This window comes from Streptomyces sp. NPDC005775 (assembly GCF_042871565.1).
Classification (GTDB): Bacteria; Actinomycetota; Actinomycetes; order Streptomycetales; family Streptomycetaceae; genus Streptomyces.
Map to the genome: position 1 here is coordinate 256,824 of NZ_JBIAIU010000002.1, position 111,597 is coordinate 368,420.

107 protein-coding genes and 2 pseudogenes (2 of these 109 running past the window's edge) are annotated in these 111,597 nt (G+C 70.9%); 56 read left to right on the plus strand and 53 right to left on the minus strand.

Features of this window, described 5'->3' with window-relative positions:
* Positions 1 to 590: the 5' portion of a helix-turn-helix domain-containing protein gene (locus tag ACFYPA_RS04735; protein WP_359083957.1), read on the minus strand. 334 nt of this gene lie to the left of the window's left edge; only the first 590 of its 924 coding nucleotides appear in the window; it begins with the start codon at positions 588 to 590; its stop codon lies beyond the left edge, outside the window.
* 54 nt (positions 591 to 644) lie between these two features.
* On the opposite strand from ACFYPA_RS04735, the gene ACFYPA_RS04740 reads away from it, so the two are divergent.
* The 5 genes from ACFYPA_RS04740 to ACFYPA_RS04760 are packed head-to-tail and all read left to right on the plus strand — an operon-like array spanning position 645 to position 5,743.
* Positions 645 to 2,219, plus strand: coding sequence for an ABC transporter substrate-binding protein (locus ACFYPA_RS04740; protein WP_389129490.1), 1,575 nt, complete (start codon positions 645 to 647; stop codon positions 2,217 to 2,219).
* The gene (locus tag ACFYPA_RS04745; protein ID WP_359083953.1) at positions 2,219 to 3,199 is read left to right on the plus strand and encodes an ABC transporter permease; all 981 of its coding nucleotides are present in this window, start codon (positions 2,219 to 2,221) and stop codon (positions 3,197 to 3,199) included. The genes ACFYPA_RS04740 and ACFYPA_RS04745 overlap by 1 nt, the downstream gene beginning before the upstream one ends.
* Complete coding sequence (locus ACFYPA_RS04750) at positions 3,196 to 4,104, plus strand: ABC transporter permease (RefSeq protein ID WP_389129493.1); 909 nt, start codon at positions 3,196 to 3,198, stop codon at positions 4,102 to 4,104. Before ACFYPA_RS04745 ends, ACFYPA_RS04750 begins: the two co-directional genes overlap by 4 nt.
* Positions 4,101 to 4,928 carry an ABC transporter ATP-binding protein gene (locus ACFYPA_RS04755; protein WP_359318979.1) on the plus strand — a complete coding sequence of 276 codons (828 nt, stop codon included), beginning with the start codon at positions 4,101 to 4,103 and terminating at the stop codon, positions 4,926 to 4,928. Before ACFYPA_RS04750 ends, ACFYPA_RS04755 begins: the two co-directional genes overlap by 4 nt.
* Positions 4,925 to 5,743 carry an ATP-binding cassette domain-containing protein gene (locus ACFYPA_RS04760; protein ID WP_359354244.1) on the plus strand — a complete coding sequence of 273 codons (819 nt, stop codon included), beginning with the start codon at positions 4,925 to 4,927 and terminating at the stop codon, positions 5,741 to 5,743. Before ACFYPA_RS04755 ends, ACFYPA_RS04760 begins: the two co-directional genes overlap by 4 nt.
* A 101-nt stretch (positions 5,744 to 5,844) precedes the next feature.
* Here the strand turns inward: ACFYPA_RS04760 and ACFYPA_RS04765 are convergent, their stop codons facing one another.
* A complete protein-coding gene (locus tag ACFYPA_RS04765; protein ID WP_359318983.1) occupies positions 5,845 to 6,807 on the minus strand; it encodes an ROK family protein in 963 nt (320 codons plus the stop codon).
* Positions 6,808 to 6,848: 41 nt separating this feature from the next.
* Here ACFYPA_RS04765 and ACFYPA_RS04770 point away from each other — a divergent pair, with 41 nt between their 5' ends.
* The 3 genes from ACFYPA_RS04770 to ACFYPA_RS04780 are packed head-to-tail and all read left to right on the plus strand — an operon-like array spanning position 6,849 to position 9,218.
* Positions 6,849 to 7,658, plus strand: a complete 810-nt coding sequence (locus ACFYPA_RS04770; protein ID WP_359318985.1) for a creatininase family protein — start codon at positions 6,849 to 6,851, stop codon at positions 7,656 to 7,658.
* Between the two features lie 31 nt (positions 7,659 to 7,689).
* Positions 7,690 to 8,817: an enolase C-terminal domain-like protein gene (locus ACFYPA_RS04775; protein WP_359083941.1), complete on the plus strand. Its 1,128-nt coding sequence runs from the start codon at positions 7,690 to 7,692 to the stop codon at positions 8,815 to 8,817.
* Positions 8,814 to 9,218, plus strand: coding sequence for a Rid family hydrolase (locus tag ACFYPA_RS04780; RefSeq protein WP_359083940.1), 405 nt, complete (start codon positions 8,814 to 8,816; stop codon positions 9,216 to 9,218). Before ACFYPA_RS04775 ends, ACFYPA_RS04780 begins: the two co-directional genes overlap by 4 nt.
* A gap of 57 nt (positions 9,219 to 9,275) precedes the next feature.
* Here ACFYPA_RS04780 and ACFYPA_RS04785 read toward each other — a convergent pair whose 3' ends face one another.
* Positions 9,276 to 9,824 (minus strand): LURP-one-related family protein, encoded by a 549-nt coding sequence (locus ACFYPA_RS04785; RefSeq protein ID WP_359083938.1) that lies wholly within the window; start codon positions 9,822 to 9,824, stop codon positions 9,276 to 9,278.
* Between the two features lie 116 nt (positions 9,825 to 9,940).
* Positions 9,941 to 10,285, minus strand: a pseudogene (locus tag ACFYPA_RS04790) (hypothetical protein); the annotation flags it as partial.
* Between the two features lie 220 nt (positions 10,286 to 10,505).
* On the opposite strand from ACFYPA_RS04790, the gene ACFYPA_RS04795 reads away from it, so the two are divergent.
* Positions 10,506 to 11,981 (plus strand): serine/threonine protein kinase, encoded by a 1,476-nt coding sequence (locus ACFYPA_RS04795; RefSeq protein ID WP_389129500.1) that lies wholly within the window; start codon positions 10,506 to 10,508, stop codon positions 11,979 to 11,981.
* Positions 11,982 to 12,067: 86 nt separating this feature from the next.
* On the opposite strand, the gene ACFYPA_RS04800 is transcribed toward ACFYPA_RS04795, so the two are convergent.
* Positions 12,068 to 12,460, minus strand: coding sequence for an ATP-binding protein (locus ACFYPA_RS04800; RefSeq protein WP_359083935.1), 393 nt, complete (start codon positions 12,458 to 12,460; stop codon positions 12,068 to 12,070).
* 779 nt (positions 12,461 to 13,239) lie between these two features.
* On the opposite strand from ACFYPA_RS04800, the gene ACFYPA_RS04805 reads away from it, so the two are divergent.
* Complete coding sequence (locus ACFYPA_RS04805) at positions 13,240 to 13,566, plus strand: MerR family transcriptional regulator (protein ID WP_359083933.1); 327 nt, start codon at positions 13,240 to 13,242, stop codon at positions 13,564 to 13,566.
* 660 nt (positions 13,567 to 14,226) lie between these two features.
* Here the strand turns inward: ACFYPA_RS04805 and ACFYPA_RS04810 are convergent.
* Together ACFYPA_RS04810 and ACFYPA_RS04815 are read right to left on the minus strand one after the other, a co-directional pair.
* Positions 14,227 to 15,114 (minus strand): cytochrome c oxidase assembly protein, encoded by an 888-nt coding sequence (locus ACFYPA_RS04810; RefSeq protein WP_389129502.1) that lies wholly within the window; start codon positions 15,112 to 15,114, stop codon positions 14,227 to 14,229.
* On the minus strand, positions 15,114 to 15,677 hold the full coding sequence (locus ACFYPA_RS04815) for a DUF2243 domain-containing protein (protein ID WP_389129505.1): 564 nt from the start codon (positions 15,675 to 15,677) through the stop codon (positions 15,114 to 15,116). The genes ACFYPA_RS04810 and ACFYPA_RS04815 overlap by 1 nt, the downstream gene beginning before the upstream one ends.
* 219 nt (positions 15,678 to 15,896) lie before the next feature.
* On the opposite strand from ACFYPA_RS04815, the gene ACFYPA_RS04820 reads away from it, so the two are divergent.
* Positions 15,897 to 16,637: a class I SAM-dependent methyltransferase gene (locus ACFYPA_RS04820; protein ID WP_359083894.1), complete on the plus strand. Its 741-nt coding sequence runs from the start codon at positions 15,897 to 15,899 to the stop codon at positions 16,635 to 16,637.
* A gap of 66 nt (positions 16,638 to 16,703) precedes the next feature.
* Here ACFYPA_RS04820 and ACFYPA_RS04825 read toward each other — a convergent pair whose 3' ends face one another.
* Entirely contained in the window at positions 16,704 to 17,966 is a 1,263-nt protein-coding gene (locus tag ACFYPA_RS04825; RefSeq protein ID WP_389129509.1) for a DUF6357 family protein, read from the minus strand.
* A gap of 127 nt (positions 17,967 to 18,093) precedes the next feature.
* On the opposite strand from ACFYPA_RS04825, the gene ACFYPA_RS04830 reads away from it, so the two are divergent.
* Both ACFYPA_RS04830 and ACFYPA_RS04835 read left to right on the plus strand, forming a co-directional pair.
* The gene (locus ACFYPA_RS04830; RefSeq protein WP_359354254.1) at positions 18,094 to 18,642 is read left to right on the plus strand and encodes a YciI family protein; all 549 of its coding nucleotides are present in this window, start codon (positions 18,094 to 18,096) and stop codon (positions 18,640 to 18,642) included.
* 70 nt (positions 18,643 to 18,712) lie between these two features.
* Positions 18,713 to 19,852, plus strand: coding sequence for a GDSL-type esterase/lipase family protein (locus tag ACFYPA_RS04835; RefSeq protein ID WP_389130382.1), 1,140 nt, complete (start codon positions 18,713 to 18,715; stop codon positions 19,850 to 19,852).
* A 149-nt stretch (positions 19,853 to 20,001) separates the two neighbouring features.
* On the opposite strand, the gene ACFYPA_RS04840 is transcribed toward ACFYPA_RS04835, so the two are convergent.
* Together ACFYPA_RS04840 and ACFYPA_RS04845 are read right to left on the minus strand one after the other, a co-directional pair.
* On the minus strand, positions 20,002 to 21,030 hold the full coding sequence (locus ACFYPA_RS04840; RefSeq protein WP_389129512.1) for a LacI family DNA-binding transcriptional regulator: 1,029 nt from the start codon (positions 21,028 to 21,030) through the stop codon (positions 20,002 to 20,004).
* On the minus strand, positions 21,027 to 23,426 hold the full coding sequence (locus ACFYPA_RS04845) for a glycoside hydrolase family 2 protein (protein WP_389129514.1): 2,400 nt from the start codon (positions 23,424 to 23,426) through the stop codon (positions 21,027 to 21,029). Before ACFYPA_RS04845 ends, ACFYPA_RS04840 begins: the two co-directional genes overlap by 4 nt.
* A gap of 265 nt (positions 23,427 to 23,691) precedes the next feature.
* Here ACFYPA_RS04845 and ACFYPA_RS04850 point away from each other — a divergent pair, with 265 nt between their 5' ends.
* The 3 genes from ACFYPA_RS04850 (at position 23,692) to ACFYPA_RS04860 (ending at position 26,976) form a co-directional block, all read left to right on the plus strand.
* Entirely contained in the window at positions 23,692 to 25,011 is a 1,320-nt protein-coding gene (locus ACFYPA_RS04850; RefSeq protein ID WP_359319044.1) for an ABC transporter substrate-binding protein, read from the plus strand.
* 91 nt (positions 25,012 to 25,102) lie between these two features.
* On the plus strand, positions 25,103 to 26,077 hold the full coding sequence (locus ACFYPA_RS04855; RefSeq protein ID WP_389129517.1) for a carbohydrate ABC transporter permease: 975 nt from the start codon (positions 25,103 to 25,105) through the stop codon (positions 26,075 to 26,077).
* Positions 26,074 to 26,976, plus strand: a complete 903-nt coding sequence (locus ACFYPA_RS04860; protein ID WP_359083880.1) for a carbohydrate ABC transporter permease — start codon at positions 26,074 to 26,076, stop codon at positions 26,974 to 26,976. The genes ACFYPA_RS04855 and ACFYPA_RS04860 overlap by 4 nt, the downstream gene beginning before the upstream one ends.
* Positions 26,977 to 27,160: 184 nt before the next feature.
* Here ACFYPA_RS04860 and ACFYPA_RS04865 read toward each other — a convergent pair whose 3' ends face one another.
* Positions 27,161 to 28,465, minus strand: coding sequence for a cellulase family glycosylhydrolase (locus ACFYPA_RS04865; RefSeq protein ID WP_389129520.1), 1,305 nt, complete (start codon positions 28,463 to 28,465; stop codon positions 27,161 to 27,163).
* A 694-nt stretch (positions 28,466 to 29,159) separates the two neighbouring features.
* On the opposite strand from ACFYPA_RS04865, the gene ACFYPA_RS04870 reads away from it, so the two are divergent.
* On the plus strand, positions 29,160 to 30,311 hold the full coding sequence (locus tag ACFYPA_RS04870) for a metallophosphoesterase (protein ID WP_389130385.1): 1,152 nt from the start codon (positions 29,160 to 29,162) through the stop codon (positions 30,309 to 30,311).
* 55 nt (positions 30,312 to 30,366) lie between these two features.
* On the opposite strand, the gene ACFYPA_RS04875 is transcribed toward ACFYPA_RS04870, so the two are convergent.
* Entirely contained in the window at positions 30,367 to 30,855 is a 489-nt protein-coding gene (locus ACFYPA_RS04875) for a GNAT family N-acetyltransferase (protein ID WP_359083876.1), read from the minus strand.
* 212 nt (positions 30,856 to 31,067) lie between these two features.
* Here ACFYPA_RS04875 and ACFYPA_RS04880 point away from each other — a divergent pair, with 212 nt between their 5' ends.
* Positions 31,068 to 31,556: a DUF5709 domain-containing protein gene (locus tag ACFYPA_RS04880; RefSeq protein ID WP_359083874.1), complete on the plus strand. Its 489-nt coding sequence runs from the start codon at positions 31,068 to 31,070 to the stop codon at positions 31,554 to 31,556.
* A gap of 280 nt (positions 31,557 to 31,836) precedes the next feature.
* On the plus strand, positions 31,837 to 32,337 hold the full coding sequence (locus tag ACFYPA_RS04885; RefSeq protein WP_359319051.1) for a DUF1360 domain-containing protein: 501 nt from the start codon (positions 31,837 to 31,839) through the stop codon (positions 32,335 to 32,337).
* 83 nt (positions 32,338 to 32,420) lie between these two features.
* Here the strand turns inward: ACFYPA_RS04885 and ACFYPA_RS04890 are convergent, their stop codons facing one another.
* The 4 genes from ACFYPA_RS04890 to ACFYPA_RS04905 form a co-directional block, all read right to left on the minus strand.
* Positions 32,421 to 32,576 carry a hypothetical protein gene (locus ACFYPA_RS04890; protein ID WP_359319053.1) on the minus strand — a complete coding sequence of 52 codons (156 nt, stop codon included), beginning with the start codon at positions 32,574 to 32,576 and terminating at the stop codon, positions 32,421 to 32,423.
* A 299-nt stretch (positions 32,577 to 32,875) separates the two neighbouring features.
* Entirely contained in the window at positions 32,876 to 33,817 is a 942-nt protein-coding gene (locus tag ACFYPA_RS04895) for a Ku protein (protein ID WP_359319055.1), read from the minus strand.
* Positions 33,818 to 33,925: 108 nt separating this feature from the next.
* Positions 33,926 to 35,146, minus strand: a complete 1,221-nt coding sequence (locus ACFYPA_RS04900) for a hypothetical protein (RefSeq protein ID WP_389129525.1) — start codon at positions 35,144 to 35,146, stop codon at positions 33,926 to 33,928.
* 142 nt (positions 35,147 to 35,288) lie between these two features.
* The gene (locus ACFYPA_RS04905; RefSeq protein ID WP_389129528.1) at positions 35,289 to 36,386 is read right to left on the minus strand and encodes a glutamate--cysteine ligase; all 1,098 of its coding nucleotides are present in this window, start codon (positions 36,384 to 36,386) and stop codon (positions 35,289 to 35,291) included.
* 367 nt (positions 36,387 to 36,753) lie between these two features.
* Between ACFYPA_RS04905 and ACFYPA_RS04910 the strand changes: the two genes are divergently transcribed.
* The 3 genes from ACFYPA_RS04910 to ACFYPA_RS04920 all read left to right on the plus strand — a co-directional run bounded on the left by ACFYPA_RS04910 (position 36,754) and on the right by ACFYPA_RS04920 (position 42,263).
* Positions 36,754 to 39,027, plus strand: a complete 2,274-nt coding sequence (locus tag ACFYPA_RS04910; protein WP_359354264.1) for a catalase — start codon at positions 36,754 to 36,756, stop codon at positions 39,025 to 39,027.
* A gap of 258 nt (positions 39,028 to 39,285) precedes the next feature.
* Positions 39,286 to 41,775 carry a molybdopterin oxidoreductase family protein gene (locus tag ACFYPA_RS04915; protein ID WP_389129531.1) on the plus strand — a complete coding sequence of 830 codons (2,490 nt, stop codon included), beginning with the start codon at positions 39,286 to 39,288 and terminating at the stop codon, positions 41,773 to 41,775.
* Positions 41,772 to 42,263 (plus strand): hypothetical protein, encoded by a 492-nt coding sequence (locus ACFYPA_RS04920; RefSeq protein WP_389129533.1) that lies wholly within the window; start codon positions 41,772 to 41,774, stop codon positions 42,261 to 42,263. Before ACFYPA_RS04915 ends, ACFYPA_RS04920 begins: the two co-directional genes overlap by 4 nt.
* Positions 42,264 to 42,341: 78 nt before the next feature.
* Here the strand turns inward: ACFYPA_RS04920 and ACFYPA_RS04925 are convergent, their stop codons facing one another.
* Together ACFYPA_RS04925 and ACFYPA_RS04930 are read right to left on the minus strand one after the other, a co-directional pair.
* Entirely contained in the window at positions 42,342 to 43,175 is an 834-nt protein-coding gene (locus ACFYPA_RS04925) for a PIG-L family deacetylase (protein WP_359319065.1), read from the minus strand.
* A 255-nt stretch (positions 43,176 to 43,430) separates the two neighbouring features.
* Positions 43,431 to 44,357 carry a helix-turn-helix transcriptional regulator gene (locus ACFYPA_RS04930; RefSeq protein ID WP_389129536.1) on the minus strand — a complete coding sequence of 309 codons (927 nt, stop codon included), beginning with the start codon at positions 44,355 to 44,357 and terminating at the stop codon, positions 43,431 to 43,433.
* A 56-nt stretch (positions 44,358 to 44,413) separates the two neighbouring features.
* Here ACFYPA_RS04930 and ACFYPA_RS04935 point away from each other — a divergent pair, with 56 nt between their 5' ends.
* The 4 genes from ACFYPA_RS04935 to ACFYPA_RS04950 all read left to right on the plus strand — a co-directional run bounded on the left by ACFYPA_RS04935 (position 44,414) and on the right by ACFYPA_RS04950 (position 48,924).
* Positions 44,414 to 44,998 carry an NIPSNAP family protein gene (locus ACFYPA_RS04935; RefSeq protein ID WP_389129539.1) on the plus strand — a complete coding sequence of 195 codons (585 nt, stop codon included), beginning with the start codon at positions 44,414 to 44,416 and terminating at the stop codon, positions 44,996 to 44,998.
* A gap of 86 nt (positions 44,999 to 45,084) precedes the next feature.
* Complete coding sequence (locus tag ACFYPA_RS04940; protein ID WP_359082027.1) at positions 45,085 to 45,960, plus strand: GNAT family N-acetyltransferase; 876 nt, start codon at positions 45,085 to 45,087, stop codon at positions 45,958 to 45,960.
* 199 nt (positions 45,961 to 46,159) lie between these two features.
* Entirely contained in the window at positions 46,160 to 47,620 is a 1,461-nt protein-coding gene (locus ACFYPA_RS04945; protein ID WP_359319071.1) for a basic amino acid/polyamine antiporter, read from the plus strand.
* A gap of 44 nt (positions 47,621 to 47,664) precedes the next feature.
* On the plus strand, positions 47,665 to 48,924 hold the full coding sequence (locus ACFYPA_RS04950; RefSeq protein ID WP_389129542.1) for an arginine deiminase: 1,260 nt from the start codon (positions 47,665 to 47,667) through the stop codon (positions 48,922 to 48,924).
* Between the two features lie 61 nt (positions 48,925 to 48,985).
* On the opposite strand, the gene ACFYPA_RS04955 is transcribed toward ACFYPA_RS04950, so the two are convergent.
* The 6 genes from ACFYPA_RS04955 to ACFYPA_RS04980 form a co-directional block, all read right to left on the minus strand.
* A complete protein-coding gene (locus ACFYPA_RS04955; RefSeq protein WP_359082024.1) occupies positions 48,986 to 49,576 on the minus strand; it encodes a hypothetical protein in 591 nt (196 codons plus the stop codon).
* A 14-nt stretch (positions 49,577 to 49,590) separates the two neighbouring features.
* On the minus strand, positions 49,591 to 50,754 hold the full coding sequence (locus ACFYPA_RS04960; RefSeq protein ID WP_123463723.1) for an ROK family glucokinase: 1,164 nt from the start codon (positions 50,752 to 50,754) through the stop codon (positions 49,591 to 49,593).
* 175 nt (positions 50,755 to 50,929) lie between these two features.
* A complete protein-coding gene (locus ACFYPA_RS04965) occupies positions 50,930 to 51,796 on the minus strand; it encodes an ATP-binding cassette domain-containing protein (RefSeq protein WP_359319074.1) in 867 nt (288 codons plus the stop codon).
* Complete coding sequence (locus ACFYPA_RS04970) at positions 51,793 to 52,842, minus strand: ABC transporter permease (RefSeq protein WP_359082022.1); 1,050 nt, start codon at positions 52,840 to 52,842, stop codon at positions 51,793 to 51,795. Before ACFYPA_RS04970 ends, ACFYPA_RS04965 begins: the two co-directional genes overlap by 4 nt.
* Positions 52,839 to 53,822, minus strand: a complete 984-nt coding sequence (locus ACFYPA_RS04975) for a substrate-binding domain-containing protein (RefSeq protein WP_359082021.1) — start codon at positions 53,820 to 53,822, stop codon at positions 52,839 to 52,841. Before ACFYPA_RS04975 ends, ACFYPA_RS04970 begins: the two co-directional genes overlap by 4 nt.
* Before the next feature lie 259 nt (positions 53,823 to 54,081).
* A complete protein-coding gene (locus tag ACFYPA_RS04980) occupies positions 54,082 to 54,840 on the minus strand; it encodes a GntR family transcriptional regulator (RefSeq protein ID WP_389129548.1) in 759 nt (252 codons plus the stop codon).
* Positions 54,841 to 55,060: 220 nt separating this feature from the next.
* Between ACFYPA_RS04980 and ACFYPA_RS04985 the strand changes: the two genes are divergently transcribed.
* Positions 55,061 to 56,065 carry a Gfo/Idh/MocA family oxidoreductase gene (locus ACFYPA_RS04985; protein WP_389129551.1) on the plus strand — a complete coding sequence of 335 codons (1,005 nt, stop codon included), beginning with the start codon at positions 55,061 to 55,063 and terminating at the stop codon, positions 56,063 to 56,065.
* Positions 56,066 to 56,089: 24 nt separating this feature from the next.
* Here the strand turns inward: ACFYPA_RS04985 and ACFYPA_RS04990 are convergent, their stop codons facing one another.
* The 5 genes from ACFYPA_RS04990 to ACFYPA_RS05010 form a co-directional block, all read right to left on the minus strand.
* Complete coding sequence (locus ACFYPA_RS04990) at positions 56,090 to 57,286, minus strand: cytochrome P450 (protein ID WP_359082018.1); 1,197 nt, start codon at positions 57,284 to 57,286, stop codon at positions 56,090 to 56,092.
* Between the two features lie 11 nt (positions 57,287 to 57,297).
* On the minus strand, positions 57,298 to 57,711 hold the full coding sequence (locus ACFYPA_RS04995; RefSeq protein ID WP_359082017.1) for a PaaI family thioesterase: 414 nt from the start codon (positions 57,709 to 57,711) through the stop codon (positions 57,298 to 57,300).
* A gap of 18 nt (positions 57,712 to 57,729) precedes the next feature.
* Positions 57,730 to 58,908 (minus strand): cytochrome P450, encoded by a 1,179-nt coding sequence (locus tag ACFYPA_RS05000; protein ID WP_359082016.1) that lies wholly within the window; start codon positions 58,906 to 58,908, stop codon positions 57,730 to 57,732.
* A gap of 67 nt (positions 58,909 to 58,975) precedes the next feature.
* Complete coding sequence (locus tag ACFYPA_RS05005; protein ID WP_359319079.1) at positions 58,976 to 59,698, minus strand: response regulator transcription factor; 723 nt, start codon at positions 59,696 to 59,698, stop codon at positions 58,976 to 58,978.
* Entirely contained in the window at positions 59,695 to 60,912 is a 1,218-nt protein-coding gene (locus tag ACFYPA_RS05010; protein WP_359319081.1) for a histidine kinase, read from the minus strand. The genes ACFYPA_RS05005 and ACFYPA_RS05010 overlap by 4 nt, the downstream gene beginning before the upstream one ends.
* A 146-nt stretch (positions 60,913 to 61,058) precedes the next feature.
* Here ACFYPA_RS05010 and ACFYPA_RS05015 point away from each other — a divergent pair, with 146 nt between their 5' ends.
* Positions 61,059 to 61,262 (plus strand): hypothetical protein, encoded by a 204-nt coding sequence (locus ACFYPA_RS05015; RefSeq protein WP_359319083.1) that lies wholly within the window; start codon positions 61,059 to 61,061, stop codon positions 61,260 to 61,262.
* Here ACFYPA_RS05015 and ACFYPA_RS05020 read toward each other — a convergent pair.
* On the minus strand, positions 61,252 to 62,175 hold the full coding sequence (locus tag ACFYPA_RS05020) for a DMT family transporter (RefSeq protein WP_359319084.1): 924 nt from the start codon (positions 62,173 to 62,175) through the stop codon (positions 61,252 to 61,254). The two genes, ACFYPA_RS05015 and ACFYPA_RS05020, sit on opposite strands and share 11 nt — an antisense overlap.
* A gap of 219 nt (positions 62,176 to 62,394) precedes the next feature.
* Here ACFYPA_RS05020 and ACFYPA_RS05025 point away from each other — a divergent pair, with 219 nt between their 5' ends.
* The 5 genes from ACFYPA_RS05025 to ACFYPA_RS05045 all read left to right on the plus strand — a co-directional run bounded on the left by ACFYPA_RS05025 (position 62,395) and on the right by ACFYPA_RS05045 (position 65,731).
* Positions 62,395 to 62,829 carry a hypothetical protein gene (locus ACFYPA_RS05025; protein ID WP_359082011.1) on the plus strand — a complete coding sequence of 145 codons (435 nt, stop codon included), beginning with the start codon at positions 62,395 to 62,397 and terminating at the stop codon, positions 62,827 to 62,829.
* Between the two features lie 56 nt (positions 62,830 to 62,885).
* On the plus strand, positions 62,886 to 63,518 hold the full coding sequence (locus ACFYPA_RS05030; RefSeq protein WP_389129558.1) for a TIGR03086 family metal-binding protein: 633 nt from the start codon (positions 62,886 to 62,888) through the stop codon (positions 63,516 to 63,518).
* A 103-nt stretch (positions 63,519 to 63,621) separates the two neighbouring features.
* The gene (locus ACFYPA_RS05035) at positions 63,622 to 64,368 is read left to right on the plus strand and encodes an SDR family oxidoreductase (protein WP_359082009.1); all 747 of its coding nucleotides are present in this window, start codon (positions 63,622 to 63,624) and stop codon (positions 64,366 to 64,368) included.
* Between the two features lie 63 nt (positions 64,369 to 64,431).
* Positions 64,432 to 64,668 carry a hypothetical protein gene (locus ACFYPA_RS05040; RefSeq protein ID WP_359319087.1) on the plus strand — a complete coding sequence of 79 codons (237 nt, stop codon included), beginning with the start codon at positions 64,432 to 64,434 and terminating at the stop codon, positions 64,666 to 64,668.
* Between the two features lie 232 nt (positions 64,669 to 64,900).
* Entirely contained in the window at positions 64,901 to 65,731 is an 831-nt protein-coding gene (locus ACFYPA_RS05045) for an aldo/keto reductase (RefSeq protein WP_389129560.1), read from the plus strand.
* Positions 65,732 to 65,759: 28 nt separating this feature from the next.
* On the opposite strand, the gene ACFYPA_RS05050 is transcribed toward ACFYPA_RS05045, so the two are convergent.
* From ACFYPA_RS05050 to allB, 3 genes are all read right to left on the minus strand, one after another.
* Complete coding sequence (locus tag ACFYPA_RS05050; protein ID WP_359082006.1) at positions 65,760 to 66,086, minus strand: putative quinol monooxygenase; 327 nt, start codon at positions 66,084 to 66,086, stop codon at positions 65,760 to 65,762.
* 108 nt (positions 66,087 to 66,194) lie between these two features.
* A complete protein-coding gene (gene alc / locus ACFYPA_RS05055; RefSeq protein WP_389129562.1) occupies positions 66,195 to 67,310 on the minus strand; it encodes an allantoicase in 1,116 nt (371 codons plus the stop codon).
* A gap of 2 nt (positions 67,311 to 67,312) precedes the next feature.
* A complete protein-coding gene (allB, locus tag ACFYPA_RS05060; protein ID WP_359319091.1) occupies positions 67,313 to 68,659 on the minus strand; it encodes an allantoinase AllB in 1,347 nt (448 codons plus the stop codon).
* A 324-nt stretch (positions 68,660 to 68,983) separates the two neighbouring features.
* Here allB and ACFYPA_RS05065 point away from each other — a divergent pair, with 324 nt between their 5' ends.
* Entirely contained in the window at positions 68,984 to 69,784 is an 801-nt protein-coding gene (locus ACFYPA_RS05065) for an IclR family transcriptional regulator (RefSeq protein ID WP_359082003.1), read from the plus strand.
* 78 nt (positions 69,785 to 69,862) lie between these two features.
* Here the strand turns inward: ACFYPA_RS05065 and ACFYPA_RS05070 are convergent, their stop codons facing one another.
* The 3 genes from ACFYPA_RS05070 to ACFYPA_RS05080 all read right to left on the minus strand — a co-directional run bounded on the left by ACFYPA_RS05070 (position 69,863) and on the right by ACFYPA_RS05080 (position 73,119).
* The gene (locus ACFYPA_RS05070; protein WP_359082002.1) at positions 69,863 to 71,119 is read right to left on the minus strand and encodes a DUF4157 domain-containing protein; all 1,257 of its coding nucleotides are present in this window, start codon (positions 71,117 to 71,119) and stop codon (positions 69,863 to 69,865) included.
* 234 nt (positions 71,120 to 71,353) lie between these two features.
* Positions 71,354 to 72,034 (minus strand): ABC transporter ATP-binding protein, encoded by a 681-nt coding sequence (locus tag ACFYPA_RS05075; RefSeq protein ID WP_359082001.1) that lies wholly within the window; start codon positions 72,032 to 72,034, stop codon positions 71,354 to 71,356.
* Positions 72,031 to 73,119 (minus strand): ABC transporter permease, encoded by a 1,089-nt coding sequence (locus ACFYPA_RS05080; protein ID WP_389129567.1) that lies wholly within the window; start codon positions 73,117 to 73,119, stop codon positions 72,031 to 72,033. The genes ACFYPA_RS05075 and ACFYPA_RS05080 overlap by 4 nt, the downstream gene beginning before the upstream one ends.
* 110 nt (positions 73,120 to 73,229) lie before the next feature.
* Between ACFYPA_RS05080 and ACFYPA_RS05085 the strand changes: the two genes are divergently transcribed.
* Positions 73,230 to 74,438 carry a sensor histidine kinase gene (locus ACFYPA_RS05085; protein WP_389129570.1) on the plus strand — a complete coding sequence of 403 codons (1,209 nt, stop codon included), beginning with the start codon at positions 73,230 to 73,232 and terminating at the stop codon, positions 74,436 to 74,438.
* Positions 74,435 to 75,073, plus strand: a complete 639-nt coding sequence (locus tag ACFYPA_RS05090; RefSeq protein ID WP_359081998.1) for a response regulator transcription factor — start codon at positions 74,435 to 74,437, stop codon at positions 75,071 to 75,073. The genes ACFYPA_RS05085 and ACFYPA_RS05090 overlap by 4 nt, the downstream gene beginning before the upstream one ends.
* A 15-nt stretch (positions 75,074 to 75,088) precedes the next feature.
* Here ACFYPA_RS05090 and ACFYPA_RS05095 read toward each other — a convergent pair whose 3' ends face one another.
* The gene (locus ACFYPA_RS05095) at positions 75,089 to 75,403 is read right to left on the minus strand and encodes a DUF5955 family protein (RefSeq protein WP_359081997.1); all 315 of its coding nucleotides are present in this window, start codon (positions 75,401 to 75,403) and stop codon (positions 75,089 to 75,091) included.
* Between the two features lie 206 nt (positions 75,404 to 75,609).
* On the opposite strand from ACFYPA_RS05095, the gene ACFYPA_RS05100 reads away from it, so the two are divergent.
* The 3 genes from ACFYPA_RS05100 (at position 75,610) to ACFYPA_RS05110 (ending at position 78,916) form a co-directional block, all read left to right on the plus strand.
* Complete coding sequence (locus tag ACFYPA_RS05100; protein WP_389129573.1) at positions 75,610 to 76,248, plus strand: NTP transferase domain-containing protein; 639 nt, start codon at positions 75,610 to 75,612, stop codon at positions 76,246 to 76,248.
* A 234-nt stretch (positions 76,249 to 76,482) separates the two neighbouring features.
* On the plus strand, positions 76,483 to 78,102 hold the full coding sequence (gene aceB / locus ACFYPA_RS05105) for a malate synthase A (RefSeq protein ID WP_389129576.1): 1,620 nt from the start codon (positions 76,483 to 76,485) through the stop codon (positions 78,100 to 78,102).
* A gap of 166 nt (positions 78,103 to 78,268) precedes the next feature.
* The gene (locus ACFYPA_RS05110; protein WP_389129579.1) at positions 78,269 to 78,916 is read left to right on the plus strand and encodes a hypothetical protein; all 648 of its coding nucleotides are present in this window, start codon (positions 78,269 to 78,271) and stop codon (positions 78,914 to 78,916) included.
* 84 nt (positions 78,917 to 79,000) lie between these two features.
* Here the strand turns inward: ACFYPA_RS05110 and ACFYPA_RS05115 are convergent.
* Both ACFYPA_RS05115 and ACFYPA_RS05120 read right to left on the minus strand, forming a co-directional pair.
* Positions 79,001 to 79,393, minus strand: a pseudogene (locus ACFYPA_RS05115) (glycosyl hydrolase family 18 protein); the annotation flags it as partial.
* 121 nt (positions 79,394 to 79,514) lie between these two features.
* Positions 79,515 to 80,729 (minus strand): RNA-guided endonuclease InsQ/TnpB family protein, encoded by a 1,215-nt coding sequence (locus ACFYPA_RS05120; protein ID WP_389129582.1) that lies wholly within the window; start codon positions 80,727 to 80,729, stop codon positions 79,515 to 79,517.
* Positions 80,730 to 80,777: 48 nt separating this feature from the next.
* Between ACFYPA_RS05120 and tnpA the strand changes: the two genes are divergently transcribed.
* A complete protein-coding gene (tnpA, locus tag ACFYPA_RS05125; RefSeq protein ID WP_389129584.1) occupies positions 80,778 to 81,206 on the plus strand; it encodes an IS200/IS605 family transposase in 429 nt (142 codons plus the stop codon).
* Positions 81,207 to 81,390: 184 nt separating this feature from the next.
* Here the strand turns inward: tnpA and ACFYPA_RS05130 are convergent, their stop codons facing one another.
* Complete coding sequence (locus ACFYPA_RS05130) at positions 81,391 to 82,383, minus strand: fibronectin type III domain-containing protein (protein WP_389129587.1); 993 nt, start codon at positions 82,381 to 82,383, stop codon at positions 81,391 to 81,393.
* Positions 82,384 to 82,506: 123 nt separating this feature from the next.
* Between ACFYPA_RS05130 and ACFYPA_RS05135 the strand changes: the two genes are divergently transcribed.
* Positions 82,507 to 83,568, plus strand: coding sequence for an amidohydrolase family protein (locus tag ACFYPA_RS05135; RefSeq protein WP_389129590.1), 1,062 nt, complete (start codon positions 82,507 to 82,509; stop codon positions 83,566 to 83,568).
* 37 nt (positions 83,569 to 83,605) lie between these two features.
* Positions 83,606 to 84,211 (plus strand): TIGR03086 family metal-binding protein, encoded by a 606-nt coding sequence (locus ACFYPA_RS05140; RefSeq protein ID WP_359081971.1) that lies wholly within the window; start codon positions 83,606 to 83,608, stop codon positions 84,209 to 84,211.
* A 19-nt stretch (positions 84,212 to 84,230) separates the two neighbouring features.
* On the opposite strand, the gene ACFYPA_RS05145 is transcribed toward ACFYPA_RS05140, so the two are convergent.
* Positions 84,231 to 84,914: an alpha/beta hydrolase gene (locus tag ACFYPA_RS05145; protein ID WP_359081970.1), complete on the minus strand. Its 684-nt coding sequence runs from the start codon at positions 84,912 to 84,914 to the stop codon at positions 84,231 to 84,233.
* 60 nt (positions 84,915 to 84,974) lie between these two features.
* Between ACFYPA_RS05145 and ACFYPA_RS05150 the strand changes: the two genes are divergently transcribed.
* The 3 genes from ACFYPA_RS05150 (at position 84,975) to ACFYPA_RS05160 (ending at position 87,345) form a co-directional block, all read left to right on the plus strand.
* Positions 84,975 to 85,811, plus strand: a complete 837-nt coding sequence (locus ACFYPA_RS05150) for a chitosanase (RefSeq protein WP_359320311.1) — start codon at positions 84,975 to 84,977, stop codon at positions 85,809 to 85,811.
* 188 nt (positions 85,812 to 85,999) lie between these two features.
* A complete protein-coding gene (locus ACFYPA_RS05155) occupies positions 86,000 to 86,311 on the plus strand; it encodes an SH3 domain-containing protein (protein WP_359081969.1) in 312 nt (103 codons plus the stop codon).
* Between the two features lie 170 nt (positions 86,312 to 86,481).
* A complete protein-coding gene (locus ACFYPA_RS05160) occupies positions 86,482 to 87,345 on the plus strand; it encodes a chitosanase (protein ID WP_359082035.1) in 864 nt (287 codons plus the stop codon).
* 82 nt (positions 87,346 to 87,427) lie between these two features.
* On the opposite strand, the gene ACFYPA_RS05165 is transcribed toward ACFYPA_RS05160, so the two are convergent.
* The 10 genes from ACFYPA_RS05165 to ACFYPA_RS05210 form a co-directional block, all read right to left on the minus strand.
* Positions 87,428 to 88,864, minus strand: a complete 1,437-nt coding sequence (locus tag ACFYPA_RS05165; RefSeq protein ID WP_359349624.1) for a nucleobase:cation symporter-2 family protein — start codon at positions 88,862 to 88,864, stop codon at positions 87,428 to 87,430.
* 273 nt (positions 88,865 to 89,137) lie between these two features.
* A complete protein-coding gene (locus ACFYPA_RS05170; RefSeq protein WP_389129596.1) occupies positions 89,138 to 90,532 on the minus strand; it encodes an 8-oxoguanine deaminase in 1,395 nt (464 codons plus the stop codon).
* Between the two features lie 42 nt (positions 90,533 to 90,574).
* Positions 90,575 to 91,972 carry a nucleobase:cation symporter-2 family protein gene (locus tag ACFYPA_RS05175; RefSeq protein WP_389129598.1) on the minus strand — a complete coding sequence of 466 codons (1,398 nt, stop codon included), beginning with the start codon at positions 91,970 to 91,972 and terminating at the stop codon, positions 90,575 to 90,577.
* 67 nt (positions 91,973 to 92,039) lie between these two features.
* Complete coding sequence (pucL, locus tag ACFYPA_RS05180) at positions 92,040 to 92,963, minus strand: factor-independent urate hydroxylase (protein ID WP_359081965.1); 924 nt, start codon at positions 92,961 to 92,963, stop codon at positions 92,040 to 92,042.
* A 7-nt stretch (positions 92,964 to 92,970) separates the two neighbouring features.
* Entirely contained in the window at positions 92,971 to 93,363 is a 393-nt protein-coding gene (gene uraH / locus ACFYPA_RS05185; protein ID WP_359081964.1) for a hydroxyisourate hydrolase, read from the minus strand.
* 29 nt (positions 93,364 to 93,392) lie between these two features.
* Positions 93,393 to 93,902, minus strand: coding sequence for a 2-oxo-4-hydroxy-4-carboxy-5-ureidoimidazoline decarboxylase (gene uraD, locus ACFYPA_RS05190; RefSeq protein ID WP_359081963.1), 510 nt, complete (start codon positions 93,900 to 93,902; stop codon positions 93,393 to 93,395).
* Positions 93,903 to 94,078: 176 nt separating this feature from the next.
* Positions 94,079 to 94,456 carry a helix-turn-helix domain-containing protein gene (locus ACFYPA_RS05195; RefSeq protein ID WP_359081962.1) on the minus strand — a complete coding sequence of 126 codons (378 nt, stop codon included), beginning with the start codon at positions 94,454 to 94,456 and terminating at the stop codon, positions 94,079 to 94,081.
* A complete protein-coding gene (locus ACFYPA_RS05200; protein ID WP_148022282.1) occupies positions 94,453 to 94,692 on the minus strand; it encodes a hypothetical protein in 240 nt (79 codons plus the stop codon). Before ACFYPA_RS05200 ends, ACFYPA_RS05195 begins: the two co-directional genes overlap by 4 nt.
* Positions 94,693 to 94,789: 97 nt before the next feature.
* On the minus strand, positions 94,790 to 95,959 hold the full coding sequence (locus ACFYPA_RS05205) for a lactonase family protein (protein ID WP_389129605.1): 1,170 nt from the start codon (positions 95,957 to 95,959) through the stop codon (positions 94,790 to 94,792).
* Positions 95,960 to 96,085: 126 nt separating this feature from the next.
* Positions 96,086 to 96,925 (minus strand): GntR family transcriptional regulator, encoded by an 840-nt coding sequence (locus ACFYPA_RS05210; protein WP_359081960.1) that lies wholly within the window; start codon positions 96,923 to 96,925, stop codon positions 96,086 to 96,088.
* Between the two features lie 274 nt (positions 96,926 to 97,199).
* Here ACFYPA_RS05210 and ACFYPA_RS05215 point away from each other — a divergent pair, with 274 nt between their 5' ends.
* The 8 genes from ACFYPA_RS05215 (at position 97,200) to ACFYPA_RS05250 (ending at position 107,139) form a co-directional block, all read left to right on the plus strand.
* The gene (locus ACFYPA_RS05215) at positions 97,200 to 98,468 is read left to right on the plus strand and encodes an extracellular solute-binding protein (protein WP_359320297.1); all 1,269 of its coding nucleotides are present in this window, start codon (positions 97,200 to 97,202) and stop codon (positions 98,466 to 98,468) included.
* A gap of 42 nt (positions 98,469 to 98,510) precedes the next feature.
* A complete protein-coding gene (locus tag ACFYPA_RS05220; RefSeq protein ID WP_389129609.1) occupies positions 98,511 to 99,497 on the plus strand; it encodes a carbohydrate ABC transporter permease in 987 nt (328 codons plus the stop codon).
* Complete coding sequence (locus ACFYPA_RS05225; protein ID WP_359081957.1) at positions 99,494 to 100,333, plus strand: carbohydrate ABC transporter permease; 840 nt, start codon at positions 99,494 to 99,496, stop codon at positions 100,331 to 100,333. The genes ACFYPA_RS05220 and ACFYPA_RS05225 overlap by 4 nt, the downstream gene beginning before the upstream one ends.
* 29 nt (positions 100,334 to 100,362) lie before the next feature.
* Entirely contained in the window at positions 100,363 to 101,955 is a 1,593-nt protein-coding gene (locus tag ACFYPA_RS05230) for a beta-N-acetylhexosaminidase (RefSeq protein WP_359081956.1), read from the plus strand.
* Positions 101,956 to 101,995: 40 nt separating this feature from the next.
* Complete coding sequence (locus tag ACFYPA_RS05235; protein WP_389129613.1) at positions 101,996 to 103,438, plus strand: cellulose binding domain-containing protein; 1,443 nt, start codon at positions 101,996 to 101,998, stop codon at positions 103,436 to 103,438.
* A gap of 184 nt (positions 103,439 to 103,622) precedes the next feature.
* On the plus strand, positions 103,623 to 104,465 hold the full coding sequence (locus ACFYPA_RS05240; protein WP_389129616.1) for a TIM barrel protein: 843 nt from the start codon (positions 103,623 to 103,625) through the stop codon (positions 104,463 to 104,465).
* 44 nt (positions 104,466 to 104,509) lie between these two features.
* Complete coding sequence (locus tag ACFYPA_RS05245; protein WP_359349598.1) at positions 104,510 to 105,409, plus strand: 2-hydroxy-3-oxopropionate reductase; 900 nt, start codon at positions 104,510 to 104,512, stop codon at positions 105,407 to 105,409.
* A 272-nt stretch (positions 105,410 to 105,681) separates the two neighbouring features.
* Positions 105,682 to 107,139 (plus strand): catalase, encoded by a 1,458-nt coding sequence (locus tag ACFYPA_RS05250; protein WP_389129620.1) that lies wholly within the window; start codon positions 105,682 to 105,684, stop codon positions 107,137 to 107,139.
* A 468-nt stretch (positions 107,140 to 107,607) separates the two neighbouring features.
* Here the strand turns inward: ACFYPA_RS05250 and gcl are convergent, their stop codons facing one another.
* Positions 107,608 to 109,383, minus strand: a complete 1,776-nt coding sequence (gene gcl / locus ACFYPA_RS05255) for a glyoxylate carboligase (protein WP_359349593.1) — start codon at positions 109,381 to 109,383, stop codon at positions 107,608 to 107,610.
* A gap of 296 nt (positions 109,384 to 109,679) precedes the next feature.
* Between gcl and ACFYPA_RS05260 the strand changes: the two genes are divergently transcribed.
* The 3 genes from ACFYPA_RS05260 (at position 109,680) to ACFYPA_RS05270 (ending at position 111,339) form a co-directional block, all read left to right on the plus strand.
* Positions 109,680 to 110,402, plus strand: coding sequence for a hypothetical protein (locus ACFYPA_RS05260; RefSeq protein ID WP_359081950.1), 723 nt, complete (start codon positions 109,680 to 109,682; stop codon positions 110,400 to 110,402).
* Positions 110,403 to 110,450: 48 nt separating this feature from the next.
* Entirely contained in the window at positions 110,451 to 110,987 is a 537-nt protein-coding gene (locus ACFYPA_RS05265) for a GNAT family N-acetyltransferase (protein ID WP_359081949.1), read from the plus strand.
* Between the two features lie 142 nt (positions 110,988 to 111,129).
* On the plus strand, positions 111,130 to 111,339 hold the full coding sequence (locus tag ACFYPA_RS05270) for a hypothetical protein (protein WP_359081948.1): 210 nt from the start codon (positions 111,130 to 111,132) through the stop codon (positions 111,337 to 111,339).
* Positions 111,340 to 111,364: 25 nt separating this feature from the next.
* On the opposite strand, the gene ACFYPA_RS05275 is transcribed toward ACFYPA_RS05270, so the two are convergent.
* Positions 111,365 to 111,597: the 3' portion of an AMP-binding protein gene (locus ACFYPA_RS05275; protein WP_389129625.1), read on the minus strand. 1,375 nt of this gene lie beyond the right edge of the window; 233 of the gene's 1,608 nt are visible here — the last part of the coding sequence; the start codon falls outside the window, past its right edge; it ends in the stop codon at positions 111,365 to 111,367.

A 111,597-nucleotide genomic window follows, 5' to 3' on the forward strand; every position in this document is an offset into this window, starting at 1 on the left:
GTGGCGTCGGCGGGTGCCCCGTCGGGGTCGGCCGACAGGGGCTCTCGCTCCTCGGCCGGCAGTGCGGCCAGCAGGGCGAGGCCCGCGGCTCCCCCGGTCACGTGCTCGCGGGAGCCGGGCCTCAGATCGAGCCCGAGTCCTTGCGCCGGGGCGCGCACGTCGAGATGAATGACGGTGCGGTCGTCGCGCACCGCGTACGACGCGAACAGGCCGGTGCGCACGCGGAGTTCGTCCAGGACCGGGCCGACCCGGCGCAGCGCGGCGTCGTCGGCCAGGGCGCCCGCCGCGAGCCCGAGAAGGCGGGGGCCCGGCCGGTAACTGCCTCCGGTGGCCGCTTCGGCGTACCCCGACGCGGCGAGGGCGCGCAGCAGGCGGTGCACGGTGGGTTTGGCGAGTCCCGTCTGCCGTGCCAGGTCGGCGAGGCGGTGTGGTGCCCCCGCCCCGGCGAGGGCCGCCAGCACCTCCATCGCCTTGTCCACCGGCCCGGGCGCGGGCGGAGCGGCGGCGTCCGCTTCCGGGCCCTCGGAGGCGGCGGATGACGCGGCGGCGGAGGGCAGCTGCTGCGAACGACTATTGACCGGTTTCCCCATGTGGCCTACCTTACCCGAACTGCATTCCATTCACCGGAACGAGCGTGTTGTCCAATGGAACGAATATGTGAAGGGGGAGGCGGCCCGCGCGTCGGGTTCTCCCGCCGCTCAGCGCTTCGCCTGAGCGGTCTCGCGGTGCCCGCCCTCGCCGCCCCGGCCCTGCTGACCGGCTGCGGAGCGCCGTCGGCGGCCTCCGCCGGAAACGTCCTGCGGGTCTCCCAGACCGGGGACCCCAAGACGATGGACCCGCACAAACAGGGCGACATGACGTCGATGAACGCCCTGATCAACATGTTCGACACGCTCACCACACGAGGCCGCGACAACACCCTCGGGCCGCGGATCGCCGTGTCCTGGAAGGCCGTCAAACCGACCGTGTGGCGGTTCGAACTGCGCCGCGGCGTCACCTTCCACAACGGTGAGCCGTGCGATGCCGAGGCCGTCCGCTTCAGCATCGAGCGACTGCTCGACCCCGCCACGAAGTCGCCCATCGTGGAGCTGCGTTACGTCGAGGGAGTCAGCGTCGTCGGCCGGTACACGGTGGATGTGCACACCTCGGTGCACGATCCGATCCTGCCCGCGAAGCTGTCCCTGTTCGGCGGCGTCGTCGTGCCTCCGCGCTATCTCGCCAAGGTCGGCGACGAGGGCTTCGCCGCCCACCCGGTGGGTACCGGCCCGTTCACCTTCAAGCGCTGGCAGCGCGACCACGAACTGCGCCTCGCCGCCTACGAGCACCACTGGGAGGGCCGGCCGCACGTCGACGAACTCGTCTTCGTTCCCGCCCCCAACTCGTCGTCCGCGCTGGCCGCGCTGCAGAGCGGCGGCGTCGACATCGTGGCGGGCATGACCCCGGACGCGGCCCAGCAACTGGCCGGATACCCGGGTGTCCGGATCGACCATCACACCGGCATCCGCACCTCGTACCTGTCGCTCGACACCCTCACCGAGGGGCCGTTGCGCGACCGGCGCGTGCGGCAGGCACTCAACCACGCCGTCGACGTGCCCCTGCTCATCAAGGCGGTGCTCGGCGGTAACGCCACCGAGGTCCCCGCGATGATCCCGCGCGGCGCGTTCGGGTTCGACAAGTCCGTGCGGCCGTACGAGCGTTCGCTCGCCAAGGCCCGCGCGTTGCTTGCCGAGGCCGGGCACCCCGACGGCATCAGCACCTCGATCACCGCCTCCAATCTGGACGCGAACGTCGCCGAGGCCATCTCGGGGCTGCTGGCCCGCGCCGGCATCCGCGCCAAGGTGAACCTGCTCGACCCGGGCACGTACTCCCAGCGCCTGACCTCCTCCAACCACGGCGCGCTCGGCCCGATGTACCTGGCCGCGTCCACCGTCTGGACCATGGACGGCGAGAGCATGCTCCAGTCCAACGTGCGCAGCGACCGGCGGCAGAGCCGCTGGCACAACAAGCGCGCCGACCAGCTCGTGGACCGCGAGGAGTTGTCGGTGGATCCGGCCGTACGCCGCCGCGCCTTCAGCGAGCTGCAGCTACTGATCAAGGACGAGGCGCCGTTCGTGCCCCTGTACCAGATCGACAACATCTATGTGCACAACACCCGGCCGAGCTGGACGCCCGGCGCCGCAGGGGTGCTGGCCATGGCGAGCGCGAAGGTGGCCGTGTGATGAGCCAGACCCTGACCGCGTCCGGTGTGCGGGTCACCGGACCCAGCCGCGCCTGGACCGTGCTGCGGCCCGCCGCCGCACGCCTGGGCACCGCACTGCTGGTGCTTCTGTGCACCGCGACCGTCGCGTTCTTCCTGGTCCGCCTGTCCGGCGACCCGGTGAAGGTGATGCTGCCGCCCGACGCCACCGCCCAGCAGGAGAGCGTGCTCCGGCACAGCCTGGGCCTGGACCGGTCGCTCCTCACGCAGTATCTGGACTATCTGTGGGGCCTGCCGCGCTTCGACTTCGGCAACTCCCTCTTCTACAACCAGCCGGTCCGTGCGGTCCTCGCCGACCGCATCCCGGCCACTCTGCTCCTCGCGGCGGGCGCTCTCGTCGTGACGCTGGTGATCGCGCTGCCCGCCGGCACGATCGCGGCGATGCGCCGGGGCAAGGCCGCGGACCGCGGGGTCATCACGGCCGTCCTGATCGGCCAGTCGACACCCGCGTTCTGGGTGGGCATCCTGCTCATCCTCGTGTTCGCCGTCGGTCTGCACGCGCTCCCCGCCTCCGGATACGGCACGTTCGCGCATCTTGTCCTGCCGTCGATCACGCTGGCCGTCTACTCGGTCGCCGTCGTCGCGCGTCTGCTGCGCTCCTCGCTGATCGACGTGCTCGGCTCCGACCACATCCGCACGGCCCGAGCCCGCGGCCTCGGCCCGGTGCGCACGGTGCTGCGCCACGGGCTGCGCAACGCGTCGCTGCCCGTGGTGACGGTCGTCGGTCTGGAGGTCGGCAGCCTGCTCGGCGGCGCGATCCTGACCGAGCAGGTCTTCTCCTGGCCGGGTGTCGGCCAGCTGACCGTCCAGGCCATCGCCAACCGCGACTTCCCCCTGGTACAGGGCACCGTGCTGCTGTTCGCCGCCACGTTCGTCGTGGTGAACCTGCTCGTGGACCTGTCCTACGGCCTCCTCGACCCGAGGGTGAGGAACTCCCGATGACCACCACCACTACCGCCCCCGCGGCCGCCGCCGCCCCGGCTCCTGCCTCGGCCCCGCCGTCCGTGCTGCGCTCGCTGCTGCGCAACCGGCTCGCCGCCGTCGCACTTCTCTTCCTGCTCCTGATCGTCTTGTGCGCCCTGTTCGCGCCCCTGATCGCTCCCGCCGACCCGGGCGCCCAGAACCTCCTGGGCCGGCTCCGGCCCCCGGCCTGGCAGTCCGGCGGCAGCGCGGACCACCTCCTCGGCACCGACCAGCTCGGCCGCGACCTGCTCTCCCGAGTCATCTACGGCACCCGGGTCTCGCTGCTCGTCGGCGCCGGAGCGGCCCTGCTCGCCGGGGTCATCGGTACCGTCGCCGGCCTCGCCTCCGGCTACCTCGGCGGCTGGACCGACCGCGTCGTCATGCGCGTCGCGGACGTCCAGCTCGCCTTCCCCGCGATCCTGCTGGCGCTCGCCGTCGTCGGCTTCGTCGGCTCGGGCCTCGGCTACGTCATCCTCGTGATCGGCATCACCGGCTGGGTGTCGTACGCCCGTGTGGTGCGCTCCGAGGTGCTGTCGCTGCGCACCCGCGACTTCATCACCGAGGCCCGCGCGATCGGCGTCGGCGACGGGGCGATCATGCGCCGGCACCTGCTGCCCAACGTCATGGCCCCGCTGGCCACGATCGGCACCCTGCACATCGCGTCCGCCATCGTCGCCGAGGCCTCGCTGAGCTACCTGGGCCTCGGTGTTCCGAAGGAGACGGTGACCTGGGGCGGGATGCTCTCGGACGGACAGCTCTACCTCGGCACGTCCTGGTGGATCGCAGTCTTCCCCGGCATCGCGCTCATGCTCACCTCGCTGTCCATCAACATCCTGGGCGACGCGCTGCGCGACGTCGCGGACCCGAAGGCGTACCGCCGATGACCGACTCCGCACAGACCCCGCCGTCCTCACCCGTTCTCGAATTCCGGGACCTGCGCGTCGACTTCGCCCTCGCCTCCTCGACCGTGCACGCGGTGCGCGGGGTGAGCTTCGCGGTGAAATCCGGCGAGACCCTCGCCGTCGTCGGCGAGTCCGGCAGCGGCAAGTCGGCCACCGCGCTGTCCGCGCTGCGCCTCAACCCCGAACCTCCGTGCGTGTACGCCGGCGGGCAGGTGCTGCTCGACGGCAAGGACGTACTCGCCCTGCGTGAGAAGGAGTTGCGCAAGGTCCGCGGAGCCCGGATCTCCATGGTCTTCCAGGACCCGATGACCAGTCTCGACCCCATGCAACGGGTGGGCGACCAGGTGTCCGAGGTGTTGCGCCTGCACGGCGACCACACCCGTGCCGAGGCCCGCCGGGCAGCGCTGACCGCACTGGACGAGGTCGGCATCCCCGACCCGGAACGGCGCTACGGCCAGTACCCGCACGAGTTGTCCGGCGGCCTGCGCCAGCGCGTCATGATCGCCTCCGCGCTCGTGGCCCGCCCCAGCGTCCTGATCGCCGACGAGCCCACCACGGCGCTGGACGTGACCGTGCAGCGGCAGATCCTGGAGCTGCTCGTGAGCCTCCAGCGACGCCACGGCATGGCCGTCCTGCTGATCACCCACGACCTGGGCGTCGTCGCCGAGACCGCCGACCGCGTCGTCGTCATGCGGCACGGCGAGGTCGTCGAGACGGGCGACGTCCAGCAGGTGTTCACCCGCCCCGCCGCCTCGTACACCCGCGATCTGCTGGCCGCCACTCCCCGACTGGAGCCCGTCGCATGACCACGACCCCGCTGCTGGAAATCGACGGACTGCGCAAGGAGTTCCCCGGCCGCCCGCCGAGCGTCGCCGTGGACGACGTCTCCCTCACCGTCCGGGAGGGCGAGACCTTCGCCCTGGTCGGTGAGTCCGGCTGCGGCAAGACCACACTGACCCGGCTGCTGCTGCGGCTGCTCGAACCCACCGCGGGCAGCGTGCGTTTCGACGGCACGGACCTGCTGGCGCTGAACGGCGCCGCGCTGAAGCCGTTTCGCCGGCAGATGCAGGTCGTGCTCCAGGACCCGTACTCCAGCATGAATCCGCGGCTGCGGATCGCCGACATCGTCGGGGAGCCGCTCGTCACCCACGAGGAGTGGGCGCGCGGGCGGCGCGGACGGGCCAGGGTGCGCGACCGGGCCGGCGAGCTCCTGGACTCCGTCGGCCTGGACGCGAGCATCCTGGACCGGTATCCGCACGAGTTCTCCGGCGGTCAGCGCCAGCGCATCTCCATCGCACGGGCCCTGGCGCTGGAGCCGCGCCTGCTCGTGCTCGACGAGCCGACGAGCGCACTCGACGTGTCCGTACAGGCCCGCGTCCTCGATCTGCTCGCCGAACTCCAGGACCGCCTCGGGCTGACGTACTTCTTCATCTCGCACAACCTGGCCGTCGTCCGTCAGATCGCCGACCGGGTGGCCGTGATGCGCCAGGGCCGCATCGTCGAGTCCGGCACCGCCGACCAGGTGTTCACCGCGCCCGAGGACGCGTACACCCGGCGTCTCCTGGACGCCGTACCGGTGCCCGACCCCAGCCGCCGGATCCTGGGGAGCGTCCCGGCATGAGCCGCGCACCGCAGCACGCGGACCCGTCCCGATCGGCGAGGCTTTCCGCAGGGCCGGGGCCCCTCCCGACGCCGGGGGCGTCCCCGACGCCGGGGCCCTTCCTAAGCCCGGGGCCCCGACAGGACCAGGCCCGCCGCCCCGAGCAGTGCGCCGGTGTCCGCGGCCTCGCCGAGCACCACGGTGGGGACCTCACCCCCGCCGAGCGCATCGGCGCGCAGCCTGGACTCGACCAGGGCCCTGAACGGCTCGCCGCCGTCGAGCGCCTCGCCGTGCAGGACGAACAGTCCGCACGCGAAGAGCTGCTGGACGGTGGCCAGGCCGAGCACCAGGTTCTCCGCGTACCGCGTGACGAGATCGGCGGCGGCCGGGGCGCCGGACGCCGTCAACGCCGCCAGGGTGGCCGCCTCGGGAGCGAACCCCTGCTCGGCGGCGCGCTCGCGCAGCCAGCGGGTCGTCGCCACGGTCTTCCAGCAGCCGCGCCGTCCGCAGGTGCAGAGCTCGCCGCTCGCGGTGACCGTCATATGCGCGCCGCTGCGGCCACCGGCCGGGGCCAGCACCTCCCCGTCGTACAGGATGCCGACGCCGAGGACCTCACCGGTCGCGACAGAGGCGAACGAGCGCCGGCCGCGTCCCGCGCCGAACCAGCGGTCGCCGAGCACCTGCACCCGCGCCCGGTGCTCGATCCGCACCGGGGCGCCGGCCAGCTCGGTGAGCCGGGCGGCGACGGGGTAGCCGCGCAGCGCCGGGGCGTCGTTCACCTCGATGATCCGGCCCGCCGCCGGGTCCACCACACCGGCCGCGGCCACACCCACGCCGAGCAGGTCCTGCCCCGCGAACACCGCGGCCGCCTCCCGCAGCGCCGCGTCGACGGCGGCCGGATCGGCGCTGCCCGCGTCGAAGCGGGCCTCCGCCCGCCCGCGGACGGCACCGGTGCGGGTGAGCAGCGCGGCACGCACCAGTCCGGGCAGTACCTCGGCGGCGCCCAGCACACCGACGTCCCGACCGGCCGGCTCCTCCGGCTGCGGATCGGGTACCAACCGCAAAGGATTACGTTCATGCGCCATGCGCCGACTCTGTCATGCCCCCGGACCGGGGAGACAGCGGCATGACCCACCGCAACCTGACCGAGGCCACCTGGCGCGAGACGCGGGCAGCGGCGGCCGACGCCATCGCCGTCCTGCCGATCGGTTCGCAGGAGCAGCACGCCGAGCACCTGCCGATGGGCACGGACACGATGCTCGCCGACGCCGTCGTCTCCCGGGCCCTGGCCCTGCTCGACGAACGGGCCGCCGCGGGCGAGGACGTGCCCGGTCTCGTACGCCTGCCGACGCTGCCGTACGGGCACAGCCCGCACCATCTGTTCGCGGCGGCGCTGACCCTGTCCGCGCCGGTCCTCGGCATGGTCCTGGACGAACTCCTCGACTCGCTGGCCGCGTGCGGCTACCGCCGGGTGCTCGTCGTCAACGGGCACGGCGGCAACGACGAGATCATGCGGCTCGCGGTCAAGCGATTCGCGCTGCGGGCCGACGTCACCGCGGCCGCTTGCTCGTACTGGACGCTCACGGACACCGGTGAGGCCGAGGCCGACGCGGACGACCCCGACGTGCGGCACGCGGAGCTGGTGCCCGGGCACGCGGGCTGGTTCGAGACGTCGCTGATGCTGGCCGCTCAGCCGTCGCTGGTCCGTACCGAGCGAGCCCGGCACACGCCGGTCGACCCGCCGGCCCTGTTCGACAGGCCGCCCTACCCCGGTCTGACCGTGGAGCGGCACGGCGAGTGGGAGCGGGTGGGCGGCGCCACCGACGACGCGGGCGAGGCCGACGCCGCGCACGGTGAGCGTCTGCTCGACCGGCGCGCCCGCGGCCTGGCCCGCGCGGTCCTCGCCTTCGACGCCGCGTCGCGCCCTCTCGCATGACCCCCCACCCCTCACACGTAAGGAACCCTTCATGAAGATCACCGAGGTCGACGTCCACGTCGTCAATCTGCCGCTGGTCAACCCGTTCACCAGCTCGTTCGAGACGAAGACCGGAGAGACGCGCACGGTCGTGCGCATCAGGACGGACACGGGCGTGGAGGGCTGGGGCGAGACGATGTGGGGCCGCCCCGTCGCCGCGATCGTCCGCGATCTCGCCGAGGACCTGATCGGCACCAGCCCCTTCGCCCTGGAGTCCTTCCACCGCCGCCACCACATGGTGCCGTTCTTCTACGGCTACCTGGGTTACGCCGCGCTGGCCGCGATCGACGTGGCCTGCTGGGACGCCATGGGCAAGGCCACCGGGCAGTCGGTGACCGACCTGCTGGGCGGACCGGTCCGCGACGAGGTGCCGCTGACCGCGCTGATCACCCGGGCCGACGCACCCGGCGCCGCCGCGGGCGACCTGCCGCGGGCACTGGCCGAGCACACCGAGCGGGTGGTGGCCGAGGGCGGGTTCACGGCCGTGAAGCTCAAGGGCACCAAGGACGTCCAGGGCGATGTCGCGATCCTGCGGGCGGTGCGCACCGCGCTGCCCGAGGTGAACCTGCGCGTCGACCCGAACGCCGCCTGGTCGGTGCCGGACTCGATCCGGGCCGGCATCGCGCTGGAGGAGCTGGACCTGGAGTACCTGGAGGACCCGTGCGTCGGGATCGAGGGAATGAGCCAGGTCCGCCAGAAGGTGCGTATCCCGCTGTGCACCAACATGTGCGTGGTCCGCTTCGAGGACTTCGCGCCCGCGATGCGCCTCAACGCGGTCGACGTGATCCACGGTGACGTCTACAAGTGGGGCGGCATCTCCGCGACGAAGGCGCTCGCCGCGCACTGCGAGACGTTCGGCCTCGGCATGAACCTGCACAGCGGCGGCGAGCTGGGCATCGCGACGGCCGCGCATCTGGCGGTCGTCGCCAGCACCCCGGTCCTGTCGCGTGCCATCGACTCCATGTACTACCTGCACGCGGACGACATCATCGAGCCGCTCACGCTGGAGAACGGCAGCCTGCGGGTGCCGGACGGGCCGGGGCTCGGTGTCACCGTCGACGAGGAGAAGCTCCGTCACTACGCCGGGGTCAACGCACGCGAAGGAGACCTGACCAAGTGACGGACGACAGCCTCCGCAAGGACCGCCGCGCCGTCACCACGGCCGGTGCGCCCGCGCCGATCGGCGGGTACAGCCAGGGCATCGCGGCGGGCCCGTACCTGTTCACCTCCGGGTTCGGCCCGCAGGACCCGGTCACGGGCGCGCTGGGCGACACCATCGAGGAACAGACCCGCCAGGTCCTCGCGAACGTGAGCGCCCTCCTCGCCACGGACGGGCTGACGCTCGACGACGTGGTGAAGGCGACGGTCCATCTCCAGGACGTGCACCGTGACTTCGCGGGCTTCGACCGGGTCTACCGGGAGCACTTCGGCGATCCGCGTCCGGTCCGCACCACGGTGGGCTCGGAACTGATGGGCATCCTGGTGGAGATCGACGTGGTGGCGCTGCGCCGGAATCCCTGATCCGGGTACGCGTCTGCGGGCCGGACCGTCGTCGTACGGTCCGGCCCGCCGCGCCCGTCAGTCCCCGGGGTGGGCCATCGCGTCGATGGCGACCGCCGCCGCCAGGACGGTGGTGGGGTCGGCCCCCGGCCCGACGTCGAGGCCGTAGGTGTCCCGGATGCGGAACCACTTCTTCGACACCTCGGCCACTTTGTAGCCGTCCCGCTCGATCGTGTACTCGTGGTCGAGGATGTTGCCGACCACGCGCAGGTCGTCGCCGTCCTCCTGCTTGATGCGCCACCGGTCGCGCAGCGGTCCGACGACGGCCTTCTTGACGATGGCCACGCGCCGGCCGTCGCCGTCCTCGATCGCCATCGAGTCCTTGATCCGCAGCGGCCGGCTCTGCACCGTCGCGACGCGCCGGCCGTCGCGGTCCTCGATGTGATAGGTCCGGCGCGCCCGCAGGGCCTTGCCGTTGACCTTGTAGCGGTGGTCGCCGGACTCGTCGTCGATCCAGTAATCGGTGCCGATGGAGATCATCTTCTGCCGCATCAGAAAGCGGGTCACGCCCTCGCCGTGGTCGAACGCGCGATTGGCGTGGCGGCGATCCTTGCGCTCCTGGAACATTGCGCATCCTTCCCGCCGTCCGTCGAGGGAATAGGACCGGGCTCCGTGACGGCAGTCCCACCTTTCCTATCCCGCTCGCGGCAGACCCGCACCTTCGGACAGACGTCCCGGACGCCTCAGGCACAGGTGCCCAGGCGGACAGGCACCTCACGCGTACGCCTGAGGCGTCGCCCAAAGGCGCGGGGACACAGTCCCCTCACCCAGCGCATCGCGCGGTGCACCGCCTCGCGCGATTCCTCCGTCCGGTCGAGGGCGTCCAACGTGTGACGGCCGTTCGGTACGTCGTTCACCTCGGTGCGCGCACCGTAGGGCCGCCTCAGCCAAAGCGCCGGCAGCGGGCCGCCGCCCGAGAAGAACCAGAGTGCGATCCGGTCCGCGTCCACCCGTGGGTCGGCCCGGACCAGTTCCACCGCCGCCGCCATGTCCGCGGCGGCGCGTGTGTGGTCGCCCATGCCGCGCAACCCATCCGGTCAGCGCTGCCCGCCTGCCGGCCGCCCGGAGCCCTTCCCCAGTATCACCGTGCCGACGGGCCCCCTCAGCGGCGCTGCGCCTCCGCCCGCTTTCGTCTCTGCCTGCGAGGACGCGGGGCTACTCCGCCTCTTCGCGGGTACTCGCGTTCGGAGGCGCGTCGGCCCCCGGCTCGCCGAAGAGTAAGAGCCCTCCGATGCAGTGGGAGAGGAAATGAGGCTTCGCGACTTTGCTCAGGCGACAGCTTCCCGGTGCTCCACCGAGGTGCTGAGTGGCCGGTACCGTCTTGACGGGCCTCTCGGCTCGGGTGGTGCTGCGGATGTCCACCGGGGTTTCGATCTGCGGTTGAGACGACCGGTCGCGGTCAAGATCTTCCGGCCTGATGCCTGCATCAACAACGAGGACAGCTGGTACGACGAAGCAGTGATCCTGGCCCGGCTGCATCACCCCGGACTTGTCACCGCCTTCGACGCCGGGCAGCACGACGGACGCGACTTCCTGATCATGCAGCTGATCGAAGGCGCCACGCTCAAGGACCGCATCACCGCGGGGCCGCTGCCCCCCGGCGTGTCCGCCGCGCTCGGGGCCGGCCTCGCCCAGGCGCTGGCTCACGCGCACCAAGCGGGAATCGTCCACCGGGACGTCAAACCGTCCAACATTCTCCTGGACGCTGCCAACCGGCCCCATCTGGCCGACTTCGGCATCTCCCGGTTGCTGGACACCACTACCCGCACCACCACCGGCACGCTCATGGGCACCGCCGCCTATCTCTCCCCCGAGCAGGTACTCGGCCAGCCCGTCGGCCGGCCCGCCGATGTCTACGCCCTCGGCCTGGTGCTGCTCGAATGCCTCACGGGCAGGCTCGAGTACGACGGCGGCCCCCTTGAGGCCGCCATCGCACGACTGCACCGTCGCCCCGTCCTGCCTCACGGGGTGCCCGAAGAACTGAGCCGGGTGCTACGGGAGATGACGGCCCTGGACGAGCAGAACCGCCCGACAGCCCGCGACTGCGCCCGCATTCTGGCGACGTTGGCCGACACGGTTCCCGTGGCGGCCGGCTCGTCGGGGCCCACCACGCCCCTCGTGCCCAGCCGGGAGGCGCCGGGGGCGACAGACCACACGCACCTGAATCCGGCGCTCGTCAGGGAGCAGGGCACCGCTCGAAGTGCGCCCGCGCGTGGACGCACCCTCATAGCCGGCACGACTGTCGCACTCGCCGCTGTCGTGGCAACCGCATTCGCCGTCACCGGCAGCTCCGCTCCTCAGGACACCGACCGGAACACGACCAGGGCCTCCGGCGCCCCCGCCGGAACACCGGAGGCCTCCGGCACCGCAGGACAGCGGAAGGCGGTCGCGCCGTCTCCGGCGACGCGGCCCTCCGATCACGGCGCCACTGTGGCGACACACCTCGAAGACGCCCCGGGGCTCAGCGTCCGCTCCGCTTCCCCCAGTCCGGTCGGCGAACCTGCTGACACCCCGGATGCACACAGCCCGACACCCACTGCGGCACCCACCCCAAGCACGGCACCCACGACATCCAAGACTCCGACTGCACCGACTGCACCGATTACGCCGAGCAACGGAAGCACATCCGCACCAGCGACACCGGACGCCACCGCGACCGAGACCCCCCACCAACCGCCCGGCCAGGCAAAGAAGACAGAAGCAGCCGAGGACAGGGCTCCGTAGAACAGGGCCAACCAGCCGGCGCGGTGACGCTCTCCATGGCCGCGTAGCGTTGAACGCCGCACGGTGAGGAGAGGGCCTTCTAGGCGCTACCGTGCGAGGACGGCGCTCACCGTCTTTCCGCCGGCCGGCCGCTGGGTCACGGCTGTGGTGTGGGCAAGGCGGTTGACCATGGGCCAGCCGAAGCCTCCCGTGCCGCCGCTCAGGTCGGGGGTGCGCATGCGGGGCTCCCACGGGCTGGTGTCGTCGACGGCCACCTCGATGGTGTCGGGGTGGGCGGTCAGGCGGAGCGTGAAGCTTCCACCGCCGTGGCGCAGCGCGTTGGTGGCGAGCTCGGACACCACCAGGGCGACGGTGTCGCCCGCTTCGGGGGCGAGACCTGGCTGCCCGAGAGCTTCCAGGAACACCCGCGTGGCATCACGTGCGTCGGCGACCGCGGTCGTGGACCGGTCGGCTGTGGCGTTGACGCTCATCGTGTCCATCAGGTCACTCGTCTCTGGATCGTCAACGCCCGGTCTGCCCTCTGCGGCACCTTCTGCCCGGCCCGGGACTCCGCAACCCTGCTTCTGTGCGTTCGACGGTGACTACCTCACGGTCGAACACCCGAAAATCTCTTTCGGCCGGAGTAGACATCGAGGGGTGGGCGTGACTAAGGTTTCTCTCGTAGCCGAGATCGAGAACGGCCCGGCAGGGATGAACTGCCGGGCAGAAGTACCCGCAAGTGCAGTGCGGTGCGGTGGTGGAGTTTCGAAGCCAGAGCAGTTGCAGGGCGGCGACGGGACTGACGACCGGACCGGGGGGCCCGCAGTGATCAGGGGCCGCCAGGAGCAGTACCAGCAGCGCGGTTTGGAGTAGTTCCCCGGTAAAGGCGTCTGACTGCGGGCGCGCGTGCCGGGAGGTTCGGCAGTGGGGTTCCAAGCCGGAGCAGACGCAGGACGGGCGACGGGGCTGGCTGCCGGAGTGGCGCTGTTGAAGGCCACCAGCGATACGCAGTTCATCCAGAGGGAAAGAACGGAGGAGCAAGGCGCCATCAGGATCGCCCGGGCGGAATGACAGAGCCCGGGTACCGCAGGACATCGATAGTGAGGTGGTCTCCGGTCAAGCAACCGCGATCCCCGCACCCCCGACAGCATCAAGGTCGGGTCTGCGGAAACAGAAGGCCGACGCAGGATCAGGGTCGGCAGATGGTGTAGCAGTTCCTTCGGGGCCCGGGTGCCACATGGCACCCGGGCCCCTCCAGCGTGTTCCACAGAGAGGTGAGATGACAGCGGACGACTCGTTCGGACGTCTCGATGACGACGACTACCCCGCCTACACCATGGGCCGGGCCGCCGAAATGCTCAACACCACCCAGGGCTTCCTCCGCGCGATCGGCGAAGCCCGCCTCATCACCCCGCTGCGCTCCGCGGGCGGCCACCGCCGCTACTCCCGCTACCAACTGCGCATCGCCGCCCGCGCCCGGGAACTCGTCGACCAGGGCACCCCCATCGAGGCCGCCTGCCGCATCGTCATCCTCGAGGACCAGCTCGAAGAAGCCCAGCGCATCAACGCCCAGTACCGGGCTCACGCCCCGAACCACAGCCAGTAGCACGCAGGCCCCACCGCATCCCGGTGCCCGGGTGGGACCGTTCGGGTGGGACTGAGACCAGGGCCTGTTGCGGAAGTACTGGAGGACGGCCCCGAGGCCCCGGGAGCGCTGGGGTCCGGCCCGCCGGCCATCCAGGGCCACGTGGCCGGCCCTGGGTCCTGGCGGCTCGAGCTTGCGGGCGTCCGTGGGCGTCACCCGGCATCGCACGGTGCGGCGTTCCCGCGTCGCGGTGGCCGGTGCCGCGCGGATGGCGCCCTCGCCGGCCGCCCGGCCCTTCTCGTTCGAGGTCGGCCCGTCAGGGTCCCCCACACCGGCGTGTCCGTCGCCGGCCGCCAGCTATCTGCCGGCCGGCCCACCGATGAGCTTTCTGCCCTGCGGGGGGTCCTATCGGCAGTAACGCACACCACGGCAGTACGGCCCCTACGTGAACCGGAGAGATGAATATGTCAACAGCTCGAGAGCAGTCGGCCGCAGCCGAGGCCGTGTCGTCTCCGCCGACGGCACCGAGATCGCATTCGGGGTGTAGTCGCGATAGGCGCCGGGCTCGGCTCGTCTCACCCACTACGCGACCGATCCGCGGCCATCGCGCCTGCCCGGCATCTTCGCGTCGGCCCTGCGCGGCTGACCCGGCAAAGACCCCGCTGGACATCGTCTACAAGATCACCAGGACCGGTGCGTCCTCGGGCCCGTCGAAGCGGTATTGCGGGGTCTCGCTGTTCCTGTCACGGACACCTCGGCGGGCCGCGCGGCGACACGCTGCCGGTGGCGAGCCGGCCGCCAGCTCGCCACCAGGGCCGCGGCCAGCAGCAACTCGGCGATGTCCCCGCCGTAGTACATGATCTCCGCACCGCCTCGGACCTGGGGAATCGGAGCGTGCACGTCGATGAGGAATCCGCCGTACATCAACTGGGAGATCGTGGCGTGCGCGGCCACCGCCACGCCCAGGACCACCAGGCGGGCCGGCACCCCGGGCCGGGCAGGCGCGGGGTCGGGGCCGGCGATCACCCAGGCGAACAAGCACCCCGACAGCAGGAAATGAGCGTGCATGAGCCCGTGCGGGGCCGGTTGCTCCATGGTCGCGTCGAACAGCGGCGTGAAGTACAGCACCGCCAGCGTGCCCGTGCTCAGCATCAGAGCCGTGACCGGGTGGGCGACCACGCGCAACGGCCGGCTGTGCAGCAGGCCGGTCACACGGCGGGCCTGTGCGGCGGGCAGCGTCCGCAGCAGCAGGGTGACCGGGGCGCCCAGCACCAGGCCAAGGGGCGCGTACATGCCGATGAGCATGTGCTGGAGCATGTGACCTCGGAAGTCCGCGTGCGCGAACGGTGCCACGGGCGGCAACAGCGCCCCCGCCAGAACCGCGCATCCGCTCAGGAAACTCACCGTCCGCCACCGCCCCCACCCCAGCGCGGGGTTACGCACACCGGCCCGGCGCGTGAGCAGAAGGTAGACGACCGCAAGCAGCACGACCGCCGCAACGGGCAGCAGGGCCTCCCACCCGGCGCCCCCCGCACCTCCACCGTGCGTGTGGTGCGTGTCGCCGCCCATCAGATCTGCCGCCCGACCCGCTCGGTGATGTCAGGAGCCTCGGGGTCATAAGGCCGCCCGCCGCGCTGCAGCAGGTAGCCGCCGATCAGGAGGATGACGCCCAGGAGCAGGAAGCCCATGTCCCACCAGATCCGGTACGAACCGCCGTGGACGTGGTGGATGCCGAGGATCTGATGGTCCAGAAGGCCTTCGACGATGTTGAACAGGCCCCAGCCCGCCAGAATCCATCCCCACAGCACGCGGGAAGTCCACACACGCCGCCGGTTGTGCGTCACGCGCGCGTACAGGATGCCCAGCCCCAGCAGCACCGCCACCCAGCAGATCGCGTGGAAGACGCCGTCCCACACGGTGTTCATCTCCAGGCCGGAGACCGTGTTCGGTGAGTAGTACTTCACTCCGATCCGGTCGTCGTTCGTGCTCGTCAGCATGTGATGCCACTGAAGGAGCTGGTGCAGCAGGATCCCGTCGACGAAGCCGCCCAGCCCCACCCCCAGCACCGTCCCCGGCAGCTGAAGGCTCCTGGGCCCCTCCTCCGTGCGCGTCTCACCTCTACTGATGGCCACCGTCCGCCCTCTCCGCCGACGCACAAAGAACCCGAGCCCCGAACAGCACGCTTTCCCGACCTCGCGCCGCCCGTAACGGAGGGGCTGTTCATCCAGCCCTGCGGTACCCACAGGCTGGGCAACTGGCTCATGGGTGAGCCAGGCCGTGAACCGGTGGACCTTCCCGGTCGCAGCACAATCGTGTTGACCGCCCCCGGCAGGCAGTGCTTGAGTCGGCGCGTGGACAGCATTCCTGCCAACCGGCGGTTCTGGAACCAGATCAGCAGCGCCTACCAGCACAAGCACGACCCGCAGATCGGCGCGACGCCCCGACTGTGGGGCACGTACGCCATCCCCGACGCGCGCCTGCACGCCCTGGGCGACGTCACCGGCAAGCGCGTCCTCGAACTCGGCTGCGGCGCCGGCCAGTGGTCCAGGGCGCTCGCCGCTGAGGGCGCCACCGTGGTCGGGCTCGACCTGTCCGAGGCCCAGCTCGCCGCGGCGGATCGCGCGATGGGAGCGGCCCGCTACCCGCTGGTGCAAGGCGCCGCCGAACACCTCCCGTTCGCCGCCGACACCTTCGACCTGGTGTTCTGCGACTACGGCGGGCTCAGCTGGGCGCCCCCGCACCTGGCCGTCCCCCAGGCCGCACGCATCCTGCGCCGCGGTGGGCGCCTGGTGTTCAACGTCGCCAGCCCATGGTTCGAAGCCTGCTACGACGAAGCCGCCGGCCGTGCCACCACGACGCTGCACCAGGATTACTTCGGGCTGGACACCATCGCCGAAGACCAGGGTGCGGTCAGCTACCAGCTCACCTACGGCGACTGGATCAGGGTCCTGCGCGGCGCGGGCCTCGTCGTCGACGACCTCATCGAGCCGCGGCCCGAACCCGGAACAGCCAACGGCTACAACCAGACCGACCCACCTGACTGGGCACACCGCTGGCCGGCAGAAATGCTCTGGGTCACCCACAAACCGTAAGCACAGCCGCACCGAGACGTACCCGCTCGCTCCTTCGCAGGTCCTTCCGACTGTGCCGTTCGCGGGCTACTGGGCGTCGCGCCGTCGGCGCGCCCGCTCGAACTCGGCGACATCCGACATCCAGGGGCCGTGCCGTTCAAGTGCGACGCAGCCGCCGCGGACGAAGGCGCTCACCAGGTTTCGGTACCCGCCGATCCCGTCCACCAGGCTGTACTCGACCCGGTACTCCGGCTCCGCCCCGCCTTCGCCCTCGTTCACCGTCGTCACGCGAGCGAGGGAGTCCGCGTAGAAGTGGAGCTGGATACCCTCGCCCCTCTCCTCGTCCTCGATGGTGAACACCTCGTTGTCCGCGGCAGAGTGCTCGCCGACGAACTCCCAGAACTCCGCGGTGGCCGTCCGGGGACTGCCCGGGAACCACTTCTTCTCGTGGCCCTTGTCGTCCGTGTACGTCAGAGTCGGCTTCCTCCCCCTCCCGCCGGAGGTGGCGCGGTCGCCGTCAGTCCCACCGTCGTCATTCATGGGCGTGTTCCTGGAGCGGTCGGCAGCTTCCGAGCACATCAGGAAGCTCACCGTACGCACCGCGTCCTCGGCGAGCGCAGGGTGTGCACGGCGCACGGCCGCGTCCACCGTCGTCGCCATGCGGTCCCAGTCGCGTTTGTCCGTGGCGCGTTTTCCCCGTCTCGGGTCGCGGCTGATCCGCGTTCCGGCGCACGCCTGCTCCGCAGTGGCGATCACGCGCATGACCTCGGGCAGCAACGCGGGGTCGACCGCCTCGGGCATCCGCCTCGGAGTCGTCGCGCCGTGCAGGTACTGGCCCGTGTACTTCAGAACGGCGGCGTCGAGTGGGCCGAGGACTACTCCACGTTCGGCGCGACGGTGCTCCGCGTGGTACTCCTGGGCCCGTTTCCCGTTGGACGTCTCTGTCGCCGCCCGCATCGCCGCGCAGACCTGACCGCGCTGGAGCAGATCGATGTCAGCCCCATGGGCGATGAGCCGACCCCTGTCCCACCGGATGCGCCCGAAGAGCGCGTCGACGTCCGCGGGCGCGGAGAGGAGGATCGGGTCCAGGAGCGCGACGGCGGCGTTCTCGTCGAGCCGGCCCCGGGTTCCTGCGGCGTCGCACAGCGGAAGGACCGCGCTCCACAGCAGCAGATGTCTGGCCAAGTCCATCCGAATCACCGCAAGATGGGCTTCGCCGATCGGGAAGGTGAACGTACGAGGCTCGTGGTTGGCGTCGGCCCCGGCACCGAGCATCAGCTTCAGTTCACCGTCCTCGCTGGCCACCTTCGGGATCCAGCCGCTCTCGCGGGTGAAAACGATGTCTCTCATGGCCTCAGTCTTCCCTGTCCGACGAGATGGCCTGTCCGACGAGATGGGCGACTTCCGCGACGACTCGGGGTCGTGGGCGCCGAAAGCCGGTTGAGATGGGGTCCGCGGTGAGGAAGGGTCTGGTGTCATGGAGTACTTCTGCTACCACCGAGACCGGCTGGGCTCCCTCGCGTTGCGCGAGGAGCTGACGGAGGAGCACTGGTCCTACATGGACCGGTACGCCGAGGAGCTGATCGCTCGCGGCCCGACCTTCGCCGATGACGGGGAAACGCCGACGGGAAGCGTGCATATCGTCGATCTGCCCGGCCCGGCCGCTGCCCGTACGTTCGCCTTCGACGAGCCCAACTACCAGGCCGGTGCGTACCGGGACGTGCTGCTGCGCCGGTGGCGCAACGTGCTGGGGCGCACCATGTGGGATTTTCCCGGTGACCGGAACAGTGGCAACCGGTACCTGGTGCTCGGCCTCGGCGAGGGCCCGGCCGCCGACCTCGCTCTGCCGCCCGACCGGGACGAGCTGATCGCGTACGGGCCGCTGCTGTCCGACGACGGCGTCACCTGGCTGGGTACGGCGGTGCTGCTCAGGGCCCCGGACCCGGGGACGGCACGCGCCGTCCTGACTCAGGACCGGTATGCGGATATCGAGGTCCACGACTGGGAGTTCGGCGGGCGTCGATGAACGACACAGGCACCGGGCCGATGCGATCTACGCAGCGCGTTGACCTGGGACAGGAGGGGTGACGGTGACGATGCGGGCGGTCCCACTGGTGGGCGGGCCGGTGGAGTTGCGGGGCGCGCTGGACCTGGAGACCACGTCGGCGGGGGTGATGCCGCGCCGGTTGCCCGCGTGGACCAAGGAGCAGTACCAGGACCCGTCGGTCTACGGGGCGACCTTGATGCCGTCGGGGGTGCGGCTGGTGTTCCGCACCGATGCGTGCGCATTGGAGTTCGAGGTACTCACCTCCACCGGCCGGCTCGACACCGACCTCCACCCCCGCCCGACCGGAATGCTGGAGTTGTTGGTGGACGGCGCACTGGCCGGGCGTCAGCAGGCGCCTGTGGGCAACGTGCTCCGGATGGCGAGCCCCGGGGCCCGACAGCGACTCGTCCCGGGCAAGCCCGGGACCGTACGGTTCGCCGGACTGCCGGCCGGCATGAAGAACGTCGAGCTGTGGCTTCCCCAGCAGACCCCTACGGAACTGGTGGCCCTGCGCGCCGACGGCGAGGTGCTGGCGCCGCTGCCGGACGGGCGGCGCCGCTGGGCGCACCACGGCAGTTCCATCAGCCACTGCATCGATGCCGACGGCCCGACCGGGACCTGGCCGGTGGTGGCAGCCGCGCTCGGAGGGGTGGAGGTGATCAACCTCAGCCAGGCGGGCAACGCGCTGCTTGATCCCTACGTCGCCCGCACGATCCGCGACATGCCCGCCGATCTGATCAGCCTCAAGGTGGGCATCAACATCGTGAGCCTGTCCGCCTTCCGGCTGCGGACGTTCGGGCCGGCGGTACACGGATTCCTGGACACGATCCGGGACGGCCACCCGGACACCCCGCTGCTGTTGATCTCCCCGGTGAGCTGTCCAGCCCTTGAGCAAGTGCCCGGCCCGGCCGCGATCGGACCGGACGGGAGGCTCGCTGCCCTGGGCGACCCGGGCGATGTGGCCGGCGGCGCATTGTCGCTGACGGTGGTCCGTGCCGAGCTGGCCCGGATCGCTGCGGCACGACGTGCGTCCGATCCACACCTCCACTACCTCGACGGACGAGAGCTGCTCGGCCCGGACGGGGCAGACGACCTGACCGACGGCCTTCACCCCAACGCCGCCGCGTACCGCCGCATGGGCAGGCGCTTCGCTGCCCACGCCTTCGCGCAGGACGGCCCCTTCCGCTGAGCTTGCTCCTTGAACTGCGGGATCCCGAACGCGGTTCGCCTGACCCCGCTCGGACCTCCGGCCGGTCTCGTCGGCGCGATCAGCGCCTTCGTACCGAGGCCCGTGCCCCGGCCACGGGGCACGGGCCTCGACCGGTCCGCGACGGCCGCCTACTGACGCGGTGCCGGTGCGGTGGATCCCCTCGGAGTGAGTGACGGAGTCGGGACCTGGAGGGCTCCGGTGTGCGCGCCTTCGATCAGGGAGAACAGGGTTCGGGCGACCTCCGCACCGAAGTGGTGCACGTCGTGACTCATCGCTGACAGGGTGGGATGGGTTATCCGGCACAGTTGGGAGTCGTCCCATGCGAGCAGGGAAAGGTCGTCCGGGACCACGAAACCCATCTCTGCCGCGACGCCGGCGCCGGCGACCGCCATGATGTCGTTGTCGTAGATGATGGCGGTGGGGCGCTCCGGCGCCAGAAGGAGTGCGCGGGTCGCACGCGCCCCTTCCCTCTCGTCGAATCCGGTCGCTGTCTGGCGCCCTTCCTCCAGTCCGAGCTCACGCACCGTCGCGGCGAAGGCCGCGGTCCGGATGGCGCTGTGCCCGAACCCGGCCGGGCCACCGACCCGTGCGAGGCGCCGGTGGCCGAGCGCGGCCAGATAGCGGACGGCCTCGGCCGTCGCCGTGGCATCGTCGGTCCACACCGCGGGGAAGGCTCCGGTGAGTGACGGGTGCCCGACGGCCACCGCGGGCAGGCCGACGGCCTGGAGCGCGGGAACCCGCGGGTCGTTCTCCTGGAAGTCGACCAGGACGGCGCCCGCGATCGTCCGGCTCCGCCACCAGGTCCTGTAGAGGTCGATCTCTTCGTCGACATCGCGCACCAGGCGCAGAAGCAGTGAACACGACCGTTCGGCCAGCACGCTCTCGATGCCGGAGATGAAGTCCATGTAGAACGGTTCCAGGCCCAGCAGCCGGGCCGGGCGGCACAGGGCGAGGCCGATGATGTCGACTCGCCGGCTGGAGAGGCTGCGGGCGGTCCGGTTCGGTGCCCAGCTCAGTTCCCGGGCGGCTTCGAAGATGCGTTCGCGGGTGACCTCCGAAACGCCCCGCTTGTTGTTGAACGCCAGGGAGACGGCCCCCTTGGAGACTCCGGCCCGGGCTGCGACGTCCTTGATGGTGATGCGTGCCGTACCGTTCACTTCGTATCCGCGCAGAACAAGGCGGCGCGTACGTCATCCGCGGCGACATCGCCGCAGCCGGCGACCCGGATCCGGACCTGCTCGCCGGGCAGCAACGTGGTGAGACCGCGGTCGGCGGTGGCGTCGGGGCTCAACCGGTCCGCCTGCAGCAGAAGGTCCCTGACGAGGGTGTGCGCGTCAACGACGACGTCGACGTCACCGTCGCTGCCGGAAACAGGTTCCACCTCGACGGCGAACGCGGGCCGCACATAGGCGAACTCCTTGTCGGGCACGGGGAAGTACGTGGCCCGCAGGCCGTCCGCGTCGGCTGCGAGGAACTCCTTGGCGGTGCGTTCGTCAGGCACCAGTTCGGGGAGGACCGGCAGCCGCGCGACGGAGCGCGCGGCCACGGTCACCTCGTGTGTGCTGTGGCTGACCGTCGCACCGTCGGCCACCAGGCGGCGCAGTGTCACCGCGGTACGCCATTCCGTGGCGGCCTGGTTGACGGCGGCGAGGACGAGGCCCTCGTCGCTGGGCTGCAGGGTCAGGAGCCGGTCCGCGTAGACGCGGCGCAGTTCGTGATGGAGCGGCTTCAGGCGGCCGTCCCCGTCGACCGCGGCCCAGGAGCTCACCGGCCAGCAGTCGTTGAGCTGCCAGACGACGGTCCCGGCACATGCCGGCCAGTGGGAGCGCCAGTGTTCGATCCCGGCGGCGACGGCACGGGCCTGGACGACCTGGGTCAGGTAGTGCCACCGGTCGAAGTCGCCCTCGGGCGGGGTGAAGTGGCGGGCGAGGCCTCGGTCGAGCTTGCCGTTGCCGTCCTCCGCCTTCTGGTGGTGCAGCATGCCTGGGGAGGCCGGGGCCAGGTCCTCCCCGGGAAGCGCGCGTCGGAGTGTGGCCATCGTCGGCGGGGCCTGCCAGCCGAACTCGGCGACGAACCGGGGGACGTTCGCACGGTACTCGGCGTAGTCCTGGCGGTTCCACACCTCCCAGGAGTGGTAGGTGCCGTGATCGGGGTCGTTGGGGTGGTGGTCCCACGAGCCGGACCACGGGCTCCCCGCGGTGTAGTGCCGGGTGGGGTCGAGTTCGGCGACCACCCGGGGCAGCAGGCCGAGGTAGTAGCCCTCGCCCCACGAGTCCCCGGCGAGTCCGGGCTCCCAGTCCCAGTCGCGGAATCCCCAGAGGTTCTCGTTGTTGCCGTTCCACAGGACCAGGCTGGCGTGAGGCATGAGCCGGACAACGTTGTCGCGCGCCTCGGCTTCGACCTCGCCCCGCAGGGGCTGCTCCTCCGGATAGGCCGCACAGGCGAAGAGGAAGTCCTGCCAGACCATCAGCCCCAGTTCGTCACAGGCGTCGTAGAACGCTTCGTCCTCGTAGATGCCGCCGCCCCAGACGCGCACCAGGTCGACGTTGGCGTCCACGGCCTGGCCGAGCCGGGTGCGGTAGCGCTCCGGCGTGACGCGCGACGGGAACACGTCGTCGGGGATCCAGTTGACGCCGCGGGCGAACACCCGCTCGCCGTTGACGACGAGGGTGAAGCCCGAGCCCCGCGCGTCGGCGGTGCGGTCCAGCTCAAGGGTGCGGAAACCGATGCGCCGGTGCCAGGTGTCCAGCGCGCCCTCCTCGTCGAGGAGGGTGACGTCGAGGTCGTGGAGGGGCTGGTCCCCGTAGCCGCGCGGCCACCAGAGCCGGGGCCGGTCGACGGTCAGACGCAGCACGGCTTCGTCGCCCTCGACGCGGGCTTCCGCCCTTTCGCCTGCCACCGCGGCGCGCGCCAGGAGGCTCGTGCTCGCCCCTCCGGCCGTGCGCTCGACCCGCAGTCTGATCTCGACGCTGCCCGTGGCTCCGTCGACGGTGACGAGCGGACGGACGGACGCGAGGCGTGCCGTGGACCAGTGTTCCAGCCGTACGGGGCGCCAGATGCCGGCAGTGACGAGGGTCGGTCCCCAGTCCCAGCCGAAGCTGCTGGCCATCTTCCGGATGTACTGGAACGGCTCGGGATACACGTTGGGCCGGTCTCCGGTAACGGCGCGTACCGCCTCGGCCTCCGCGTAGGCGGAGGCGAAGTTCACCTCCAGCCGGCCGGTCAGGCCCGTGACGTCGAATCGGTAGGTGCGGTGCATGTTCCGCGTCGTCCCGACCTCCCGGCCGTCGAGAGCGATCCGGGCAGCGGTGTCCAGGCCCTCGAAGACGAGGTCGGTGCGCTCGTGCCGGCTGTCGTGGGAAACGTCGGTGGCATAGGTCCACGAGCGCCGGCCGACCCAGGCGACCTCGGTCTCGTTGAGCTCGAGGAAGGGGTCCGGGATGACTCCGGCGGCAAGCAGGTCGGTGTGGACGCAGCCGGGGACCTGGGCCGGGAGCCGGTCCTGGCCGTGGCGCAGGGTCCAGCCTTCGGTGAGCGGGGTGACGTCCTTCATGTGCGGCTCCAATCGCCCGGTACGCGCTGGCAGATGTATGACGCCGCACAACTTAGCCTCCCAATCGATCACTGTCCATAAACCGGTCTAGCTACAGTTCCGTAACACGCCAGCCATCGGAGAAGCCTTCAACCTGCATCAACGCGACGACTGGTAACGATTGGGCATCGTCATGGAAATCAGAGCTTTACCGGTTCACACGCTGGCTGTCATAGTGCCAACATCCCACCGCAGACCTGAGCCGCCATCTGAAGGAGTTGGGCACATGGGGAAGACCAAGACGCTCGCAGGTGCACTTTTGGCCATCGCGACGCTGACCGTGACGGGATGCAGCGGCGCAGGGGCGCCTTCGACCGACATGGCCGAAGCACCCACCGACCCGGGCAAGGCAACCGGCACCATCACGGTCCTGACCCAGCGGACGGACCTGGTCCAGAACGGGGCGATGGATGCCTACGCCGCGGAGTTCAACAAGATCTACCCCAAGGTCAAGGTGAAGTTCGAAGGCCTGACCGACTACGAGGGCGAAGTCAAGATCCGGATGAACACGGAGGACTACGGCGACGTCCTCATGATCCCGGCCGCGGTCTCCAAGAACGACTACCCCAAGTTCTTCTCCCCGCTGGGTTCGTCGATCGAGATGTCGGACAAGTACCGCTTCAGCGACAAGACATCCGTGGGAAGCAAGGTCTACGGCATTGCCCAGTTCGGCACCGCCAACGGCTTCGTCTACAACAAGGCGCTGTGGAAGAAGGCCGGCATCACCGCCTGGCCGAACTCGCCCGAGGAGTTCCTCGCCGGGCTGAAGGCGATCAAGTCGAAGACCGGCGCGACCCCGTACTACACGAACTTCAAGGACGGCTGGCCGCTGGTCCAGTGGAGCGCCAACATCGGCTCGGTCACGTGCAGCGAAGAGGCCAACAACAAGCTCGCCGGTCCGGTCTCGCCGTGGAAGCCGGACAGCGAGCTCGGGGTGATCGACACCCTGCTGTACGACATCGTCAAGGACGGGCTCTCCGAGAAGGACCCCAGCACCACCAACTGGGAAGCCTCGAAGAGCATGCTCGCCAAGGGCGAGATCGGCTCGATGATGGTCGGCTCGTGGTCGATCACGCAGATGAAGGACGCAGCCGAGAAGGCGGGGAAGAACCCGGACGACATCAGCTTCATGCCCGTCCCCGTCCAGCGGGAGAACGGACAGTGCGCCACTCTGGTGTCGGACTACCAGCAGGCCGTCAACGCTCACTCCGAGCACAAGGAAGCGGCCCGGGCCTGGATCGACTGGTTCACCGAGAAGTCCGGCTACTCCGCCAAGGAGGGAGCCGTCCCCACTCTCAAGTCGGCTCCCATGCCCGCCACCCTGAAGGACTTCGTTGACAACGATGTCACCTTCGTGGAGCGCTCGGAGAGCAAGACGGGCACGGTGAACGACATCGACAACGCCGCCGAGATCGGGCTCAACAAGCCCGACTACCGCCAGAAGCTGATCGACATCGCCCGCGGAGCCCAGAAGGGCAGCCTCGAAGACTACTTCACCGACCTCGACAAGAGGTGGGACGAGGCAGCGAAGACCACCGGTTCCTGAACCGGTGAGGGGGCCCCGGCCGCACGACACCGGCCGGGGCCCCGCCCTCCCGCGCACACGGGATGACGAAGCGGACGACGAAAGGCCCGACATGACCGAGACGACCGAGGTCGCGCGCGTGAGGACGCACCGTGCGGCGCCCTCACGTCGCAGCACCACGACGAGCGGCAACAGCCGCCTTCAGGGGCGCGGAGCGTGGGGGCGGTTGCTCCGCCGCGCGACCCCTTGGCTGTTCCTGGCAGCGCCACTGGTCCTGCTGATCACGTTCACCTACGTACCCGTGGGCAACATGATCTATTACAGCTTCACGGACTGGGACGGGATCAGCCCGGACCGGAACTTCACCGGCGCGGACAACTACGTCCAGATCTTCACCCGGCCCGAGCTCTTCCGGGTGTTTTTCGTGAGCTTCTACTACCTGGCAGCGTCCGCGGCGCAGATCGCCATCGCCCTCTACTTCGCCACGGTGCTCAGTTTCGATCTGCGGTTCCGCAACCTGTTCAAGGGCCTGCTCTTCTTCCCCTACCTCATCAACGGCGTGGCCATCGGATTCGTCTTCCTGTACTTCTTCCAGGACGGCGGGACCCTGGACTCGGTGCTGTCCTGGTTCGGGTCGGGGTCCGACCACGCCTGGCTGGGCGACCCCGCGTCGGCCAACACCTCGCTCGCCGGCGTATCGGTGTGGCGCTTCACGGGCCTGAACTTCGTCCTCTTCCTCGGCGCCATTCAGTCGATCCCCGGCGAGCTCTACGAGGCCGCCCAGCTCGACGGTGCGACCCGGTGGCAGCAGTTCCGGCACATCATCGCGCCCAGCATCCGACCCGTGCTGAGCCTGAGCATCATCCTGGCGATCTCCGGATCGCTCGCCGTCTTCGAGATTCCCTGGATCATGACCGGCGGTGCGACCGGCACCTCGACGTTCGTCATTCAGACGGTGAAGCTCGCCTTCCAGTTCAACAAGACCGGGCTGGCCTCGGCCGCCGCGGTGGTGCTGCTGCTGATCATCCTGCTGATCACCTGGATCCAGCGCCGTCTCGTGCCCGACGAAAAGGTGGACCTCGTATGACCACGGCCCCGCAGACCACGGCCCGGCAGACCGGCGCCCCCACCCGCCCCGTGCCGGACCCGCGACGCGTTCGTCTCCGCGGCCGCTTCGGCCCGACGCTGATCTACCTGTCGCTCGTCATCGCCTCGCTGGTGGTGCTTCTCCCGCTCAGCGTCGTCCTCCTCACGTCTTTGAAGACGTCCGAGGAAGCCTCGGACGGCGGCGCGCTCTCACTGCCGGGCAACTGGCTGAACTTCAGCAACTACGCGACCGCGTTCTCCGACGGCCACATGCTCACGGCTTTCGGCAACACCGCGTTCATCCTGCTGTTCTCCATCACCGGCACCGTGATCATCGGGTCGATGACGGCCTACGCCATCGACCGTTTCCACTTCCGGGCCAAGAAGCTCGTCATGGGCCTCTTCCTGATCGCCACCCTCGTGCCCGGGGTCACCACGCAGGTCGCCACCTTCCAGGTGGTCAACAGCTTCGGACTGTTCGACACCCGATGGGCCCCGATCCTGCTCTACATGGGCACGGACATCGTCTCCATCTACATCTTCCTGCAGTTCATCCGTGGCATTCCGGTGTCCCTCGACGAAGCCGCTCGGCTGGACGGGGCGAACTCGTTCACGATCTACCGCAAGATCATCTTCCCGCTGCTCAAGCCGGCGATCGCGACCGTGGTGATCATCAAGGGGATCACCGTCTACAACGACTTCTACATCCCCTTCCTCTACATGCCCTCCCAGGAACTCGGCACGGTATCCACCGCCCTGTTCCGGTTCAAGGGACCGTTCGGAGCCCACTGGGAGAACATCTCGGCGGGGGCGGTTCTCGTCATCATCCCCACCCTGGTCATCTTCCTGTTCCTGCAGCGATACATCTACAACGGCTTCGCCCAAGGCGCTACGAAGTAGAGGGCGGCGGCCACCCCGCCGCGTGCCCGCACCTGACGTCGGACGTCGGCCGGCCACTCCGAGGCCGACGCGGCCGAGCCGATGACCAGGGGTGGGATGCGTGCGTGAGGCCGTCCCCCTGCCCTGCGCACGGGAGGGCAGGAGGGCGGAAGGGCAGGAAGGAAAGCCCCACGCACGCGTTCTGTCAGCTGTCCGCGCCGCTGCCCCGGACGACGCAGGAGCGACTGCTCTCCCAGCCCCACCCGTCACCGTCAGGATCGGACGAACTGCCGTTGACGCAGTACGGGTACCCGTTCGGGGCGGTGCCGCCGCCGGTTCCGCTGCCGCTGTCCGCGCCGCTGCCCCGGACGACGCAGGAGCGACTGCTCTCCCAGCCCCACCCGTCACCGTCAGGATCGGACGAACTGCCGTTGACGCAGTACGGATATCCGTTGGGGGCGGTGCCGCCGGTCCCGCCGCCGCCCGGCTCCTCCCCGCCGCCGTAGACGGTGGCGGTCTCGGAGGTGGCAGCGATGCCGTTGGCGCCGTTGAAGAGGCGGTTGCCCCAGGTCGTCAGGGAGTTCGCGTCGAAGCCGTTGACCAGGTCGAGGTACTCGACGCCGCCGCCGTTGCCGCTCCAGGACCAGCCGATGTAGCCCACGCCCAGCGACTGCGCGGTCGCCATGATGGCGTCCTCGTCCGGGTTGCCGTCGCTGTGCTGGTTCCCGAACTCACCCACGACGACGGGCAGTTTGTTGTCGACGAAGTGGTGCAGGTAGTCCCGCACCTCGGCGGCGGTGTCGTAGACGCCGTACATGTGGATCGAGAAGACGGTGTTGCGGTCGGGGTCGGACGCGAAGACCGAGGCGGCGTTGTCCCTCATGGTCCCGGACCAGTCCTGGCCCCAGTTGGGGGCGTCCACCATCAGGGCCTGGTCGATGCCGGCGTTCCGCAGTTTGCTGATCGCGCTCTTCGTGGCGCCTGTCCAGGCCGCGGCGTCCGTGTTGCCGAACGGTTCGTTGCCGATGTTGACGACGACGTAGTCCTCCTGCCCCTCCAGCGCGCTCTTCACGCCGATCCAGTAGTCGGCTGCCTTGTCCAGCGTGGTGGCGGCGCCGTCCTCGCCGTAGCCGGTGGTGTCATGCACCTCCAGCACACAGATGACCTTGCCGGCCTTGCACTGGCCGATGAGGGCGGAGACCTCAGAAGCGCTCGTCTTCGTCCACCGGTCGCCGCTGCCGAGGACGACGCGGACGGTGTTGGCGCCCTTGGCCGCTATGTCGGCGATGGAGGTCGTCTGCTCGGGGTACCAGGCGTAGGCGTGGTTGACCCCCCGCATGACGAACTCGTTCCCGTTCGCCTCGACCACGCGGCCGTCACTGACACGGATGCCTGTGGGTGCGGCCTCGGCCTCACCCGCGACAGGACCGGCAATCGAGCCGAACAGGCCCAAGGCAGCGGCCAACGCCATGCCCGCCGTCGTGATCAGGGTGCTTCTCGGCTTTCGCATTTTCTCTCCTCGGTTGCGCATGGGGGTACGGGTACCGAGCGGGACGAGGCCAATGGACGGGCGACCCCTCCGTGACAACGATGTCCGCACACGCCACGGGCCCTTGCGGGCACGCTTGATGAGCGCCGCACGCACCTCGGCGGGAGTGTCACCGAGGGTGGGCTTCGCAGACATCGTGGTGGGGGGGGCAGCACCGGCCAACTGACGTCGACCAGCTGCGACTTCGGCCGAATGTGGCTCGAACGGGCCGTCGCCACACCATGAGGCACCGGGTGCGACGACGCTGTCAATAGCGAGTTCACGATCCGCCCACCGATCGGACGGAACCTTCAAAAACTAAACCGCTAAACCGCCTGGCCGGCACTATCACTCAGAATGAAGTGGTGATCAGCCAGCAAAAACATGGTCGGTGCGAGTGATTGACAGTCACACGACACGCATTTACGTTCCTAGTCGGTAAACCGGTACAGGACGGATATCGCCGCGTCGCCGGGGTCGATTGGCAGAACCCCCGCCGACTTGCGTACCAGCCGTTCACCACCCTGCGGACGGCCGGGCCCGTCCTGCGACGACCGGGTACAGTGCGCGCCGGCAGTCTGGTTCCTTGAGGAGGGGAAGCGTGACCGAAACCGGCGAAGCCCGATCCGCGGACAGTGCGGCACAGGCGACACAGCAGGGTCGACTGCGCCGCCTGATGCGCTACATCCCTCTGATCGCCCCTGTTCTGCTGTGGGCTGTGCCCTGCTGGGTGCTCCTGCACGCGGGCCAGCACTGGCCGCTCCCCGTGGCGCTGGGCGGAACCGCCCTGTTCGTCGTCGGTCTGATCACCATGCCGCTCGCGATGGCGCGCGGCCACGGCCGACGGCAGCAGGACCGCGCGGCAATCGTGGGAGACACCCTCCTCGGGGCGAGCTGGGTCCTGTTCACCTGGTCCGTCCTGCTCGGCGTCCTGCTCCGCCTCGCCCTGACCGTGGCCGGTGCGGGCGACGGGCAGACCCGGGCCCGGATCGTCAGCTGGGCGGCCCTCGGCGTAGCCGCCGTGCTGCTCGCCTGGGGGTACGCCGAGGCGCGCCGGGTACCACGGGTGCGCCGGATCGACGTACAACTCCCGCGTCTGGGAGCGGGGTTGGACGGCACCCGCGTCGTGCTCATCACCGACACCCACTACGGACCGCTCGACCGCGCCGGCTGGTCGGCGCGGGTCTGCGTGAAGGTCAACGCCCTGGAGGCCGACCTGGTCTGCCACACGGGCGACATCGCGGACGGCACGGCCGAACGCCGCCGCGCCCAGGCCGCTCCGCTCGGCACCGTACGAGCCGCCCGGGCGCGGGTCTACGTCACCGGAAACCACGAGTACTACAGCGAGGCCCAGGGCTGGGTCGACCTGATGGACGAACTGGGCTGGGAGCCGCTGCGCAACCGTCATCTGCTGCTCGAACGCGGCGGCGACACCCTCGTGGTCGCCGGCGTGGACGACGTCACCGCCGAGTCCTCCGGCCTGGCCGGACACCGCGCCCACCTCGAGGGTGCCCTGAGCGGCGCCGACCCCGACCTGCCCGTCCTGCTCCTGGCCCATCAGCCCAAGTTCGTCGACCGCGCCGCCGCGGGAGGCGTCGATCTCCAGCTCTCGGGCCACACCCACGGCGGCCAGATCTGGCCCTTCCACCATCTCGTCCGCATCGACCAGCCCGCCCTCGCCGGACTCAGCCGCCACGGCGCCCGCACACTCCTCTACACCAGCCGCGGCACCGGCTTCTGGGGCCCGCCGTTCCGCGTCTTCGCGCCGAGCGAGATCACCCTGCTCGTTCTCCGCTCCCCGCTGGGGCCGCCCGCCCAGGCCGTCTGAGCGAAGTCCTGGTGCCCCGGCCGCGCTCGGGGCGCCGGCCGTCCGGGCCGGTCGGTCAGCCAGGGGCCTCGGAAAAGCGGAACTCCATCAGGAAGTTCCCGGCTTCGCTCGACACCGGCCGGAAACCGGCCTTCTCCCAGGCGCGCACGGCCCGTACGTTCCCCCTCGCGGGATCGACCGTCACGCGCCGCCATCCGAGGTTCCCGCCCACGTGCGCAAGGAGCGCGCGAGCGGCGTCGGGCCCCAGGCCCCGGCCTCGCGCCTCCGGCCCCAGCACCATGTCGATGCCGCCTTCGGCGTCGTCGGCGTGCCAGTACTGTGCGTAGCCCACCGGTGTGCCCCGGGCCAGTACGAGGTAGGACTCCACCTGCGGCCGGCGCCGCCCGACGTACTTCTCGGCCACCTCGGCACGCGATAGGGGTACGCCACCCCAGTGCTCGACGAAGTCCGGGGACGTGAACCATCGGGCGAGCAGGTCCACGTCGTCCTCGGTCGTCGGGACGAGCCGGGTCAGCACTCCGTCGAGAACTACTCCGTCGGCCATCAGACGCTCTCCGATTCGACGTGGAAGCACAGCATGGAACGGTAGGGCATTCGCCCCGGCAGAGTGCCGGTGTTCGCGCACCGGGGGGTCACGGGAGGGCGGAACCTGGGGGCAGATCGTTTGGCGGAGTGTGTCGCGGGCACTTCGAGGACGCGAAGCGCGACGATCAGTTGCGGAGCGCGACCAGTTCTTACCCGAAGCGCGAGGTAGTGATGAGCGACCAGAACATGGCGGACGACGCCTACCAGCCCACCGGCGACAACGAGGAACAGGAGGACGCGGCGCCGCTGGACCTGCAGGACGCGGTGGACGAGCGTACCTACGACGACATGCTCGACGAGGGCTACTCCCCGCCGGAGCGACCGCTGGGAGTCACCAAGACCGGCACCACGGCGGCGGAACAGCACGAGGGCGAGTCGCTCGACGAGCGGCTCGCGCAGGAAGTGCCCGATACGGAACAGCCCGACGGTGACGGCGTCGGTGATGTGCCGGGCGGCGAGGGGGAACCCGTCGATCCGGAGGCCGGGGCGGGCCGCGCCGGCCGTCTGGTGGCCCCTGACGAAGGCGTGCGCCCGGACACCACCAAGGAAGTGGTGGCCTCGGATGCGGGCATTGACGGCGGCGCGGCGGGCGCTGAGGAAGCCGCGGTCCACATCGTGCGCGAGGAGGACCTTCCACCGGGCCCCGATGACCAGGGCTGATGACCAGGGCCGATGACCAGGACTGATGACCTGGACTGACACGGGCCCCGGGAGGCCGGACGGGCTGCCGGACGAGCTCGAAGGGGGGCGGATCAGGGGCGCGGAATCACCCGCCTCCGCGCCGGCGGGCTCCGCGGACTCGTCCGGTCCACGTCCTCTCGTGCACTGCCTCTCCCGAGACCACCCCGCGACGCCGGGCGGGAGCAACCGTTCGGCGCCCGACGTCGCAGCGGCCGCCCACGGCCGACTTCCGAGCCCACCACTCCCCGATGGAGGCGCCATGACCCCCGAAGAGTCCACCGGACAGTCCTACGATGAGCGAGGGGCCGTACCCCTCATGGGTTACGCCGTCATCGCCGCGACCTTCGCCGCCGCCACCGGGGCCTTCGCGGTGATCGCACGGCGACGCGGTGTCGTCCTGCCTGAGCGGATCCCGCCGTGGGACGTGGCGCTGCTCGGCGTGGCCACGTACAAGACGGCGCGTCTGCTGACCAAGGACAAGGTCACCAGTTTTCTCCGGGCGCCCTTCTCGCGTCGCTCGGAGGACACGACGGCGGGCGAGGTCATGGACGAGCCGCGGGGCAGCGGACTGCGGCTCGCGCTGGGCGACCTGGTGACGTGCCCGTTCTGTGCCGCTTCCTGGACGGCCTCCGGGCTCCTGGGGACCTACGTAGTGGCTCCGCGCGGTGCACGGCTCATCGGCACGGGCCTCACCGCCATGGCCATCGCCGACTGGTTGCAGTACGCCTGGGCCTGGACCCAGGAGAACGCCGAGGGCTGAGCGGACACGTACCGCCCGGCCCCGCCCCGGCAGCCTGTCCCAGCCGGCTCGGTGGGTGACGGAGCTCCGTGGGCGGGTCCGGCTCAGTTGCCGGAGTCGTCCTCGCCGGAGTCGTCGTCTCCTTCGGCCTGCGAGGGGGTGGTGCGCGGCGGCTCGGCCTGGCGGCGCCGCACCGACTCGCTCGGCTCGTCAGCGGTGTCGCGATCGCCTTCCGCCTGGGAAGGGGTGTCTTCACTCATCTGCCCTGCCTCCAGTCCTGGGGCGTGACGTCAAACTGCCGTCGTCGCCCGAAGGGCGGCCGCGCGGCCTCAGGCGCGTGCTCTCGGCGTGCCGGCCCCGGGCCCCTGTACTGGACGTACCGGGGTCTGGGGCCGGTGCGGCGAGAGTGCGTGCACGGCGTCGCTCGGCAGACGGCAGTTCGACGACAGACCCTAGGGGAGCCCGGATATCCGTCCGCTCCTCTCCCACTCTCCTGGGGCCCGGCTCCCCCGCAATCAGAGCGGCGCGAGCGCGGGACGGGGAGGATCGGCGCGGCCGGTCAGGACGCGGTGCGCTTCTTCGCCGGCGTCTTCCGGGCGGGGCTTCCCTTTTTGGCCGCTGTCTTCTTCGCTGCCGGCTTCTTCGCCGCGGTCTTCTTCGCCGCGGTCTTCTTCCTCGGCTTCATCTCGTGCACCGTGGCATCCCCGCCCTGCTCGCCACGGCCTTCCTTCGCCGCCTGGACCGATGCGTTGAGGGCCGCCATCAGGTCCATGACCTTCCCGGACTCCTGCTGCTGTCCGCCTTCGGCCGGTTCCGGGAGCACCTTGTCCTCGGCCTTCGCCTCGATGAGCTCTTCCAGCGCGTCGCGGTAGTGGTCCCGGAATTCGGTCATCCCATCGGTCGCCATGGTGTCGGTGAGCTGCACGGCCCGTTCGATCTCGTCGTCGTCCAGCTCGACCTCCTTCGGCGCGAGGGACTCCGGGCTACGGATCTCGTCCGGCCAGTGCATCGCATGCAGGACGATGGCTCCTTCGCGCACCCTCAGCAGCCCGAGCCGCTCACGGCCGTGCCACGCGAACTTCGCGACGGCCACCTTGGCTGAGCGCTCCAGTGCCTTGCGCAGCAAGGTGTAGGGCTTCTTCGCGACGTCGCCGCCGACTCCGAGGTAGTAGCTGTCCCCGATCCGGACCGGGTCGATGGTGTCGGCGTCGACGAAAGCGACGATCTCGATCGTCTTCGCGGTCGGCAGGGGCATCGCTTCGAGCTCTTGATCGGTGACGGTGACGACCTCGTCCTTCGTCACCTCGTATCCCTTGCCGATCTCTTCCTGCGGTACGGTCTCGCCGTCGATCGAGCAGATCTTGCGCGTACGGACCCTGCCCATGTCCTCCAGATGCACCTGGCGGAAATGGATCGAGTGGTCCTCCGTCGCGCTGATGATCTTGACAGGAATCGTGACCAGGCCAAAGCTGATGGCCCCGCTCCACAATGGCCGTGGCATACACACCTCCACCTCGCAGGTTCGCCCGCACTCCGATCCTTGGGCCGAAGCGGGCGGACCGCATCTGGATCACCGCAGGCCGCTGCGCGACAGCCGTCCCCCGGGGCTCTATGCGTCCTGTTCGTGCCGGGCTGTGGCTTCGGCGGCTGCGCGTCGGTCCTGTCGTTCGCGTTCGCGGCGGCTGTAGGCGGCCCGCCGTACGGTCTCCTCATCGGCGAGACCGGAGCCGAGGGAGCCGGCGAGCGTCCCCAGGCAGGCGGCCAGCCACGCCAGCGTCGCGTAGTCGGACAGCCCGACCTCGTGGTGGAGCGTACGGGAGAGGAAGCCGGCTGGAATGACGACGCAGGTGCCCAGGAAGGTGGCCGTGAACAGCAACAGGAACATGATCGCGACGCCGGTGGAGACGGTCAGCAGGGTCACCGCGTTGTACAGCGCGGAGAGACGGCGCGCCCGCGAGGTGGCCGGGCGCTCCCACAGGCCGTTGCTGAGCACCAGCCAGGCGATCATGGAGGCCGTGGAGAGCACGGTGACGAACGCCAGGCGGGCGATGCTGGAGGCGTCGGCCAGCTGCCAGATGCTGGAGTAGAACACGCCGAAGGCCGCCCCGGCCAGAGCGCCGGCCAGGGCGGGCGACAGGGACGGCACCAGGCGCCAGGGTCGGTTGGCGCGCACCATCCCGGCGAGCAGCCGGGCCTGGCCGCGTTTGCCGGACAGCGCGTAGTGCAGGCCGGAACCGTCGAGTTCCACGTTCGTCTCCACGAAGGGCCCGGTGCCTGCGGCATCGTCGTGCGGCTCGCGCTCGTCGACGGTGTGGAACCGGCGGGGAAGTGCGGCGCGCGGCTGGGCGTCGTACGGTTCGCTGTCGCCGGCCGGCTCCATCTCGGGAGCGAAGTGGGTGGTGATCAGGTGGACGAGGAGCTTCCGTGTCCTGCGCCGGATCGCGAACGCGCCCATCGCGGTCAGCGAGATCAGTCCCACGCCGTGCTCGGGGGCACAGTCGGCGAGGATCGGGCGGCCACCCACGCGGCGGGGAAGCTCGGTCAGCACGACCGCCGCGGTCCAGGAAGGGCGACGGTGTTCACGGGCGACCTCCAGGAGCCGCAGGTCACCCGCCGGGTCAAGTGGCAGCAGGCGGCGGACGACCTCCACCCGCCACGGCGCACCGGCCGAGCCGTCGCCGTCCGTGCACCGGGACAGGATCTCCGGCAGCTCGCTCGCCATCTTCCGCGCCACATCCTCCGCCTGGCCCGGTTCGGCTATCAGCCCGATCACGCGCTCGTCGGACCGGGCGCACGAGCTCGGCGGGGTGCACGCATCATCGTCGGTCATGCACCCACGTTCGCACGCCGCGGCTCCTCCCGGCCGACGCGTGGCCCGGCCCTCCGCCGCAACCGCCGCCCCCGCCTCCGCCGCCCGGGGTCGCCTCAGCGCCGACCGCCTCGCCCGCCGCCGCAGGGCGGGGCCCGACGGATCAGTCCGCCGTGGTGTCGGCCAGGATCAGATCGGTCACTGCCTTCAGGCCGCCTTCCACGAGTGCCCGGCGCTGGCGATCGGCGGGCGTCCCCTGCCGCAGCAGACGGTGTACGAGTGCGGAGAGTTCCCGGGTCTCACCTGCCGCGTCCAGCGCGGGCGTGATGTGCTCCATCAGCCGGGCGACCGCGTCACCGGCGCTGACACGCGTACCGGTGGCGGTGATCAGCTGCCCGCCCAGGCCGTACCGGGCAGCCTGCCATGTGGCCGCCTGGAGCACTTCCATGGGGCTGTGGAGCGTGGGCGTTCCCGCTTCGATCTCCTGGACGGCGGTGGTGACCAGCGCGCGCACGATGCCGGCGAACATGACCGCCTCGTCCGCCCGCAGCTGGACGTCGCAGCACCGCACTTCGACGGTCGGGTAGCGATCGGAGAGCCGGGCCTGCCAGTACAGCTGTGCCGTGTCGCGGATGATCCTGCTCCGCACCAGCGTCTCGATGCGCCTCGCTTCGTCCGCGGCGTCCGCGAAGTCGGGGGGCGGCCCGCTGACGGGCCAGCGGTCGAAGAGAACGGTGCGCCAACTGGCGAATCCCGTGTCATGCCCGTCCCAGAACGGCGAGTTCGCGGACATCGCGACGAGAACGGGGAGCCAGGGCCGCAGCCGGTTCAGGACGGCTACGCCCACTTCACGGCTCGGTACCGACGCGTGCACGTGCATGCCGTTGATCAGCTGCTCGGCCACCAACTGCGGGGCCTGTGACCGCAGGGCGCGAAAGCGTGCCAGTTCGGTCACGGGGGCGGACGAACCCCTGCGGGGCGGCGTGCCGCAGGCGGCGAGCCGGCACCCGTGGGCCTCGGCGGCGGCGTTGGCGGCGAGGCGAAGGCGCAACAGATGACCGCCGACCTCCTCCAGCCCTTCGCACACGGGCGTGGCCACCTCGATCTGCACCTGCAGGAGCTCGGGCTGCACTTCGCCCTCGCCGACGCTCACCGCCATTCCCGCGGCGGCTCTCACCTGCTCCCCCGCGGCGACCGGCAACCCGGTGACCGGGTCGAGCAGCACATACTCTTCTTCCACGCCGATGGTGACCGGTTCCATCGGGTCAGTGTCACTGGTCGCCCCACGGCATCGACGCAGGACACGAGGACACCGTGTGAGCGTCTCCTCCCCGCCCCTGCCGTATCTCAGCGGCCTCGTCGGTGGGCCCACGCCGCCGGCACCTGACCCGTCAGACCGGTGGCCCGGCTGTCGCGTCGGGTGAGCACCCCGTTCCCGGCTCCGACGGGACGGCGTTTCCCGGAGAACCGCAACACGCTGCTCGGCCGCGGCCCAGGAACGGGGTGTCCGGCAGCCGCCCCGCGACCTGCCGGACAGGTCCGCCGCCGGGCTTCCCCCGAGTGCACCGCTACAAAGCATGCGAAGCCGGGCACTGATGCGTAGACCCCCCTCTGATCAGGAGTAGTCCATGAGTGACGACAAGAATCCCCTTCAGTCGATGGTGGAGAAGGCGGCAAACGCCGTCCTCGGCAGCGACGGGCCGCAGGACGGCGTCCCGGGTGCGCCGAGCAGCGCCGCACCGTCCCTCGAGGAGCCGACGGAGCCGCGCGAGCCGCTGCCGCCCAAGCCCGACCAGACGGGGCCCGAGACGGTCAGCCCGACCGGCCAGCCCACCGGAGCGGGCCCCGGCCGCAACGCACAGAGCGGCGCCTACCTGACCACGGCACAGGGGGCACGGCTCTACGACACCGACCACTCACTCAAGGCGGGCCCGCGCGGGCCCGTCCTGCTCCAGGACCACCATCTCCGGGAGAAGATCACCCACTTCGACCACGAGCGCATCCCCGAGCGAGTGGTGCACGCGCGCGGTGCGGCCGCCCACGGCGTCTTCCGCGGGTACGGGGCCGCGGCCAAGATCTCGAAGGCCGCCTTCCTGGCCAAGGACGTGGAGACACCCGTCTTCGTAAGGTTCTCCACCGTGCTCGGTTCCCGCGGATCGGCGGACACCGTACGCGACACCCGCGGTTTCGCGACGAAGTTCTACACCGAGGAGGGCGTCTTCGACCTCGTCGGGAACAACATCCCGGTCTTCTTCATCCAGGACGCCATCAAGTTCCCCGACATCATCCACGCCGGCAAGCCGCACCCCGACCGGGAGATCCCGCAGGCCCAGAGCGCCCACGACACGTTCTGGGACTTCGTGACCCTGCACTCCGAGGCGACGCACCACACCCTGTGGAACATGTCGGACCGGGGCATCCCGCGCTCGTACCGCATGATGGAGGGCTTCGGCGTCCACACCTTCCGGCTCGTCGACACGGAGGGCGCCGCCACGCTGGTCAAGTTCCACTGGAAGCCGAAGCTCGGCATCCACTCCCAGGTGTGGGAAGAGGCCCAGATCACCAGTGGCGTGGACCCGGACTTCCACCGCAGGGACCTCGCCGACGCCATCGAGGCAGGCGCCTTCCCGCAATGGGAACTGGGCGTCCAGACCTTCCCGGACAACCCCGAGCAGATGTTCCGGGGCATCGACCTGCTGGACCCCACGAAGATCGTCCCGGAAGAGCTCGCACCGGTACAGCCGATCGGCCTGATGACCCTCAACGCCAATCCCTCGAACTTCTTCGCCGAGACCGAGCAGGTCGCCTTCCACGTCGGCAACATGGTGCCGGGCATCGACGTCACCAACGACCCGCTGCTCCAGGGCCGGCTCTTCAGCTACGTGGACACCCAGCTCACCCGCCTGGGCGGCCCGAACTTCCCGCAGCTGCCCATCAACCGGACCCACGCCCCGGTCAACGACATGCTGCGTGACGGCATGCACCAGACAGCGGTCCACCGGGGCGTGGCACCGTACCGCCCCAACTCCCTCGACGGCGGCTGCCCGTTCCAGGCGGGCGCCGACACCGGTGCGTTCGTCGAGGTGCCCACCGAGGTCGCCGCGAGCCGGAAGGTGCGCGAGGCCGCCGAGTCGTTCGACGACCACTTCAGCCAGCCCCGCCTCTTCTGGCTCAGCATGACGCCCGTGGAGCGCGACCACATCATCGCCGCGTACACCTTCGAGCTCGGCAAGTGCTACGAGCAGACGGTCAAGGAACGCGGTCTCAAGGTGCTTGCCCGGATCGACGGCGAGTTGTGCGCGCAGGTGGCGGCCGGGCTCGGCCTCCCCGCGCCCGAGGCCGACGGCGCCCTCGCCGACCCGGACCCCAGCCCCGCCCTCTCGCAGCTCGGGCAGGTCTGGCCGGTGGACGGCCGCGTCATCGGCATCGTCGCCGACAAGGACGCCGACCTCGCCGGTGTCCGCACGGTGTGCGCGGCGGTGCGGCAGGGCGGGATGGTGCCCCTGGTCATCGCCCCCGCCGGAGGCGTGCTCGACCCTGACGGCGACCCGATCACGGTGCAGCGCACCTTCGCGACGGCCCGCTCCGTCGAGTTCGACGCGGTCCTGCTCGCCGGCGCTCCCGGCTCCGGCGACGACGCCGTCGGCTCGCGTGACGCCAAGGCGGGCGGCGGACCCGGCCCGGCCGCCGATCCCCGGGTGCTGCTCCTGGTCAACGAGGCGTACCGGCACGGCAAGGCGATCGGCGCGTGGAACGACGGGGAGCAGGTCGTCACCGCGGCCGGCTGTGCTGTGAGCACCCCCGGCGTCGTCGCGGGCGGGGACGCCACTCAGGTGCTGGAGGAAATCACCACGCTGCTCGGCTCCCACCGGGTCTGGGAACGGTTCCCGACCACCGTCTGACCGCCCGCGGCCACCGTTTGACCACCTCTCCGGCCACCGTCTGACCGTCGGCGGCTCCGCCCCGCACGCCGGAGCGGAGCACGTCGGTGGGATGGTGCGCGCTCGGCCGCACACGCCGGCGTCCGTCAACTGCCGCGGGCGTGCTCCTCCTGTGCCGGGTCACGGCAGGCGGCCGAGGAGACGTTAGGAGAAGGCCGTCGCGGGTACCGATGTGCGGTCGGTGCGACGGGCGCCGTAGGTGCTGGCCGGGAGGTACGTATGGAGACTTCGGTTGACCGGATCGCGCAGCCGTGGGGCGGCCGTACTCCCTACGCCCGGGGGCAGGCGTGGCCGTCGCGGGTGGACACCCATCTGGCGACGGGTGTGGAGTCCGCTGATGTGGAGCGGTGGGTGCAGGCCGCCTCGATTCTGCATTCCGACGGTGACGCCATGGACATCGCGGTCAAGGACGGCCGGATGGTGGGGGTGCGCGGCCGGGCCGTGGACCGTGTCAACCGTGGCCGGCTGGGGCCGAAGGACGCGTTCGGCTGGCAGGCCAACGCCTCGTCGGACCGGCTGACCAAGCCGCTGATCCGTCGTGACGGGCAGCTGGTGGAAACGGACTGGGACACCGCGATGGCACTGGTGGCCGATCGTTCGCGCGAGCTGCTCCAGGAGCGCGGTCCCGGGTCGATCGGTTTCTACACCTCGGGCCAGTTGTTCCTGGAGGAGTACTACACGCTGGCGGTCGCGGCCCGGGCCGGTATCGGCACCAATCATCTGGACGGCAACACCCGTCTGTGTACGTCGACGGCGGCCGAGGCGCTCAAGGAGTCCTTCGGCTGCGACGGTCAGCCCGGTACGTACGACGACATCGACCACGCCGATGTGATCGCGCTGTTCGGTCATAATCTGGCCGAGACCCAGCCCGTGCAGTGGATGCGTATCCTCGACCGGCTGGAGGGAGGCGATCCGCCGCGTCTGGTGTGCGTGGATCCGCGGCCCACGCGGGTCGCTCGTGCGGCGGCCGTCCACCTCGCTCCACGGGCCGGGACCAACGTGGCGCTGCTCAACGCGCTCCTGCACGAGATCATCCGCACCGGCCACATCGACCACGGCTACATCGCGGCCCACGCCGTCGGCTTCGAGGAGCTGGCGAAGATGGTGGAGGACTGCACCCCCGAGTGGGCGTCGCGCATCTGCGACGTTCCCGCGGCGCGGATCGTGGAGGCCGCGGAGGTGCTCGGCACGGCGGACAGGCTGCTGTCCACCGTGCTGCAGGGTGTCTACCAGTCCCACCAGGCCACGGCCGCCGCGGTGCAGATCAACAACCTCCATCTGCTCCGCGGCATGCTGGGGCGGCCGGGTGCCGGCGTGCTGCAGATGAACGGTCAGCCCACCGCGCAGAACACCCGGGAGTGCGGCGCCAACGGCGACCTGCCGGGGTTCCGGAACTGGCAGAACGACGAGCAGGTGGCCGACCTCGCCGCGGTGTGGAACGTCGAACCCTCGACGATCCCGCACTACGCGCCGCCCACCCATGCCATGCAGATGTTCCGTTACGCGGAGCAGGGATCGATCCGGATGCTCTGGATCAGCGGCACCAATCCGGCTGTCTCCCTGCCCGAACTGTCGCGGATCCGTTCGATCCTGTCCCAGGAACGGCTGTTCGTCGTCGCCCAGGACCTGTTCCTCACGGAGACGGCACAGTTGGCGGACGTGGTCCTGCCGGCTGCGACGTGGGGTGAGAAGACCGGCACGTTCACGAACGCGGACCGCACCGTGCATCTGTCCGACAAGGCCGTCGAACCGCCGGGAGAGGCGAGGCCCGACCTCGACATCTTCCTCGACTACGCCCGGCGTATGGACTTCCGCGACAAGGACGGCGCCCCGCTGATCACCTGGCACGACCCGGAGTCCACGTTCGAGGCGTGGAAGCGTTGCAGCGCCGGCCGGCCCTGCGACTACACCGGCCTCACCTACGGCATGCTCCGGGGGGCCAGTGGCATCCAGTGGCCGTGCAACGAGCAGGCGCCGGAGGGAACCGACCGCCTGTACACCGACGGCATCGCCTGGGCGGATCCGGACGTGTGTGAAACGTATGGCAAGGACCTCGTGACCGGTGCGTCCGTCACCGCGGTCGAGTACCGCTCGCTCAACCCGGACGGCAAGGCGATGCTCAAAGCCGCCGAGTACCTCCCGCCGCACGAGGCGCCGAGCGACACGTATCCGTTCCAGCTGACGACCGGACGCACCCTCTACCACTTCCACACCCGCACCAAGACCGGCCGCGCGCCCCAGCTGAACGCCGCGGCGCCCGACGTGTGGGTGGAGATCTCCTCCTCCGACGCGGAAGCCCGGGGACTCGGCGAGGGCGATCTCGTGGAGGTCACCAGTCCGCGTGGCGCCCTGCGGGGGCGGCTGAGGATCACCGACATCCGGTCCGGCCTGTTGTTCGTCCCCTTCCACTACGGCTACTGGGACACGGCCTCCGGCTCGGGCCCGGACGGCCGGACCCCGCCGCGCGCCGCGAACGAGACGACCATCACCGACTGGGATCCGGTGTCCAAGCAGCCGCTGTTCAAGACGGCCGCTGCCGCCGTCACCCTCATCGAGAAGAGCTCGGGGCGCCCCGCTCCGGCGCCCACGACCACCGCGTCGGCGCCCTCCCGCCCGGGCGTCGTCCGGCCCACCGAGGGCGGCGCCACCGCCCAGGTCCTGGAGACGACCGGCACGCACGGGGACGAGACCGCAGGAGGCACACAGTGAACGGCATCACCCTCACCCTGCGTGCGCTGCACCACGGAGAGCGGCAACTGGCCAAGGACCTGGTCGTCGTCGCCGAACGCCACAGCACCGAGCACGAGGTCCACCACGTCGCCAAGGACCTGGTCACCTGGTCGAGCGTGGCCTGCGTCCGCCTCGCGGAGACGGCGGACCACTACGGCCTGGCTCTCGACGGCCCCGCGCACACGTCCGCATCCGGGTTCGCCCCGACGCTCCGTGAGAAGACCGCCGAATCCCTGGGTCACCGGCCGGAGCCAGGTCTCCTCCTGCTGATGGACCTACGGGACATCCACCTCGCGGCGGCGGGCAACTCCCTGTACTGGGAGATGCTCGCCCAAGCGGGACAGGCGGCGAAGGACGAGCGCCTGCTGGACCTGGCCACCGCCTGTCACCCCCAGACGCTGCGGCAGATGCGCTGGGCCAACACCATGATCAAGAACCTGTCCCCCCAGGTCCTCACGAGTCTGTGAGCAGAGCCGGACGGAGCCGTCCGCAGGGGGCCCGGCGCTCGCCGGGTCGCTGCTCCGGGCTCCGGCCGGCCGGGCGGGTCAGCGCAGTCCGGCGAAGAGGTCGTTCTCGGGCAGAGCCGCGCCGGTGGTGTCCTTGACGCGTACGAAGGTCTCCATGCCCATGAACTCGGCGAACCGCTCCTTGCCCATCTTGAGGAAGAAGATGTTCTCGCCCTGACTGGCGTGAGCGGCCAGCGAGTCGAACTTCTGACCGCTGAACGCGGTGGTGTCCACCCATGTGGTGATCTCGTCGTCCGGGAGGCCGATCTCGGCCAGCGCGGCGGCCTCCGCGGGGTCCGGCTCCGGCATGTCCTCCTGGAACTCGCGCATGGTCTCGCCGAACCGCTGCATCATCGAGCGGGGCATCGTCGTCCAGTACACCTTCGGCGTCAGGTCGGTCATCTCCAGCGCCGCCGTCGTGATGCGGTTGGCCTGGATGTGGTCGGGGTGGCCGTAGAAGCCGTTCTCGTCGTACGTGACGACCACGTCGGGCCGGTAGTGCCGCATGAGTTCCGCCAGTCGGGCGGCACCCTCCTCCACGGGGGTCTGCCAGAAGGACCCGGGGGCGTCGTTGCTCGGCCAGCCCATCATCCCGGAGTCGGCGTAGTCCAGCATCTCCAGGTCGCTGACCTTCAGGACCTCACAGCTCGCCTCAAGTTCCTGACGGCGCATCAGGGCGACGGCCGCCGCATCGTGCCCGGGGCCGCCCGGCTTGACGCCCCCCGGCCCGTCACCGCAACCGCCGTCGGTACATGTCACGAGAACGGTGCGAATACCTTCCGCCGCGTACCGCGCGAGGACCCCTCCCGTTCCGGTGGCCTCGTCATCGGGGTGGGCGTGTACTGCCATGAGCGTCAAGGGCCGGTCAGTCATGTAACAGTCCTCCTGCGGACATACGTCTTGGTCGAAGCGCGCGGCGGGCGTACCGCGATCCCGGGGCCGGAGCCACGGCGGGGCGGAGGACCCTGCGGTCTCCGTGTTCCCGGCCCGTACGGCGCCGGTCCCCGGTCGATGCAACCGCGCGGGCCGGACCGGGTGTTCCCGGCGTGACCTGTCACACACTTCCGCCGGATCTTCCCCCGCCCGCGCCCGGTTCACGAGAGGGGGCGGCCGCCATGCGCCGGCGGATCAACTCCCGTAACTCCTGGCCAGGGTGCGTACGGTCGCGGCGATGCGGTCGCGCAGTTCGGCCGGGGCCAGGACCTCGATGTCGGTGCCCATGCGCAGGAACTCCCCGTGGGCGTGGTCGATCGACTCGATGGGCACCCGGGCCTCCGCCCATCCGTCACTCACGGGTGCCACGCCGAGACGCCGCGCGCCCTCCGGGGTGAGCCGCACCAGGGCTTCCCCGGTGTGCAGCCGGGCCCGGAAGCCGGCCAGGTAGGTGTTCCAGTACCCGGCCAGGTCGAAACCGTCCGGCACGACGAACTCCTCCAGCGGCCGGAAGCCGAGGATCCGGTCGACCCGGTAGGTGCGGATCCCGGACGGCCCGCCCGCCACCACGTACCAGCGGCCCGCCTTGAGCACGAGCCCGTACGGCTCCACACGCCGCTCGATCTCCTCCGGCGCCCGCCACCTCCGATACCTCAGCAGCGCCGCCCGCCGCGCCCACACGGCGGCGGCGACCGGGGCCAGGTGGGGCGAGCGGTCCGCGTCGCCGTACCAGCCGGGGGCGTCGAGCAGGAACCGTTCCTGAATGCGCCCGGCGTGGGCGCGCAGCTCCGCCGGGAGTGCCGCCCGCAGCTTCAGCTGGGCCGCGGCGAGCGCCTCGCCGAGGCCGAGCTCGGCGGCGGTGCCGGGGAGCGCGGCAAGGAAGGCAGCCTGTGCCTCGTCCGTGGTGAGTCCGGTGAGCCTGGTCCGGTAACCGTCGACCAGTCGGTAGCCACCCGCGTGCCCAGCGGCGCCGTACAGCGGGATTCCGGCGGCCGCGAGCGCCTCGACGTCCCGGTAGACCGTGCGGACGGAGACCTCCAGCTCCTCGGCCAGTTGTTGGGCCGTCATCCGGCCGCGGTTCTGCAGCAGCAGAAGCAGAGTGACCAGTCGGCTCGCGCGCATGCCGCTCAGTATCCACTGACAGGAGGTGTCAGTGGAGTACTCATAGCCTGGGGCGCATGAGCATCGTCGAACTCCGGCAGTACACCCTGCGCCCCGGAGCCCGGGAGACGCTGATCGAGCTGTTCGAGCGCGCGTTCGTGACCGGGCAGCAGTCGGCGGGCATCGGCGTCGGAGGCCGGTTCCGCGACCTGGACGACCCGGACCGCTTCGTCTGGCTGCGCACGTTCCCCGACATGCGGCACCGCCGGCACGCGCTGGAGGCCTTCTACACCGGCCCGGTCTGGCGGAAGCACCGCGCCGAGGCCAACGCCACCATGACCGACAGCGACGACGTCCTGCTGCTGCGCGGCCCAGGCTTCACAACGGAGCCCGGCGCCCGTGAGGTGGCCGCGACCGTCTGCCATCCGTCGGACGCGGCTTCCTTCGACGCGTACGCCGCCCGGCATCTGAGCCCGGGCCACGCACTGCACCGCACCGAGCACGCCGAGAACGACTATCCCCTCCTTCCCGTCCGCTCCGGGGAGGATGTGCGGGTCTGGTTCGGCCCGGCGGAGCCACCACCGTGGCCGGTCCGGCGGCTGCGGCTGGAACCGGTGACGGGTGGGCCGGCCCCGCGCTCCGGCCGGAGCGCCAGGACTTGAGGAGTGTCTTGTCGGCGCGGCGTCCGTACCTGCCCTTCAGGTGAAAAACCACAGGCGCCGCCCGTGCGCGCAGGGGATCATCGGGCATGCACCCCGATATCTGGCACGTCACCGACGAGGTCGACCGTTTCCTCGCCCGCGCGGGCGACTTCCTGCACTCACGCCCCGCACTGCACACCCTCCCCCTGACGGTGACCGAGGCGCTGCGTACGCGCGGACCGCACGCGTACGGCCCCGAGGCCCCCGTCTTCGGCATCCTCGAGAGAGCGGGCGAGGTCCGTGCGACCTACTTCCGCACCCCGCCGCGCCCCCTGAACCTCACTCCTCTCACGCCTGACGAGTCCGACGGGCTCGCCGCTCATCTGGCCGCCCTCGGCCATCGCCTCCCGGCCGTCAGCGCGGACCGCGAGACCGCCGCCTCCTTCGCCGAGGCCTGGCAACGGCACACCGGCGCGACCGCGGACCTCCATGAGCGCCAGCGGTTGTACCGCCTCGGCACACTCACCGCGCCGCAACCGCGCCCCGAGGGCCGGAGCCGGATCGCGGGGGCGCGGGACCGCGAGCAACTCATCCGCTGGCACGACGATTTCGTCGCCTCCATCGGTTCCGGCCATGGGTCCGACGCCGGCTCCTGGGCCGACGCACGCATCGCCGGGGGGCGCATCACCTTGTGGGTGACTCCGGACGGCACCCCGGTCTCCATGGCGGGCGTGTCCCCGGTGGTCGCCGGGCAGGCCAGGGTGGCCCCCGTCTACACCCCCGCGCACCTGCGCGGCCGTGGCTACGCGGGCGCGGCGACGGTCGAGGCCGGCCGGGCCGCGGTGGCGGCGGGTGCGGCGGAGGTGCTGCTGTTCACCGACCTGGCCAACCCCACGAGCAACGGCCTGTACCAGCGGATCGGATACCGCCCGGTGGCGGACTTCGCGGTGTACGACTTCCCGTCCGCGCCGGCTCCATCCTGAACGCTGTCCCGCCTGTCGAAGAACTGATCGATTACGTATCTGCGCGACACTCGCTCCTGCGCACATTATGTACCGAATTGCACTATATTTTCGCTCGATGGAGGTACGGGGCACTGGCGTTCACCCCACCGAACCCGTCAACGAGCCAGTGGCACCCGCAGGTCGTCCGACGCATCCCGGCGCACAGACGAGGGAAGTCATGAGCCAAGCAGAGACCAGCACGGCGGCCCCGGCCCCCGCCGACCGGCCGGCGGCGAAGCTGACCCTGGTGACGCTGACCGCGATGGTGGTCGGTTCGATGGTCGGGGCCGGGGTCTTCTCGCTGCCGCGCCGCTTCGCGCAGGAGACCGGGGTGGCCGGGGCGCTGATCGCGTGGGCGATCGCGGGGACGGGCATGCTGATGCTCGCCTTCGTCTTCCAGACGCTGGCCGTGCGGCGGCCCGACCTGGACGCCGGTGTGTACGCGTACGCCAAGGCCGGATTCGGCGAGTACCTCGGGTTCTTCTCGGCGTTCGGCTACTGGGCGAGTGCCTGCGTCGGCAACGTCACGTACTGGGTGCTGATCATGTCGACGATCGGCGCGATCTGGCCCGCGCTCGGTGACGGCGACACCTTCCTCGCCGTCGTCCTCTCCTCGGTCGGGCTGTGGGCGTTCTTCCTGCTGATCCGACGCGGCGTCAAGGAGGCGGCGGCGATCAACAGGATCGTGACCGTGGCGAAGGTCGTGCCGATCCTGGTGTTCGTCGTCCTCGCGCTGTTCTACCTCGACACGGACGTCTTCGTGGACAACTGGGGCGGGGCAGACTACGCGGGCTCGCTGTTCAACCAGGTCCGCGGGACGATGCTGGCCACGGTCTTCGTCTTCCTCGGGGTCGAGGGCGCCAGCGTCTACTCCCGGCACGCCAAGCGACGCGAGGACGTCGGCCGGGCCACGGTCCTCGGGTTCCTCAGTGTGTTCGCGGTCTTCGCCTCCGTCACCATCGTGTCCTACGGCATCATGCCGATGGCCGAGATCGCCGAGCTGCGCCAGCCGTCCATGGCGGGCGTGCTGGAGCACGCCGTCGGCACCTGGGGCAAGGTCTTCGTCAGCGTCGGTCTGATCGTGTCGGTGCTCGGCGCCTATCTCGCCTGGACGCTGATGGCCGCGGAGGTGCTCTTCGTCGCCGCCAAGGACAAGGACATGCCCCGGTTCCTGGGCCGCGCCACCTCCGAGGACGTGCCGGTCCCCGCACTGCTCATGACCACCGCGCTGAGCCAGGTCGTGCTGGTCGTCACGATGTTCTCCGACGACGCGTTCAACTTCGCGCTCGACCTGACCAGCTCGCTGAGCCTGATCCCGTTCCTGCTCGCCGCCGGGTTCGCCGTGAAGATCTGCTTCGGCCCGGGCCGTGCGGCGAGCTCCGGGCACAGCAGCCGCCCGGAACTCGTGACCGCCGTCGTCGCCACGCTGTACACGGCGTTCCTGCTGTACGCCGCCGGGCTGAAGTTCGTCCTCGTCTCCTTCATCCTCTACGCGCCCGCGACGTTCCTGTTCGTCAAGGCCAGGCGCGAGCAGAACCGGCGTCCGTTCTCCCCCCGCGAGGCCCTCATCTGCGCCGTCTCGGTCGCCGGTGCCGTGCTGGGCGTGATCGCCCTGGCGGTGGGCTGGATCGAGCTGTGACCCGTACCCGACCCGTGCCGTACCCGATCGAAAGGCGCACTGCGATGAGTCCCGACACCCCTGCCGGACCGGCCCTCGGCGTTCACTCCGAGGTCGGCAGGCTCCGCAAGGTCCTGGTGTGCGCGCCCGGCCTCGCCCATCGCCGGCTCACCCCGACCAACTCCGGCCACCTGCTCTTCGACGACGTCATGTGGGTGGAGAACGCCCAGCGCGATCACGCGGACTTCGTCCAGCAGTTGACCGCCCGCGGGGTCGACGTCGTCGAGCTGCACGATCTGCTCGCCCGGACCATGGACATCCCCGCGGCCAGGAGCTGGCTCCTGGACCGCAAGATCGTCGCCAACGAGGTCGGCCTCGGGCTCGTCGACGACACACGGGCGTTCCTGGACGCCCTCGACTCCCGGCAGCTCGCCGAGTACCTGATCGGCGGCCTGTCGACCACCGACCTGCCGGCCGGCTTCCGCTCCGGTTACGTGGCGCTGGCGCGCGAGGCGACCGGGGCACGGGAGTACCTGATGCCCCCGCTCCCCAACACCCTGTACACCCGCGACACCACCTGCTGGCTCTACGGCGGTGTGACGCTCAACCCGTTGTACTGGCCCGCCCGGCACGGGGAGACCCTGCTGATGAAGGCGGTCTACACCTTCCACCCCGACTTCAAGGACAGCACGGTGTGGTGGGGCGACCCCGAACAGGACTGGGGACAGGCCACGTTCGAGGGCGGCGACATCATGCCCGTCGGCAACGGGGTCGTCCTCATGGGCATGAGCGAACGCACTTCCCGCCAGGCCATCACCCAGGTCGCCGCCTCCCTGTTCAGGAACGGCGCGGCCGAGCAGGTCATCGTCGCGGGGATGCCCAGGCTCCGCTCCGCGATGCACCTCGACACGGTGTTCACCTTCGCCGACCGCGACCTCGTCACCCTCTATCCCAAGATCATGGACGCCGTGCACACCTTCTCCCTGCGCCCGGGCGACAAGGGCTCGGGCGTGGAGATCACCGATGAGGGGCCGACGCCGTTCGTCGACGTCGTGGCCAAGGGCCTCGGGCTGCCCCGCCTGCGGGTCGTCGAGACGGGCGGCGACGTGTACGCCTCCGAGCGGCAGCAGTGGGACAGCGGCAACAACGCCGTCGCCCTGCGGCCCGGCGTCGTCTTCACCTACGACCGCAACACCCAGACCAACGCGCTGCTGCGCGAGGCGGGGGTCGAGGTCATCACGATCGTCGGCGCCGAGCTCGGGCGCGGACGCGGTGGCGGCCACTGCATGACCTGCCCGCTGATCCGCGAGCCGGTCGACTTCTGATCGCACCACACCCGACGGCCCACCACGTCGGCCCGCCGCGAGGGGCCCGCCGGCCCGGCGGTCAGGGGGTCGCGGCGGAGACGACGTACACGACCGGCGCCATGGGGTCCGTCATGTCGACGGTGATGTCCTGGGTGGGACGCGGGTCCTCGTTGGTGTGCGTGGTGCCCGCCCACGCGACGCCCTCGCCGAAGTACCAGCCCGCGATGTCCGTGTCGCGCTCGCCGACGGTGACCTTGCCGGTCTCCAGGGCGGCGCGGCCGGTGCCCACCTGGGTCAGGAACCGGTCGAGGCCGTTGGACGACGTGCGGAACTGCACGTACATCCGGCTCGCCTTCCAGTTGTTGGTCTCGTAGTACTGGACCTCCTTGGCGTCCCCGGGGATCGGCACCTCGAAGATCCGGCGGAGCATCCGTGACGGCCAGCCCTCGCGCAGGCCCTGCGCCGCCGCCTCGGCCGCCTTGTCCTGCCCCGAGCGGCGGCTCTGCCCTGCGGAGATCAGCAGATAGCCGGCCGGGACGCCGATGAGCAGCACGATGATGGTCGCCGTGATCAGGCGCCGGCGGATCGTCCGGCGCCGCTCCTCGGGCGTCGGCCCCTCGCCGGGCGGCGGGGACTGGCGCGGCACGACGGGGTGCTCGGCTGCGGTCATGGGTGTGGGGATCCCTAGGAAGTGCGGGTGTTGCGCGTGTTACGGATGGTGCTGGCGGCCTGATCGTAGATCTGGGCGTACCGCTCGTACCGCTCGACGCGTCGGCGGTTGGTCCGCCGGAAGCGGCGGGCCACCAGCCTGGCGAGGTCGGCCGCGCCGACCATACCCGCCTCGGGGCCGAGCTGCGCCTTCGCGATCCGGGCCTCGGGGCGGTAGCCGCGGCCGGTGAGGTGCCGTTTGAAGGCGTCCCTGGCCGGTCCGATCAGCAGGTCGTCGGCGGCGCTGACCCCGCCTCCGATGACGAAGCAGGAGGGGTCGAGCGCGGCGGCGAGATTCGCGATGCCGACGCCGAGCCACTGGCCGATGTCCTGGAGAAGTTCGATGCACATCGCATCGCCCTCGCGGGCCAGTTCGGTGATGAGCGGTCCGGTGATGTCGGGGATGTTGCCCTTGACCCGCTCGATGAGCCCGTGGGCCACCGGGGAGTCGGCGGCGGCCAGTTCCCTGGCCTCCCGGACGAGGGCGTTCCCGGAGCTGTACTGCTCCCAGCAGCCGCGGTTGCCGCAGGGGCAGCGGTGGCCTCCGGGCACGACCTGCATGTGGCCGAACTCACCGGCGACGCCGTACTTGCCGCGCTTGACCTGACCGTCCTCCAGGATCGCGCCGCCGATGCCGGTGCCGAGGGTGATCATGACGAGGTGGTCCTCGCCGCGGCCGGCGCCGAAGCGCCATTCGGCCCAGGCGGCCGTGTTGGCGTCGTTGTCGACCATGACGGGGACGACGAGCCGGGAGGCGATGGCGTCGCGCAGGGGTTCGTCACGCCAGGCCAGGTGCGGGGCGAACAGGACCTTGGAGCGGTCCGCGTCGACCCAGCCGGCCGCGCCGATGCCCACCGCGTGGACGTCGTGGCGGTCCGAGAGGTCCAGCACCAGCTCGACGATGGTGTCTTCGACGACCTTGGGGCTCTTGGACTTGTCGGGCGTCTCGGTGCGCAGGGTCTCCAGGATGTTGCCGTCGGCGTCGACGACGCCGGCCATCACCTTCGTCCCCCCGATGTCGATGCCGACCGTGGGCACCCGCGGCGCGGTGAGGTGCGAGCGCCGCTCCCTGGTGCCGACGGTCCGCAGGACGGTGGCGCGGGCGGAGCCGCGGTGGGTGAAGTCGCGGTACGTGCTCATCGTCCCTGCGGGGTCTGGGGGGCCGGTCGGTCGTGCTTCCGGCGGCGGACGGTGCCCGCCGGAGTCGATTCTGCCATTGCCGGCCCGGGTCCGTACGGCGACCGGCCTGCGACCGGGCGCCCGGCCTGCCCGGGGGCCGGGCGACTCGGGCGCCCGGGAGCGACCGGGGACGCGGTCACGCGGAGGTGCCGCCCTCGGCCGGGCGGCCGCCCAGCGGGCCGGGACCGGGGGCCCGCTCCAGCTCGTGGCTGAGCTCCTCCAGCTCGCTGCCGCCCGCCATCTGGCGGGTCAGCTCGTCCAGCGTGACGTCGTCCTTCGTGTGGCTGCCCGCCATGGCTCCCCGCTTGAGCAGCACGAAGCGGTCACCGACGAGGTAGGCGTGGTGCGGGTTGTGCGTGATGAGGACCACGCCGAGTCCCGCGTCCCGGGCGGCGGCGACGTACTTGAGCACCACCCCGGACTGCTTGACGCCGAGCGCGGCGGTCGGCTCGTCCAGGACGAGGACCTTGGCACCGAAGTGGACGGCCCGCGCGATGGCGACGCACTGGCGCTCGCCGCCGGAGAGGGTGCCGATGGGCTGGTCGACGTCGCGCAGGTCGATGCCCATCCGCAGCAGCGCGGAGCGGGTCGTCTCCCGCATCAGCCGGACGTCGAGGCGCTTGAAGGGGCCGGTCCAGGTCGTCGGCTCGGAGCCGAGGAAGAAGTTGCGCCAGACCGGCATCAGGGGGACGACGGCGAGGTCCTGGTAGACCGTGGCGATGCCCCGGTCCAGGGCGTCGCGCGGATTGGCGAGCCGGGTCTCCTCGCCGTCGATGAGGAAGGTTCCCTCGTCGTGCCGGTGCAGCCCTGCGATGATCTTGATCAGGGTGGACTTGCCGGCGCCGTTGTCCCCGAGGACGCAGGAGATCTCGCCGGCGTGGACCTCCAGCGAGACGTCCTGGAGGGCCTTGATGTTGCCGTAGTACTTGCTGACGTGGTCGAGCTCGACCAGCGGCCGCCGGTCGGTGTCCGCCGGCCCGTCCGATGCCTTGGGGGCCGTCATTTCGTCGCCTCCGCGCGCTTGCGTACCCATGCGTTGAGCAGGGTGGCCAGGAGCAGCATGGCTCCGAGGAAGAACTTGAACCAGTCCGGGTTCCACTCCGCGTACACGATGCCCTTGCTGGTCATGCCGAAGATGAAGGCACCGACCGCCGAGCCGATCGCGGAGCCGTATCCGCCGGTGATCAGACAGCCGCCGATGACGGCCGCGATGATGTAGATCAGCTCGTTGCCGACCCCCTCGCCGGACTGCACCACGTCGTAGCTGAACAGCAGGTGCTGGCCGGAGACCCAGGCCGCGAAGGCCACCCCGAGGTAGAGACCGATCTTGGTCCGGATCACCGGGACGCCGACCGCGCGGGCCGCGTCGGCCTCGCCGCCGACGGCGAAGATCCAGTTGCCGAAGCGGGTGCGGATCAGGATCCAGGTGGCAATGGCGACGAGGACGGCCCACCACAGGATGGTCACCTTCAGCTCGACGCCGCCGACCGTCCAGTGCGAGGCGAAGACCTTGCGGGCGGAGTCGAAGCCCTCCATGTTGCCGATGGTCTTCGTCGAGACGGTCCCGCTGATCAGCTTGGTGAATCCCAGGTTCAGACCGGTCAGCATCAGGAACGTACCGAGCGTGATGATGAAGCTCGGCAGTTTCGTGCGGGTCAGCATGAAGCCGTTGAACGCGCCGATGGCGAGCGTGACCAGCAGCGAGACGAAGACGCCCACCCAGACGTTGGCCGTCATCTGGTAGCTGAACATCGACGAGATCAGCGCGGAACTGGTGACCATCACACCGGCGGAGAGGTCGAACTCGCCGCCGATCATCAGCAGCGCCACCGGCGCCGCCATGATGCCGATGGTGGAGGCCGCGTACAGCACCGTGCCGAAGCTGGTGGCGCGCAGGAAGCTGTCGGCGACGATCGCGAAGAAGAGGAAGACGGCCAGCGCGCCGACGACCGAGCCGAGCTCCGGGCGGCCGAGCAGCTTGCGCAGCGGTGAGGTGCGCAGCAGTCGCTCGTCCACCGCGGCGGAGGAGGTACCGGGCCCCGCGGTCATCGGGTTCCCCGGGTCGCGTACTCGGCGAGCTGTGCGGCGTCGTCGGAGGTGATGACCTGCGGACCGGTCAGGACCGGACGGCCGCCGCCGAGGACGTTGCGGTTGTAGCGGTAGAGCCAGAGCAGGTCGATGGCCTCGTACCCCTGGAGGTAGGGCTGCTGGTCGACGGCGAAGCCGAGGGTCTTGGCCTGGAGGTCGGCCGCCACCTTGGCGTTCAGGTCGAACGTGTCGATCTCGGCCTCGCTGCCGGCGGTCTTCTTCGCCTTGACGGCGGCGTCCGCGAAGGGGGCGCCGAGGGTGACGACCGCGTCGATGTCCTTGTCGGCCTGGAGCTTCGCCTCGATGGAGGCCTGGACGTCGGGCATGTTGGTGCCCTCGACGTACAGGTTCTGCATCTGGCCGTCGAAGGTCTTCTTCGCGCCGGCGCAGCGCTGCTCATGGCCGACGTTGCCCTGCTCGTGGAGGATGCACAGGGCCTTCTTGCGGCCCCGCGCGTTGAGCTCGTCGCCGACGGCCTCGCCCGCGATCGACTCGTCCTGGCCGATGTGGGTGAGCGCGCCGTAGCTCTTGGACTCGGCGGAGCCCGAGTTCACCGTGATCACCGGGATGCCGGCCTTGACGGCCTTGGCGACGACGGCCTTCATGGCGTCGGGTTTGGCGAGCGTGACGATCAGGCCGTCGACCTTCTTGTCGATGGCGGCCTGCACGAGCTGGGCCTGCTGCTGCCCCTCGTCGTTGTGCGAGTACAGGAAGTTGATGTTGTCCTTCTCGGACGCCATCTTGGCGCCCTTCTGGACGATGTCCCAGAAGGTGTCGCCGTCGCCCGAGTGGGTGACCATGGCGAACGTCCAGCGGGGCGTGTTCACCGCGGACCGGCCCTCGGATGCGGCCTCGGCCGCACGCTCCTCCGCCCGCTTGCCGCCGGTGCTGCTGCATCCCATGAGGGAGGCCCCGAGCACCGCCGCAAGCACGGCGCCCATCGCACGTACCCCTGTCCGAACCCTTGCCACGACGCCGTGCCCTTCTTGTGCTGCTCGCTGTGCTGCTGGTGGAGCCGGGGCCATGCGTCCCGGCCCGGCTGGGCAAGTATCCCCGAGCCCGGGTCACGGTCGCCCGGCAGGGGCGCGGCACGTGCGTCGGACAGGGACGTGTACGGCGCCGGGGCGGCCGGGTGCGGCCGCCGTCACCGTACGAGTAGCCGAGAAGCCTGTGACACCGTACGAGAGTCGGGGCCCCGTGTCACCGTACGAGGAGCTGGAAATCGAAGGCGTAGCGCGAGGCGCGGTAGAGGTGGGAGGCGAATTCGACCGCCCGGCCGGTGTCGTCGAAGGTGGTGCGCTCCATCGTGAGCAGGGCGGCTCCCCCGCTCTCGCCGAGCGGGCCGGCCTCCTCGGCGGTGGCGAGACGGGCACCCACGGTCTGGCGGGCGCTGTGCAGGGTGATGCCCGCGCCGCGCATCATCCGGTAGAGGCCGGTGGCGGCCGGCCGGTCGCCGGAGAGGTCGAGGAGGCCGGCGGGCAGGTGGTTGCGCAGGAGGGCCAGGGGCTCACCGTCCGCCTCGCGCAGCCGCTCGATGTACTGCACCTCGGCGCCCTCCGCGACGCCCAGCGCCGCGGCGACGGCGGCGGTCGCGGGCCGGGGGGCGTTGGCCAGGACGGTGGTCGAGGGGCGGCGGCCGGCGGCCTCCAGGTCGTCGTACAGGCTGCTGAGTTCGAGCGGGCGTCTGACCTTGCTGTGCAGCACCTGGGTGCCGACGCCGCGGCGGCGGACCAGCAGACCCTTGTCGACGAGCGACTGGATGGCCTGGCGGACGGTGGGGCGGGACAGCCCGAGCCGGGCCGCGAGCTCGATCTCGTTGCCGAGGAGACCACCGGCGGCGAGCCGGCCGTCCTCGATCGCCGCCTCCAGCTGCTGCGCGAGCTGGTAGTAGAGCGGGACGGGGCTGGAGCGGTCCACGCTCAGGTCGAGGGCCGTGGCGTCGGCGGTGGATTTCGGCACGTCGGGAGCGTAACCCGCATGTCCCTAACTCCGGTAGTCCGGTCGTCCTGTTGTCCGGACAGCGGAGTCCCGCAGCCGAGGATCCTCGCGCGGGGTGGCGCGTGGAGTGCGGCCCGGGGCAGCGCGCCGAGCACAGCCCTGCGGTCAACCTGCCGAAATGGACCGCCCTTTGTCAGGACATTCGATTGACATCGTCACGTGTGGACGGCACGTTGGAACCATGCGCATCGGACTCCTCGGCACCGGCCGGATCGGCTCCTTCCACGCGGGCGTCCTCGCCCGGCACCCCGCGGTGGAGGCGTTGGTGGTGGCGGACATCGACCCGGCCCGCGCGGCCGCCGTCGCCGGCCGGACCGGGGCACATGCCGTGACCACGGCGACGGAGCTGTTCGACGCCGGTGTGGACGCCGTGGTGATCGCCTCCGCCACCTCCGCCCACGCCGAGCTGATCGGCCGGGCCGCCCGCGCGTGCCTGCCTGCCTTCTGCGAGAAGCCCGTCGCCCTGGATCTGGCGGGCACCCTCAGGGCGCTGCGCGAGGCGGAGCGTGCGCACAGCGTCCTCCAGCTCGGCTTCATGCGCCGGTTCGACGCCGGATACGCGGCGGCACGCGCAGCGGTGCGTGAGGGGGCGCTCGGCCGGCTGCACACCGTCCGCACGGTGACCTCCGATCCCGCGCCGCCGCCCGCCGCGTATCTGCCGCTCTCCGGCGGGCTGTTCCGGGACTGCTTGATCCATGACTTCGACATGGTGCGCTGGGTGACGGGCCGTGAGGTGGTGCGGGTCTACGCCGCCGGGTCCGACGCCGGGCCCGCGATGTTCCGCACGGCCGGGGACGTCGACACGGCGGCTGCCCTGCTGACGCTCGACGACGGCACCCTGGTCACCGCGACGTCGACCCGCTGCAACGGCGCGGGATACGACGTACGGATGGAGCTCGCGGGTGAGCGCGACCAGATCGCGGTCGGCGTCGACGACCGCACCCCGCTCACCTCCGCCGAGCCGAACGCCCCCGGCGCCCCGGCCGACCCCTGGCCCGGCTTCCTGGAGCGCTTCGCTCCCGCGTACGAGGCCGAACTGGACGCCTTCCTCCGCCTGGTGCGCGGCGAGGCGGCCAATCCGTGCGACGGCCGGGAGGCGCTGAGCGCCCTGCGGGTCGCGGAGGCGTGCGAGGTGTCGCGGCGGGAGCGGCGCCCGGTGGAGCTCACGGAGATCCCGTCCGCCTGACCCCGGGCGCGCTCCGCCTTCGGCTCACCACCTGACGGGCAGCCCCTCCGGCCCCCGTATGAGCATCCCCGTACGCCAGGTCAGCTCGGCCGGGTCCCCGTCCAGCGCCAGCTCCGGACAGCGCTCCAGCAACGACCTCACGGCCACCGCCGCCTCGATACGCGCCAGCGGCGCACCCAGGCAGTAGTGGATGCCGTGGCCGAAGGCCAGGTGCCCGCGGGCGTCCCGGGTGATGTCGAAGCGGTCCGCGTCCGGGTAGCGGTCCGGGTCGCGGTTGGCGTCGGACATCGCGACCAGGACGAGCTCGCCGCCGCCCGGGATCACCGTGCCGCCGATGTCGACGGCTTCGGTGGTGAAGCGGTACGTGGGCGTCTCGACCGGGCCCGCGTAGCGGAGCATCTCCTCCACGGCGTTGTCGATGAGACCGAAGTCCGCCCGCAGCGCGGCCAGTTGCTCCGGATGTGTGAGCAGGGCCAGCACCCCGCCGGAGATCAGGTTGACCGTGGTCTCGTGGCCCGCGACCAGCAGCAGCCAGGCCATGCCCATCAGTTCAGCGGCCGAGAGGCGGTCGCCCTCCTCGTCGGCCGTGTGGATGAGCGCGCTCATCAGGTCGTCGCCGGGCTGCTTCCGCTTGTCGTCGAGCAGTCCGGCGAGGTAGCCGGACATCTCGGCGGTCGCGGTACGCCGTGCTTCACCGTCGATGGAGGACACCACGGTGTTGGACCACTCGCGAAAGGCCCGGCGGTCCAGGAACGGCACTCCGAGCAGTTCGCAGATGACGGACATGGGCAACGGGAAGGAGAGGGACTCGACGAGATCGGTCGCGCGCTCCGGCCGCGCCAGCATGGAGTCGAGCAGTTCGTCCGTCATCTGCTGGACGCGTGGCACGAGTTGCTGCATCCGGCGGGCGGTGAACTCCCGGGTCACGAGTTTACGCAACCGGGTGTGCGCCGGTGCGTCCGAGCTGAGCATGGAGGTCCCTGCGGAGACCTTGCTGACGCCGAGGGCGGGCGAGGCGTTGCTCCACTGCTTGGAGAACCGCTGATCCGCGAGTGCGGCCCTGCCCTCCTCGTAGCCGACGACGAGCCAGGCGACGGTGCCCTCCGGGATGCGGACCCGGTGCACGGGGCCTCGGGCCCGTAAGTCCGCGTACACGGGGAACGGGTCGCGGGTGAACCGCTCGCCGAGCGCCCCCAGGTCGACTATGGCTTCGGTGGTCACAGGGGACTCCTTCAGGTGGCACTCAGCACGGTGCCCTGCGCGACGGCACAGAGCGCTTCGACACCGTCCTCCCCCACGACGAACAGATCACACCGCGCCACCGCCTGCCGACGGCCGGTGTGGACGACCTCCGCCCGCGCGACGAGCGTGGTGCCGGTGGCGGGGCGGAGGTACTGGATGGAGAAGCCGCCGGTCAGCACGGCCGGGCCGAGCGTCGTGCCGGCGGCGAAGGTGAGGGCGTTGTCGGCGGCGTAGGCGAGCACGCCGCCGTGCAGGAATCCGTTCTGCTGCCGCAGTTCCTCACGGCCGGCGATCTCCAGCGTGGCCGCCCCGTCACCGAAGGCGGTGATCCGCGCGCCGACGAGGGCGCTGAACGGCTGGCTGTCGAGCACCTTCTGTGCCATCTGCAGGTCGAGTCCGGTCATGAGCGGGTCCCTTCGGTGTCACCAGCGCACGGGGAGCCTGCGCACCCCGCGGATCAGCATGCCGGGCAGCCAGTCCGGCTCCCCGGCATCCGGGTCGAACATGAGTCCGGGGCAGCGTTCCAGCAGTGTACGGATCGCGATGCGGCCCTCCATCCGGGCCAGCGGCGCGCCCAGGCAGAAGTGGATCCCGTGGCCGAAGGCCAGGTGTCCCTGCGCCTCTCGGCGGATGTCGAAGCGGTCGGGGCCCGGATGGCGTCCGGGGTCGCGGTCGGCGCCGGCCAGGGAGACCAGGACCGGGGCACCGGCGGGGATGGTCCGCGAGCCGATCGTGACGCTCTCCCGGGCGAACCGGAAGGTGGCGTTCTCCACCGGCCCGTCGTAACGGAGCATCTCCTCCACCGCACCGTCCAGCAGCCCGAAGTCGCCGCGCAGGGCCGCGAGCTGTTCGGGGTGGGCGAGCAGGGCCCGTACGCCGTTGGAAATCAGGTTGACCGTGGTCTCGTGGCCCGCGACCAGCAGCAGGAAGGCCATGCCGACCAGTTCGTCGGGCGACAGGGTGTCATCGTCGTCGTACCGTGCGGCGATCAGCGCGCTCAGCAGGTCGTCGCCGGGCGAACAGCGTTTGTCCTCGATCAGTTCGGCGAGGTAGGCGCCCATCGCGCGGACGGCGTCGCCCTCCTCCTGCGCACCGGCCGGGGAGACCACGGCGTTGGACATCACGCGGAAGGCGGCCCGGTCCATGTCGGGTACGCCGATGAGTTCGCAGATGACGGTCATCGGCAGCGGAAAGGCGAGCGCGTCGAGGAGGTCAGCCCGCCCGGCGGGCAGCATCGTGTCGAGCAGTCCGTCGGTGATCTGCTGCACACGGGGGCGCAGCGCCTCGACCCGGCGCGGGGTGAACTCCCGGGAGACGAGCTTGCGCAGGCGGGTGTGGTCCGGCGCGTCCATCTCCAGCATGTTGGCGTTGATGGGGTCGCCCGCGCCCGTCCGGCCGGGAAGCGTCCGCCAGTCCTTGCCGAATCTCTGGTCGGCGAGGACGGCCCGCCCCTCGTCGTAACCGACGACGAGCCAGACCCGGTCGAACTCGTCGGTGCGGACGGTGTGCACCGGACCTTCGGCGCGCAGCTTGGCGTAGTACGGGTACGGATGCGCGGTGAAATCGGCTGCTCCGCGCAGATCCGCGTCGACATCGGACATGGGCCCACCCTCCCTGTCGGATCGGTCCCGTCAGCCTAAGCCGACCGGCGCGGCGGGGACGACGGATTCAGGACAGGCCGGGGTCGGCGTCGTCGTCGAGGAGACCCGCGTCATGGACCAGCAGCGCGATCTGCACCCGGTTGTTGAAGTCCAACTTGGCGAGAATGCGGGACACCTGGGTCTTCACCGTGGCCACGCTCAGATAGAGGGAAGCGGCGATCTCCGCGTTGGACCGGCCCTGCCCGACAGCGACCGCCACCTCGCGCTCCCGCTCGGCCAGCGACGCGATGCGCTGCCGCGCCCGTTCGCCCCGGCCGGCCCGCCCCTCCTGCCCGGAGCCCGCCGCGCGGGCCATCAGCTGCCGGGTGACGGCGGGCGAGAGGACGGGGTCACCGGCCGCCACGCGCCGCACGGAGTCGACGATCCGGGCGGGCGGGGTGTCCTTGAGGACGAAGCCGGCGGCCCCGGCGCGGATGGCGCGCAGCACCTGCTCGTCGGCGTGGAACGTCGTCAGGACGACGACCTCGGGCGCGTCGGGGCGGCCGCGCAGCACCTCGGTCGCGGTCAGCCCGTCCATGACCGGCATCCGGATGTCCATCAGGACCACGTCCGGGCGGAGCCGGTCGACGAGTTCGGCCGCCTCGCTGCCGTCGGCCCCCTCCCCCACGATCTCGATGTCGTCCGCGCCGCCGAGCATGAGGGCGAGCCCCGCCCGGACGAGCGGGTCGTCGTCGACGACGATCAGCCGGACGGGCCGGGAGGCGGGGGGCACGGGAGTCGGGTCGGTCATGAGGACCACGGTAGCCAGGCCCGGACCCCGAACCCGCCGTCAGGTTCAGGTCCGTGGTCGAGGCGGCCCCCGGCGAGGGTGGCCCGCTCGGTCAGGCCGATGAGGCCCTGGCCGGACCCCGGTACGTGCTCGAAGGGTTCGGTGGGGGCCGGGTTGCGCACCTCGACGGTGATTCCCCGGCCCGGGCCGCCGGAGACCGTGACGGTGGCCTCGGTGCCGGGCGCGTGCTTGCGGGCGTTGGTCAGACCCTCCTGGGCGATGCGGTAGACGGTGCGGCCGGTGGCGGCGGGGGCGGCGGCCGGGTCGGCGATGCGGTTGTCGAGGGTGACCGCCATGCCGGCCAGGCGGGATTCGGCGACGAGTGCGTCGAGCGTGGCGAGGGTGGGCTGCGGCCGGTCGCCGTCGCCGTCACGGGGGCTGCGCAGGACCCCGATGATCTCGCGGAGGTCCTGGAGCGCCTCGTGCGCGCTGTCCCGGATGACCCCGGCGGCGCGGGCGACTTCGGCCGGGGGCGCGTCGGGGCGGAATTCGAGGGCGCCGGCGTGGACGCTGAGCAGGGTCAGCCGGTGGGCGAGGACGTCGTGCATCTCGCGGGCGATGTCCTCGCGGGCCAGCCGCTGCGCCCGCTCGGCACGGAGCCCGGCCTCGGTCTCGGCCCGCCGGGCGCGCTCGCGCAGGGTGACGACGAGCTGGCGCCGGGACCGTACGACCATGCCCCAGCTGAGCGCGAGCAGGGCCATCAGCAGCCCGATGACGGTGGACTCCATGAACGAGGAGGCCGGGTCGGGGCGCAGGTAGGGCTGTACGGGGGTGAGGAGCAGGGCTGCGGCGCCGACGAGGACCACGGGGCGGAACGGCCGGTGGACCGCCACGCTGAACAGCGCCACCAGCTGGGCGCCCGCCGCGACGGGCTCCACGATGGTCAGGAGCGTCAGGACCACGGCGAGGCCGACCGGCCACCGCCGCCGGACCCACAGCGCGCAGCAGGCCGCCGCGCCGACGATCGAGTCGACGAAGACGAAGGCGTCGGGGGTGGTCGGATCGGCGTCGATCGCGTCGATGACCGCCAAGCCGATGCCCGCCGCGCAGAGGAACGCCGTGATGTCGACGGCCCAGTCCCGCACGGTGCGGCGCGTCCGGCCGCCCCGGTCGCCCGGCAGCTCGGGATCGGCCATCGCCGAGGGCAGCAGCCAGGGGTATTCGGTACGCGTCATGTCGCCCAAGCTACGCAGCCGGGACGGGGCTCGGGGCCGTCCCCGGCGCCGGAGCGACCGAAGTCGCGGAAGTGGAGACTTTCGGACCCGGCGCGCAGACCACCGGCCGACGCGGCACCCGTGGACGGTCCGCCAGGCTCGCCGCCATGAAGAGATTCTGCGAGACGGTCGGCTTCCTGGTCTTCGTCCAGGGCGCCGCCGGGCTGCTCCACGAATGGCTCGACCGGTTCCGCTTCTTCAGCGTGGTGGGACGGCTGCCGTTCGTCGGCGATCACACGTTGTTCGCCTGCATCGTGCTGGTGGTGACGGGGGTCGCCGTCATGATCGCAGCGGACTCGATCAAGGAGTGACGGGGTCCGCGCTGCGTCGCCCCCAGGCCGTACCGGCCAGCACCAGTACGGCGCCCGCGACCCCGAGGACTCCCAGGCGTTCGCCGCCGATCGCGATCCCGACGGCGGCGGCCCAGAGCGGTTCCGTACCGAGCAGCAGGCTGACCCGGGACGGCGAGGTGCGGCGTACGGACCACATCTGCACGAAGAACGCGAAGAGCGTGCAGAACACCGACAGGAACAGCAGCCCGCCCCATTCCCGCACGCCGAACCCGGCGGCGACCGACCACGGTGACTCCCCGGTGCCGGGGGCTGCGGCCAGCAGGGCGAAGACGGCGACGGCACTGCCGAGCTGGACGGTCGTGAGCGACAACGAATCCGCCGACTGAACGGCCTTGATGCGCGCCATGAGCAGGACGTGCAGGGTGCGGGCGAGTGCGGCGACCAGCATCAGCAGATCGCCCGCCGAGGGGCTGGTGAATCCGCCGCCCTGGGTCAGGAGCACCACTCCGGCGACGGAGAGTCCGGCGGCCGAGACGAAGGCCCCGGTCGGCCTGGTGCGGGTCACGGCGGCCTCGGCGAGCGGGGTGAAGATCATGGTGAGGCTGATGATGAGCCCGGCGTTGGTGGCCGAGGTGTGCACGATGCCGTACGTCTCCACCAGGAAGATCCCGCTGAGTACGAGGCCCAGCATTCCCGCGCCCCGCCACTGGGCCGCGCTCAGCGCCCGCAGCCGGGACCAGCCGGCGATCACCAGAACGGGCAGCACGACGGCGAACCGCAGCACGAGGACGGCGATGACGGTCTGCGACGTGGTGATGCCCTTGGCGGCCAGATAGCTGGAGCCCCACACCACGGCGACGAGCAGTACGGGCAGATCGGTCAGCCACGCACGGCGCGACGGGGCGAGGAGGGGCACGGCGACAGAGGACACCCGGAACTCCTGGTTCTCCACGGTGATGGTGTGGAGACCTCACTGGCTCGCACGCGGATCGGTCACGCTACCGGTCGCCCTCCTGCCCTGGCGAGCCCGTGGGCCTGCGCGACCACCCCGCGACCGGCCTTCGGAATTTGATAGCACGACCGTTCGCACAGTTGTATCGTCGCCTGTATCCGGCGCGGACGGCTGTGCCGAACCATCGAAGGGGCACGCGTGTCACACACCCTCTGGAGCACGGCATGGCAGGACGGCTCGGCCGCCGCGTCGCCGGCCCTCGCCACCGACGTGGTCGTCTCCGTCACCGAATTCGTCACTCACCGCCCCTGGACCACCCTCTCCGTCGGGGCGGCCGGCATGCGGCTGCGCCGCACCTGGCCGCGGACGCCCGGCGCGGTCGGCATGTGGCTGTGGGCGGATATCGGCCCCCGGATGAACCGCTCGGGGTCGATCACGGTCTGGACCGCCCGCGAGCACCTGATGGGCTTCGTCGCGCGCCCCGACCACCGGCGCGTCGTGCAGACGTACCGGGACCGGGGCACCTTGCGCTCGGCCACCTGGAACACCCCGTTCACCAGCCGCACCGCGCTGCGCGAGTCCGCCTGGCGCCTGCTCTCCGGCGCCGCCCCGTGGCCCGCCTCCGCGGCCTGAGCCCGCCCGGCTCCCCCTCCCCGTCCAGGCACACCTCGCGAAAGGGAAACCGGACCATGGACCTCGTCCAGCTCGACCGGATCGCAGTACTGGAATCCGTCCGCCTCGTGGAGCACGCGGGCCCCGGCGACTGGGACCGGCCCACCCCGTGCGACCGCTGGACCCTGCGGCTCCTCGTGGAGCACATGGGCGCCCAGCACATCGGATTCGCCGCCGCCGCACGGGGCGAGGGGGCCGACCCGGCCGCCTGGGAACCCCGGCCGGCCGGCGACGATCCGGTCACCTGGTACCGCGGGACGGCACACGCCCTCGTGGACGGCTTCGCGCGACCGGGCGTACTGAATGGGCGGTTCACGCTCCCGGAGATCGACGCGGAGACCACGTTCGCCGCGACCACCGCGATCGGGTTCCACTTCATCGACTACGTCGTGCACTCCTGGGACGTGGCGGCCACGCTCGGCGTGCGCACCGCCCTCCCGCCGGCCGTCGTCGACGCCGCCCTGCCCCTCGCCCGGCGCGTGCCGGGCGGGGCGCGGCGCGAACAGCCGGGGGCGGCCTTCCGCCCGGCGCGGGATCGCGGCGAGGGCGCCGGAGCCGACGGATCCGGCACCCTGGGGCTCATCCTGACCACGCTCGGCCGCTCTCCTAAGTGGGCTCCACCGCTGGGCGGTTGGCCCGGTTCAGCATGACGGAGCCGCACCGGCGTCGGCGTCCATTTCCCGCCGGTATCCGGCGCGCCGAACGACTTTGCTTGTTCCTGTCAGCACGACCGGCAAGGAACAGGAACCCCTCATGAACAGCAGCATCAGCACGAACCGCACCGCGCTCGTCACCGGCGGCAGCCGGGGCATCGGTGCCGCGACCGCCCTGCGGCTCGCCCGGGACGGCGCCGACGTGGCGCTGACCTACGTGCGGGACGAGGAGGCCGCCCAGGAGGTCGTACGGAAGATCGAGGCGGGCGGCCGCCGCGCCATCGCCCTGCGGGCGGACTCGGCCGACCCGGAGGCCGTCCCCGCGGCGGTGCACCGGGCGGCGGAGACGTTCGGCCGGCTCGACATCCTGGTCAACAACGCGGGCATCGGCGTCCTCGGCCCGATCGACTCCCTCACCGACGCCGATGTCGACCAGGTACTCGCCGTCAACGTCCGGGCGGTCTTCCTGGCCTGCCGGGCGGCGGCCGGCGTCCTGGAGCAGGGGGGCCGGATCATCTCCGTCGGCACGGCCCTGAGCCGGTACGCGGGTGGTCCCGGCGGCACGCTGTACGCGATGAGCAAGTCGGCCCTGTCCGGGCTGACCAAGCCGCTCGCCCGCGAACTCGGCCCGCGCGGCATCACGGTCAATCTGGTCCAGGCCGGCGCGGTCGACACCGACATGAACCCGGCCGACGGCCCGTTCGCCGCCGGGCAGCGCGCCGCCAACGCGCTGGACCGGTTCGGGACGACGGGTGAAGTGGCCGCGCTGATCGCCTACTTGGCGAGTGACGAGGCGGCGTACATCACCGGTGCGGAAATGGTCGTGGACGGTGGCCACGCGGCCTGAGCGTGGCAGGGTGGCGGGACGGCGATCCCGCCCCGCCGACGACCCCGCCCCGAGGAGGCCCTCATGTCCGCGCCGGGTGAAGAGGACGACCGACCGCTGTACGAGCAGTTCGGATTCCGTATCGCCCGGCGCGGATACGACCGCGACCAGGTCGAGGCCTACATCACCCGGCTCCGCGGCGGCGCCCCGCCCGCCGGGCCCGTGGGGTTCGACCTGGTCCGGCGCGGCTACGAGCGGGGCCGGGTGGACGAGGTCATCGCACGGCTGCACCACGAGGCGGGCTCTCCCGGGCAGGCCTGAGGGCTGTCCCGTAATCCCTGGCGGGCGCACGACGACAGCTACGGCACCTCTCCCCCGTAGCCTCAACGGCACGGGGGCACCCCCTCCGTTGTCGGAACGCCCGAATACATCCAGTATGCGGACGCCCCTCCGCCTTGCGACGCACCGCATCCGACGCCGCGCGCTGATCCACCAGGGATTACGGGACAGCCCCTAGGCTGGCCGGGCAGCGATCCGTACGGAAGGGACGACCATGCCCGCGACCCCGGCCCACCCCCTCAACGACGGCCGCACACTGCCCGCGGTCGGACTCGGCACCTGGCCACTGGACGACGACGCGGCCGAAGAAGCGGTGGCCGGGGCGCTGGGCCTCGGCTACCGGCTCGTCGACACCGCCCTGAACTACGGCAACGAGACCGGTACGGGGCGCGGCATCGCCCGCAGCGGCGTCCCGCGCGAGGACGTCTTCGTCACCACCAAGGTGCCGGGCAGGCACCACGGTTACGAGAAGACCCTCGCCTCGTTCGAGGAGTCACGCCGCAACCTCGGTCTGGCCTACGTGGACCTCTATCTCATCCACTGGCCGCTGCCCCGCGTCGATCTGTACGTGGACACGTGGCGGGCGCTGATCCGGCTGCGCGCGGACGGGCTCGTGCGGTCCATCGGAGTCTCCAACTTCACCGCCGGCCACCTGGCGCGCCTGGAGGAGGAGACGGGGGTGCTGCCCGCCGTCAACCAGATCGAGATGCACCCGCGGCTGCCGCAGGAGGAGCTGCGGGCCGTGCACGACGCCAAGGGCATCGTCACGGAGAGCTGGAGCCCACTGGGGCGCGGCCGTGATCTGCTGGCCGACCCGGAGCTCGTCTCTGTCGCCGGGGCGCACGGGGTGACACCGGGGCAGGCCGTGCTGCGCTGGCACACCCAGTTGGGCGCCGTGCCGATCCCGAAGTCGGCCGACCCGGGACGGCAGCGCGAGAACCTCGATCTGTTCGGCTTCGAGCTCACGCCGGACGAGCTGGCCCGCATCTCGGCCGGTCCGCACGAGCGCTTCGGCGGGGACCCCGAGGTGCACGAGGAGTTCTGAGCGGGGACGCCGGGCCGGACCGCGCCCCCTACGACCTCGGCTGCACCTCGGCCATGCGGGACCAGCCCTCGCCCGGGACCTCGACGTTGATGATCTCGGGCACCTCCGCCACCAGGCCGGCCATCGTGTCCATCGCCGCCGCGAAGTGCGCCGACCGCACGTGCGCCGCGCCGGCCTCGGGGGACGCGAACGCCTCCAGCAGGACGAACTGGTCCGGGTTCTCGACGCTGTAGGACCAGTCGAAGAACACGTTGCCGGGCTCCTGCCGGGTGGCGAGGGTGAACTCCTGGACGGCCGGCAGCCAGTTGTCGCGCTCGGCGGTGCGCACGGTGAACTTGACGGCGATGAAGATCATGGCGACTCCTGTGGGGGTGTGCGGGCACCCGGGCAGGGCACCGCATCCCTACGCTATCGCCCGAATACGGACAGGCTGCGGCAGGGGCGGTGCGGCCGCCCCCGGGACTCAGCCGCCCAGCTCTGCGTGGCGGGCCGCCAGCCGTGCCGCACCCTGTGCGGTCAGCGAGCCGAAGAGCCGCAGCCGCGAGATGCCGCCGTCCGGGTAGATGTCCATGCGGACCTCAGCGGCCCGTACGGCCTCCGGCAGGACGAAGCGGTGGTTGGTGTCGGGTTGCAGCCGGGTCCTGGGCAGCACCTCGGTCCAGTCGCCGCTGCCCGTGTCGCGGGCCGAAAGGCAGGCCCAGCCCGCCGAGTTGCCCTTCAGGTACGCGGTGTCGATCTCGACGGCACGGATCTCCGCCTCCTCGACGAGGTGGTAGTGGATCCAGTCGTTGCCCCGGTCGCGCCGGCGGCGGGTCTCCCAGCCGTCGTCCATCTTGTGGGAGCGGCCGGGCTGGATGGTGTTCGTCGCCGGGGAGTAGAAGCGGTCGGAGGCGTCCTCGACCCGGCCGCCGTTCTCCAGGGCGAGAAGGTCGAAGGTGCCGAGCGCCGTCAGCCAGGCGGGGTCGGGGGCCACTTCGCCGTACACCCGGAGCCGGGCTATGCCGCCGTCGGGATGCTGGTTGACCCGCAGGTGGGTGAAGCGCCTCACCGCGTCGACGGCGAAACCGTTGGCCGCGTGGCCGCCGACCGCCGTACGGGGGACGAGCGTCGTCCACTTCACGTCGGGCGCGCAGAGGTCCTCGGGGGAGGGTGAGCCGGGCAGGGAGACGGCTTCGACGGAGACCGCCTGCGGGTAGTTGCCGCGGAAGTGGGCGGTGTCGACGACGATGCCGCGTACGACACCGGGTGCGCCGAGCCGGACGAGCGCCCAGTCGTGGTCATCGGCCGTGGGGTGGGGCTGTGCGGCGCTCACGCCGCGGCGGCGGCGGGTCTCCCAGCCGTCCATGATCTTGCCCTTGTGCCCGAAGTGCTCGGGGTCGAAGTGCGCGGGCTCCGGCTTCAGCAGGTTCTCGCGCTCGGCGAAGAACTCGTCGTTGGCGGCGATCACACCGGCGCCGAGCCGCCGGTCGGCGAGGTCGACGAGGTGGGTGAAGGAGAAGTCTGCGGTGCGGTAGTCGGCGTACGGGTCGCCGCCGCCGTACGGGTTCGCGTCGCCGGTGAAGTGCGTGGTCGCCGTCATCGTCAGTTGTTCCTTGTCTGGAGGCGGCCGGTGGGGGGCTCGGCGAGGGTGCCTTCGGAGGCGATCCGTACACCGCGCAGCCACGTCGACCGCACGACGCCGTGCAGGGTCCGGCCGGCGTACGCGGTGACCTGGTTGCGGTGGAAGAGCTCTGCCGGGTCGACGGTGAAGGTGGCGTCGGGCGCCAGGACCGCGAAGTCGGCGTCGCGGCCGGGTGTGATCGCGCCCTTGTGGTGCAGCCCGGCCAGCTCTGCGGGGGCGGCCGACATCCAGCGGACGACGTCGTCGAGCGAGTGGCCGCGCCTGCGGGCCTCGGTCCAGATCGCGGGCAGTCCGAGCTGGAGGGAGGAGATGCCGCCCCAGGCGGAGGCGAAGTCCGGCGTCTTGAGGTCGGTGGTGCAGGGCGAGTGGTCGGAGACGATGCAGTCGATGGTGCCGTCGGCGAGCCCCTGCCACAGGGTGTCCTGGTTGGCGGCCTCGCGGATGGGCGGGCAGCACTTGAACTCGGTGGCCCCGTCGGGGACTTCCTCGGCGGTGAGGGTGAGGAAGTGCGGGCAGGACTCGACGGTGACGCGGACGCCCTCGCGCTTGGCTGCGGCGATCAGCGGCAGTGCGTCGCTGGAGGAGAGGTGCAGGACGTGAATCCGCGCGTCCAGCCGCTTCGCGTGGGCGATGAGCCCTTCGATGGCGGTGTTCTCGGCGTCACGGGGCCGGGACGCGAGGAAGTCGGCGTAGGCGGGGCCGCCGCGCTGCGGCGCGGTCGCCAGGTGGTGCGGGTCCTCCGCGTGCACGATCAGGAGGCCGCCGAAGCCCGCGATCTCCGCCATCGACCGGGCCAGCTGCTCCTGGTCCAGTTCGGGGAACTCCTCCACGCCGGACGGCGAGAGGAAGCACTTGAAGCCGAACACCCCGGCCTCGTACAGCGGGCGCAGATCCTTGACGTTCGAAGGGATCGCACCGCCCCAGAAGCCGGTGTCGACGTGCACCTTGGGCTCGGCCACCCGCTGCTTGACGCGCAGGTGTTCGACGGTGGTGGTCGGCGGGAGCGAGTTGAGCGGCATGTCGAGCAGCGTGGTGATCCCGCCGGCCGCGGCGGCTCGGGTAGCGGTGTAGAACCCTTCCCACTCGGTGCGGCCGGGGTCGTTCACATGGACGTGCGTGTCCACGAGACCGGGCAGCAGGACGTCGTCGCCGAAGTCCTCGACCCGGGCACCCGGCGGCGTCTCGGCGTCGTGGGGCAGGACGGCGTCGATCGTCCCGCCGGCGACGTGGACCGCGGCGGGCCGTGTGCCCCCGGGGGTGACGACGCGCGTCGAGCGCAGTACCAGCTTCACGTCCGTACCGGACACCCGTGCTCCTCACTTCATGAATTCAACGAACTGTTGAAGGAGTCTTCACTCGGGAATGCGACCCGTCAAGACCCCATCCTCCGCTCGGGACGCCCAGCCGACCACACGCAGCTTCGACTAGAGGTTTCCACAAAGTAAAAGACCAATTTCGGACTGCGGAATGTAGAATGGGCCAGACCAGGCGCCGCACGGACCGTCGAACCGACCCGGACACCCGGACAAACGAGCCCTGACCGGCCAGAACGGGGCCCTTGGACAGTGGGCCGATCGGGAAGTGCCCGGTAGGCTGCTGCCTTGCTCTTCCGCTTCGAAAGGACCGTTGACGTGCCGCCGTCCCACGCCAGCACTTCCGACTCCAAGCCCGCCGGCTCCAGCGGCGGTGTGCAGTCGCTCGAGCGCGCCTTCGATCTGCTGGAGCGGATGGCCGATGCCGGGGGCGAGGTCGGCCTGAGCGAGCTCTCCGCGAGCAGCGGTCTGCCGCTGCCCACCATTCACCGGCTGATGCGCACGCTCGTGGTCTGCGGTTACGTACGCCAGCAGCCCAACCGGCGCTACGCCCTGGGCCCACGCCTGATCCGGCTCGGCGAGTCCGCCGCGCGACTGCTCGGCACCTGGGCCCGCCCGTATCTGGCCCGGCTCGTCGAGGAGACGGGCGAGACGGCCAACATGGCGCTGCTCGACGGGGACGAGATCGTGTACGTGGCGCAGGTGCCGTCCAAGCACTCGATGCGCATGTTCACCGAGGTGGGCCGCCGGGTGCTGCCGCACTCCACCGGCGTCGGCAAGGCGCTGCTGGCGCACACCTCGCCGGACGAGGTGCGGGCCCTGCTCGCGCGGACCGGGATGCCGGCCGCCACCGAGAAGACGATCACCACACCCGACGGATTCCTGGACGCCCTGGAACAGGTCCGCAGGGTCGGGTACGCGGTGGACGACAACGAGCAGGAGATAGGGGTCCGCTGCCTCGCGGTCCCGGTTCCCGACTCTCCCACCTCCGCGGCGATTTCGATCTCCGGTCCGGCGGGCCGCGTGACCGAGGCAGCCACCGAGCGCATCGTGCCGATCCTCCAGCAGGCCGCCAAGGAACTGTCCGAGGCGCTGGCCAGCAGCGGGTCGGCGAGCTGAGACGGGCTATCACCCGGGTGCGTGGACAGACCCCGTACTCGGATGCCGTACCCGCCGGCCGGCAAGCGGGACACCCTTCTAACGGAGCGCCGGCGGGAATCCCTGGGGGGCGGCGATCGAGGTGACGGCGTTCGTGGTTCTGTCCATCTGTACGTAGCTCGCCTCGTGTTCGACCCCTTCAGGTACGAGGTGCTCGAGGTCGGCCGAGTTGGTCGACATTCTGCCGTAGGTGCTGACCGTGAAGGTGACTCCGTACCAGGTCGGCGAGCTCGGATTGGCCTGCGCATGGTTCGTGCACATGAGCAGCATCCTCTTCAGCGGCTCTTCGAACTGGCGGTTGAAGTTGTCGTTCGTGCTGTCGGTCATGGGCGTGAGGTTCTCCGACACTCCATGGCCGCCCAAGTTGTCGTTCCACAGGTGCCCCTTGACCCAGCCGCCGCTGTCCCGCGCGTTCAGCTCATTGACAAGCGTGCACTCGGCGGCACCGGGACGTGAACCCCCGTACGAGTTCGCGGGTGCGTTGACACTCGGCCCCAACGTGACCGTGACGCTGGTCCCGCCCACCCGCTGGAGGGGGCCGCCGTTGCCCTGCGGACCGAAGGCGGGGCCGCTCCAGACCGGCGGGTGCCGGTCCCAGGCCGGGAGCGGCAGACTCCCCGTGGCCCCTCGCGTACTGACACGCTGGAGAGGCACGTCCGTGTCCGTGTTCGCCCGGCTTCGGCGCTCTTCCACCGGCAACCCGGTCCGGGAGGACAGGTTCATCGCGCGGGTGGCACTCGCCTCGGCCTCTCGCTCGAAACGGTCGCCGGGGTCGGAGACCTTGAGGCCGTTTCCGTTGTCGGTGCCGGCGACGGGACCTCGGCGCTGTTGGATGACGTGGGTGAGTTCGTGGGCGAGGGTGTGTCTGTCGCCGCCGCCTTGACCTATGACGATGTGGTCGCCGCTGGTGTAGGCGCGGGCGCCGACCGCCGCGGCGGACGCCCGGGCGGTCGTGTCGTCGTGGATCCGGACGCCGGAGAAGTCCGCGCCGAGCCGGTTCTCCATGTCGGTGCGTGTGGCGTCGTCCAGGGACCGCCCTGGCGCCCGCAGGACGTCGCGGACGGCGGAACGCTGCACCGCGGCTGTCACCTCTTCGTTCTGCTGGTCGGCACAGCCCGCGGTGTGCTGCTCCTGGGCCGAGGGGTGCCCGGCTCGGCGGAGCATCTGGACCACGGCGGCGTTACCGACGGTGGCGTGCATGCCCAGCAGACCGCGCCTCGGCGAGGGCGACGGTGTGCGGGCCGCGGCACGGCCGGTACCGGCTCTGGTGTCCAGGGCGTTCTCGTGATCACGCAAGGGGGACTCGCCTCCGGAGGTTCGTCGAATCCTCCTGCATACGCCGTAAGGAACCACTGGTGCCAGGCCCGGGTGGGCAGTATCGGCTGTCCGCCGGGGCAGCGCCGGCCGTCCTGCCGGCCGGGCATGAGGCTCGGGCCGGCCTCGCCCTCGAAGCCGCTCGAGTGGATCCGGCACGGCCCGGCGCGGCGTTCCGGCCCCCTTCCGTCGTACCCGCCCCCCCGGCACGTCCGCTCAGACCGGTGCCGGGACGGTCAGCCTGCCGTCCCGCATCGTGACGGTCCGGTCCACCCGGTCCAGATGGTTCCGGTCGTGGGTGACCAGGACGGTCGCCGTGGACCGCTGCCGGGTCAGCGAGACGAGGAGGTCGAGCACCGCCGCTCCCCGTTCGTGGTCCAGGGCGCTGGTCGGTTCGTCGACGAGCAGGACCGCCGGGTCGTTCATCAGGGCCCGCGCGATGTTGATCCGCTGGCGCTGCCCGCCCGAGAGCTGGTGGGGCCGGCGATCGGCCTTGTCGGCGAGACCGACCGCGTCGAGGAGCTCCAGCGCCCGGGGCCGGGCGGTGCGCGCCGCACGGCCCGACAGGTGCGTCATCACCTGGAGCTGTTCGGCGGCGGTCAGCGACGGCAGCAGGTTGGGCTGCTGGAAGACGATGCCGATCCGTTCGCGGCGCAGCGCCGCCTTGTCCGCCCGGCCGAGCCCGGCCGTGTCCGTACCGGCGATGACGACGGCGCCCTCGTCGGGTGTGACCAGGGTGGCCGCCACGGCGAGCAGACTCGACTTGCCGGAGCCGGAGGGGCCTACGACGGCGGTGAGGGTGCCCGCCGGCACATCGAGCGCGACCCGGTCCAGGGCGGTGAGCCGGCTGTCGCCGTCGGGGTAGGTGAGCGTGATGTCGGTGAGGGTGAGGGTCATCGGGCACTTCCCAGTGCGGTGAGTGGGTCGACGGCGGTGATCCGCCGGATGGACAGGGCCGCGCCGACCGCGCCGAGGGCGATCATGACGGCGGCCGGGACGAGGACGGTCGACGCCTCCAGGACGAAGGGCACGGCCCCGCCGCTGACCAGCGCACCGATGCCGGAGGCGAGCGCGGTGCCCGCTCCCGTACCGATGGCGAGCATCACCACGGCCTGTCCGAGTGCGTCCCGCAGCAGGTACGGCGTGGAGGCACCCAGTGCCTTGAGGACGGCGACGTCGCCGCTGCGCTGGATCGTCCAGACGGTGAAGAAGGCGCCGATCACCAGGGCGGAGATGGCGAAGAGGAAGCCGCGCATCAGCTGGAGGGAGCCGTTCTCGGCCTGGTAGGAGCCGATGGCGGTGAGGGAGCCGTCGATCGTGAGCGTGCTGGTGCCCACCGCGCGGTCGCCGGCCGCCAGATCGGCGCCGTCGGTGGTGGTCAGGGCGACCACGGTGGCGGTTTCCGCACCGCCCCCGTCGGCCCCGAAGCGCTGCCAGTCGGCGAGCGCGGTCCACACGACCGGCGTATGGCTGTACGAGGCGTCGCCGGCGACCGCCGCGACGGTGACCTCGTCGCCGCCGAGCCGCAGCCGGTCACCGGCGCCGGCCGCCAGGTCCTCGGCGGCCTGCTCGGAGAGCACGACCTCGCCCGGGCCGACCGGGGCCCCCGACGGCGCCAGGCCGCTGCCCGGCTCGACGCCGAACGCCGAGACGGCCGCCGTCCGCTCCCCCGCCACCGCGGCGGCGTTCAGCGTGCGGATGCCGAGCGGCTGCGCCGCGGTGACCCCGGGCCGCTTCGCCCAGCTCTGCCAGGCGGTCTCCCGGACGGTGGAACTGGTGAAGGACACCGACTGACCGTCGGGCGGGGCGGCGAACGCGATGTGGTCGGCGTTCAGCCCCGTGACGGCCGAGGCGTTCTCCCGGGCCAGTCCGGCCGTGAGGCCGGACAGCAAGCCCACGAGCAGCGTGATCAGCACCACGACCGTGCCCATGAGCGCGAACCGGCCCTTGGCGAACCGAAGATCTCTCCATGCGACGAACATGACTCCAGCCTCGGTTTTCCCCGCCGCCGAAACATCGCCCGCGGGCCGGTCCCGACATCAACCTTTCGATTGACCGGCCCCGCGCACCCCGCGTCTACGCTGGACGAATCATGGAAACGCGTGTCCATCCTCCGGTCGCCGCCGCGCTGCGGCTGTGTCTGCACGCCCTGCTGCTGGGGCTGCTGGCGCTCGCCGCCGTCCAGGCCGTGAATGACGCGGCCCCGCACGCCGGGGCCGTCGTCGCGGTCGCGGGAGTGCTGGCGGCGGTGTACGCGGCGGGGGCACTGGCCCCGTCGGTCCAGCCCCGCACGCGGGCGGGGGCGGTCTGGCTCGCGGTGCTGTGGGTGCTCTGGCTGGTGCTGCTCGTCCTGTCTCCGGACGCGCTGTGGCTGGCGTTCCCGCTCTACTTCCTCCAGCTGCACCTGCTGCCCATCCGCTGGAGCCTGCCCGCCGTGGTCATGACGGCGGCGGCCGCCATCATCAGTTTCCTGCTGCACGGCGAGACGGTCACCCCCGGCACGTTCATCGGCCCGCTGCTCGGGGCAGCGGTCGCGGTCGCCACGGTCCTCGGGTACGACGCGCTGTTCCGCGAGAGCGAGCGGCGCCGCGAGCTCATCGAGGAGCTCGTCTCGACGCGCGCGGAGCTGGCCGAGGCGGAGCGCACCGCCGGGACCCTCGCCGAACGGGAGCGGCTGGCCCGCGAGATCCACGACACCCTCGCGCAGGGCCTCTCCAGCATCCAGTTGCTGCTGCGCGCCGCCGAGCGCACCCTTCCCTCGGACGCCCCCGCCGCCGGCCATGTCCGCCGGGCCCGCGAGGCCGCCCAGGACAATCTCGCCGAGGCCCGTCGCTTCGTACGCGCCCTGACGCCGCCCGATCTGGAGAACGGCTCCCTGGCCGCCGCCCTGGAGCGGCTCTCGGCCCGCACCACGACGCCCGGCCTCACCGTGCAGTTCGCCGTGAGCGGTACCCCGGTGGAACTGCCCACCCCCTACGAGGTGGCGCTGCTGCGTACCGCTCAGTCCGCGCTGGCCAACACCCTGCAGCACGCGGACGCGCGGCGGGCGGAGATCACCCTCAGCTTCATGGACACCTCGGTGGCACTGGACGTGGTCGACGACGGCCACGGCTTCACGGACGACTCCGCCGCGAGCACGGGCACCGGGACCGGCGGCTTCGGCCTGCCGGCCATGCGGTCCCGGGCCCGTTCGCTGGGCGGCACCCTGAGCGTCGAATCGGCGCCCGGTCAGGGCACGGCCGTTGCCCTGACCCTGCCGCTGCCGCTCCCCGACCGCCGGACCGGACAGGACGCCGCATGACCGACACCACGCCGATCCGGCTGCTGCTCGCCGACGACCACCCGGTGGTACGGGCGGGCCTGCGGGCCGTCCTCGACACCGAGCCGGACTTCCGCGTCGTCGCCGAGGCCGACACCGCGGAACGGGCGGTGGCCCTCGCCGCGACGGGTGAGTTCGACGTCGTCCTGATGGACCTGCAGTTCGGTGCGGGACTGCACGGCTCGGAGGCGACCGCCGCGATCACGGCGGCGCCGGACGGGCCCCGCGTGCTGATCCTGACGACGTACGACAGCGACGCCGACATCCTGGCGGCGGTGGAGGCGGGCGCGGCCGGCTACCTGCTCAAGGACGCCCCGCCGGAGGAGCTGGCCGCCGCGGTCCGTACGGCCGCGGCCGGCCGCTCCGCCCTGGCGCCCGCCGTCGCGCACCGGCTGATGGACCGGATGCGGATGCCGGCCCAGGCCCTCACCAAGCGCGAGCTGGAGGTCCTGCGACTGGTCGGCGAGGGCCTGTCGAACCTCCAGATCAGCAAGAAGCTCTTCCTCAGCCAGGCGACGGTGAAGTCCCACCTCGTGCACATCTACGCCAAGCTGGGCGTGGACTCACGCACGGCGGCCGTGGCGGCGGCGACGGCCCGCCGACTCATCCGACGTTGAAAGACGTCCCCCGCTTCAGCGCCGGGGCGGCTCGCCGAACAGATCCACCGCGATCCGTACGTCCCTGAGTGCCGACGCCAGCGCGCTGACCGAACCGACCGCCCCCGCGATCAGCAGCAGCGACCGGCGGAGCCGGGGGATCTCGGGCGCGCCACCGGCCGCCATCGCGTCCAGTGCGGCGAGCTCGTCCTCGGCGATCGCGCGGTCCGGGAACTCCGCGGGATGTCCGGCCAGCTCACGGCGGAGCCGGGAGACGGCCGTACGCAGCTCCGTCACTCTCGGGTCCTCACCACTGCTGGTCACCCGCGCCTGCCCCACGCTCTTCAACAAAGCTCTCCCCCTCGCACATCTTTGTGCTGGTGTTCCGACCGAGCCCCGTACCGTGGTCAAGTGTCCGGGGATGCGGGCAAGTTAACGCCATGACAGGTGCCCGGCGCCACTCCACCGACGGAACACGGAGTGTCCCGCGCATGGACGCGGCCCGGCGGACCGGTCGGGTGCGTGCGGGAACGGGCCGCCCGGTGTATCCAGGCGGAATGACAAGCACACCGCGCACCCCCTCCCCTCCCTCCCCGTCCGCCTCCCCCGTCATCGCCGGCCTCCTCCTCGCGGCGGGCGGCGGGCGCAGGCTGGGCGGGCGTCCGAAGGCCCTGCTGGAACACCGCGGCCGCCTGCTGGCCGACCATGCGGTGGGCACCCTTCGGGAGGGCGGCTGCGGCCCGCTCCATGTGGTGCTCGGCGCGGCGGCCGACGAGGTGCGGGCACGCGCCGAGTTGTCGGGGTGCACGGTGAGCGTCAACCCGGAGTGGACCGAGGGAATGGGTTCCTCGCTGCGGTCGGGGCTCGCCGCTCTCGCGGCCGGTGGCACGGACGTGGACGCGGTGGTCGTACTCCTGGTCGACCAGCCCGGCATCGGCGCCGAGGCCGTGGCCCGGGTGCGGGCGGCGTACCGCTCGCGCACGAGCCTGGCGGCGGCCTCGTACGGCGGGGAGCGCGGTCACCCCGTGCTGTTCGGGGCCGATCTGTGGACGGACATCGCGGCCGGGGCGGTGGGCGATCAGGGGGCCCGGGCGTATCTGCGGGCACACCGCGATGCGATCACGCTCGTCGAGTGTTCGGATGTGGCCCAGGCGTACGACATCGACACGGCGGAGGACCTGACGCACCTCGAGTAAGCGCACTGGCACGCTGCGCCAGCAGGGCCCCGCTTCTGTCGACCCGGAGAATCTCGACATCAACAAACCATTGAACTTCCACCATGAGGAAACTACTATCCACTGGTCAGAAGCCCTCTGCACCTCGGACGGCGACCACGGCCGTATCCCGGAGCCCTGGCACGCCGTGCCATTTCAGGCGACCCGGCGGCCGTGAGACGTCGCCCGCACCGCCCGCTGAAGGAGTGACAGCTCATGTCCGCACCAGCGCCGTCCTCGCTGGCCATCGTCGACGCCGAACCCCTGCCCCGGCAGGACGAGGTCCTCACCCCCGCGGCCCTCGCGTTCGTGGCCGAGCTGCACCGCCGGTTCACGCCCCGGCGCGACGAGCTGCTCGCCCGGCGCGGCGAGCGCCGTACCGAGATCGCCCGCACCTCCACGCTGGACTTCCTGCCGGAGACCGCGGCCATCCGTGCGGACGACTCCTGGAAGGTCGCCCCGGCCCCCGCGGCCCTGAACGACCGCCGGGTGGAGATCACCGGTCCCACCGACCGCAAGATGACCATCAACGCCCTGAACTCGGGTGCGAAGGTCTGGCTCGCCGACTTCGAGGACGCCTCCGCCCCGACGTGGGAGAACGTGGTCCTCGGCCAGCTCAACCTGATGGACGCGTACGACCGCGCCATCGACTTCACCGACCCGAAGTCCGGCAAGTCGTACGCCCTGAAGCCGGCCGCCGAGCTCGCGACCGTCGTCACCCGCCCCCGCGGCTGGCACCTGGACGAGCGCCACCTCCAGCTCGACGGCACTCCGGTGCCCGGCGCGCTGGTCGACTTCGGCCTCTACTTCTTCCACAACGCGCAGCGCCTGATCGACCTCGGCAAGGGCCCCTACTTCTACCTCCCCAAGACGGAGTCGTACCTGGAGGCGCGCCTCTGGAACGACATCTTCGTCTTCGCCCAGGACGAGCTCGGCATCCCGCAGGGCACGGTCCGCGCGACGGTCCTGATCGAGACGATCACCGCCGCGTACGAGATGGAGGAGATCCTCTACGAGCTCCGCGACCACGCCTCCGGGCTGAACGCGGGCCGCTGGGACTACCTCTTCTCCATCGTCAAGAACTTCCGCGACGGCGGCTCGAAGTTCGTCCTGCCGGACCGCAACGCGGTGACGATGACCGCCCCGTTCATGCGGGCGTACACCGAACTCCTCGTCCGCACCTGCCACAAGCGCGGCGCCCACGCCATCGGCGGCATGGCGGCCTTCATCCCGTCGCGCCGGGACGCGGAGGTCAACAAGGTCGCGTTCGAGAAGGTCAAGGCCGACAAGGACCGCGAGGCCGGCGACGGCTTCGACGGCTCCTGGGTCGCCCACCCCGACCTGGTCCCGATCGCCATGGCCTCCTTCGACGCGGTCCTCGGCGAGAAGCCGAACCAGAAGGAACGCCTGCGCGAGGACGTCTCGGTGGCCCCGGGCGACCTGATCGCCATCGACACCCTGCACGCGAAGCCCACGTACGACGGTCTGCGCAACGCCGTCGCGGTCGGCATCCGCTACATCGAGGCGTGGCTGCGCGGCATGGGCGCGGTCGCCATCTTCAACCTGATGGAGGACGCGGCCACGGCCGAGATCTCGCGCTCGCAGATCTGGCAGTGGATCAACGCGGACGTGGTCTTCGAGAACGGCGAGCACGCCACGGCGGAACTTGCCCGCAAGGTCGCGGCCGAGGAACTGACCGCGATCCGCAACGAGATCGGCGACGAGGCCTTCGCCACCGGCAAGTGGCAGCAGGCCCACGACCTGCTCCTCCAGGTCTCCCTGGACCAGGACTACGCGGACTTCCTGACACTGCCGGCGTACGAGCAGCTGCGCTGACGCCTCGCTCGAACGTCTCCGCCCCCGGTGCCGCGCGGCGCCGGGGGCGGAGGCGTGTCGGGCGTCGGGGCGGGGCCCAGGGCGCGCCCTGCCCTCGTGAAATCATCTCGGCGTCGGCCCTCGGGCCCGACGCCGCCCCGCATCGAACAAGGGAGCCCCGCACCCCGTGCCCGTGCATTCACTCGCCCACTCGCCGCTCTCCCCCGCCGCCGTACGGGAGTTGCTGGCCATGCCCGCGCTGCCGGCCGTCCCCGAGGAGGAGTTCGACGCGTTCAGCGAGCAGGAGCTCGGCTGGGAGTACACCCATCTCGTCTGTGACGCCGTCCTCACCAGGCACCATCACGTCCTGTGGTACGAGGGCACCCCGCTGGGCGACCCGGAGTGCACGCTGATCCTGACCTTTGGCGAGGCGTACCCCGTCGATCCCCCGGATCCCGACGAGTACGGTCACGACGCACTCGTCGAGCTCGTCCAGGAGTGGGCCGGGCTGCCGGGCTGGGTCCTTCTCGAGGCGCCCGCCGAAGCGGAGTGCGAAGCCGTGCTCGACCGGGCGGCGGACGTCGTCGCCGCCGAGCTCGGGCCGCCCGTGCGCACGCTGCGTTCCAACGACTGGCTCGGCATGGGGCCTTTCCTGCGGTGCCGGATATGGCGGATGGGCGAGCACGGCGTCGTGCTCGCCCCGCGCGAGGACGGCGGCCCGTACGGATATCTGACGCACCTGGTCCTGACCGTGCTTCCCTGGCCGGCGGGCGAGGAGTTGCCCGTCGCGGACGAGGACTGTCTGCGATGGGTGCGGGACCGCATCATCCTGTGACACCGCGGCGGGCGGGCCGCCCGCGCGTGTCCGGCCCGCGGAGTCCGCCGGAACTCCGCGGGCCGGACGTCGTCCCCGTGCGCGCTAGTCCAGTCCGGAGTCGAGCGCGCTCATCAGCGTGCCCTGCGGGGTGTCACCTGACAGCTCCCAGACCATGACGCCCAGCAGGCCCTTGTCCTTCACATAGGCCGTCTTCCTGCCGATGGACCAGGTGTCGTCGAACGACCACCACTGGTTGCCGGTATATCCGTAAGTCGATACGGACTGTTCGTCGTGGTGCACCGTCATCGTCGGGTATGCGCCGATGAGGTTGGAGTAGCCCCGGGTGCCGGCCTCCTCCGAGAACTGGCCGGGGGCGGCCCCGCCCGCGGGCTGCCATGCGCCGCCGGCCCCGCCGTCGGTGACGTTCTGCCCACCGCGGCCGTAGAACGGGATACCGGGCGAGGACGGCGAGCAGCGCGGTCGCCGTCCTCCGTCTGAGGGGCAGGTGCTCGAACATGGTTCTCCCTTGCGGCTGGGACCGGTGAGGCGGTCCTCGGGGGGAGCGGATACATGTCGTTCCGTGACTCCTCCCCGCCCTGAAGGGCGGGGCTTCTCGCTATGCCGTGTTGGCGTTGCGACGGACCAGCCCGGCCCGTAGAACGTTGAGTGCCCCGACCTCGTCGGCATGAGCCCGGTGGCCGCAGTCGACGCAGTGGAACTTCTCCTGTGTGGGCCGGTTCTCCTTCGCGGTGTGCCCGCATGCGGGACACCGCCGGGAGGTGTTGCGGGGGTCCACGGCCATCACTTCCCGCCCGGCACTCTCAGCCTTCGCGTTCAGGATCGTCAGGAACACCCCCCAACCGGCATCACCGATCGAACGGTTCAGCCCGGCCTTGGCCGCAGCCCCGTTGGACAGGAACGCGCCCGGCCTCTCGGGATCGGGCTTCGGTGCGGGGGCCTTGCTCATGTTGCGGATCTTTAGGTCTTCGTGCGCGATGAAGTCGTGCGCGCGGACCAGGGTGAGCGCGGTCTTGTGTGCGTGGTCGAGCCGCCGACGCCGCACCTTGCCGTGCAGGGCTCCCACCTTCTCCACCGCCCGCTGATGGTTGCGGGTGCGGTCCTTGGCCCTGCATCGTGGGAACCGAGACAGCGCCCGCTGCGCGGCCTCCAGCCTGGCGGCGGCCTTGCGGGCGTGGCGCGGGTTGGGGATGTGGGTGCCGTCGGAGTCGGTGAGGAACGAGGCGATCCCGAGGTCGATTCCGATGTCGGAGCCGGTCGCGGGCAGTGGCTCGGGCACGGCCTGTTCGGCTGTGAGTACGACGAACCACTTGCGGCCCTTGCGTTTCACGCTGACGGTCTTGACCGTGCCGAGCACCGCCCGGTGCTGGTTGACCCTGACGTGCCCGACGCCCTGGAAGCGGACCCGGGTGACCGGGTCGTGCGGGGTCGAGTCCCAGCGGCACCCGTCCCCGTCCCGGGGGAAGTCCACCGTGTCGAACCAATTCACCCCGCGAAAGCGCGGGTAGCCGGGCTTGTCCCCTGCCTTGACCCGACGGAAGAACGCGGTAAACGCCTTGTCCAGCCTTCGCAAGGTTGCCTGCTGGGAGCTGAACGACCAGCGGCCCTGACGCTCGGGGTCGAAGGCCCTGATGTCCTTGAGCTGTCCGGACTGCATCCCGTACTTGACGCTCGTTCTCGAGGGGTGGCGGTAGGCGTCACGGCGTTCCTGCAACGCACCGTTGTAGAGCGAGCAGTGATCACGCAGCATTTCACCCAGCGCGATCGCCTGCCCCACGGTGGGCCGTAAGAGAAACTTGTACGCACGAATCAACCAGCCCACCCCCTTCGCCCGGCTTGTCCAACACACTACCCTTGGTGAATGTCACCGCGCTGGGAAACCGATCCCGAAGTTCGCAGGGGAAATCATGTCGTTTTCAACTTGCACGTGCACTTGGTGTTTGTCACCAAGTATCGGCGCGGTGTCTTCAGCGACGACATGCTGACCCGCTGCGAAGAGATCATGCGGGACGTCTGTCGGTCCTTCGAGGCGGAGCTGCGCGAATTCAACGGCGAGGAAGATCACGTCCACCTTCTGGTGCACTACCCACCGAAGGTCCAGCTGTCCAAACTGGTCAACTCCCTCAAAGGGGTCTCCTCTCGGTACTTGCGCCAGGAGTTCACCGGCCGCACCAACCGAGCAATCATGCACGGCCGCTTCTGGTCCCCGTCCTACTTCGCAGGGTCCTGCGGCGGAGCACCGCTGAGCATCGTCAAGCAGTACATCGAGCAGCAGAAACGTCCGCTCTGACCATCACGTCAGAGCAGCCACGAGATCGCATTCCCGCCCGGCCTGAAGGCCGGGATTCCCTGCGAAGATCGGGGATGGAGCACAGGGGAAAGTAATTGGTCTGGATCAAGTCGTCAATAGGTACAGGCCAATCAACGGCCGTCGCACCCTGGCCGTCCGCATCGGAGAACCCGCCCGGAGCGGTTCAGCCCCCGAGCACGACGGTGCGCGCCGCCGAGAAGTCGCCCCACTCACCGTCCGGGAGCTTGGCGCGGATCTTCATCGAGTGGCGGGTGCCGCGGGGCTCGCCAACGGTGAGCCGGTAGCTCGCCCGGCCGACGGGCGGTTCGCCGCCCCAGACGATCGTGGTGGTCAGCCTGCCGTCCAGGTAGAGCTGGTAGGCGGGTATCTTCCCGCCCGTCTCCGGCTGCTTCCAGTCCAGGTCGACGGCGTACTCCTTGCCATGGACGCTGCTCGTGATCCGCAGGTCCGTGGGGGCGGTGCTGGCGGGCGCGCCGGGGGCGGACGCGGTGGTGAGATCAAGGGTGTCGCTGTCGGGTGACGAGGTGTCGGCGGCGTCGCGGGCGCGGACGGTGAAGGTGTAGATGGTGCCGGGGCGCAGCCCCGTCAGCCGGGCCGTGGTCCGCGTGCCGGGCACGCTGTGGATGCGGGAGCCCTCCTGGTAGACGTCGTACGCGGTGACGCCGACGTCGTCCGTGGAGCCGCCCCAGGACAGCGTCGCCGCCCGGCTGCCGTCCGCCTTGCCGCGCAGTCTCACCGGCCGGGTCGGGGCCTCGCGGTCGGCGGGGGTGGGCGCGGGGGTGGTGACGGCTGCCGCGGCGCTCGGTGCGGAGAGGTTCCCGGCGGCGTCCCGGGCGCGGACGGTGAAGGTGTACGCGGTCGAGGCGGTCAGCCCGTCGACGTCGATCATCACCTTGGCCGCGGGGACGGACTTGACCTTCCTGCCCTGCCGGTAGACCTCGTACCCGGTGACGGCCGTGTCGTCGGTGGCCGGTTCCCACATGACGTGCGCGGAGGTGGCGCTGCTTGCCTGGGCGGTCACGTCGTGGGGGGCGGTCGGTTTCCCGGTGTCGGCATCGGCCTCCGAGCCACAGGCGGTGAGGGTGGCGATGAGCAGGGCGGTGGAGCAGGCCAACGCGGCGGTTGCGTGGGGGCGTTGCACGGTGGTGCCTTCCATCCGACGGCAATGGTCCAGACCTGTATGGCATGGCATCGGGCCCGACGACAAGGGGACGGAGCGGAACCTTCCGCAATGTGACGGTGTGCCCCTCGGCCGGACCGCCTGGCGTAGCGTCTGCGGATGCTGTGCATACGAGGAGTGGTGCTGCCGGAACGCGAGGAGCGTTCGTTCTGGGTCGAGGGAGAGGTTCTGCGTGCCGGGGCGCCGCCGGGCGGACCCTCCGGCCGGCACGCCGAGACGGTCGTGGACGGCGGCTGGCTGCTGCCCGGACTGGTCGACGTGCACACGCACCCGGGGGCCACGGAGCCGGGCACCCCCTTCGACGAGGACCTGCTGCGCGAGCAGTTGGGCGAACACCGGGACGCCGGAGTGCTCGCGGTCCGCACGCCGGGGACCGCCGGGAGGATGCCCGCGTGGGTGGACGGCGATCCGGGGCTGCCCCGCGTCACGTCGGCCGGGCGGTGGCTGGCCACGCCCGGCAGGTTCTTCCCCGGGTTCGGCCGGGACGTCACCGAGGACGGCCTCGTGCGGGCGGCGCTGGAGGAGGCGGCCGCCTCGTCCGGGTGGTGCAAGGTCATCGGCGACTGGCGGGCGGACGAACCCGCGCTGCCGCTCGCGCTGCTGAGCGAGGTGGTGACCGCCGTGCACGCGGCCGGTGGCAAGGTGGCGGTGCACTGCCAGACCGCCGAGGGCACCCGCAACGCGGTGCTGGCGGGCGCCGACAGCCTGGAGCACGGGATGCATCTGGATCCCGCCCTGCTGGACCGGATGGCCGCGCAGGGCACGGCGTTCGTGCCGACGCTGGCTGTGTTCGGTGCGAAGGCCGACGCGATGCGGGCGCGGGAGCCGAGCGCGCGCCGCGATCTGTGGGTGGCCGGCTGGGACACCATGTTCGGTAACGTCCGCGCCGCGCACGAGGCGGGTGTCACGGTGCTGGCCGGCACCGACTCGTTCCCCTGCGGAACGGTCGCGGGCGAGGCGGCCTGGCTGGTGCGGGCCGGGCTGTCCGCCGAGGCGGCCCTGGGCGCGGCGTCCTGGACGGCGCGGGCCTGGCTGGGACTGCCAGGGCTGGTGGACGGGGCTCCCGCCGACCTCGTCGCGTACGCCACCGATCCGACCGTCGATCCGGCGGTACTCGATCACCCGAGCAGGATCATCCTGCGGGGACACGTCGTGCGCTGAGCGATGAGTCCGGGGCGCTCGGGCAGTCTTCACCGGTATGGATACGCAGACGAATTCGGCACCCCTGATCGACCTCGGGCCCGCGGCCCGGCAGATCGCCGGCTTGCTCGACGCCATCGACGAGACCCGGCTGGCCGGCCCGACTCCCTGCCCCGACGTGACGGTGGGCGCGATGCTCGCCCACGTCCAAGGGCTGGCGGTGGCTTTCCGCGATGCCGCGCGCAAGGAGCTGGGCGCGACGACCGACTCGGCACCCTCCGTGGAGTCGGGGGTACTGGCGGACGGGTGGCGCGGCACGCTGCCCGTGGCACTCGACGAGCTGGTGGCCGCCTGGCGCTCGCCCGAAGCCTGGCAGGGCATGACCCGGGCGGGAAGCGTGGACCTGCCGGGTGAGGTGGCCGGCATGGTCGCGCTCAACGAGCTGGTGCTGCACGGCTGGGACCTGGCGAGGTCCACCGGACAGCCTTACGGGGCCGAGGAGGCGCATCTGCGGACTTCGATGGCGCTGCTGGCCGATCTCGGCGACAACCCGCCCCCCACCTCCCCATTCGGGCCGCCCGTCCCGGTCCCGGACGACGCGCCCCTGCTGGACCGGGCGGTCGCCCGGAGCGGCCGGCGCCCGGACTGGCGGCCGGAGGGCTGAGCCACGGCGCCGGCGGCCGTCAGCTGGTGAAGAACTCCGTGATCTGCTGGGCGACCTGGTCGGCATGGACCTCGTGCAGCCGGTGACCGCCGCCGAGGGTCATGAGGTGGCAGTCCGGGATCAGGGAGGCCATGTCCTGGAGACGGGCCTGCGGCATGGTGCTGGCCGGGCCGCCGGCGAGCACCAGCGTCGGGGCGACGATCTCGCCGAGCCCCTCCGCCCAGGCCGGATCGGGGTCGTCCAGCTGCGTGCGTACGGCCGCGAGCACGGCTTCGTCGTAGTCGACCGGTCCTTCGGGCGGCACGGCGGGGCCGGCCGCGCCGGGGAACGGCGGCGGGGTCTCCACCAGCACCAGCCGCTCCACCCGGTCCGCGTGCTCCTGGGCGAGGAGATGGGCGACGACGCCGCCCATGTCGTGTCCGACCAGGCCCACCCGGTCGAGCTCGCACGCGTCCAGGAAGCCGAGGACGTCGTCCCGCATCAGCTCGAAGTCGTACTCGTCGGGCCAGTCGCTCTCACCGTGCCCGCGCAGGTCGAGCGCGTACACCCGCCATTCCTGACCGAGCAGACTCCCGGCCGCCTCCCAGCTCGCGGCAGAATCGCCGAGGCCGTGCAGCAGCACGACGGGCGAGCCGAACGGGTCGCCCCAGGTCCGGTACGCCAGACGTACGTCGCCGACATCCACAACAGACTGATCATCCATACCCCTGACGCTACAGCCGAATGGGCGAAGATCACTCCCGCGGCCTGGCAGGCTGGAGAGGTGAAGCTCATCCCGCGTTCCCAGGTCGTCCCCCTCGTCGCTCTCGCCATGGCGGTCGCCGTGCTGTCCGGGTGTGCGGGGGCGGGTCCGGGCAGCCCGTCCGGCGGGGCCGGGCTGGACGATCCGGCGAAGAAGGACATCGCCATGCAGCTGGTCTCCAGCGCGGAGAACTCGACCCTGGACTGGAAGGCCCAGTACACGTACATCCAGGACATCGGTGACGGCCGCGGGTACACGGCGGGCATCATCGGGTTCTGTTCCGGTACGGGCGACATGCTGAGCGTCGTCGAGCGGTACGCGAAGGCCCGGCCGGGAAATCCGCTGGAGCGGTTCCTGCCCGCCCTGCGCGCGGTGAAGGGCACCGACGCGCACACGGGACTCGGGCGTCCGTTCACCGAGGCATGGTCGAAGGCCGCCGGTGACGCGGCGTTCCGCTCGGCCCAGGACACCGAGCGCGACCGGTCGTACTTCGAACCCGCGGTCAGGCAGGCGAAGAAGGACGGGCTGGGCACGCTGGGCCAGTTCATCTACTACGACGCCTATGTGATGCACGGGGCCGGTGACACGGAGGGCACCGTCGGGTTCCGTACGATGCGCCGCCAGGCACTCACCGAGGAGCGGTCCCCCGCGAACGGCGGCGACGAGGAGACGTACCTCGACGACTTCCTCGACGCCCGGGTCGCGGCGATCCGCAAGGAGCCCTCTCACAGCGACACCAGCCGGGTCGAGACGGCCCAGCGGGTGTTCGTACACGAGGGGAATTTCGACCTGGAGACACCGCTGCGGTGGAAGGTGTACGACGACAGCTACCGGATCAAGGCTTCGGACGGTTCGTAAACCCATGATCGACAGGCGCACGAGGCGTTGGCGGCGCGAGCTGTGTGCGCCGGTGCGCACCGTATGTGACCTGCGCTTTCACTCTCTCGCAACGGGTTCCCCCCACCCGTTTCCCGGTGGCCGGCCGGCCCGTTGAGGCGGGTGGACGGCCCACGCGTCGTGGGCCGGAGCACTGAGGAGCTTGCGACATGATGAAGAAGATCCTGCTGGCCGCGGCCATGCTGACCGCCGGTCTCGGACTGGCCGTCTCCCCCGCCGCCCAGGCCGCTCCGCGCGCAGTGGCCGCGCACAGCGTCGAGGCCGCGCCTGCCGCCGTCTGCACGGTCAACGACAACGGGGTGAACTTCCGCGGCGGTCCGGGCACGGACTACCCGGTGCTGGGCCAGGTGAACCGGGGGCAGAACCTCGACTACCGCGGCCAGCAGGGCAATTGGGTGATGGGTGACCTGTGGGGCGGACCCACGGGCGTCTGGATCCACGTCGCCTACCTGGACTGCTGACCCGGCACTCCCGGCCCCGCACCAGGCGTCCACGCGCCGGGGGCGGGGCTTTCACCTGTCCGGGCCGCGCTCAACCCGCCCGTGTCGCAGGGGTGTACGAGCGTCGTTCGATTCTGATAGGAAAGCTTCCTAACAGAACAGTCGGAACGACGAACTCCTCTGGAGGAATGGTGCACGCTCCCCACAAGCGCACCGCACGTCGCAACACCCGATCCGTGCGCGTCGCACTCGTCGCGCTCGGTCTGACCCTCACGGCGATCCCCGCCACCGCCTTCGCAGGCACCGCACCCGCCCCCACGGCGGCTCATCACCAGGAGGCAGCCGCGACCGGGCTGGACGATCCGACGAAGAAGGACATCGCCATGCGGTTGGTCTCCAGTGCGGAGAACTCCTCGCTGGACTGGAAGGGCCAGTACGGCTACATCGAGGACATCGACGACGGCCGCGGCTACACGGCGGGCATCATCGGGTTCTGTTCCGGCACCGGCGACATGCTCGACCTGGTGGAGCTCTACACCGAGCGGCAGCCGGACAACGTCCTCGCCGCGTACCTGCCGGCCCTGCGTGACGTGGACGGCACCGACTCGCACGACGGTCTCGACCCGGGCTTCAGCCAGGCCTGGGAGACGGCTGCCGGCGATCCGGCGTTCCAGCAGGCCCAGAACGACGAACGCGACCGCGTGTACTTCGACCCGGCGGTCGGCCGGGGCAGGAGCGACGGGCTGGGCACGCTCGGCCAGTTCGCGTACTACGACGCCATCGTGATGCACGGCGACGGCGGCGACAGCACGAGCTTCGGCTCCATCCGCGAGCGCGCGCTCGCGAAGGCGAAGCCGCCGGCCCAGGGCGGCGACGAGGTCACGTACCTCAACGCCTTCCTGGACGCGCGGGTCTGGGCCATGCGGCAGGAGGAGGCGCACTCGGACACCAGCCGGGTGGACACGGCCCAGCGGGTCTTCCTGGACGAGGGCAATCTGAACCTGGATCCGCCGCTCGACTGGAAGGTGTACGGCGACAGCTTCCACATCGGCTGACGTACCCGGACCGGAAAGCGCTGTGGCGCGTACGGCCGCCCTCGGGGCGGAACCGTACGCGCCACGTCGCCGTGCCAGGACGTCAGCGCACGACGAGAGGCGCCGCGTTGACCTCCTCCTGATCCAGGGACTCCGTTTCGGGGCCTGCGTCCGTCTTCCGGCCCAGGTGGTTGAAGGCCAGGTTGAGGACGATCGCCACCACGCACCCGGTCGAGATCCCCGAGTCGAGGACGACCAGGAGGTCCTTCGGGAAGGCGTGGTAGAACTCCGGCGCCGCGATAGGGATCAGCCCGACACCGACGGCGGCTGCCACGATCAGCGCGTTCTCGCCCTTCTCCAGCGCGGCGGAGGCGAGGGTCTGGATGCCGCTCGCCGCGACCGAGCCGAAGAGCACGATGCCCGCGCCGCCCAGTACCGGGAGCGGGACCAGCGCGATGACGGAGGCGGCCACCGGGCACAGCCCGAGCAGGATGAGGATGCCGCCTCCGGCCGCGACGACGAAGCGGCTGCGGACCTTCGTCATCGCCACCAGCCCGATGTTCTGGGCGAAGGCGCTGCACATGAATCCGTTGAACAGCGGGCTGATGGCACTGCCCAGGGTGTCGGCGCGCAGCCCGCCCTCGATCGTGCGCTCGTCCGCCGGCCGGCCGACGATCTTGCCGAGGGCCAGCATGTCCGCGGTCGACTCCGTCATGCAGACCAGCATCACGATGCACATGGAGACGATCGCGGCGATCTCGAACTGCGGCGCCCCGAAGTGGAACGGGGTGGGGAAGCCGACGACATCGGCGTCCTTGATCGCGCCGAAGTCCGTGATGCCCACCGGGATCGCGACGAGCGTGCCGACGACGAGACCGAGCAGGATCGCGATCTGCTGGAGGAAGCCGCGCAGCAGCTTCCTCAGGGCCAGGACGATCACCAGGGTGACCGCAGCCATCGTGATGTTGGTGGTCGAACCGTAGTCGTCGGCCGTGGCGTTGCCGCCCTGGGACCAGTTGAAGGCGACCGGCAGCAGGGAGAGACCGATGAGGGTGATGACCGTGCCGGTGACGACAGGCGGGAAGAAGCGGACCAGTTTGCAGAAGTAGGGGGCGAGGACGAAGCCGAGGAGGCTGGCGACGATGATCGCGCCGAAGATCACGGCGATGCCGTCGTGTCCGCGGTCCTTGCCGATCGCCACCATCGGCGTCACCCCGGCGAACGAGACGCCGTTGACGAACGGCAGCCGGGCGCCTATGCGCCAGAAGCCGAGCGTCTGGAGCAGGGTGGCTATGCCCGCGGTGAACAGGCTCGCCCCCATCAGGAAGGCGGTCTCCTTGGGAGTGAGACCCACGGCGGGCCCCACGATCATGGGCGGGGCCACCACGCCCGCGTACATCGCGGCCACGTGCTGCAGACCGCTGGTGAACATCTTCAGTGGGGGGAGCGTCTCGTCGACCGGATGCTTCCGGTCGGGCGGGGGCGAGGTCGGGTCGGGTGCTGCACTTGCGTCGTTGCGAAACCTGGGCGTAGCTGCCACGGCGGTTCCTCCGGTCGGGTACACGTCTGCGGTGACATGGGTGTCAGGGAGGTGGTGCCGGGACCGGTCGAGCGGACCGGGCCCCGTGTGGTGCGTTGATGCAGGTGGGGCAGGTCGTGCAGCTGGTGCGGCAGCTCGGTTCAGCGGTACGGGGGGCCGTACGTCTTGTGCGTACGGCCCCCCGTACCGGTTGCCATGGACCCCGCTAGGGTCCACGGCGGCCGGTCGAGGGCCGTCCCCCTCGGCCGGCCGGTATCGGGGCGCCGGGAGCGGTCAGCCTCCGGCGGCGATCTGCGCGAGGCGGCGGGCCTCGTCGCGGGTGGCGCGGGCGATGGCGTCCTCGTCCACGGTGGTCAGGCGGTTCGACTCGACGACCGGCTTGCCGTTGACGAGCGAGAGGGTGACGGGGGCGGCGGCGCCGAAGACCAGGGCGGTCACCGGGTCGGCGATGGAGGCGTGGGCGAGGGTGTCCAGCTTCCAGAGCACGAGGTCGGCGAGCTTGCCGGGTTCCAGGGAGCCGATCTGGTCCGCGCGGCCGAGGACCTGGGCGCCGCCGTGGGTACCCAGGCGCAGGGCCTGACGGGCGTTCAGGGCGCGCTCGCGGTGCGGGCCGAGGCGGTTGATGAGGAGGGCGTTGCGCAGCTCGGTGTGGAGTTCGCCGGACTCGTTGGAGGCGGTGCCGTCGACGCCGAGGCCGACCGGGACCCCGGCGGCGAGCATGTCGGGGACCCGGGCGATGCCTGCGGCGAGGCGGGCGTTGGAGGACGGGCAGTGCGCGACGCCGGTGCCGGTGCGGGCGAAGGCGGCGATGTCGGAGTCGTTCATGTGGACGCAGTGCGCCATCCACACGTCGTCACCGAGCCAGCCGGTCGACTCGAAGTAGTCGGTCGGGCCCATGCCGAACAGTTCGTGGCAGAACTTCTCCTCCTCCACGGTCTCCGAGCCGTGCGTGTGCAGCCGGACGCCGCGGCGGCGCGCCAACTCCGCTCCCTGCTTCATCAGTTCGGTGGACACGGAGAACGGTGAGCAGGGCGCGACGGCGATCTGGGTCATCGCGTCGAAGGAGGTGTCGTGGTGCGCGTCGATGGTCGCCTCGGTGGCGGTCAGGGCGCCTTCGAGGGTTTCCACGGCGAAGTCCGGCGGCAGTCCGCCGTCCTTCTCGCTGCGGTCCATGGACCCACGGGCGAGGGTGAACCGTACGCCCATGTCACGGGCGGCGCCGATGATCGCACCGGACAGGTCGCCGGAGCCCTTCGGGTAGACGTAGTGGTGGTCCATGGCGGTGGTGACGCCGCCGCGGGCCATCATGGCGAGCGAGCCCTGCGCGGCGGCGCGGGCCATCGGCTCGTCGATGCGCGCCCACGTCGGGTACAGCGCGGTCAGCCACTGGAAGAGGTTGTGGTCGGTGGCCAGGCCGCGGGTGATCCACTGGTAGAAGTGGTGGTGCGTGTTGATCAGACCGGGCGTGACGAGGTGCCCGGCGCCGTCGATCCGGCGCACGACGTTGTCCAGGCCCTCCGGAGCCCGGCCGGCCCCGACGGACTCGATGCGGTTGCCCGCGACGACGACGTGGCCCGAGGCGTACTCGGTGTCGTCGGCGTCGACGGTCGCGATCGAGCAGTTCTCGATGACGATGCGTTCCACTCGGTCGGCTGCCGGTGCTGCCATGGTGCTTCCTTCTCTCATCAGCGATGTGGGCACGGCAGGACCCTAGGAGGATTTGAGTGCCACGGCCGCGCGGCCGTGGGTGCCGAGATGGTGGAAGAACAGGTTGAGCAGGACCGCGACGAGCGCTCCGGCGCTGATGCCGGAGCCCAGGACGGTCTGCGCCCAGGCCGGGAACCCCGCGTAGAAGCCGGGCGCGGCGAGCGGGATGATGCCCGCGCCGAGCGCCACGGCGACCAGGATGATGTTGGAACTGTCGTCGAGCCCGGCCTCGGAGAGCGTACGGATGCCGCTGACGGCGATGGAGCCGAACAGGACGATGCCGGCGCCGCCGAGCACGGGCATCGGGACGAGCGAGACGACCGCCCCGAGGACGGGGAAGAAGCCGAGGACCAGCAGGGCGCCGCCGGCGGCCGCGACGACGTACCGGCTGCGCACCTTCGTGAGCGACACCACGCCGACGTTCTGCGCGAAGGCGCTGGTGGGGAATCCACCGAAGACCGGTCCGACGAGGGTGGCGATACCGTCGGTGCGCAGTCCGCGGGTGATGGTCCGCCCGTCGGTGCGCCGGTCGCAGATCTCGCCGAGCGCGAGCATGCCCGCGGAGGACTCGGTCATCAGGACGAGCATCACGATGCAGAGCGAGAGGATCGCGGCGGGCCGGAATTCCGGCGCCCCGAAGGCGAAGGGTGTGGGCAGGGCGGCGACCGGCGCGGACCCGATCGCGGAGAAGTCGGCGAGCCCGAACGGTACGGCGGCCAGCGTGCCGACCAACAAGCCGATGAGCAGAGCCACTTGCCTGAGGAACCCCCGGCCGAAGCGCTGGACGACCAGGATGACGACCAGGGTGAAGGCGGCCAGGGCGAGGTACTTCATGGCGCCGAAGTCGGTGGCCGTCGCGTCACCGCCCTGGGCCCAGGAGACCGGAACCGGCATCAGGGTGACCCCGATGAGGGTGATGACGACGCCGGTGACGAGCGGCGGGAAGAACCGCAGCAGTCTGCCGAAGAACGGGCCGACGGCCAGGCAGAAGGCCCCGGCGATCAGCACCGCTCCGTAGATCGCGGGCAGTTGATGCCCGGGCGCGCTGGTCTCGGCGATGGCGAGCATCGGGGCGATGCCCGCGGACGAGGCGGCGTTGACGAACGGCAGCCGGTTGCCGGCGAAGCCACCGATGCCGAGCGTCTGGAGCAGGGTGGCGCAGCCGGCGATCAGCAGGCTCGCCGCGATCAGCCGGGTCATGCCGGCCTGGTCGAGGCCGACGGCCTGCCCGATGATGAGCGGTGGGGTGACGACGCCCGCGTACATGGCGGCGATGTGCTGGAGCGCGGCGGGGACGAGCCGCGACGGGGCAGGCTTCTCGTCCACCGGATGGACCGAAGACTTCAGCGGGGTGGGACAGGGGCTCTCTGTTTCCGCGGGCCCAAGTGCTGGCTGTGCCATGGGATTTCCCTCCGGCCCGGCCGGCACCCGTCCGCGGTGGACGGACGGGTGCCGGCGCGGCGCCGCGTCAGAGGTTGGTCATGTCGACCGGGATCTGCGGCTCGACGCCGTCCCGCAGCACGGTGCCCTCGATGAGCCCGTACGGACGGTCGGCCGCGAGGTAGACCTCGTTGTCGTTCTTGAGGCCGAACGGCTCCAGGTCCACCAGGAAGTGGTGGTTGTTCGGCAGCGAGAAGCGGATCTCGTCGATCTCGCTGCGGCTGTTGATGATGCGCGAGCCCATCTGGTAGAGCGTCTGCTGGAGCGAGAGGGAGTACGTCTCGGCGAAGGCCTGGAGCATGTGCTTGCGCGCCTGCTCGTAGGACTTCTCCCAGTTCGGCATCCGCTGCTCGTCGTCGGTCCAGTTGTAACGCCAGCGGGCGGAGACGTCGGTGGCCAGGATGCGGTCGTACGCCTCCTTGAGCGTCGTGTACTTGTCCTTGACGTAGCCCCAGAACTCGGAGTTGGTCGAGTTCAGCACCGTGAGGTCCTTGAGACCGGAGATGACCTGCCACTTGTCGCCGTCGTAGGTGATCTGGGTGGTGCGGATCTCCTGGTTCTTGCGGACGAAGGAGTGCCTGACCTCGTCGGAACCGATGAACCGCGAGTTGCCGTCCGAGGTGGCGATGCGCTCCCAGGCGTACTCCTCGATCCGGATCCGTGCGACCTTGATCGGTTCCTGCGACGTCACGAAGTGGCGGGCGAGGTGGATGCCGAACTGCTCGGCGGACTCGATGCCGTGCTCCTTGGCGAACGCGAACACCGTGTTCTTCGTGGTGTCCGTGGGCAGGACGTGCGCGTTGGAGCCGGAGTAGTGCACGTCGTCCATCTCGCCGGAGAGGGCGACCGAGACGTTCAGGTCCTTGATGTGGTGGGTGTCGCCGTCCCGCGTGATCTTGACGACGCGGTTCTCTGCTTTGCCGTACTGGTTCTGGCCGAGAATCGTGGGCATGTGTCTGCTAGCTCCCTCGGTATACGGAGTAGCCGAACGGGTTGAGCAGCAGCGGTACGTGATAGTGCTCGCCCGGGGTGACGGCGAACGTGATCGCCACCTCCGGGAAGAACGCGCCGCTGTCCCTTACGCGGGGGGCGTCCTGCTGCGCCTCGGCTTGCTTCTTGGCGGTGAAGTACGACTCGGTCTCGAAGTCGAGCCGTACGTGGGTGGTGCCTTCCGGCAGGGCCGGCAGGTCCTTGCAGCGCCCGTCCGCATCGGTCGCGGATCCGCCGAGCGCCACCCACCGCGCGTCGCTGCCCGAGCGGGCGGCGAGCGCGATGGCGACGGCTGCGGCGGGGCGGCCGATGCTGGTGTCCAGGATGTGGGTGGACACCGATGCGGTGGCGAAGGTGCTCAAGACCTTCACTCTCCTTCTTCTACGAGCTCTTACGAGCCTTCCGTGACGAGACGGGTGAGGCGGATGCGGTTGATCCTGCCCAGTTCGGTGCGCACGATGGCGCGCTCCTGCTCGGGCGTGTTCCCGGTCCGGGACCTCACCGCGTCGCGCATCTGCTCACCGGTGGCTCCGGTGGCGCAGATCAGGAAGACATGTCCGAACCGCTCCTGGTAGGCCAGGTTGAGTGCGAGCATCTCGGCCTTGAGCTCCTCGGTGGCGCCGGCCATCCCCCGCTGTTCGCGGGATGAGGTCGGGTCCCCGGGCTTCGGGCGGCCGATCGGCGGGTGACCGGCCATGGCCTCGGCCAGGTCCTGCGCGTCGAGCGCCGCCGTGGCGGTGTCGCTCGCGGAGAACAGGGCTTCGGCGGTGGCGTACGGACGGTGGGAGAGGATCGCTCTTCCCCAGGCCGCACTGGCACAGACCTCGTGCAGCGCGGTGGCCGCCTCGTCGTCCGCCAGGGTGTTGAACCGGGCGAGGCCCGGTGTGGAGCTCGAAGTCACGGGAGCCTCCGTGGCTGTTTTTCGCTGTGCGTTGGTCGGGCTGCGGATAGCTAACGCCCTCCACCACACCACGTCAACAGTTTGTTGAAATTCCGTTCATGTAAAAAGCCGTCGCCCGGTGATCCGGACGACGGCCCGCACGTTCATGTGCCGTTTACACCTACCCGAGGACCCAACTAGACTCCCTTGGTGCCGTTTTCCCTGTTCAGGTAGTTGTAGACGGTGAAGCGGGAGACGCCCAGGGCCCCCGCCACGGTCTCGACGCCGTGCCGCACCGAGAAGGCACCGCGTGCCTCCAGGGTCCGTACGACCTCCTGTTTGGTCCTGCGGTCCAGTTCGGCGAGCGGCTTGCCGTGCCGTCGTTCCATCGCGGCCAGGATGTGGTCCAGCGAGTCGGAGAGCTGGGGCAGCCGGACGGCTATGACGTCCTGGCCCTCCCAGGCCAGGACGACATCGTCGGGCTGCGCCTGCTCGGGCCCCAGCAGCTCGGCGCCCATCGCGTCGGCGAGCGGCTTGACGGCGGCGACGAGGGGGTGGTCCGCGGGCTCGGTCACTTCGGGTCCTCCCCGATGACGTTGACCTGGAGCGAGACCCGGGTGGCACCGGATGCCAGGGCCTGGCGCAGCAGGGAGTCCACCGCGGTGAGCACCTCGTCGGCGCCGCCCTCCGCCGTGTTGCCGAAGGGGCCGACGTCCACCGCGTCCAGTTCGGCCGACTGGATGACCTCGCGGGCCACGACCGCGTGGGCCGGTGCCTCGTCGAGATCGAACGGCTCGGTGGTGAACTCCACTCTCAAGCGCACTGTGCCTCCCAGGTGTGTCGCACCGCGTCCGGGGCGACCCGCGGCTCGGGCACGACCCTAACGGACCGGCGCCGCCCCGCACGGTCTACAGCGGCAGTACACAAACCGCGGCCGGGGCGGGGAACGGGGCTCCGGCCGGGGTCAGCGCACCGGTGGCCGCGTCGACCCGGAAGGAGGTGACCGTGCCGGACCGCTGGTTGGCGGCGAAGAGGAGGCTTCCGTCCGGGGAGAAGGCGGTGTGCCGGGGGAAGTCGCCGCCCACCGGCACGGTGTCCAGCAGTCGCAGCGTGGCCCCGCCGTCCTCGACGGCGTACCGGGTGAGGCTGTTGTGTCCCCGGTTGGCGAGGTGGGCGAAGCGGCCGTCGGCGGTGACCAGGAGCTGGGCGGGGTAGCTGGTGCCCTCGCCCGTGCCGGTGGGCTGCGGGGCGCCCGGGGTCAGGGCGCCGGTGGCGGGGTCGTAGCCGCAGACGACGACCGTGTTGTCGAGCTCGCACGCGAGGTAGGCGTGACGGCCCCCCGGATGGAATGTGAGGTGGCGCGGTCCCGCGCCGGGGCGCAGTGCGGCGTACGAGAGCTGCTCCAGGGTGCCGCGCTCCTCGTCGAGCCGGTACGTGTACACGGTGTCGTTGCCGAGGTCGACGGCGAGGACGTGGCCGCCGTCGGGGGCGGTGACGATCTGGTGGGCGTGGGGGCCGTCCTGCCCCGGTCCAGGTGCGGGCGCGGTGTGGGCGACCAGGTCCGTGCGCTCCCCCACCGATCCGTCGGCGGCCAGGGGGTGTACCGCCACGCTGCCGGAGGTGTAGTTGGCGCTGAGCAGCCACCGCCCGCTCGGGTGGACCGAGAGGTGACAGGGGCCGGCGCCGCCGGTGGGCCGCGTCCCGAGCACCCGGAAGGAGCCGCCGGCGAGGGCGACGGCCGTGACGCCGCCGTTCTCCTGCTCGTCGACGGCGTAGAGCGTGCGGCCGGTGGGGTGCAGTGCGAGGTAGGAGGGGTTCTCGACGCCGGTGACGACCGTGCGGGAGGTGATGCCGCCCGCCGCGTCGTACGAGGCGACGCCGATTCCGGTGCCGCCCGGGGTGGCCGAGGTGTACGTGCCCAGGAAGAGCGTCCCGGTCCGGCGCGTCCCGGGCTTCGTGGGGTGCGGGGGCCGCGGACGGGGGCGGCGTTCGTCGCGGGGGAGCGCGGGGGCGGCGGCGAGGGCGCCGCCCGTCAGGAGTGCGCCGAGGACGGCGCGGCGGCTGGTGGGCGTTGTCATGCGAGGCACCTCGTGGGGTCGGTGGCGTCGGATGTGCCGTTCACAGTGGCCTGCCCCGATGGTCCGCACAAGAGACGCACCGGCCGTGGCGCGGGACGCGACAGGGGCGCGGGGGGCATCGGAGGGTCAGTCGCCGGACTGGATGTCGCCGCGGGTGGATGACGTGATCGGGTCCCCCTGGGCGAAGTCGCCCGGCGGGATCCCCGGATGGTGCCCGCCCTCCACGGGCTCCACGGCGGCCGCGGGGCCGAGGGCCAGGCGGGAGACGATCCGGTAGCGGTCGCCGCGGTAGAGCGAGTGCACGTACTCCACGGGGCAGCCGGTGGTGTCCGAGGTCAGCCGCTCGAAGAGGAGGGCCGGGGAGAGCTCCGGCACGTCCAGCAGCCGGGCCTCGGCCCGGGTGACGACGGTCGGCTCGATGGCCTGGACCGCTTCGTGGACGTGCACGTCGTGGCGCTCGCGCAGGTGCTCGTACAGGTCGCCGCTCTCCAGCTCCTGGGCGGACAGGCCAGGGACCAGCTCGGCCTTGATGTGCAGGTGCTCGATCGCCATCGGGGCTCCGTCGACCAGCCGCAGCCGGGCCACGTACACGATCTCCGCCGCGGGCGACATGCGCAGCTTGCGGCCGACCCGGGCGCCGGCCTGGAGCGTGGTGAACTCCAGCAGGCGGCTCGACCAGGCACCCGCGGCCTGCGGAACCGTCAGGGCCAGGTCGGCCGAGACCAGCTCCTGGGTGATCTTCGCGGGCGCGACGAACATGCCCCGGCCGTGCTCGCGCACCAGCAGCCCGACGGCCACCAGTTCGTCGATCGCGGCGCGCAGGGTGGGCCGGGAGACGCCGAGCGTGGCGCAGAGGGCGCGTTCCGACGGGATGGCGTCTCCCGGCCGGCGCGACTCGATCAGCTCCAGTACGGCGTCGCGGGCCCTCTCCCGTTTGAGCACCGTCCCCGATGCGTCGGCCTCCATGCGCTGCCCCCTTCTGACACGTCACCCTCTGACACGTCACCTTCTTACCAGTTGTGCGACCAGTTGGGCCAACTGGGCTACTGGTCAAGGGAAGTGTAGCCGCTTCTACGGCGATCAATCCCGGCCGCTGAGCCACGAGATCACTAAAACCCTTTGCTACCAAGGGGGTTGACGGCCCCATTGGTCTATGCCACCTTCATCCACCATCAAGAGGTGAGCTGTCCAGTGGGCTTCACTGGTCAGGTGGTCAGGTCCTGTCTTCCAGAGGTGAACCGTGAAGTACCGCTTGCTTGCCGGTGGTTCCGCGCTCGTGATGGCCGCCGTTCTCAGTGCCTGCAGTTCTTCGTCCGACTCCACCGGGGGCTCCGGTGGCGGGCCGACGGACATCGACGTGTGGCTGATGCGCGACAGCGTCTCCGCGCAGTTCCAGAAGGAGTTCGTGAAGGGTTTCGAGGCCGCCCATCCCACGATCAGGGTCCGGGTGCAGATCCAGGAGTGGGACGGCATCGGCGAGAAGATCACCGCCGCGCTGGCCAGCAACGACGCCCCGGACGTGATCGAGAGCGGCAACACCCAGGTCGCCCAGTTCGCCCAGAGCGGCGGGCTGCTCGACCTCAGCGACAAGGTCGGCGAACTCAACGGAAAGGACTGGCTCAAGGGCCTCGCCGAGCCGGGGGCGTACGAGGGCAAGCAGTACGGCATCCCGTACTACGCGGCGAACCGGGTCGTCATCTACCGCACCGACCTGTTCGAGAAGGCGGGGATCGACGCGTCCGCGATCAGGACGCGGGAGCAGTGGCTCACCGCCACCGGGAAGCTCAACAAGGCCGGGACACAGGGCATCTACCTGCCGGGGCAGATGTGGTACGCCCTGGCCGGCTTCGTCTGGGACGAGGGCGGCGACCTCGCGACCGAGTCCGGCGGGAAGTGGAAGGGCGCCCTGGACACCCCTGAGGCGCTGCGCGGGATGGAGTTCTACGGCAAGCTCCAGGGACTCGGCAAGGGGCCCAAGGACTCCGACGAGGACGACCCGCCGCAGGCCGACGTGATGGCACAGGGGAAGGTCGCCCAGGTCATCGCCACCCCGGGCGGCGCCAACGTCGTCATGGAGAAGAACCCCGACCTCAAGGGGAAGCTCGGCTTCTTCCCGATCCCGGGCAAGAGCGCGGACACCCCGGGCGCCGTCTTCACCGGCGGTTCCGATCTGGTGATCCCCACGGCCTCCGGCAAGCAGGAGGCGGCGCTCGCCTTCGTCAAGGAACTCACCGGTGACGCCTGGCAGAAGAAGCTCGCCGTGGCCATGAGCTACGTGCCGAACCGCACCACGCTCGCCTCCGCCGTGGCCGGCGACCCGGGTGCGGCGGCGATGGCGGCCGGCGCGGCGAACGGGCACGCGACGCCCAACACGCCCGGCTGGGCTGCCGTCGAGGCGGAGAACCCGATCAAGGACTACATGGCCGCCGTGCTCACCGGGGGTGACCCGGCGAAGGAGGCCGCCAAGGCCTCCGAGGACATCACCCGGGCCATGAACACCGCTTCCTGACCCGCCTCCGCCTGCCGTACCGACCATGAGAGGAGGCGTGCCGTGTCGGTCATCCGGGAACGGACCGCACCCCCCAGCCCGCCGCGCCGGAGAACCGCCGGCACGTCCAAGCCTCCGCCCCGCCGGCGGCGGTCCGGGGAACCGCGCGGCCTGTGGCCGTACGCCCTGATCGCTCCGGCGGTGGGCGGCATGCTCTACCTGCTGCTCTATCCGCTGCTGCGGGCCGTACTGATCTCGCTGCAGGACTTCCGGCTGCGCCAGCTGATCATGGGCGACGCGGAGTTCGTGGGGCTGCGGAACTACCGCACGCTGCTGTCCGACCCGCGGTTCTGGGAGGTGGTCAGGCGCACCTTCCTCTTCATGGCGGTCAACGTGGTCCTGATCATGGCGATCGCGACCCTGGTCGCCCTGATGACGGAGCGGCTGGGCCGGTTCGGCCGCACGGTGGTGCTCAGTTCGCTGGTACTGGCCTGGGCCATGCCGGTGATCGCGGCCACCACGGTCTTCCAGTGGCTGTTCCACTCGGAGTTCGGCATCGTCAACCACGTGCTGACCGGGGCGGGCTTCTCCTCCTTCGACCGCTATCCGTGGTTCGCGCACGGCACCGCCGCCTTCTGCATCCTGGTCCTGTTGATCGTCTGGCAGTCGGTGCCGTTCGCGGCGATCACCCTCTACTCGGCGCTGACCACCGTCCCGGCCGAGCTGTACGAGTCGGCGCGGCTGGACGGGGCGTCCGGATCCCGGATCTTCCGCTCGGTGACCCTGCCGATGCTCCGGCCGATCTTCCTGCTGGTCTTCTCGCTGGAGGTGATCTGGACGTTCAAGGCGTTCGTCCAGATCTGGGTCATGACCCGCGGCGGGCCGGGGGACGCCACCACGATCCTGCCCGTGTACGCGGTGCAGACCGCGCTCGCCGGCCAGCGCTACGACCTGGGCTCCGCCGCCTCGATGGTGACCGTGGTCCTGATGTCCGGGGTGCTCGTCCTCTACTTCCGCCAGATGCTCCGCCAGGAGGGCGAAACCCCATGAGCCGGACACACCCGCGGTTCCGCCGGATCCCGCTGAACGCCGCCGCCGCGCTGACCGTCCTGATCTGCCTGTTCCCCGTCTACTGGATGATCTCCACCGCGTTCAAGCCGTCCAGGGACATCCAGTCCACCCATCCGCAGCTCGTCCCGCACACGTGGACACTCGACCACTTCCGTACGGCGGTGCGGGCCGACGGCTTCGAGGTCTTCTGGCGCAACAGCATCCTGGTGACGGCGAGTGCGATCCTGCTGGCCCTGATCGTCGCCATCGGGTCGGCGTACGCGGTGGCCAGGATGCGGTGGAAGGGCCGGCGCCAGTTCATGCTCATGGTCTTCATCGCCCAGATGGCGCCCTGGGAGTCGCTGATCATCCCGATCTACATCATCTCCCGCGACACGGACATGCTGGACCGGCTGCCCACGCTCACCCTCGTCTACTTCATGGTCACGCTGCCGTTCTCGATCATCGTGCTGAGGGGCTTCATCGGAACGATTCCGCCGGAGCTGGAGGAGGCCGCCCAGGTCGACGGATGCACCAGGACCGGCGCCTTCCGGCGGGTGGCGCTGCCGCTGCTCGCGCCGGGGCTGATGGCGACCTCGCTGTTCGGCTTCATCACCGCCTGGAACGAGTTCGCCTACGCCAACTTCCTGATCATCAAGCACCAGGACAGCCGCACGCTGCCGGTCTGGCTCTCCTCCTTCCAGAACACCTTCGGCACCGACTGGGGCGCCACCATGGCCGCCTCGACCCTCTTCGCGCTGCCCGCGCTGGTCGTGTTCCTGCTGCTCCAGCGCCATGTCACCTCCGGCTTCGCGGCCGGCGCCGTCAAGGGCTGACGCCCGAGATCCGAATCCGGAGGCCCCCCGTGCCCTCGTCACGCCCCGAACACTCCCTCGTCCCCCGGCCCCGCAAGGTCGCCTCCCGTCCCGGCCGCTTCACCCTCGACCAGGACACCTCGGTACGGGCCTACCCCGGCGCGGAAGGGGCGGCCGACCTGCTGCGCACCCTGCTCGCCCCCGCCACCGGCCTGCCCCTCGCCCCCTCCGCCACCGGCCGCGTCGTGCTGGCTCTCGACCCGCACCTGGGCGGGCTCGGCGAGGAGGGGTACGGGCTCACCATCGGGCCCGACTCCCTGCTGCTGCGGGCCGCGCGACTCCCCGGCCTGCTCAGGGGCGTCCAGACGATCCGTCAGCTCCTGCCCGCGGACGCCCTGTCGGAGTCGGCGCAGCGCGATGCCCCGTGGATGCTGCCGTGCGTCGAGATCAGTGACGTGCCCGCGTATCCGTGGCGCGGCACGATGCTCGACGTCGCCCGGCACTTCCAGCCGGTCTCCTATCTGCGCCGGTACGTGGACCTGATGGCGCTGCACAAGCTCAACACCCTGCATCTCCACCTCACCGACGACCAGGGGTGGCGGATGCCCGTCCCCGCCTACCCACGGCTGACCGGCATCGGCGGCCACCGCAGGCAGTCGATGTCCGGCCCGCCGGGGCGCGGCGACGAGCGTTTCGACGGGATCCCGCACTCGGGGGCGTACACCCGGCAGGAACTGCGGGACCTGGTCCGTTACGCGGCGGCGCGCGGGGTGCGGGTGGTGCCGGAGATCGAGATGCCCGGCCATGTGCGCGCGGCGCTCGCCGCCCACCCCGAGCTGGGCAACGACCCCGGGCGGCGGCTGGACGTGTGGACCCGCTGGGGGGTCTGCGACACGGTGTTCGGCGTCCACGAGGAGGTCTTCGACTTCTGCCGGACGGTGCTGGAGGAGGTCATGGACGTCTTCCCGTCCCCCTACATCCACATCGGCGGCGAGGAGTGCCCGACCACGGAGTGGGAGTCGAGCCCGGCGGCGCTGGCGCGGGCCGCCGCCGAGGGGCTGCCCGACGCGGGATCGCTGCACGGCTGGTTCATGGGCCGGATCGGGTCGTTCCTGGCGGAGCACGGGAGGCGTCCGGTCGGCTGGGCCGAGACGGGGACCGAATTGCCCCTCGACTTCACGGTGATGACCTGGCGCGACCCGGACCATGCCCGCGCGGCCGCCCGCCGCGGCCATCAGGTGGTGACCGCACACCACCGGACGACGTACCTCGACTACGCCCAGTCCACCGATCCCGGCGAGCCGGCCACCCAGCCGGGCCCGCCCGTCGGCCTGCGTGCGGTGCACGGCAACCGGCCGGTTCCCGACGGCTGGGAGGCGGCGGACGCGGGCCAGGTGCTGGGCACCCAGGCCCAGTTGTGGACCGAGTACGCGAGCACCCCGGAGCGGATCGAGTACCTGGCCTATCCACGGCTGTGCGCCCTCGCGGACCGCGCCTGGTCCGGCGGCCGAAGCGACTGGCCCGGTTTCCTGTCCCGGCTCGGCCGGCACACGGCACGGCTGGACGCCCTCGGCGTCCGCTACCGCCCCCTGAACCCCCGGTCGCTCCAGACCACTTCCCCAGGAACAGCGCCACCTCGGTAGGAACCACTCCCCCACGACCGTTCCGGAGAGGAACAGGTTCATGAAGTCACTCGCGAAGAGCCGCATCCGCGCTGCGGCGGCAGCCGCCGCCACCGTCGCCCTGGGCTGTACGGCCCTGGCCGTCGTCCCGTCGTCGGCGAGCGCCGCCGTCGGACCGCTGGCCGTGCAGTACCGCACCAGCGCGTCCGGCGCCACGGCGGACCAGAGCGAACCCTGGCTGAAGGTGCGCAACACCGGCAGCGCGGCCGTACAGCTCAGCAATGTCAAAGTCCGCTACTACTTCAAGGGCGACGCGGCGGGCGACGCCTACCGGTTCGCCTGCTCCTGGGCGGTGAAGGGCTGCGCGAACATCACCGGGACGTTCGGCACGCTCACCTCCCCGACGGCCACCGCCGACCGCTATCTGGAGATCGGCTTCACCCCGGGTGCGGGGTCTCTCGCCCCCGGCGCCGACACCGGCGACATGCAGTTGCGCTTCTACCGGTCGAGCTGGCAGCCCCTGCTGCAGAGCGACGACTACTCCTTCGGCTCGGGCCGGACGGCGTACGGCGACTGGTCGAAGGTGACCGCGCAGCTCGGCGGCGCCACTGTCTGGGGCGAGGCCCCGGAGGGCAACGACCCGACGGACCCCACGGACCCGACCGATCCCACGGACCCGACCGATCCGCCGGAGGGCACGCCCACGCTGTTCGACGACTTCAACTACAGCTCCCACGCCGACCCGCAGATCGCCGCGCACGGCTGGAGCGTCCGCTCGAACGCCGGCGGTCCCGGCGTGCCCGGCGCCACGTGGGCGCCGGAGAACGTCACGTTCGCCGGCCAGAGCGGAAACTCGGTGATGAACCTGGAGACGTCGACCGCCGGCAGCGGTGGGTCGACGAAGCAGACCGAGATCCTGACCCAGTCGATGAAGTTCCGCAACGGCACCTACGCGGCGCGGGTGAAGTTCAGTGACGCTCCCGTGTCGGGCCCGGACGGCGACCATCTCGTCCAGACGTTCTTCACCATCAACGACCTGAAGGCGCCGATGGCGGACGACTACGCGGAGTACGACTTCGAGTACCTGCCGAACGGCGGCTGGGGCGAGAGCGGCAACATTCTCTACACGACCTCGTGGGAGACCTACCGCCCGGACCCGTGGGAGGCGGTCAACGCGCACAGTGAGGCCCGGCAGAGCTATGCCGGCTGGCACGACCTGGTCGTGACCATCGACAACAGCGCGATCACCTACTACATCGACGGGCAGCTGTTCGGCACCCACGGCGCGGCATATCTGCCGGAGCGCGGGATGTCGATCAACTTCAACCAGTGGCTGATCGATCTGGCCGGGCAGACCAGCACGACGCCCCGGTCGTACGACCAGCAGGTCGACTACGTCCTGCACGTGAAGGACCAGGTCCTCACACCGGCCCAGGTCAACGCCAGGGTGAGCGCCTACCGCTCGGCGGGGACCACGTTCCAGGACACGGTGCCGGCCGGGTAACGGCTTACGGGAAGCAGCGGCGGGGCGGACGGCCATCGGGGCGTCCGCCCCGCTTTCGTGCACCCCGACCGGCCGCGACCGGACCGAATTTTCGGGCACCCCTTGACACCGCCCCCACCCGCCGGGCAATCTTCCGTTAAGCAGAAACTAACTTCCGCAATACGGAAGGAGCGCCGAAACCCTCATGGGCTACCCGGACCAGCGCTTCGATGTGAACCTTTCGATCCTCTTCACGGAACTCCCGCTCCTGGAGCGACCCGCGGCAGCCGCCGCGGCGGGCTTCACGGCGGTCGAGCTGTGGTGGCCATGGATCGAGACCCCCACCCCCGCGCAAGCCGAACTCGACGCGCTGAAGAAGGCGCTCGACGAGGCGGGCACGCAGTTGGTGGGGCTGAACTTCTACGCCGGACAGCTCCCCGGCCCCGACCGCGGCGCGCTCTCCGTGCCCGGCACGGAGTCGGACCGCTTCCGGGCCAACATCGAGGTGGCGGCAGCTTTCGCCGCCTCGGTCGGCTGCAAGGCACTCAACGCGCTCTACGGCAACCGGATCGACGGCGTCGACCCGGCCGCACAGGACGAACTCGCCCTGGAGAACCTGGTCACCGCCGCCCGCGCGGCCGACCTGATCGGGGCGGTCCTGCTGATCGAGACACTGAACGCGCCGGAGTCGCCGCGCTACCCGCTGGTGAGCGCACCGGCCGGGATCGAGGTCGTGGACCGCGTGAACGCGGCGACGGGGCTCGGCAACGCGAAGTTCCTCCTGGACCTGTACCACCTGTCGATGAACGGCGAGGACCTCAGCCAGGTCATCACCGCTTACGCCGACCGGACCGGTCACGTCCAGATCGCGGACAACCCGGGGCGCGGCGCGCCCGGCACCGGCTCGCTCCCGCTGGAGCAGCTCCTCGACGAGCTGACGAAGGCCGGTTACGACGGCTGGGTCGGCCTGGAGTACAAGCCGGGCGACCGGCCGAGCGCCGAGTCCTTCGAGTGGCTCCCGGCCACCGCGCGGGCCGCCCGCCGGTAGCGGCGGACGCTCACTCGTACACACGCTTATCGGAAGGCACCCTCATGAGCAACAACCTCCCCAAGGTTGCGTGGATCGGGCTCGGCATCATGGGTTCGCCCATGTCCGAGAACCTGGTCAAGGCCGGTTACGACGTCACCGGTTACACCCTGGAGCAGGACAAGGTCGACCGGCTCGCCGCGGCCGGCGGCACCGGCGCCTCCTCGATCGCCGAGGCGGTCAAGGACGCCGACGTGGTCATCACGATGGTGCCCGCCTCCCCGCAGGTCGAGGCGATCGCCTACGGCCCCGAGGGCATCCTGGAGAACGCCAAGCGCGGCGCTCTGCTGATCGACATGTCCTCGATCACCCCGCAGACGTCGGTGGACCTGGCGAAGAACGCCGCCGAGAAGGGCATCCGCGTCCTGGACGCGCCCGTCTCCGGCGGTGAGGCCGGCGCCATCGAGGCCGTGCTGTCCATCATGGTGGGCGGCGAGCAGAGCGACTTCGACACCGCGAAGCCGGTGCTCGACGCGCTGGGCAGGACCATCGTGCTCTGCGGTCCGCACGGCTCCGGCCAGACGGTGAAGGCGGCCAACCAGCTGATCGTCGCGGTCAACATCCAGGCCTGCGCCGAGGCTGTCGTCTTCCTGGAGAAGTCCGGGGTCGACCTGGCCGCCGCCCTCGACGTCCTGAACGGCGGACTGGCCGGCTCGACCGTGCTGACCCGCAAGAAGGACAACTTCCTGAACCGGGACTTCGCCCCGGGCTTCCGGATCGACCTGCACCACAAGGACATGGGCATCGTCACGGACGCCGCCCGCAACGTCGGCGCCGCACTGCCGGTGGGCGGCGTGGTCGCCCAGCTCGTCGCCTCGCTGCGTGCGCAGGGCGACGGCGGCCTGGACCACTCGGCGCTGCTGCGCTCGGTCGAGCGTCTGTCCGGTCAGCCCGTTCGCGCCTGACCCGTCCCACGCGTGCGGCCGGGCCCCGAGCGGGCCCGGCCGGCACCACCGCACGATCCCGCCGGGTGCGCATCCCCCGGCCCCACAGACTTCCGGGCGGCGTCGGCGCTGACACCTGTCCTGTCGCGCCCAGGCGCCGGCGCCGTCCGGAACACCTCTCCGCCATGAATTTCAACAAACTGTTGACGTCGGGTTCGGAGCGTACCTACGCTCCTGGAGCCCCCAGGCCGTCGCAGTTCAGCAGCTCCCGTACGGAAGGTCGCCCCGACACCATGACGCAGCGCGTGCTTACGACCGAGTCCGGCGCCCCGGTCGCCGACAACCAAAACTCCGCCACCGCCGGCGCCGGCGGCCCGATCCTCCTCCAGGACGGCCATCTCCTGGAGAAGCTCGCCCGCTTCAACCGGGAGCGCATCCCGGAGCGCGTGGTGCACGCCCGGGGCTCCGGCGCGTACGGCTACTTCGAGGTGACCGACGACGTCACCGGCTTCACCCGCGCGGACTTCCTCTCCGAGGTCGGCCGCCGCACCGAGACGTTCATCCGCTTCTCGACGGTCGCCGACTCGCTGGGCGGCGCGGACGCCGTACGCGACCCGCGCGGCTTCGCGCTCAAGTTCTACACGAACGAGGGCAATTACGACCTCGTCGGCAACAACACCCCGGTGTTCTTCATCAAGGACCCGATCAAGTTCCCCGACTTCATCCACTCGCAGAAGCGCGACCCGTTCACGGGCCGTCAGGAAGCGGACAACCTCTGGGACTTCTGGGCGAACTCGCCGGAGGCCACCCACCAGATCACCTGGCTGATGGGCGACCGGGGCATCCCCGCCTCGTACCGCCACATGAACGGGTTCGGTTCGCACACCTACCAGTGGACGAACGCCGCGGGCGAGGCCTTCTTCGTCAAGTACCACTTCAAGACGAACCAGGGCGTGCGTTCCCTCTCCGCCGACCAGGGCGCGGAGCTCGTCGGCAAGGACGCCAACTCGCACCAGACGGACCTGCTCCAGGCCATCGAGCGCGGGATGAACCCGTCCTGGACGCTGCACGTGCAGCTCATGCCGGCCGCCGAGGCGGCGGACTACCGCTTCAACCCGTTCGACGTGACCAAGGTGTGGCCGCACGCGGACTACCCGCTCCAGCGGGTGGGCCGGCTGGTGCTGGACCGTAACCCGGACAACGTCTTCGCGGAGGTCGAGCAGGCCGCGTTCTCCCCGAACAACTTCGTGCCCGGCATCGGCCCGTCCCCGGACAAGATGCTCCAGGGCCGGCTGTTCGCCTACGCGGACGCGCAGCGTTACCGGCTGGGCATCAACCACACCCAGCTGCCGGTGAACGCGCCGCGCACCGCGACCGTCGACAACTACGGCCGCGACGGGCTGCACGCCACGCGCTACGGCGCCCGGCACGACAAGAACTACGAGCCCAACTCGCACGCGGGCCCCGCCCAGACGGACGCGGCGCACTCCGCCCCGCTGGCCGTCCACGGCTGGACCGGCACGCACGAGGCGCCCGCCCACACCAAGGACGACGACTTCTTCCAGGCGGGTGAGCTGTACCGGCTGATGTCGGACGACGAGAAGGGCCGGCTGATCGCCACCATCGCGGGGGGCCTGTCGCAGGTCACACGCGACGACGTGATCGAGAAGAACCTCGCCCACTTCCACGCCGCGGACGCCGAGTACGGCAAGCGCGTGGAGGAGGCGGTCCGCGCGCTGCGCGAGGACTGAGCCTCCCCTGTGCCCTTCCCGTGCCGTCGCGCCCACCCGGATGAGGGGTTGCGCGGCGGTGCGGGCAGGACGGGGGTGTCCGGCGGATACCCCCGGGGCCTCGGCGGTGGCGCGACGCCAGTGCGGTGGTGCGGGTGGGGGTGCCGGCTCCTGACCTGAAGGGGCCGGCCCCTTCGCCCCGTCGCGCCCCGCCGCGGCCCCTGTCTTCCCTCGAACCAGGGCGTGGAGTACGGATTACGGTCCCGTACTCCACGCCCTTTCGCGTGCGCGGGCCCACGGGGCGGCCGGTGCCGTCCTCGAACGCCGGACGGGCCGGGTTGTGCTGCGGACGTGCGGCGGCATCGCTGCGGACGCCGGGCAGAAGCAAGCCCGTCGGGCGATGCGGACACGACGACGGTCCGCCGGGCGGCAACACTGCGGCCCCCGCCCCCGGTTGTCCGGGAGACGGGGGCCGCAGGGCCCGACGGGTCAGGCCTGCGCGAACGGGCGGATCGCCGTCGGCGCGTGACCCGGCTCCGTCGCGACGTCCTCGAACTCGTTGACCGACGCGATGTCCGTCCCGCTCATCGCGATGTTCGTGACCCGCTCCAGGATCGCCTCCACCACCACCGGCACCCGGAACTCCGCCGCCAGCTTCTTCGCCTCCTCGAAGGCCGGCAGCAGCTGGTCCGGCTCGGTGACCCGGATCGCCTTGCAGCCGAGGCCCTCGACGACCTTGACGTGGTCCACGCCGTAGACGCCCAGCTCCGGGGAGTTGAGGTTCTCGAACTCCAGGTTGACCTGGAAGTCGATGTCGAAGCCCCGCTGCGCCTGACGGATCAGCCCCAGGTAGGAGTTGTTCACCAGGACGTGCACGTACGGGATGCGGTGCTGCGCGCCGACCGCCAGCTCCTCCAGCATGAACTGGAAGTCGTAGTCGCCGGAGAGCGCGACGACGGAGCCCTCGGGGTCGGCCGTGGCGACGCCGAGCGCCGCCGGGATGGTCCAGCCGAGCGGACCCGCCTGGCCGCAGTTGATCCAGTGGCGCGGCCGGTAGACGTGCAGCATCTGCGCGCCCGCGATCTGCGAGAGGCCGATCGTGGTGACGTACCGGGTCTCGGGACCGAACGCCCGGTTCATCTCCTCGTACACCCGCTGCGGCTTCAGCGGCACGTTGTCGAAGTGTGTGCGCCGCTGCAGCCGCGCCCTGCGCTCCTGCGTGGAGGCCGCCCACCGCGAGCGGTCCGTCAGCTTGCCGGCCGCCTTCAGCTCGCGCGCCACCTCGACGAACAGCCCCAGGGCCGCCTTGGCGTCGGAGGCGATGCCGAGGTCGGGGGCGAAGATCTTGCCCAGCTGGGTGGGTTCGATGTCGACGTGCACGAACGTGCGGCCCTTGGTGTAGACGTCCAGCTTGCCGGTGTGCCGGTTGGCCCAGCGGTTGCCGATGCCGAGGACGAAGTCGGACTCCAGGAAGTTCGCGTTGCCGTAGCGGTGCGAGGTCTGGAGACCGACCATGCCGGCGTTCAGCTCGTGGTCGTCGGCGAGGATGCCCCAGCCCATCAGGGTGGGGACGACCGGGACGCCGGTCAGTTCGGCGAACTCCACCAGGAGTTCGGAGGCGTCGGCGTTGATGATGCCGCCGCCCGCGACGAGCAGCGGGCGCTCGGAGGCGTTCAGCATCTCCAGGGCGCGCTCGATCTGCTTGCGGGTCGCGGCGGGCTTGTGCACGGGCAGCGGCTCGTACAGATCGGGGTCGAACTCGATCTCGGTGAGCTGCACATCGATCGGGAGGTCGATGAGGACCGGGCCGGGCCGGCCGGTGCGCATCAGGTGGAAGGCCTGCTGGAAGACGCCCGGGACCTGCGCGGCCTCCAGGACGGTGGTGGCCGACTTGGTGACCGGCTTGGCGATCGACGCGATGTCGACGGCCTGGAAGTCCTCCTTGTGGAGCACCGCCGTCGGGGCCTGGCCGGTGATGCACAGGATCGGGATCGAGTCCGCGATGGCCGAGTAGAGGCCGGTGATCATGTCGGTGCCGGCCGGTCCCGACGTACCGATGCAGACGCCGATGTTCCCCGGGCGGGCCCGGGTGTAGCCCTCCGCCATGTGGGAGGCGCCCTCGACGTGGCGGGCGAGCGTGTGATGAACCCCGCCGGAGGCCTTGAGGGCCGCGTAGAAGGGGTTGATCGCCGCGCCCGGCACACCGAACGCGTTGCTGACACCTTCGCGCTTGAGGATCTCAACTGCCGCTCGGGCAGCGGTCATTCGAGGCATTGAGTGCTCCTGCTCGGACCTGGGTGGAGTCGGGCTCTGTCGCGCCACCTGAGAGCACCAATTCCGCATTACGGAAAATTGATTCTGCTATACGGAAGCAAATCTAAAGTGCGGCCGGACAGCCGTCAAGAGAGGCGGCCGGGGACGTCGCCCACGTGGACCCGGGCCACGAAGTGCCCCAAGTCCCTGCCGGGGGCCTCGCTCTTGGTGGAGCATGGGGTACGGAGCGGAGCCGGCCCGGAATCCGGGCACCGGCCGCATGGTCGTCGGCCGTAGGGAGTCCGAGGGTGGAATCAGTGCCGGTACGGTGCCCGGCCTGCCGCCGCGACCACGCCTTCATGACGCCCGTCTACCCGTGCCCGTGCGGCGCACCGACCGCCCCGCCGCTGCTGCGCGGCGCGCCGGTCACGCCGATCACCCACCGCACCTGGAACGACGACTGGGTGACGGTGCGCTGCCGTGGCTGCGGCCGGCACGACCAGTGGCCGCAGCCGGAGCTGTGCTGCCCGTGCGGAGCGGTGCTGCGGATCCCGGTCCGTCCGGTGGCGGCGCCCGGCCGCGCGGGCGGCTCGTCCTCCCGGCCCGTACGGCCGTCGCACATACCGCTGCCGCGTACGGCCCCGGCCCCGCGGCCCCCTTTCCGGCCGCGGACGATCCGTACCGCGCGCGACGCGGTCGGCGCCGCCGCGCTGTACCTGAAGTGGCTGGGCTACGGCGACGTCGCGCAGCCCGCCGAACGCCCCGCGTCCCGGATCGACCTGCGGGCGGCCGGGCTGATCGCACAGGTCGACTCCACCACCCGGCCGACCACGCTGCGCGATGTCGAATGCCTGTGGCTCAACGCCCTCAGCGCGTCGGTGTCGAGCGTGTTCTTCTCGCTCGCGGGATACGCGCCGGACGCCCGGGAGCGGGCGGACGGGCTCGGCATCCCGCTGTTCGTCATGGATCTCACCGGCACCCCGCAGCCGGTGAACAGCCCCGCGGAGGAACTGCTCAGCACCGGCGCCTGAACCGGTCGGCCAGGGCCCGGCGGCCTGCGTCACGCGCCATACTGACGTATGCGCATCCGTCCCGCCCGCCGCTCGGACCTCCCGCTCCTCCAGGAGATCGAGCGCGCCGCAGGCGAACCCTTCCGCACGCTCGGCATGTCCCTCGTGGCCGACGACGACCCCCCGCCGCTGGACCTTCTGGAGGGCTACCGCGCGGCCGGCCGCGCCTGGGTGACCACGGGCCCCGACGACCTGCCCCTCGGCTACCTGATCGCCGACCCGGTCGACGGCGCCGCCCACATCGAGCAGGTCTCCGTCCATCCGTCTGCCGCCCGGCGCGGCCTGGGCGGCGCCCTCATCGACCATGCCGCGGCCTGGGCCGCGCACGAGGATCTGACGGCGCTGACCCTGACGACGTTCTCCCACGTCCCGTGGAACGCGCCGTACTACGCCCGGCTCGGTTTCCGCCCCCTGACGCAATCCGGCCTCACCGACGGGCTGCGGCGGATTCGCGCCGAGGAGGCGGAACACGGCCTCGACCGCTGGCCGCGGGTCTGTATGCGGCGCGACGTGCCGCACCTCACAGAAACCGTCCGGCCACAGTGAGTGCTATCGGTCACGTTCGAGCCAGGGGCCACAGATGTTCGGTCCGTTGTCGGTGGCGGGCCCTAGAGTGGTGCGCATGGTCTTAACTCCACGACTTTCTCCACCCGCGACACCCGCGAGATCCGGCACACCCGCCTCAACCGTGCCGTCCGCGATTCCGCCGCACAGCACCTTTCCCGCACAGCCGGCCCACCCCGCCGCCGTCGAGGCGAACGAGGCGATCCGCGCGCTCGTGGACGCGCGCGCCGGCCAGGACTGGTCCCCCGTGGAGTCCGCTGCCTACGAGGTGCTCCTGATCGAGTGGGCGGCCGCGACGCAGGGCACCGCGGGCGACATCATCGAAGCCGCCTGACGGCGCCCTGGCGCCCTCCCCCCGCCTACCGGCCGTAGTTCTCCCGCAGTTCGATCTTCCGGACCTTCCCGCTGACCGTCATCGGGAACGTCTCCATGATCCGGAGCAGACGCGGCACCTTGTAGCGCGCCAACTGCTCGTGGCAGAAGGCCGTGACCTCCTCCAGGCTCGGCGGATCGGCCGGGTCCGCGGGAATGACGCAGGCCAGGATCTCCTCGCCGTACCGCTCGTCCGCCACACCCACCACCTGCACGTCGG

Coding starts and splice junctions, on each gene's coding strand:
- ACFYPA_RS04740 (WP_389129490.1), top strand. CDS start 645: ATGGAACGAATATGTGAAGGGGGAGGCGGCCCGCGCGTCGGGTTCTCC.
- ACFYPA_RS04745 (WP_359083953.1), top strand. CDS start 2,219: ATGAGCCAGACCCTGACCGCGTCCGGTGTGCGGGTCACCGGACCCAGC.
- ACFYPA_RS04750 (WP_389129493.1), top strand. CDS start 3,196: ATGACCACCACCACTACCGCCCCCGCGGCCGCCGCCGCCCCGGCTCCT.
- ACFYPA_RS04755 (WP_359318979.1), top strand. CDS start 4,101: ATGACCGACTCCGCACAGACCCCGCCGTCCTCACCCGTTCTCGAATTC.
- ACFYPA_RS04760 (WP_359354244.1), top strand. CDS start 4,925: ATGACCACGACCCCGCTGCTGGAAATCGACGGACTGCGCAAGGAGTTC.
- ACFYPA_RS04765 (WP_359318983.1), bottom strand. CDS start 6,807: ATGGCGCATGAACGTAATCCTTTGCGGTTGGTACCCGATCCGCAGCCG.
- ACFYPA_RS04770 (WP_359318985.1), top strand. CDS start 6,849: ATGACCCACCGCAACCTGACCGAGGCCACCTGGCGCGAGACGCGGGCA.
- ACFYPA_RS04775 (WP_359083941.1), top strand. CDS start 7,690: ATGAAGATCACCGAGGTCGACGTCCACGTCGTCAATCTGCCGCTGGTC.
- ACFYPA_RS04785 (WP_359083938.1), bottom strand. CDS start 9,824: ATGTTCCAGGAGCGCAAGGATCGCCGCCACGCCAATCGCGCGTTCGAC.
- ACFYPA_RS04795 (WP_389129500.1), top strand. CDS start 10,506: ATGAGGCTTCGCGACTTTGCTCAGGCGACAGCTTCCCGGTGCTCCACC.
- ACFYPA_RS04800 (WP_359083935.1), bottom strand. CDS start 12,460: ATGGACACGATGAGCGTCAACGCCACAGCCGACCGGTCCACGACCGCG.
- ACFYPA_RS04805 (WP_359083933.1), top strand. CDS start 13,240: ATGACAGCGGACGACTCGTTCGGACGTCTCGATGACGACGACTACCCC.
- ACFYPA_RS04810 (WP_389129502.1), bottom strand. CDS start 15,114: ATGGGCGGCGACACGCACCACACGCACGGTGGAGGTGCGGGGGGCGCC.
- ACFYPA_RS04825 (WP_389129509.1), bottom strand. CDS start 17,966: ATGAGAGACATCGTTTTCACCCGCGAGAGCGGCTGGATCCCGAAGGTG.
- ACFYPA_RS04830 (WP_359354254.1), top strand. CDS start 18,094: ATGGAGTACTTCTGCTACCACCGAGACCGGCTGGGCTCCCTCGCGTTG.
- ACFYPA_RS04835 (WP_389130382.1), top strand. CDS start 18,713: ATGCGGGCGGTCCCACTGGTGGGCGGGCCGGTGGAGTTGCGGGGCGCG.
- ACFYPA_RS04845 (WP_389129514.1), bottom strand. CDS start 23,426: ATGAAGGACGTCACCCCGCTCACCGAAGGCTGGACCCTGCGCCACGGC.
- ACFYPA_RS04850 (WP_359319044.1), top strand. CDS start 23,692: ATGGGGAAGACCAAGACGCTCGCAGGTGCACTTTTGGCCATCGCGACG.
- ACFYPA_RS04855 (WP_389129517.1), top strand. CDS start 25,103: ATGACCGAGACGACCGAGGTCGCGCGCGTGAGGACGCACCGTGCGGCG.
- ACFYPA_RS04860 (WP_359083880.1), top strand. CDS start 26,074: ATGACCACGGCCCCGCAGACCACGGCCCGGCAGACCGGCGCCCCCACC.
- ACFYPA_RS04865 (WP_389129520.1), bottom strand. CDS start 28,465: ATGCGAAAGCCGAGAAGCACCCTGATCACGACGGCGGGCATGGCGTTG.
- ACFYPA_RS04870 (WP_389130385.1), top strand. CDS start 29,160: ATGCGCTACATCCCTCTGATCGCCCCTGTTCTGCTGTGGGCTGTGCCC.
- ACFYPA_RS04875 (WP_359083876.1), bottom strand. CDS start 30,855: ATGGCCGACGGAGTAGTTCTCGACGGAGTGCTGACCCGGCTCGTCCCG.
- ACFYPA_RS04880 (WP_359083874.1), top strand. CDS start 31,068: ATGAGCGACCAGAACATGGCGGACGACGCCTACCAGCCCACCGGCGAC.
- ACFYPA_RS04885 (WP_359319051.1), top strand. CDS start 31,837: ATGACCCCCGAAGAGTCCACCGGACAGTCCTACGATGAGCGAGGGGCC.
- ACFYPA_RS04890 (WP_359319053.1), bottom strand. CDS start 32,576: ATGAGTGAAGACACCCCTTCCCAGGCGGAAGGCGATCGCGACACCGCT.
- ACFYPA_RS04895 (WP_359319055.1), bottom strand. CDS start 33,817: ATGCCACGGCCATTGTGGAGCGGGGCCATCAGCTTTGGCCTGGTCACG.
- ACFYPA_RS04900 (WP_389129525.1), bottom strand. CDS start 35,146: ATGACCGACGATGATGCGTGCACCCCGCCGAGCTCGTGCGCCCGGTCC.
- ACFYPA_RS04905 (WP_389129528.1), bottom strand. CDS start 36,386: ATGGAACCGGTCACCATCGGCGTGGAAGAAGAGTATGTGCTGCTCGAC.
- ACFYPA_RS04910 (WP_359354264.1), top strand. CDS start 36,754: ATGAGTGACGACAAGAATCCCCTTCAGTCGATGGTGGAGAAGGCGGCA.
- ACFYPA_RS04915 (WP_389129531.1), top strand. CDS start 39,286: ATGGAGACTTCGGTTGACCGGATCGCGCAGCCGTGGGGCGGCCGTACT.
- ACFYPA_RS04925 (WP_359319065.1), bottom strand. CDS start 43,175: ATGACTGACCGGCCCTTGACGCTCATGGCAGTACACGCCCACCCCGAT.
- ACFYPA_RS04930 (WP_389129536.1), bottom strand. CDS start 44,357: ATGCGCGCGAGCCGACTGGTCACTCTGCTTCTGCTGCTGCAGAACCGC.
- ACFYPA_RS04935 (WP_389129539.1), top strand. CDS start 44,414: ATGAGCATCGTCGAACTCCGGCAGTACACCCTGCGCCCCGGAGCCCGG.
- ACFYPA_RS04940 (WP_359082027.1), top strand. CDS start 45,085: ATGCACCCCGATATCTGGCACGTCACCGACGAGGTCGACCGTTTCCTC.
- ACFYPA_RS04945 (WP_359319071.1), top strand. CDS start 46,160: ATGAGCCAAGCAGAGACCAGCACGGCGGCCCCGGCCCCCGCCGACCGG.
- ACFYPA_RS04950 (WP_389129542.1), top strand. CDS start 47,665: ATGAGTCCCGACACCCCTGCCGGACCGGCCCTCGGCGTTCACTCCGAG.
- ACFYPA_RS04955 (WP_359082024.1), bottom strand. CDS start 49,576: ATGACCGCAGCCGAGCACCCCGTCGTGCCGCGCCAGTCCCCGCCGCCC.
- ACFYPA_RS04960 (WP_123463723.1), bottom strand. CDS start 50,754: ATGAGCACGTACCGCGACTTCACCCACCGCGGCTCCGCCCGCGCCACC.
- ACFYPA_RS04965 (WP_359319074.1), bottom strand. CDS start 51,796: ATGACGGCCCCCAAGGCATCGGACGGGCCGGCGGACACCGACCGGCGG.
- ACFYPA_RS04970 (WP_359082022.1), bottom strand. CDS start 52,842: ATGACCGCGGGGCCCGGTACCTCCTCCGCCGCGGTGGACGAGCGACTG.
- ACFYPA_RS04975 (WP_359082021.1), bottom strand. CDS start 53,822: ATGGGCGCCGTGCTTGCGGCGGTGCTCGGGGCCTCCCTCATGGGATGC.
- ACFYPA_RS04985 (WP_389129551.1), top strand. CDS start 55,061: ATGCGCATCGGACTCCTCGGCACCGGCCGGATCGGCTCCTTCCACGCG.
- ACFYPA_RS04995 (WP_359082017.1), bottom strand. CDS start 57,711: ATGACCGGACTCGACCTGCAGATGGCACAGAAGGTGCTCGACAGCCAG.
- ACFYPA_RS05000 (WP_359082016.1), bottom strand. CDS start 58,908: ATGTCCGATGTCGACGCGGATCTGCGCGGAGCAGCCGATTTCACCGCG.
- ACFYPA_RS05005 (WP_359319079.1), bottom strand. CDS start 59,698: ATGACCGACCCGACTCCCGTGCCCCCCGCCTCCCGGCCCGTCCGGCTG.
- ACFYPA_RS05010 (WP_359319081.1), bottom strand. CDS start 60,912: ATGACGCGTACCGAATACCCCTGGCTGCTGCCCTCGGCGATGGCCGAT.
- ACFYPA_RS05015 (WP_359319083.1), top strand. CDS start 61,059: ATGAAGAGATTCTGCGAGACGGTCGGCTTCCTGGTCTTCGTCCAGGGC.
- ACFYPA_RS05030 (WP_389129558.1), top strand. CDS start 62,886: ATGGACCTCGTCCAGCTCGACCGGATCGCAGTACTGGAATCCGTCCGC.
- ACFYPA_RS05035 (WP_359082009.1), top strand. CDS start 63,622: ATGAACAGCAGCATCAGCACGAACCGCACCGCGCTCGTCACCGGCGGC.
- ACFYPA_RS05040 (WP_359319087.1), top strand. CDS start 64,432: ATGTCCGCGCCGGGTGAAGAGGACGACCGACCGCTGTACGAGCAGTTC.
- ACFYPA_RS05045 (WP_389129560.1), top strand. CDS start 64,901: ATGCCCGCGACCCCGGCCCACCCCCTCAACGACGGCCGCACACTGCCC.
- ACFYPA_RS05050 (WP_359082006.1), bottom strand. CDS start 66,086: ATGATCTTCATCGCCGTCAAGTTCACCGTGCGCACCGCCGAGCGCGAC.
- alc (WP_389129562.1), bottom strand. CDS start 67,310: ATGACGGCGACCACGCACTTCACCGGCGACGCGAACCCGTACGGCGGC.
- ACFYPA_RS05075 (WP_359082001.1), bottom strand. CDS start 72,034: ATGACCCTCACCCTCACCGACATCACGCTCACCTACCCCGACGGCGAC.
- ACFYPA_RS05080 (WP_389129567.1), bottom strand. CDS start 73,119: ATGTTCGTCGCATGGAGAGATCTTCGGTTCGCCAAGGGCCGGTTCGCG.
- ACFYPA_RS05085 (WP_389129570.1), top strand. CDS start 73,230: ATGGAAACGCGTGTCCATCCTCCGGTCGCCGCCGCGCTGCGGCTGTGT.
- ACFYPA_RS05090 (WP_359081998.1), top strand. CDS start 74,435: ATGACCGACACCACGCCGATCCGGCTGCTGCTCGCCGACGACCACCCG.
- ACFYPA_RS05100 (WP_389129573.1), top strand. CDS start 75,610: ATGACAAGCACACCGCGCACCCCCTCCCCTCCCTCCCCGTCCGCCTCC.
- aceB (WP_389129576.1), top strand. CDS start 76,483: ATGTCCGCACCAGCGCCGTCCTCGCTGGCCATCGTCGACGCCGAACCC.
- tnpA (WP_389129584.1), top strand. CDS start 80,778: ATGTCACCGCGCTGGGAAACCGATCCCGAAGTTCGCAGGGGAAATCAT.
- ACFYPA_RS05130 (WP_389129587.1), bottom strand. CDS start 82,383: ATGGAAGGCACCACCGTGCAACGCCCCCACGCAACCGCCGCGTTGGCC.
- ACFYPA_RS05135 (WP_389129590.1), top strand. CDS start 82,507: ATGCTGTGCATACGAGGAGTGGTGCTGCCGGAACGCGAGGAGCGTTCG.
- ACFYPA_RS05140 (WP_359081971.1), top strand. CDS start 83,606: ATGGATACGCAGACGAATTCGGCACCCCTGATCGACCTCGGGCCCGCG.
- ACFYPA_RS05145 (WP_359081970.1), bottom strand. CDS start 84,914: ATGGATGATCAGTCTGTTGTGGATGTCGGCGACGTACGTCTGGCGTAC.
- ACFYPA_RS05155 (WP_359081969.1), top strand. CDS start 86,000: ATGATGAAGAAGATCCTGCTGGCCGCGGCCATGCTGACCGCCGGTCTC.
- ACFYPA_RS05170 (WP_389129596.1), bottom strand. CDS start 90,532: ATGGCAGCACCGGCAGCCGACCGAGTGGAACGCATCGTCATCGAGAAC.
- ACFYPA_RS05175 (WP_389129598.1), bottom strand. CDS start 91,972: ATGGCACAGCCAGCACTTGGGCCCGCGGAAACAGAGAGCCCCTGTCCC.
- pucL (WP_359081965.1), bottom strand. CDS start 92,963: ATGCCCACGATTCTCGGCCAGAACCAGTACGGCAAAGCAGAGAACCGC.
- ACFYPA_RS05205 (WP_389129605.1), bottom strand. CDS start 95,959: ATGACAACGCCCACCAGCCGCCGCGCCGTCCTCGGCGCACTCCTGACG.
- ACFYPA_RS05210 (WP_359081960.1), bottom strand. CDS start 96,925: ATGGAGGCCGACGCATCGGGGACGGTGCTCAAACGGGAGAGGGCCCGC.
- ACFYPA_RS05225 (WP_359081957.1), top strand. CDS start 99,494: ATGAGCCGGACACACCCGCGGTTCCGCCGGATCCCGCTGAACGCCGCC.
- ACFYPA_RS05235 (WP_389129613.1), top strand. CDS start 101,996: ATGAAGTCACTCGCGAAGAGCCGCATCCGCGCTGCGGCGGCAGCCGCC.
- ACFYPA_RS05240 (WP_389129616.1), top strand. CDS start 103,623: ATGGGCTACCCGGACCAGCGCTTCGATGTGAACCTTTCGATCCTCTTC.
- ACFYPA_RS05245 (WP_359349598.1), top strand. CDS start 104,510: ATGAGCAACAACCTCCCCAAGGTTGCGTGGATCGGGCTCGGCATCATG.
- ACFYPA_RS05250 (WP_389129620.1), top strand. CDS start 105,682: ATGACGCAGCGCGTGCTTACGACCGAGTCCGGCGCCCCGGTCGCCGAC.
- gcl (WP_359349593.1), bottom strand. CDS start 109,383: ATGACCGCTGCCCGAGCGGCAGTTGAGATCCTCAAGCGCGAAGGTGTC.
- ACFYPA_RS05265 (WP_359081949.1), top strand. CDS start 110,451: ATGCGCATCCGTCCCGCCCGCCGCTCGGACCTCCCGCTCCTCCAGGAG.